This is a genomic window from Phascolarctobacterium sp. Marseille-Q4147 (assembly GCF_017968825.1).
In the GTDB taxonomy this organism is placed as follows: domain Bacteria; phylum Bacillota; class Negativicutes; order Acidaminococcales; family Acidaminococcaceae; genus Phascolarctobacterium_A.
Genome location: NZ_CP072874.1, coordinates 2,021,180 through 2,136,522, shown reverse-complemented (window position 1 = coordinate 2,136,522; position 115,343 = coordinate 2,021,180). Strand labels below are relative to the sequence as shown.

Below are 115,343 nucleotides of genomic sequence, written 5' to 3'. Positions count from 1 at the left end.
CGTGAGGCCTTTGGCTTTGAAGGCACACCGATTCAGATGATTATCCGTGGCAAGAACGAGGATGAATAAATAAAAGTTAGGTGATTTGTTATGTTCAATGAGGTGGGTATATTACATTTTCTGCTGGGCTTTGTGCTCGGTCATGTGTGCGGTTCTGTTCCCAGCGGCTTATGGCTGGTGCAGGCCTTTCATGGTATTGATATCCGTAATTACGGCAGCAAAAATATCGGCACAACGAACGTTTTCCGTACCGTCGGTCCCAAGACTGCGGTGCTGGTGCTGATTGCCGATGCCTTCAAGGGTATTCTCGCCGTTGGTATTATGAGCTATTTCTTCCACAATCCGCTGCTGGATGTGGTTACGGCTTTGGGCGCGCTTTTGGGACACAATTATTCGCTCTTTCTGGGCTTTAAGGGTGGCAAGGGCGTTGCGACCGCACTGGGCCTGTTGATTTTTATGATGCCTAAGGTTGCGGTAGCAAGCTTCGGTATCTGGCTGGTGTGCGTGCTGCTGACGCGCTATGTATCGCTTGGCTCCATTATGGCTGCCATCTTTACGCCGCCGCTGGCGTGGTATCTGGGTTATCCTTCTGCCTACGTGATTTTCTCCGTGGTTGCTGCTTTCTTTGTAGTTTTGCGCCACAAGGAAAATATCCATCGCCTGCTCACAGGCACCGAAAGCAAAATCAAACCGGGCAATGCCAAGGATCTGCAGAAATAAAATATCGCATCTACGCTGATGTAGGCCAACGCTTACATCAGCTTTTTTAATTTACTAAAGCAGGATTTTTGTCTTGCCTAAAGAATATAATAATATTACAAGTATTTTAAGTGACTTGCAGTAAACTGAATACTGCAGGAGGGAGGAACGAAATTGCGATTAGCAAAGCTTTTATATACAGCTGCAGTTGTTTGCGGACTACTGCTGCCTTTGGGCGCTTCGGCCGCAGGCATTACCAATTATCCGCCGCTGGTGAACCCGTCGCACTGGACGGAGCAGAACAAGAGCGGTGATACGGTTATTCTGGATGCGAAGGGTGTGGCAGCTTTCAACGCCAAGGTGCGCGCTGCTTCCCGCAGTATGCCTGACCTGGCAAATTATCCTGCGACGATGAGCGGTGACGCGCTCAAAACGAGGATTATGGATTATTCTATCCTTGACGATGACCTGTATCTGCATGGCAACAAGGTGAGCGAAAACTATAAGAATATCCTGCGCAGGCAGAGCAATGTCAGCGCTATTCCCAAAAGCGTGGGCGTGCAATACGCAGTGACGGTGCGCCGTACTGCGGTGCGTGCGCTGCCTACGGGCGAAGGCCTGTATTATTATGCCGGCGACAGAGATTTTGACGCGCTGCAGGAAACTATGCTGGACCCCGGCGAGCCTGTGGCTGTGCTGCACACCAGTGCCAACGGTTATTTTTACTACGTGCAGGCAGTAAACTACAGCGGTTGGGTGAGCAAGTTTAATCTGGCTATGACTGATAAGAATTCCTGGAGCAGCTTTGTGAAGCCGCAGAAGTTCCTGGTTGTTACCGATGCAGAATATAACCTGAAAACGGACGGCGAGCAGGTGCTTTATCAGCAGGGTGCGCGCCTGCCGGTTGACAGTGTGCAGAGCGATACCTATACGGTGCTTGCGCCGGTGCGTACCAAAGCAGGCCAGCTGCAGAAGCAGAAGCTGCTGGTGCCGAAGGCTGCCTCTGCCGTGCATTACGGTTATTTGCCCTATACCAGCAATAATCTGCTGAGCTCCGCTTTCAAATTTTACGGCAAGCCTTATGGCTGGGGCGGTTTGAAGAACAGCGTGGACTGCTCGAGCCTGGTGTTCAATGCTTACCGCACTGTAGGCATTGTGCTGCCGCGTAATGCCGACCAGCAGGAGCTTACCGCAGGCACGAAGAAAAAGCTGAGTGGCAGCTCGCAGGAACGTGCCGCTGTTATCAGCAAACTGATGCCGGGTGCAGCGCTTTATATGGATGGCCACTGCCTGATGTATATCGGCAACATCAACCAGACACCGTACACGATTCACGCGCTGGGCTCTTATTTTTCCAAGGGCCGCCTGATGCGCGAGATGAAGGTGCTGGTGAGTGATTTGTCGTTACAGCGCTCCAGCGGCAATACCATGCTTAACGAATTGCAGACTGCAATAGAATATAAATAATGATAGGAGAGTTCAGGATATGTTAAACCAATTTCAATGTACCGCAGCGGAGTTCAACGCTGCAGCCTATAATGACGCGGACAGTATTGTCCTCTTTCTGTGCAAGGAATGCGCGGCGGCTATCGACAAGCTGGAGCTGCCGGAGGCTGTAGCCAAGGCGGCAATGGCGTACACCGCACAGCACGACGATATTTATGACGCAGGCAGTGTAACCACACTGGTGCTGCCGCAGGGTGAAGGTCTGCTGACACTGCTTTTGGCAGGCTGCGGCGAGGGCAAGGACTGCAAGCCGAACAATTTCCGTAAGGCTGCCGGCGCTGCTGCCCGCGCTTTGCACAAGGCTAAGGCACAAAAGGCCGTACTGGCTGCGCCCATCCTGCTGAACGCCGAACGCAGCAAAAACCTGCAGGCGCTTGTCGAAGGCCTGTACCTCGGCGCGTACACCTTCAACCGCTTCAAGAGCGAGGCCAAGGAGGCGCCGCTGTGCGAGGCTGTCGTACTTAGCGCTGTGCCGGAGGCAGCGGCAATCATTACCGCTGCGGAAATCTCTGCGGAAGCAGTTTGCTATGCGCGTGATCTGGTGAATAACCCCGGTAACGTGGTAACACCGCAGACCATGGCCGACGATGCCTTGAAGCTGGGGCAGGAGCTGCCGCTGGAAATTACCATTATGGACGAAACCCTGATGGAAGCAAGAGGCATGCATGCACTGCTGGCAGTAGGTCAGGGCAGTCATAACCCTCCGTGCCTTGTTGCTTTGCGCTACAACGGCAACGGTGACGCTCCCTATACAGCCTTCGTAGGCAAGGGCATCACCTTCGACAGCGGCGGTATTTCCATTAAGCCTGACGACAACATGGGCGAGATGAAGGACGATATGACAGGTGCGGGCGCTGTGCTCGGCGCTATGCGTGCCATCGCACGTTTAGGCCTTAAGTGCAACGTTATCGGCGTGCTGGCCTGTGCGGAGAATATGCCTGACGGCAAGGCGCAACGCCCCGGCGACATTGTGCGTGCAGCCAACGGCAAAACCATCGAGGTTGTTTCCACCGATGCGGAAGGACGCATGGTGCTGGCGGACGCAGTCTGGTATGCCTGCCAAATGGGTGCCAAGAAGGTTATCGACATCGCAACGCTCACCGGTGCGGTAATTATCGCTCTGGGCAACGAAACTAGCGGTATTGTGGCCAATGATGACGAGCTGGTGGAGCAGATTAAGCTGGCAGGACGCATGGCCGGTGAAAATTACTGGCAGCTGCCTTCCCTGCCCGAATGCAAGAAGGCCATCAAGAGCGACGTTGCGGACCTGCTCAACAGCGCAGGACGTGCCGGCGGCTGCATCACCGGCGGTCTGTTCATCGGCGAATTCGTCGACAAGGATATCCCGTGGGCGCATCTTGATATCGGCGGCACCTCCACCGCAACCAAGACGGAAGGCTTCAAGGTCAAGGGCGGTACTGCCTTTGGCACTATGACGCTTATTAAGCTGGCAGGTATGCTGTAATGGCTGCGCAGCTTGTTGATTTACATTTGCACAGCACCTTCAGCGACGGACGCTACACGCCGACCATGCTGGTGGATGAGGCTGTGGCTAAAGGCATCGGCGTAATCGCCATTACCGACCATGATTCGTGGAACGGTATGGCAGAGGCGCGCGAGGCGGCGAAACGCTACGACGGACGCATCCGCGTCCTCACCGGCGTGGAGCTGGGAACGCAGTACGAGGATGATGCCGTGCATATTTTAGGCTATCACGTTTCTATGGACTGTGAAGCGCTGCATAAGAAAATGGACGAAATGCGCCATGCGCGCGAGCACCGTTTATATGCCATGCTGGAGAAGCTGGAAAAATTAGGCTACCATGTGGAGGTAGAGGCCTGCGACCCCAAGAACAGGGCAGTGGGCCGTCCGCATGTGGCCAAGGCACTGGTGGCCAAGGGCTATTTTGCTACCGTGCAGGAGGTTTTCGACGCACTGCTGCACCGAGGCGGACCGGCGTACGTGCCGCAGCCCAAGCTTTCTCCGCATGAGGCAGTGGCGCTGATTCACGAGGCAGGCGGCATTGCTGTGCTGGCACATCCTTCGGAGCTGGTGGATAAAACTCTGCCCGAGCGCCTCTTAGCCGCAGAGCCTTTTGACGGCATTGAGGTGTGGCACCCCAGCGCGGATGCACAGGCGCAGGCTCATTGGCTGGCACTGGCCAAGCAGCGCGGACTGCTGGTGAGCGGCGGCAGTGACTTTCACGGAATCCATGACCGTTTCCCCACAAAGCTGGGAATCTGGCAGGTGCAATATGATGATGTTAAGGGTGTAATAGAATGGAAGTAGTTGCTTTTGTAGGACCAAGCGGCACAGGCAAGAGCCACCATGCCATCGGCGTGGCCTTTGACAACCGCTGCGACGCTATTATTGACGACGGCCTGCTGATTAAGGGTACCAAAATCCTGGCAGGCACCTCCGCCAAAAACGAAGACAACAGAATACAGGCCGTAAAGCGTGCCATCTTCACCGACGAAGGACACGCGCAGGCGGTGCGTGAGGCGCTGGCCACCAACAACATTCATCGTCTGCTGATTATTGCTACCTCGGACAATATGATCAACAAGATTATCGGCAGGCTGAAGCTGGATAAGCCGGTTAAGACGGTGTATATCAACCAGATTGCCAGCAAGGCCGAAATCAAGAAGGCCCGCCATGCGCGTCTGCAGGAGGGCAAGCATATCGTGCCGGTGCCGACGATTGAGTTGAAGCCTCATTTCACAGGCTATTTTGCCGATTTGCCCTATAATATTTTTTCCAGCCAGCGCAAGCAGGAGAAGGATGCGGACCGTTCTATCGTACGTCCTTCGTTCAGCTTTTACGGCAAGCTGCTGATTTCCGACAGCGCGCTGGAGGATATCATCAAAATAATCGGTCGCAAGCTGGAGGGCGTGGAGCGCATCACCTCGATTAAGGTGCGCCGCCGCAGCGACAACAGCAAGGGCATTGTTATCAGCGTAGAGGTTGTGCTTTATTACGGCGTTAAGCTCTTTGCCGTTACCAAGCAGTTCCAGGCGAAGATTAAGGAAAAGATTGAGTATATGACAGCCATGAAGGTGAATAACGTGAATGTTTCCATCCGTAGCTTGGCTGTGAAGAAGTGAATAAAGCAGCTGCATGCTTTAGGATGCACAAATCCCCCGCAGGGTTTTCTGCGGGGGATTTTTTTGTTAATACTTCGGTTTAATTCAACTTCTTTCATAACTGAAAGAAGTTGGAAGAAAGGTTCGCGCTTTTTGTAAAGCGCGGCAAAACAAAAACTTTTTCAGGAGAAAAAGTTTTACCAAAAAGCTCTCTTAATCGGGTCGCTTTGCTGTTACTAGCGCCTGTTCGTAATTCTTTTAAATGTTCTTTGTAACCCATGCAGTGCTTTGTGGTTTGTCTAAGCCTCAAAAAATGCCTGCACAATCGTTAATGTGTTGCACGAGCCTTTGCTTACTACGAACCAAAGAGAATATGGTAAAGCATTTTTTGCTAAGCTTTTTTGTGCGAGCAAAAAAGCGACTGTTTCCCGCGCTTTCGCAAAGCGCGCCCCTTTCTTGTTACTTCTTTCGGGGACGAAAGAAGTAAATATAAATCTTGAAGGCTGACCTTAGGGATTTAGAGAAAATAGAACTGCGGTAGAACGCCTTTTGTATAAATATAGCTAAAAATTCTCCCAACATAGCCACTTTCTGTCCACCATCTGTGCTATACTTATATATGTGAGAAGAAAGAAAAATGACGGCTGACAGAAGGGCGGATGTTTTATAGCAGGATAATTTCGCTCCAGCCTTCTATAACCTGGCTAACTGCTACCGCAAGGGCTTTGGTATTGCTGCCAATAAGGAAAAGGCGGAGGCATTAGAAAAGCGGGGTGCGGAACTGGAAGCAGAGTGTAAGGAAGAAATCGTGAAGGTAAAGGCCAAGTAGAAGGATTTAAATTGCTTTTGTGATGTACGATATGAGTTGGATTAGCAATCAGAAAGGTTGATACAAATATGATAGAATGTCTTAAACAATTTTTAGTCGATGAATTCAATCTTACCTTCGAGGAAGCATGTAAAATGAGCCTTGAGGAGAAAAAAGCTCTGTTTGACAAATGCGCGGAAATAGAACTTGACGAGGCGTATAAAAGCGACCCTATCAGCGAGCGCGGGCTTTTAGCTTCACTTTGGCAAGATATAATGCTGACTAAAGTACCCGAAAAAGAGGATGAGATGAAGAAATGATGGGTTAACGTGCTTTCAAAACTTTACAATCAAGGCATGCTTTAATTTTTCAGAGTTGGGAATGAAATCCAAATACCATACAAAAAATGTAAAAATCTGGAATCCATTTCAAACTTTTAGGGAAAATAGAGAAAACTTAGAATGCGTTCCAATTTTTTGAAGAAAGTGATGTAAATTGGGTATGCTTTCTAAGCCACTCCAATTAGAGAATTTTCATACTATTCTTGACATTATCACAATTATCTGATAATATAAGATCGTAAGATTTTGCACGCCTGCCCAGAGTATGGTCGTCGCAGCGTCATTGAGAACGCCTTATGTATTATTGAGTAGTACATAGGGCGTTTTTTGTTAAGAAGAAGGGAGTTGAAGTAATGCAGACAAATGAAGCAAGTCAAGAAAGTGAAATCAAGCAGGTCATACGCAGCCTTTGCATGATGAACAACAGGTTTATGAACTTCATGCTTGATGACAACAGGAAAGCAGCGCAGGTTTTCTTGCGCATTATTCTGGGAGATGATAAAATTAAGGTGAGGAATGTCAGGATACAGAGCTTTATCCAAAATATCTACGGACATTCTTCTCAACTGGATATTTTAGCGCAGGATAGCAAAGGACGTTATTTTAACGTAGAGGTGCAGAGAAGCGATGAAGGCGCTCCGGCAAGACGTGCCAGATTTTACAGCAGTATTCTTGATACGCATTTTCTGCAGCCAAGTAAGCTCTACGAAGAACTGCCGGATACCTATGTAATTTTTATCACCGAGAATGATGTATTGCGCGATAATTTGCCGTTATATGATATAAGACGAACGATTAAGCAAAGCGCCAAAGATTTTGAAGATGGTTCGCATATTATTTATGTTAACAGTCAGCGCCGTGATGATACAGCGCTGGGCAAGCTCATGCAGGACTTATACTGCACAGAGCCTAAAAATTTACATTACCAAGAATTTGCCGAGCGCATGGAATTTTTGAAATACAGTAAGGAGGGCGAAGAAAAAATGACTGACGTGCTTGAAGAATATGCTGCAAAAAAGGCTGAAGCAGTGGCAAAAGAAGCTGAGAAAAAAGAGCAGGCAAACAGAATAGAGCTTGCCAAGGGCCTCTTGGCTGACGGTATGAGCATCGAATTCACCGTACGTCACTCCAAGCTTTCGGAAGCAGAGGTGCGTGAGCTTGCCTCCAAGCTGACAGCATAATAACTTCTTCCATAATATTATAATTTCACCCGTTCTTCACAGCAGCTTGTGCCTTGCACTTCGCTGCTGTTTTTTTATGCGCCCCGATATGCTATAATATATAATGTATAATTAGCTTTACTGCAATGAGCGTTACAGCCTCAGCGAAATAAATTCCGCCCCGGCCTGCAACGCTTCTTCGCAAGCAATAAGGAGTGATAAGCATGGAGATAAAATCTGTTGCACTTTTGGGAGCAGGAGCCGTAGGCTCTTATATAATCTGGGGACTGAGCAAGCTCCCCAATATCAGATTCGGCATTATCGCCGAAGGTAGCCGTGCTGCGCGTTTGCGTGACGAGGGCTGCACCATCAACAACGTAACCTACCATCCGCAGGTATGGAGCCCGCAGGAGGCCAAGGGCGTAGATCTGTTGATTGTCGCTTTAAAATACGGCGCTCTGCCCGGCGCACTGGCAAGCATCCGCGAGGCAGTTGGCCCCAATACTACTGTCATGAGCCTGATGAACGGCGTAGACAGTGAGGAAATTATTGCCGGCGTTGTTGACCGCAAGCAGATTCTGCCTGCACTGATTAAGATTGCGTCGCGTCACGAGGGCAACGGCGTGCGCTTCAACCCGGAAAAAACTATCGGTATTGTTTTCGGCGAAGCACAGGCACCGTTTGAAAGTGAGCGCGTGCTGGCGATTGAAGCACTCATGCGCAGCGCCGATATCCATATCCGCCACACGGATTGCATTAATGAAGAAATCTGGTGCAAGTTCCGTCTGAACGTCTGCAACAATCTGCCGCAGGCTGTTATTGGCGCAGGTCTTGGCTGCTACCGGGACAGCGAGCATATGCGTGCAATTAAGGAGGGACTGCGCCGTGAGCTGGAGGCTGTTGCCGCCGCCAAGGGCATTGATATGAGCAAATGTCCCGCAAGCTCCGGCCGTGGCAGCGCCGTTCCGCCATCTGTGCGCTATTCCACGCTGCAGGACCTGGACGCAAGCAGACACACCGAAATTGATATGTTCTCCGGTGCGCTGATGAAGATGGGCAAGGAGCTGGGGATTCCCACGCCCTACAACGAATATACCTATCATATTATCAAAGCGTTGGAGGAGAAGAACGATGGCCTGTTCGATTACTCCGGCCAGAATAAAGAAACTACCTTCTCAAGCTAAGTGCACATAAAAGGAGGCTTTTGCAGATGAAGAATTTGCTGACGATTGCCGGCAGTGATTCCAGCGGCGGCGCGGGAATCCAGGCCGATTTAAAGACCTTTGCCGCTCATGGCACCTTCGGTATGAGCGTCATTACCGCCGTTACGGCACAAAACACCTGTGGTGTTACCGCAGTGCAGAATATTGACTGTGATATCGTCGAAGCGCAGATTGCTGCCGTTTTTGACGATATCCGTGTGGACGCAGTAAAAATAGGCATGGTATCGCAGCCGGAGATTATCCGCACGATTGCCGCCTGCCTGCGCCGTTATCGGCCGCGCATTATCGTGGTGGACCCGGTGATGATTTCCAAAAGCGGTTATCCGCTGCTGGCGCCGGAGGCCTGCGAAACGCTGATTAAGGAGCTGCTGCCGTTGGCTACGCTGGTTACACCCAATCTGCCGGAAGCAGAGGCGATTACCGGTATGCAGGTTACGGAGAAGGCGCAGATGCGCGCCGTTGCGGAAAAAATTATTGCTCTGGGTGCGAAGGCTGTGCTCGTAAAGGGCGGTCATTTGAGCGATACAGCGGATGATCTGCTCTTTGACGGCAGCACGGAAACATGGTTCCCCGGCAAGCGCATCCCTACGAAAAATACGCATGGCACAGGCTGCACGCTCTCGAGCAGTCTGGCGGCAAACCTAGCCAAGGGACTGGAGTTGCCTGAGGCAGTACGCGCCTCCAAGGCCTACGTTACCGAAGCCATCGAGCATGGCATCGAACTGGGCAGCGGCTGCGGACCGACGCATCATTTTGTTGATTTATACAGAAAGGCTGGTATCTTAGACTAATGGATTTAAAAAATACTTTTGGCGAGCTGGTTGACAAGCTGCGTAAGGCAAGACCTGTCATCCACGAAATTACTAATTACGTTACGGCAGAAAGCTGTGCAGATGCTGCGCTGGCAGCAGGTGCTTCTCCTGTGATGGCCGATGAGCCGGAGGAGGTTATTGAAATTACTGCCGGTGCCGATGCACTGGTGCTGAATCTCGGTACGCTGAGCTTCAATAAGCAGATTGCTATGGAACGTGCGGCGCAGGCTGCCAAAACCAAGGGCATCCCCGTGGTGCTGGACCCCGTGGGCGTAATGGCTTCTACCGTACGCTTGAACTTCGCGCTAAAGCTGCTGAACGCAGGCTATATTGACATCGTGCGCGGCAACCACAGCGAATGTCAGGCGCTGCTGCTGGGTGCAACCGGCGGCCGTGGCGTAGACAACATGGAGCAGGGAACCGAAGAGGGCGAAGCACTGCGCACCGCCAAGGACGCTGCTGCCAAATTCGGCTGCGTCTTTGCTGTCACTGGCCCGATTGACAACATCAGCAACGGCAAGCAGGCTGTTGTACTGAACAACGGTCACCCGCTGTTGCAGGACATCACCGGCAGCGGCTGCATGACTACTACCTTAGTTGCCTGCTGCGCTGCTATCACCAAGGATATGCTCGTTGCGGCAGCACTGGGCGTAGTAATCATGGGCCAGAGCGCCGAGCTGGCAGCCAACTTCCTCGAGAAGAAGGATGGCCCTGGCATGTTCAAGGTGCGCCTGATTGACGCAATCTACCATGTAACTACGAAGTGGAATCTGGTAAACCTGAAGCCGGAGGAAAAGGTGTCCTGATGAAAGCACAGCCTGATTACAGTATTTATCTGGTTACAGACGATGGCTGCCTGCAGGGCAGGGCGCTTATTGACTGCGTGCATGAGGCGCTCGAGGGCGGCGTGACGCTGGTGCAGTACCGTGCCAAGACAGCATCCAGTGCGGAGATGTACGCAGAAGCGCTGCAGCTGAAAGCACTGTGCGACAGCTTTAACGTGCCGCTGATTATCAACGACCGTCTGGATATCGCTATGGCGGTGGGGGCAGCAGGCGTACATTTGGGGCAGGACGACCTTCCATGCGCTGCGGCGCGCAAGCTTTTGGGCGAGGATTACATCATCGGCGTTTCGGCGCACAATCCGACGGAAGCCGCAGAGGCGCTGCAAAGCGGCGCCGATTACCTTGGCTGCGGCGCTGTCTTCGGCACTGCTACTAAGGCAGACGTGCAAAAGCTGGGTACTGATGGTTTGTCAGCCATCTGCAAGGCTAAAGGACTGCCTGTTGTCGGCATCGGCGGCGTAACTGCGGACAATTACCGCGAGGTGCGTGCGGCAGGCGCTGACGGTGCAGCCATAGTCAGCGGCATTCTGGCTCAGCCCGATATCTGCGCTACGGTAAGAGCGATTGCCAAGGTAAGCCAGGAGTTTGCCAAATAATAAGCGTTATAATAAGCGTTATCACAAACATTCCTTTTCAATAAAATTATGGTCATCTTTCAGGGTGGCCATTTTTGCATTATGGCTGATTTTCCGAATTATTTTTAGCTAAAACTGAAAAATGTTCACTAATATGCCTATATTTATCGTTATCCATATTGGATAAAACGCCGAAGTGTGTTAAAATAGATACATAAATAGCAAGTATTCACCTCGAAAAAATTACATTGGAGGCCGTGTATATGAGTAACATTAGAAGACTTTTTGTAGAAAAGAAGGATGCCTTTGCTGTCGAAGCACATGGCTTGCTGGCAGACCTGCGCAACAACCTCGGTATGAGCAATCTTACCGGTATGCGTATCGTTAACCGCTATGACGTGATGGGCCTGAGCGATGAAGAATTCGCTATGGCTAAACAGCTGGTGCTGTCCGAGCCGCCTGTCGACAATGTCGTAGAGGAGGAACTGCCGCTGGCTGCAGGCGAGGCTGCCTTCGCTGTAGAGCTGCTGCCCGGTCAATACGACCAGCGCGAGGATTTTGCCGAACAATGTATCCAGCTGATTACCCAAAAGGAGCGCCCGATGGTTGCTGCTGCTAAGGTATATGTGCTGGAAGGCGAGCTGACTGCGGAAGAAGTTGAAAAAATCAAGGCTTACTGCATCAACCCGATTGAAGCGCGTGAGGCTGAGCAGGCTAAACCCGAAACCCTCATCAGCACCTGCGAGGAACCGGAAAAGGTTAAATCCGTTACCGGTTTTTTGACCATGTCTGAGGAAGAAGCGGAAGCACTGCGTCAATCCATGGGCCTGGCTATGAGCCTGGACGACCTGCTGTGGTGCCAGAAATACTTCAATGAAGAGCACCGCGAGCCGACTATTACCGAAATCCGTGTGCTGGATACCTATTGGTCCGACCACTGCCGTCATACCACCTTCATGACGCAGATTGAGGATGTAGATATCGTTCCCGGCACCTTTACCCAGCCTGTACAAGAGGCTTATGACAAATACATGGCTGCCCGTGACGAGGTTTACGGTGAAGACACCGAGCGTCCGGTAACCCTGATGGACATTGCCGTAATCGGCATGAAGAAGCTGCGCAAGGAAGGCAAGCTGGCTGACCTTGACCAGTCCGAAGAAATCAACGCATGCTCTATCGTTGTGCCTATCGAAATCGACGGCAAAACCGAAGAATGGCTGGTAATGTTCAAAAACGAAACCCATAACCATCCGACCGAAATCGAACCGTTCGGCGGCGCTGCAACCTGCCTCGGCGGTGCAATCCGTGATCCGCTGTCCGGCCGTTCCTATGTATATCAGGCTATGCGTGTAACCGGCAGTGCCGACCCGCGCACCCCGATCAGCGAAACCCTGCCCGGCAAGCTGCCTCAGCGCAAGATTACCATCGGCGCAGCTGCAGGCTACAGCTCCTACGGCAACCAGATCGGTCTGGCAACCGGCCATGTACAGGAATACTACCATGATAAATTTGTTGCGAAGCGTATGGAAATCGGCGGCGTAATCGGCGCTGCTCCCCGTAGTGCAGTTCGCCGTGAGCGTCCCGCTGCCGGCGATATCGTAGTGCTGCTGGGCGGCAAAACCGGCCGTGACGGCTGCGGCGGTGCAACCGGTTCCTCCAAGGAGCACACCGTTGACTCCCTCATGAGCTGCGGCGCAGAGGTACAGAAGGGCAATCCTCCGACCGAACGCAAAATCCAACGCCTGTTCCGCAACCCTGCCGTAACCGCAATGATCAAACGCTGCAACGACTTCGGTGCAGGCGGTGTATCCGTTGCTATCGGCGAGCTGACCGACGGTCTTGTAATTGACCTCGATAAGGTTCCCAAGAAATACGAAGGCCTGGACGGCACCGAGCTGGCTATCTCTGAATCTCAGGAGCGTATGGCTGTTGTTATCGCTGCCGCTGACCGCGATGCCTTCATCAAATATGCTGACGAAGAAAACCTGGAAGCAACTGTTGTTGCCGACGTTACCGAAGAACCGCGCCTGGTTATGTTCTGGCGTGGCGATAAAATTGTTGACCTGTCCCGCGCTTTCCTCGATACCAACGGCGTTGCACAGCACACCAATATCGTAGTAAGCGAAGAAAAAGAGGACAACGTATTCGAGCAGGTTCCTGCCGAAGTAACCTCTGCTGCTGACCTGGAGGCTGCATGGCTGGCTAACCTCGGCCGTCTGAATGTCTGCAGCGAAAAGGGCCTGTCCGAGCGCTTTGACAGCACCATCGGCCGTGGCACCGTAATGATGCCGTTCGGCGGCAAAACTCAGCTCACTCCGAGCGAAGGCATGGTAGGCCGCATCCCCGTGCTGCACGGTAACACCACCGCAGCCAGCGTAATGGCCTGCGGCTATAACCCGAACGTTGCCTGCTGGAGCCCGTTCCACGGCGCTATGTACGCAGTAACCGAATCCGTAGTTCGTGCCGTAGCTCTGGGTGCTGACCCCGCTAAGCTGCGCCTGACTCTGCAGGAGTACTTCCCGAAACTGCATGATGCCAACAGCTGGGGCCAGCCGTTCAGCGCACTGCTGGGCGCTTTCACCGCACTTGATGCTCTGAACCTGCCGGCAATCGGCGGCAAGGACAGCATGAGCGGTACCTTCATGGACAAAACCGTTCCGCCGACACTCGTTTCCTTCGCCGTAGGCGTAATCGACGGCAACAAGGCTGTATCTGCCGACTTCAAGGCAGCAGGTGACAAGGTAATCTTCCTGTCCTGCCCGCGCAACAGTGCCGAAGTACTTGATTTTGCAGCCCTGAAGGAAAACCTGACCGCTGTACACAAGGCTATGGAAGCAGGCAAGATTGCTGCTGCTGCCGCTGTTAAAGAGGGTGGCGTAGCTGCACTGGTAACCACCATGAGCTTGGGCAACGAGCTTGGCTTTGAATTCATCAAACCGTTCCATGATACCGACAGCCTCTTCACTATGCAGCCCGGTGGCATGGTTATCGAGCTGGCAGCCGGCATAGAACCGGAAGAGCTGTTCGAAGGTCTGGATTACATGCTGCTCGGCCACACTACCGCCGAAGCAGGCATCACCATCAACGACACCAAGATTGACGCTGCGAAAGCCTTTGCCGCATACCGCGAGCCGCTGCTGGGCATCTTCCCGGACGGCACTCCGAAGGCAGAGGAGCCTGCTGACATCGCTATGCCGCTGTACAAGAGCGAGCTGACGCTCACCGCTCCGGTGAATATCGCCAAACCGCGCGTATTCATCCCCGTATTCCCCGGCAACAACTGCGAATATGACAGCGCGCGTGCTTTTGAAGCTGCAGGTGCCGAAGCTAACACCTTCATCGTGCGCAACCTTACCGCTGCTGCTATCGAAGAATCCGTAGAAGCAATGGTTAAATATATCAACAACTCCCAGATTGTGATGATTCCCGGTGGCTTCAGCGCCGGTGACGAGCCTGACGGCAGCGGCAAGTTCATCGCTACCATGTTCCGCAACCCGCGCATCAAGGAAGCAATCAGCGACCTGCTCGAAAACCGCGATGGCCTGATGCTGGGTATCTGCAACGGCTTCCAGGCACTGATTAAGCTCGGCCTCGTTCCGTATGGCGATATCCGCGACATGACCAGCGATGCACCGACACTGACCTTCAACAACATCGGCCGCCATATTTCCCAGATTGTTACCACCAGAGTTGTTTCCAACAAATCTCCGTGGTTCAGCCTGTGCGAGCCCGGCGAAGAACATGCAGTTGCCGTATCTCACGGCGAAGGCCGTTTCTACGCTCCGGAAAGCACTATCAAAGAGCTGTTCGCTAACGGCCAGGTTGCTACCCAGTATGTAAATGCTCAGGGCGTACCGACCATGAACACTCCGTTTAACCCGAACGGCAGCCTGTATGCTATCGAAGGCATCACCAGCCCCGACGGACGTATCCTCGGCAAGATGGGCCACAGCGAGCGCTTTGCTCCGGGCCTGTTCCGCAACATTGCGGGCGACAAGGATCAGAAGATTTTCCTGTCCGGCGTAAGCTACTTCAAATAAGCTGAGGCTTAATAACGACACAATAAAACGCTCTGCTGACCGTAAGGTTGGCAGAGCGTTTCTTTAGCTTTATATGCGTATATTTTGGCTATCCTCAAAAACCGCACAAATCGTACAAAACCGTACAAACGCAGGCCGGGCAAGGCTTTGCGCGTGTACGGTTTTTGTTATGGTGTACGGTTTAGACGATTTTCAGCTCTTTAACGAGAGCGTCCTGCAGCAGGCTGCTGAAATTGATATTGGCATCCAGAGCGCACCTGTTGAGCCATGCAGGAATAGTCAGCGTCTTTTTAACAGACCTTGTATTCTTCGCCAGGTCTATTTTTGACTGGATCAAGGAAGTATAGGTATTGGGTTCGGTCAATTTGATGTTTTGAAGAGCAAGCCTGATTTCAGCGATTTGCGCAAGCAGGCTGTAGCAAAGATGCGTGCCATTGGTAATGCATATCCTGATGCCGGTTATGGCGGAACGTTTTCCTGCTGGCTTAATTTCGACGACCCGCAGCCTTATAACAGCTATGGCAACGGTTCGGCAATGCGCGTGAGCGGTGTTGTCTATGCTGCGAATACCATGGAACAGGTCAAACAACTTTCGCTGATGGTGACAGACGTGACGCACAACCATCCGGAGGGCATCAAGGGAGCGGAGGCAACTGCTGTGGCAGCCTTTATGGCTAAGCAGGGTGCAGATATGCAAGCTATCAGGGATTACATTGATGCTAACTATTATCCTATGAACTTTACGCTCGACGGCATCCGCGATTCCTATATGTTCAATGAAACCTGCCAAAATACCGTACCGCAGGCATTGATGGCCTTCTTCGAGTCGACAAGCTATGAATATGCTATCCGTAATGCTATTTCTATCGGCGGCGACAGCGACACGCTGGCAGCAATCACCGGTGCGGTAGCAGAATGCTACTACGGCATTCCGCAAAAACTACGGGAGCAGGGCATGAGCTATCTGGACGAAAGACTGCTTGGTGTGTTGCGCGCTTTTGAAGCAAAGTATCCACCGAAGGTTGCGGAGTTATAAGTGCAACACAAAAACCGTACAGCCCCAAAGCCTTATGCAGCAAGGGGTTGTACGGTTTTGTACGGTTTTTAGAGAGCGCTCAGCCCTTATAGAAAAAATAGCTGATGAGTGCTACCTGCAGGAAGAAAATGAGCGGTACGCCGAAGATGAACTTCAAATGCTGTGTCTTGTGGCGGAAAAGCTGCATGGCAATAAACGCGCCTGCGCTGCCGCCGAGCGCTGCCAAAAGCAGCAGCACTATTTCCGGCACACGCCAGCTATGCAGCTTGGCGAAGGCTTTATCCGCACCGTAGACGACAAAGGCGGTGCAGTTGATGAAGATCAGGTAATAATATAAAAAGCTGTGCATGGTTCATACCCTCACTTTCTCCTGTTCAGCTGCTTTACTCCAGCAGCTTAGCGATATCCGGCAGGGGAGCGACGCTGCGCTTTAAAATGCCGTGCATATAGGCAATGGCAATGCCGTAGTTGGTCATGGGGACGTTCTGCGCTGCAGCACACTCGCTGCGGCTTTGCATTTCGCGTTCGTTGAGCATGCAGCCGCCGCAATGCACTACGAGCTTGTATTGGGACAAATCCTCGGGGAACTCCGTGCCGCTGCTGAAGCAGAATTCAGGCTCCGCTTTGGTAAAGCTGCGAATCCAGCCGGGAAGCTTTACTGTGCCGATGTCCTGACATTGGCGGTGGTGCGTGCAGCCCTCGCTGATGAGTATCTTATCGCCATCCTGCACTATATCGAGTACACGCACTGCCTCCACGGCAGAGCTGAGCGTGCCCTTGTAGCGCGCCATGAGGATGGAGAAGGAGGTTAACGGAACTGTAGGCGGCACAATTTTGCTTACTGCGCCGAAGGCCTGGCTGTCGGTTACGACGAGCTTAGGCGGGAAGGCGAGGCGTGCCAGTGCTTCCGCCAGTTCGCTTTCCTGTACGGTTACGGCGATGCCCTTGTTATCGAGCACGTTGCGCAGTACCTGCTGCTGCGGCAGTATCAATCTGCCCTTGGGTGCAGCGCTGTCAATCGGCGTTACGAGCACTACGATGTCGCAGGGCTTGATTAAATCGCCAAGCAGCTGGCGTTCTACCTCACGCGGGCGCAAAGCGGCGATAGCCTCCTTCAGCTCGTTGATGTTGCGGTTGGTGATAGCGCTGACGAGGAAGCATTGCTTGGTGAGCTTCATGGCCTCCATAGTGAGCAGTGCCTGGCGCATTTCGTCGAGCAGCTCTACCTTGTTCAGCACGAGGATGGAGGGCAGCTTTTTCGCCTGCAGCTGCTGCCACAGCGCTTTATCCGCTTCGCTGAGGCCTACGCTGGCATCTACAACGAGCAGAGCGATGTCGCACTTGTTCAGCACCTGCTGAGCCTTAGCGATGCGCTGTACGCCCAACTCACCTTCATCGTCGAGGCCGGGGGTGTCGATAATCATCACGGGGCCGAGAGGCAAAAGCTCCATAGCCTTATATACAGGGTCGGTAGTGGTGCCCTTTTGTTCGCTGACAATGGCAAGCTCCTGACTGGTGATGGCGTTAATCAGGCTGGACTTGCCGGCGTTACGCTTGCCGAAGATGCCGATGTGGGTACGTTCGGCAGCGGGAGTTGTATTCAATGACATGGTGGGTTCTCCTTTTTATGTAGATGAAAAATATTACAAAGATATATTGTATTTCGGAGAGTAAGTATCTCTACGGTCAGCAAAAATTGGGATTCGCTGTAACATTTATTCTCTATACAACGCTTAATCTCCTTTACTTTGATACGAAAAATATCATAGAATGAGCTATAGTCGGAGAATTAGTGTCCTTTCGGTCAGCAAAAATTACGGTCGCTCGTTGCGTATGGAACCAAGACAAAGTTCAGCAAAACTCGCGCGAAGCCAAGAGATTGTACTGTACGAGCAAAGCATAGCGCTCAAACAATGCGCCCGCATTTGGTTCCAAACACTCACTCGCTGTAATTTTTATTCCCTGCATGACACTATATTCTCCTGTTTTTACGTTGTACTTCAAGCTAAACTTCTAACTGACTTTTACGTTGCAGTTCTATTTATACTTTTAACTAAGCTTTTAGGTTACTATGGTGTTCGTATAGCAAAAAAGGCTGCAGCACTTTCGCACTGCAACCTCATTGTTGCAAATTATTTTACAAGCTCCATTTTGGGGTTAGGATTGTATTTACGGCCGGCCTTAGCGCAGTCCTTGCCGTCAACCTTAACGATATCAGCAGTGTAGTTGATGTTGCCGTCGAAGAAGGAAGAACCTACCGCATAGGTATCAACAGGCACGCCCATTTCCTCAAAGGCTGCTACGCGCTCAGCGTCAAAGCCGCCGGAAACGATAATCTTAACGTGGTTGAAGCCTTCGGCATCCAGCGCACGGCGAACGTTGCAAACAAGCTCCTTGCAGACGCCGGTCGGCTTAAAGGTACCAATCTGAGTCCACAGGCTCTTGTCAACCATGCTGCCGGAGGTATCCAGACGCACACCTGCCAGCTTTTTGCCCAGCTTGCGGGCAACAGCCAGAGAAGTGTTTACGCAGTCGTTGTCAAAGTCAACCAGAGCGATACGTGCGATAGACGGATCAACATATTTATCGAATGCTTCGGTAGCAGCAACAGTGTCACCCTTATAGGAAGCAATCAATGCGTGGGGGATAGTGCCCAACCCCCTGCCGCCTGCTGCCAGAGCGTTGGCGTCGGTAGAGAAGCCGTGGATGCCGCCAACCAAAGCTGCATAGCCGTCGGATTCCTGAGTCTGGTAAATATCATAGCGTGCAGGGAAGAAAAGCACCGGCTTGCCGTTGGCAGCCTTCACTACGCGGCGAACATTGGTAGCAATGCGGCTCTGACGTGCCAGAATACCCAGATAGATGGTTTCCAGATGCGCAAAGTCGGCATAATCGCCTTCGATAGTCATAACGGTTTCCCATTCGTCAACCTCTTCGCCGTCACGCAGGGAATGAATTTCGATAGTTTCCGGATGGAAAGCGCATTGACGGATCAGAGCAATGACCTCGTCGGTACCGCAAACAACAACATGGTCACGGGCGAACACCTGCATCAGCACGCGCGGATGGTAATTATCACCGTTTAAGATTTCTTCGGAACGCATAAAATATGCGTCAGTATAGTAACCTTCTTTAATTTTTTCTACAGGAAAGCTAAAGCTTTCAACAGGTCTTCTTGTAGTCATTTGATGAGCCTCCCAAAAATTTCTCACGAATTTTACTCTTTGCGAGAACATTAACTATTGATTGTAGTTAAAAATATGATACAATATAAAGGCTATGATAGCAAGCCTTTTTCGCAAAAAAATTCCGATTAGCTATATTTCAGATACAATATAGATGGTGATACATATGCACGAAACACGAAAAAAATATACTGTGCTCCTGCTTTCGGCACCCATAGGCTCGGGACACAGGCTGGCAGCCGAAGCGCTGGAGCAGACTTTCGCCGACCGTCCGGAGGTTGAGGTCATCCACGGCAACATCTTCGACTTCTTCCCGCAGTTTCTGGGCAAGGCCTTTCTCGGCACCTACCTGTGGATTTTAAAATGCTGCCCCTGGCTTTATAAGCTAGCCTACAGCTGGGGCAACAAGCAGGGCGGCTCCTTATGGCTGCGTGAGCTGTTAAACCGCCTCCTGGCGTGGTTAGGCGGCAGCTACCTGCGCAGCGTACAGCCCGATGCGGTAATCGCTACGCACGCTACACCCGCAGGCATCATCGGCTATTACAAAAAGCAGCATCCCAAGCTTTGGCTCGGCGCCGTAGTAACCGACTTTACGATTCACCGCTGGTGGGTTTGCGATGGCGTGGATACCTACTTTATCGCCGACGAGCTGCTGCGTGACAAGCTCACGACAACTGCCGACATTCAGGCTACGGGCATTCCCGTGCGTCAGCAGTTTATGATTAAGCACGATAAGCAGAAATGCCGCGAGTTCTTCGGCTGGGACGAAAACGAACGCGTCTGCCTGCTGATGGGCGGGGGAGAGGGCCTGCTGCCGATGGCCGAGATTATTACAGCACTGCAGCGCGCCGCTCTGAAAAACCTGCGCGTTGTTGCCGTCACCGGTCACAATGAAGCGTTGGCCGCACAGCTGCAAGCCAAATACGGCGCTACGGCCGAAATCTACGGCTTCCGCGAGGACGTACCGCAGCTCATGGCCGGCGCTGATATGATTATCACCAAGGCCGGCGGTTTAACCTCTGCCGAGGTACTGGCGAGCGGACTGGACCTTTTAATCTACAAGCCGCTGCCGGGGCAGGAGGAGGGCAACGCCGCCTTCCTGCAGCAGTATTGCGGCGCTCTGGTGGCACGTTCTACCGACGAGCTGGTGCAGCATATCAAAAGCAGCACGGCAAGCCCGCGTGAGGCAACAGCCTGCAGCGAGCATGCCCATCCTTTGGCAGCACAGCAGATTGTCGACTACGTTATGCAAAGACTGCAAAAATAATTTTCGGACTCCTTCGCATGAGGGAGTCCTTTTGCTGTATATAGGCCGATTTTTGTGCGTTTTCGTGAAGAATTTACCCCGCATTTTGCTGACGATTTCTTCTATTGTATAATTAATTTACTTGACCAATACGAATTTCATCATTATAATGTAAGAAAATCGCATATTATGAAGGCTGTGGCATGAAGTTCCGCTCTGACTGCATAATCATGTATTTATTACAGGAGGAGTGTGACCTTATGGATACCTTATATCTTGCCGCTGTCTGCGCTGTTGTCCCCGGTCTGGGACGCAGCAGAATACCTGATCTGATTAACGCTTTGGGCAGTGCCCGCGCTGTTTTTGAAGCAAGTGCCGCCAAACTCACGGCAACAGGGCTTTGTACGCCGCGAGCAGTGCAAAACTTTATCAGCAACCGTGATGCACGCCTGCCGCAAAGGCTGGATTACTTCTGCCGTCATAACGGCGTGCAGATACTGGCCTATACCGATGCTGCTTATCCGCAAAGCCTGCACCAATTAAGCGACAAGCCCTTAGTTTTGTACGTCAAGGGCGAGCTGCCGCAGGCAAATTATGCTTTGGCCATCGTCGGCTCACGGCGCTGCAGCGAATATGGCGTGCGTGCCGCAGGCTACTTTGCCAAGGCGATGACGCGCGAGGGCATACCCATCATCAGCGGCGGTGCCAAGGGCATTGATACGGCGGCGCACGAGGCCTGCCTGCAGGCCGGAGGTACGACGGTAGCAGTATTAGGCTGCGGGTTGGATATTGTCTATCCGCCCGAAAACGCCAAACTGTTCGCCCGCATTGCTGAGCAGGGCGCATTGGTGACGGAATATCCGCCGGGAGTTCCGCCCGCAGCGGCCAACTTTCCTGCACGCAACCGCATCATCGTCGGTCTGTCGCAGGCCGTACTGGTAGCAGAGGCAGGCAAGCGCAGCGGCGCTGTAATTACGGCGAACATCGCTGCTGATGAGGGACGTGAGGTTTATTGCGTACCGGGGAATATTTTCGACGGCAGCAGCATAGGCTGTCACGAGCTTATCCGCACCGGTGCCAAGCTGGTAGATATGCCACAGGATATTTTAGACGATAAAAGAAGCTGGCAGCAGGCGATGAACCGCCGCATAACCCAGCCGAGTATATTTGACTGCGCGCAGCAGGAACCAAAGCCTGCGCCCGCACCTGTCACAACGGAATTAGGAGCGAAGCTGCTTGCGCTTTTGCAGGCAGGAGCGCTTTCTTTAGAAAAGCTTACGGAGCAGAGCGGAGCCGCTTTTGCTGCCGTGAGCATGGAACTGCTTGACCTGCAGGCCGCCGGACTGGTGGCTACAGATCAGGCGCAGCGTTACTACCGAAAGTAGGAGGAACATAAATGGCAAAGACTCTGGTTATCGTGGAATCACCTACGAAATCCAAGACTATCGAAAAATTTTTAGGTAAAAACTATACTGTAAAGGCTTCAATGGGACATCTGCGCGACCTGCCGAAAAGCACCCTGGGTGTAACCTTTCTGCCGGACGAGGAGCATGCAAACGAATTTGAGCCGAAATATATCAACATCCGCGGCAAGGGCGATTTGATCAAATCCCTGAAGGCTGAAGCCAAAAAAGCCGACAAAGTTTTACTGGCAACTGACCCTGACCGCGAGGGTGAAGCAATCAGCTGGCATCTGGCATTTATCCTGGGAATTGACCCGACATCTGCCTGCCGTATCGAATTTCATGAAATTACCGCTGCCGCTGTCAAGGACGCTATCAAGCATCCGCGCTGCATTGACATGGATATGGTTGATGCACAGCAGGCACGCCGTATTTTAGACCGCATCGTAGGCTATCAGCTGAGCCCGTTGCTGTGGCGCAAAATCCGCAAGGGACTCAGCGCCGGCCGCGTACAATCCGTTGCTACCAAAATCGTTGCTGACCGCGACCGTGAAATCGAAGATTTCGTGCCGGTAGAATACTGGACGTTAAGCGCCAAGCTGCGTGAAGGCAGCAAGGGCCAGCTCTTTGAAGCTGAAGCAGTAAAATATAAGGGCAAAAAGCTGGAGCTGCACAACGAGCAGGAGGCCAGAGCTGCGGAGGAGGCACTTTCCAAGGCTGATTATATTGTAAGCGACGCAGTAAAAAAAGAACGCAAGCGTCACCCCGTACCGCCGTTTACTACCTCCAGCATGCAGCAGGAGGCCAACAAAAAGCTCAACTTCAGCGCTAAAAAGACCATGATGCTTGCACAGCAGCTTTATGAAGGCGTATCTCTGGGCAAAACCTCCGTTGGCCTGATTACCTACATGAGAACCGACTCCGTGCGTCTGGCAGAGGTTGCCATTAGCGAAATCCGCGACTATATCAAGCAAAACTTCGGCAGCGAATTCTGCCCGGCGAAGGAAAACCATTACAGCACCAAAAAGAACGCTCAGGACGCGCATGAGGCGATTCGTCCGACCAGCGTCATGCGTACCCCGGCCGAGATGCAGGAGCACCTCACCAACGACCAACTGAAGCTGTATACGCTCATCTGGAACCGCGTTGTTGCCAGTCAGATGACGGACGCTGTTTATGACGTTACCACCCTGACAATTGATGCTGCCGACTACCAGCTGCGTGCAACAGGCTCCGTACTGAAATTCCCGGGCTTCTTGCAGCTGCACAGCAAATATGACGATAAAGAAAAGGACTCCAAGGTTCCTTATGTTGAACCCGGCAGCAAGCTGCTGCTTTACAAGCTCATGCCGGCAGAACAGCACTTCACCGAGCCGCCTGCGCACTTCACCGAAGCAACGCTCATCAAGGAGCTGGAGGAGAAGGGCATCGGCCGCCCCAGCACCTTTGCACCTACCATCGTTACACTGCTCACCCGCGGTTACGTTGTTAAGGATGCCAAAAAGCTGCTCGTTACCGAGCTTGGCATTATGACCGTGGATATGCTCACCGAATATTTCAAGGAACTCATCAACATCGGCTTCACCGCCCAGATGGAGGAAAAGCTGGATGAGGTTGCCGAGAAGAAGCACACCAAGGACGAAGTCCTCAGCGAATTCTACGGTCCCTTCAAAAAGGAGCTGGACCACGCCGGCGTGGCAATTCCTATCGTTGAAATCCCGCTCGAGGTATCCGACGTTCCCTGCGACAAGTGCAACGACGGCACCATGATGGTTATCCGCGAAGGACGCTTCGGCAAGTTTCTGGCTTGCCCCAACTTCCCCAAATGCCGCAATACCAAACCCATTCTGCACCCGATTGGTGTTAAATGTCCTAAGTGCGGCGCCGATATCCTCGAACGCAAGAGCAAGACCGGCAAGGTATTCTATGGCTGCGAAAGATATCCAGACTGCGATTACACCACTTGGGATAAGCCGCTTAACGAAGAATGTCCGGAATGCAAGCATATGATGGTAGAGCACGTGGAACGTAACGGCAGCAAGCGCAAATTCTGCAGCAACCCGGAATGCTCCAAGGCAAGACCGGTATATGCTTCCAAAACAGCTGCAGCAAAGACTACGGAAGCTAAAACAACCGCAACCAAGAAAACTACGGCGTCTAAAAAGACTACCGCTAAGAAAACTACTGCTACCAAAACTGCTGCGAAGAAAACCACTGCAGCAAAGAAAGCTACTGCAACTAAAGCAACTACTGCAAAGAAAACTATTACAACTAAGAAAGGCAGCAAGGAATAAATGACTATCTCTCCTGTACACGTAATCGGTGCGGGCCTGGCAGGCTGCGAAGCCGTTACCCAGCTCACGCGCCATGGTATCCCTGTAATCCTGCACGAAATGCGTCCCGTAAAAAGTGACGAAGCACATAAAACCGCATATTTTGCCGAGCTTGTCTGCAGCAACTCCCTGCGCGCAGGCAACATTGAAAACGCTGTCGGACTGCTGAAGGAAGAAATGCGCCGTTTAGGCTCCCTCATCATGCAAAAGGCTGACGAGCATCAGGTGCCTGCCGGCGGCGCTCTGGCTGTTGACCGCGACGGCTTTGCCGCTGCCGTAACCGAAGCAGTGAAGGCCAATCCGCTCGTTACCGTCATCCACGAAGAGGTGACCGACCTGGAAAGCCTCGAAGGCACTGTTATCGTAGCCAGCGGCCCGCTGACCAGCGACGCGCTTTTCGCCGATATCAAAAAGCTGCTGCAGGCTGATTATCTGCACTTCTTTGATGCCGCAGCACCGATTGTTACCGCCGATTCCCTGGACTATGACAAGGTTTACCGTGCCTCACGCTACGACAAGGGCGGCGCCGACTACCTCAACTGCCCCTTCTACACGAAGGAGGAATACGTTGCCTTCTGGGAAGCTCTCTGCAATGCGGAAAGCGCTCCCGTAAAGGATTTTGAGCATGATGTATTTGAAGCCTGCATGCCTATCGAGGAAATGGCTGCAAGAGGCGAGGACACCATGCGCTTCGGCCCGCTGAAGCCTGTAGGCCTCATTGACCCGCGTAATGGCAAGGAAGCATATGCAGTAGTACAACTGCGTCAGGATAACGCCGCTGCCTCCCTTTATAATCTGGTAGGCTTCCAGACACATCTCAAATGGCCGGAGCAAAGACGTGTTTTCGGCATGATTCCCGGTCTGGAAAACGCAGAGTTCGTCCGCTTCGGCGTCATGCACAAAAACACCTACCTGAATTCGCCGCAGCTTCTAGATAAGCACTTCAACCTGCGCAGCAATAAGCGCTTCTACTTTGCCGGACAAATGACAGGCGTAGAAGGCTACGTTGAATCAGCAGCATCCGGATTGATGGCCGGTTTGGCTGCCGCAAGAGCGGTATTGGAGCTGCCTGAGGTAGAATTCCCCGACGTAACCGCACACGGAGCACTGGCCAACTATATCAGCAATCCGACGATTGAAAACTTCCAGCCGATGAACATCAACTTCGGCCTCATTCCGCCGCTCACTGTACGCATCCGCAAGAAGAGAGAAAAGAACGCTCAGATTGCAGCACGTGCTTTGGAAGCACTGGATGGCGTTCTGCCTGCGCTTAAAACTGAACAGGCGTAATTTTTAGCCTGTTATCTCTAAAATAAATAAAAAAGCCAAAAATATTTTTAGAGAAAGACAATATGTGTCCTCCCCCTATGGTAAAATTTGCTTATAGCCGGTGGCAAAACGTTTGCTTAAGAGAATGATTGTGCTATAATAAGCTTAAAGAGATTTTCTTACATCAACCGCTTTGCAAATTTCATGGCAGGGAGGAACTAATAATGACAGATTTACGCATCGCAAAGGATCGTTTGCTCTATATGTATTCGCGTCTGGTAGACGGCAAAATGCTCTACAAGAAGGAGGAGGCCCAACGCTTCGGCTGCTCCTTACGCTCTATTCAGCGCGACATAGAAGACCTGCGGTCCTTTTTACATGAGCAGAATGAAGCATCAGGACTGGTGCAGGATTTGGTCTACAATCAGAAGCTCGGCGCTTACCAGCTTGTACCGCCCTCACGCAATCTGCTGTCCAACGAGGAGGTTTTCGCCACGCTCAAAATACTGCTGGAAAGCAGGGCCTTCACCAAAAATGAGCTTTACCCGATTATCGATAAGCTGATTGACTGCTGTATCCCTAAAACGGAGCAGCAGCGTGTGAGCGAGCTTATAGGCAACGAAAAGCTGCTTTATGTAGAACCGCAGCACAAGGATAAGTTCCTGAAGAAAATGTGGGAGCTTAGCGGCGCTGTGCATGAGCATCTGGAGATAATCATCAACTACCGCCGCACCGACGGCGTGCTAGTGCAGCGCAGACTGCAGCCCGTAGGCATCATGTTCTCCGAATTCTACTTTTATTTGGCAGGCTTCATCGTGCCCAAGGAGAAAGAGAAGCTCAAATTCGAGATAGAAAACGATCCCTTCCCGACTATCTACCGCATCGACAGAATCAACAGCTTTAGCGTCACCGAAACGCATTTTGCCGTTCCGTATTCCAAACGCTTTGAGGAGGGCGAGTTCCGCAAGCGCATCCAGTTTATGTACGGCGGCCATCTGCAGCGCCTGCGCTTCCTGTTTAAGGGTGGCAGCTACGAGTACATCCTTGACCGCCTGCCTACTGCCAAGGTAGTAGAGGAGGGCGAAAACGGTACGCTTATCGAAGCAGAGGTTTTCGGCAAGGGCATTGATATCTGGCTGAAAAGCCAAGGCGAGCTGATTGAGGTTATTTCCAGACAGGAGATACCGGTAAACTAAGTACAAAATTCATTTTCACAAAAAATATCTAAAAATTTCTCAAAAAATTTTTTAGGATAGCCAATCTCTGGCTATCCTATTTTTTATAATAAGATTATGCTAAGGCATAACGCAAAAGTAACACTGATTGCCGGCACGTTTTTCAGGAATGCGCCTGTATTTACTTTGGCAAGCAGTATCAAGGCTGTCTTCGCACCTTTTTTTACATGAAGAAATGCCGGAAATACTGTAAGCTATAATCAGTAAGAAGTAGAGGAGTGGATGATATATGTATTGCGAAAAGTATGTAGAAATGGGCAGAAAAATACGTTATTACAGAATCATGCAGGAGCTGGGGCAGGGGATGCTCGCAGAGCAGATAGGCATTACTCCGCAGTATTTGAGCAAAATAGAGCACGGAAGCGCGCGCCCGAGTATGGACCTGGTATTCCGCATCGCCGATAAGCTGCAGGTAAAGGTGTCGCACCTGCTGGAGGCCTGCTGATACTTTAAGCCGGGCATGGATTTTTCCTCCTTTTTGTGGTACAATACCCATGTAATTGCTTCTGCTCGAGGCAATTAACAGCGTGACTGCCCCAGGGCAGCATACATGTAAGGAGGCAATTTAATATGAACGAGCAAAACAGCGTTTTAAACATCATTGGCAAGGTTAGCGGATTGTTATCCAAGTACATCGCCGTCGTGATTTTAATCACCTCTGCGGTTGCTTTTACACATCCGCAAAAATTCATGTGGATTCCGCAGTATACCGCTCTCTTCCTGGGCACGGCAATGTTCGGCATGGGCCTGACCATCAAGCGCGAGGACTTCCAAATCGTCTTTTCCCGACCTAAGGAGGTTATTTCCGGCTGTATCCTGCAATACACCATCATGCCCCTGGCAGCCTATTTTCTGGCTGTAGTGATGAATCTTGATACTGATATCGCTCTGGGCGTTATCCTCGTAGGCTGCTGCCCCGGCGGTACTGCCAGCAACGTTATTGCCTACATCGCTAAGGGTGACGTTCCCTTATCCGTTGGCATGACCATCTCTTCGACTCTGATTGCACCGTTGGTAACACCTGTGCTGGTGTACCTGCTGGCAGGTTCATGGGTTGAGGTAAGCTTTATGGCTATGGTACTTTCCGTAGTGAAGATTGTGCTGCTGCCTGTGCTTGCAGGTATCATCTTAAACAGCCTTTTCCACGAAACCATCGTCAAGCTGGGCGGTATTCTGCCGTTGGTTTCCGTTATAGCGATTGTAACCATTATCGATGGTATCGTTGCTGTCAATGCTGCTAAGCTGATGAGCTGCGGTCTGATCGTAATGCTGGCAGTTGTCCTGCACAACGGCATCGGTATGGCACTGGGCCTGGGCATGGCGCGTCTGATGAAGGTATCCTACGCTAAGGAAACTTCTATTGCTATTGAGGTTGCTATGCAAAACAGCGGTTTGGCGCTTGCTCTGGCAACGGCAAACTTTGCTGCAAATCCGCTGGCTACGCTTCCGGGCGCTATCTTCAGCGTATGGCATAACGTTTCCGGTTCTATTTTCGCCAGCTGCCGTATCAAAGAGGTAGAAGAAAAGCAAAAGCTGGAGCTGAAGGAGCACGCAATAGCAAAATAAGCATAAACACTAAAGGCACTACTGTGAGCGCAGTAGTGCCTTAATTATTTGTATAGCGTAGGGCAGGGGAGCCTATATATTATTTTTTGCTTTTATTATCCAAACCGAAGAGCATTTCCATAGGCTGCTCCGGCGCTTCCTTAACCGTTGCGCCTTTGCTGAAGCCAGGCATTTCCGCCTTGGTCAGCTCAATTTTGCCGTATTGGCGCTCGTAATCATCAATAACCCATTTCAAAATCTGTTCGATTTCCTTATTGACCGAACGGCCATTTATCTTTGCCAAATGCTTCATCTTATTCATAATAATAGGATGAATGCGCAGTGTAAAGCGTGCTTCTTCCATGAATACTCCCTCCAGATTCTGACTATTCTACTAATTATTATAGGCAAGAACAGCGCTTTTGGCAAGGAGATAATCTTTTTTAGCAACAGCTAACTGTTTTTACAAGAATTTCAGACAATAGATATGCAAATATGCTATAATAAATACCATAGTGTAAATTTTTAGGAGGCAACAATGACTTTAGCAATAAATGCCGTATACCACGGCTTTAAGGTTTTACAAGCACAATTTGTAGATGAAATCAGCTCCCAGGCATATATCATGGAGCATATCAAGAGCGGCGCACGCCTTTTGTACCTTGCTAACGATGACGATAACAAGGTTTTTTCTATTTCCTTCAGAACTCCGCCTGCAGATGATACAGGTGTAGCACATATTCTGGAGCATTCCTCTCTCTGCGGCTCCCGCAAATATCCCTTAAAGGAGCCCTTCGTAGACCTCGTCAAGGGTTCTCTGAACACCTTTTTGAACGCTATGACCTTCCCGGATAAGACCATGTATCCCGTTGCCAGCCGCAACGATAAGGACTTCCATAACCTGATGGACGTCTATCTGGACGCTGTGTTCTATCCTTCCTTCTACCAGAACAAATACACCCTGCGTCAGGAGGGCTGGCACTATAATCTGGACAGTCTCGACGGCGAGCTGAGCTACAACGGCGTTGTTTATAACGAAATGAAGGGCGTATATTCTTCGCCGGACGCATATCTGGAAAACGAAGCGCTGAAGGCGCTGTTCCCTGATAACTGCTACCGCTTTGAATCCGGCGGCTATCCGGACGCTATTCCGCAGCTGACTCAGGAAAAATTCGAGCAGTTCCACAAAACCTATTACAGCCCGGAAAACAGCTATATCTATTTATACGGCGATATGAATATCGACGCTACCTTGGAATATCTCGACAGCGAATATCTGAGCAGCTTCGAGAAAACCGGTACTGTTGATTCCGCCATCGCAGAGCAGCAGCCCTTGCTGCGTACTGCGGATATTGAAGCCTTTTATCCGGTTGGGGCAGAGGAGGATTGTACCGCTAAAACATATCACGAGCTTTCCATCGTAACCGGCAAGGCAACCGACCTGCAGACCAGCATGGCTCTGAGCCTGCTGAAAAGCACCCTGCTGGACAGCGAATCCTCCGCACTGCGCCGTGCGCTGATGGACGCAGGCGTGGGCCAGATTATCAACGGCAGCTATACCTCAAGCATGTATCAGCCGGTATTTTCTATTCGCGCCAGCGGCAGTGAGAAGGAGCTGCGCGATAAATTTATTAGCGTTATTTATAAAACATTGCAGGACATCACCATCAACGGCATTGATAAAAAGCTGCTGGAGGCTAACATCAACTCCATGGAATTCAAGCTGCGTGAAGCAGATTTCGGCGGCTATCCCAAGGGACTGATTCTGGGCATCGGCGTTATGGATAACTGGCTGTATGACGGCAATCCGATTGAGGGCCTCTGTTACAACAAATATCTGGCAGCTCTGCGCGAGGGCCTGAAAACCAACTATTACGAAAGCATTATCGAAAACTATCTGCTGGACAACACCCATAAGGTGCTGGTAACTCTGCTGCCGCAGCCCGGCAAGGAGGAGGCAGACCAGGAGGCCGCTGCTGCCAAAATGAGCGCTATCAAGGCACAGATGAGCCAGGAGGAGCTGCAGCAGCATATCGACGAATGCGCCGAGCTGCACCGTCTGCAGGCTACTCCCGACAGTGAGAAAGCACGCGCAACCATCCCTGTACTGAAGCGCAGCGACATCAGGCAGGAGGTAGAGAAGATTGAAACACAGGAAGAGCAGCTGGGCACAAGCCATTTGCTGTATCTTCCGCGCAATACAAATAAAATCGCTTATACCAGCTTCTATTTTGATATTACCGATATGGAAGCCGAAAAGCTGCCTCTGTGCTATCTGCTCACAGATATCATGGGCAAGTTCAACACCGAGCGCTACAGCTATCAGGAGCTGGCAACCAACGCCATCATGTATACCGGTGGTATTGCGTTCGCTGTACGCGCCTTCACCGAAGCAGAATCTACGGATGATTATAAAATTTACTTCTCCACCAAAGGCAAATGTCTCACAGATAACCTGCCGAAAATGCTGGACATTCTGCAGGCTATTGCTTTGGAAAGCAAGATGGACGACCTGGAGCGCTTCCGCGAGTTGGTGTCCGAGCTGAAAACCGATTGGGACGACAACTTCTTCAACCGCGGTCAGACAGTTGCTATCACCAGACTGTTCTCCTATTGCTCTGCCGGCGCACGCGTCAACGAGCAGGATGAGTTCAGCTATTACCAGTTCCTCAAAAAGCTGACGGACAACTTCGACGAGCTGGCACCGCAGGTACTGGAGCAACTGCGCCTGTTAATCAAACGCTTCTTCCAGAAGAATCGTTTCCTGCTCAGCTACAGCTGTGACGTAAAGGAGCAGGCAGCAGTAAAACAGCAATGCCTTGATTTCATCAGCAAGCTGTCTGAGGCAGAAGCAGGGGAGAAGGCTGAGGTTCTGCCCGTAGACACTGTCAACGAGGCTATTGCTACCGCAGGCAAGGTACAATACGTTGCTGCAGGCGGCAACTTTGCTAAGCACGGTCATAAATACGTGGGCGCTATGGCTGTACTGGAAACAATCCTTAGCTACGAATATCTCTGGACCAAAATCCGTATTCAGGGCGGCGCTTACGGCGTTACCGCACGCTTTGAGCTGAACGGTGTAGGCGTGTTTGCATCCTACCGCGACCCGCAGCTGCCGAAAACTCTGGAGGCATACCAAGGTCTGGCAGAATGGCTGAGAAACGAAGAATTCCCCGAACGCGAGCTGAACAAATACGTTATCGGTACCATCAGCACAATGGATAAGCCCCTGACCAACAGCATGCGTCTTGACAAGGCTACTGCGCAATATCTGAAGCACGTTCCCGTAGAGCTGCGTCAGCGCATCCGCAACGAAATCCTCAATGTAAGCAATGCAGACCTGCAAGCACTGGCTAAGGTAGTAGAGGACATGCTCAGCGACGGCCTGATCTGCGTAGTCGGCGGTAAGCAGCCTATCGAAGCCAATAAATCTTTGTTCAACAATATCATCAATGCGTAAATCTGTACGCTGTTAAGTTTACTCCAAAGCTAAGAAAAACCCGTGACCTCCGAAAGAAGTCACGGGTTTTGTTATACGGAAAAGCACTATTTACTTAGTCCAGCTCGCCGTTCTGCGCCTTTTTAACAAGCTCCTGATAAGCGTTATAAACGCCGCTGTTGAAGCAGGTAAGCACAACGCTCATGCCATAGTCGGCGTTAGCGTTAATCCATTCGGTGCAGGTCAAAAGAGCGATACGAGCAGCCTCATCCACAGGATAAGCATAAACACCGGTAGAAATCGCCGGGAAAGCAATGCTGTGCAGATGATGCTTGCGCGCCAGGTCCAGGCTGTTCTTGTAGCAGTCGGCCAGCTCCAGTCTTTGTTCAACCTTACCGTTATAAATAGGGCCTACGGTATGAATAATGTAGCTTGCAGGCAGGTTATAGCCATAGGTAATCTTGGCAGCACCGGTTGTGCAGCCGCCTAAGGTTTTGCATTCCTCCAAAAGCTGCGGTCCTGCAGCGCTGTGAATAGCACCGTCAACACCACCGCCGCCTAAAAGCGTGCTGTTGGCAGCATTGACAATTGCATCGCAGTCCAAAGTAGTAATATCTCCGCGCCAAACGGAAATAGCGTTCTGCTGCTTGTTCTTCTTGGCATCAGTCAGCAGCTCCTTGATCATCTGGTTTTGGATATTGAAGGGAGCGGGGGAAGCAGGGTTAAAGATAATACCCGCAATGCCGTCCATTTGCAGGATAGCTTCAAAATAGTTGACCAAAGGACGGCTGATAACGTTGCAAGGCTCTCCCTGCTCGTAGGCCTCTTTGCTGCTGTAAGCAGTCATATATTCCAGGCCGCTGTCCGTAGTCTGCGTCTGCAGCAGCAGCTGTCCCTCCGGCGCATCGGCAGCAGTAGGAATGAGCACCTCGGCACCTTCCTGCAGCATTACGCTGACTGCATGCAACAGCTTCACCAGATTCGCCTCGCTCTGGTCCGCAGCAAAGAATTGCTGGGCGTTCATGATAATATCAGTATATGGATGTAACATAAGCGTCATCTCCTTTTAAAAATCGTTTACACATATTCATAACTATAATATATAACAAAAAAACAGCTCTGTAAAGAGCTGTTTTTCGTATATGACGCTAAAGTGACATCATTTTACATGCATTTTACAGTCAAGCTATTAGAGCATGCGGAATACAGAAATAACCTTGCCAAGCACCTTAATGTTGTCAGAACCTACAATAGGCTCGTACTTATCGTTTTCCGGCTGCAGGCGCACGCTGCGCAGCTCACGGAAGTAACGCTTAACGGTGGTTTCCTCGCCATCAATCAGAGCAACAACAATATCGCCGTTATTAGCAAAATTCTGCTTACGTGCAATAATGTAGTCATGATCCAGAATACCTGCGTTAATCATGCTGTCACCGCATACGGAAAGCATGAAAACATCATCGTCGCAGCCAATCAGGTCGCGAGGAATAGGATAGGTCTCTTCAATGTTCTCAACAGCAAGAATAGGAACACCTGCAGTAACCTTGCCAACCAGCGGTACCGGAACAAGGAGTTTGTTTCTCCAGGCATCGCTCTCGCTCATCAGCTCCAGAGCACGCGGCTTAGCAGCATCACGCTGAATGAAGCCATACTCCTGCAGCTTCTTCAGATGATTATGCACGCTGGCACTGGAGGATAAACCCACAGCTGCACCGATTTCGCGTACAGCAGGCGGATAACCCTTATGATTAATAAAAGTACGGACGAATTTCAAAATGTTACGTTGGCGTTCAGACAACATATCTTCGGTATAGTTGCCATCAAAGTCCGGCGGGAGTGCTTTTCTTCTTCCCATTTTAGACCCTCCAATCATGTGTTTATAGTTACCTTATACAAATTATAACAGATAAAAGTAATTTCGTCAAACAGCAGTGCGCACGGTAGCTAATTTAACATAAAAAACGTTAAAAACTTCTCCAAACCTCCGGGGGAGGAGCAAAAAGCGAAAAATTATCATAATCCGACGCTTTTTTAAGCAAATTCCTCAGTCGGGAAATAACTATGTCTATAATGCTGCCTTTTTACCGCAAAGACTGCAAAATAATATTTTACGTCCGATAATGTATATTATGTTAAATTTTTCTTTTCTCAGACGTGAGATTTTTATGCACTGCAACTCATTACACCTGTGTAGTTAAAAGTGCCATTCGTTTACTTGCTGTTCAAGGCTTTTTTCTGTTTCCACGCCATTTTTAGCGATAAAAAGCATCGCTGTAGCAGCTTTTTGGTTACAGCTCAGCAAAATTTTGTTGTTATAAGCAAAATCCTTCAGCAATTGGGTATCAGCATTGATGCCGATAAGAGCTTTTTCCTTGGTGAAGTCAAAATTTGTCTTATAATCCTTCAAAGCAAAGTATTCGTTGCCAAAGCCCTTCAGTCGCTGCAGACCATCATTAATAATGCTTTCTACAGCAAGCTTGTTGGCAACAGGCGTTGCTAAAAGATCTTTAGCATCAGCGTCATTAATATTATCTACGCTGACGGTAACAAGCAGATGATTCCAATGCTCCAGAACATTGCGCATGCCGCTGGTGTAAAGATCCATGAACTTTTGCTGGTATTCAGGATCAGACGCCGGAATAGCAAATACAGAATAGATATTGTCATAATCCGTATTTGCGGCAACGTCCTGCATTTGCTTCATAGAAGAAGCCGTAGTCAGATAAAAGGTGCCTTTATCCTTATATCGCAGGTTCAGCTGGCCGTAGAACCAGTCATCCGGCAGTTGCACACTTTTGCCGACTGCAGTATCAGTAAAGCTAATGGCCTTCGGCGTGCTTGTCGGAGCAAAAGCCTTAAAGCCCTTCAGCAGATCAGTGTGTGCTTTATCAAAGCGCTGCATTGTTTCTGCAGGAATGTCGCGCAAAGCAACATTTTCTACCTGCAGAGCCTTTTCTACTGCTTCCTTTATAGAAGCTGCGTCCTGAGGCTTGGTTTTTGCTGCTTTATCCTCACTGCCTGCTTCGTCAGTATCGATATCTTCAATATCATCGATATCAACATCTGTATCAGCGTCAGCAGCTTTTTCGTCCTTCTTCGGAGCGTATACATCCTGATCACTGTTCACCGTCGACAGCAGATAAAGTCTGTCATTGGCAGAAACCATGCTGGTATCAATTTTAAACAGTACATCAGATTGCTTATAGATATAAGAAATGGTAATTGCCTTTTTGCCGGCAATCTTGCCTACCTTGATTACAGGAGTAAGCTGATCCAGCTTCTCCTTGAGCACCTTGCTTTGGATAGTTACATTACCATTGCTGTCGTGCTCGGCATATTTATCAAGCTCCAGCAGCGGCGCAGGCACGGTTTTCGGATTAAGCTGGGAGCGCTCCAAAAGTGCCAGCTTCTCATATTCCGCATCAAAATAAGCAGTAGAGAATTTTTCGCCTAAAATCTGCTCCATATCCTCTGCTGTGTAATAGTTAACAATATTAACTGCGGTATTTTTTAAATCCTCTTCGTTCTGATAAGCCTTTTTGCTGCTGATATTGGTATACGCATAAACCTTCTTCGCTTCCAGCTTATAGTAAGGCTGTCCGTCCTTGACACTGTAGCCTGCGTAGCTGTTTTCGTAGGCGGAAGCATGCGCAGCGCACAAAACAAGTGCTGCTGCCAAGGCTGTAATTTTTTTCATATACTCACCATCCTTTTGTTGGAAAAACGGTGGAATTATTTGTTATAAACGATGTTAACCATCACGCCGCTGCCCAGGTTGCAGGCATTAGCTTCATCAGTGTCGATATGAACCTCATCGGCATGCTTTACGCCCGCACGTACCAGAACATTATGCAGGGTTACGGAACGCTCGCCCTCTGTCTGGATATCAACGATATCGCCGTCCTTCAGGCCGTATTTTTCAGCGGTTTCCGGATACAGATGCACGTGACGTGCTGCGATGATAATACCCTCTTTCAGCTCCAGCTCGCCCTTCGGACCGATGAGCTTAGCACCTGCGCTACCTGCGATATCGCCGCTGTTGCGGATAGGAGCATCCAGGCCAACCTTGCGCGCGTCGGTCAGGGAAAGCTCAATCTGAGTTTCCGGACGCAGAGGACCGATGATACGCAGCTTCATGGAATCCTTGGGAGTTACCATGGTAATCTGTTCTTCGGAAGCAAACTGACCGGGCTGGCCAATTGCCTTTTTAACGTGCAGCTCACTGCCTTCACCAAATAAAATATCCATATGCTCACGGCACAGATGTGCGTGACGTGCAGAAACACCTAAAACTATCGGAAATTGCATTGTATGTCACCTCATAAAATAATTTTTTGTTTATATACCTATTATAGCTTTAATTGCGGTAATTGTCATCAGTTATCGAATTTTTTTTCATATAATAGGATATCAGCTACAGGCAAAGCTGCTTTTTCCTACATATATGCAGGAAAAAAAATAGGACCAGGCTTCCCCAGTCCTATTATTACACAATATTCTCTTAGAATTGACCGCTTACCATGAAATGGATGCGAGTTGAATCTACATCATTATTATTGATTTCCTTAATCAAAGGTATGCCCAATGTTACCGCAGCACCGATGTGCTTCGTGATGTTGCTGCGCACGCCCAGACCACAGCTTGTCAGTACATGGCTGTCAAAGGCACTGTCGCCAAAGACCTGACCATGATCCATAAAGACGAAAGCATTAGTCTTTTTGTCCTCAGTCACAGGCACGGAATATTCCAGGCCCACACTGTAGCCACTGTCGCCGCCAAGCAGGCTTTCCTTGTAGCCGCGTACGCTGTACATACCGCCAATGTAGAACTGGCGGGCGGAAGGCAGATAATTGTTGAAGCCACGCTGTGCGTCCAGGCGCAGGCTCAAAAGCTGTCCATGCTGATACATTTTCTGGTACAGACCATTCAGCTGGTACAGGGAAAAATCCTTGTCCTTATCGGCGATATCGGTATGCGTACCGGTGTTAAAGCTGTGCTTTTGGTAAATAACAGAGCTTGCGCCGTAATTAGTTACGGAATAGCCTGCCGTAACGCCTTTAATGGTATCATCAAGCCAATGTTGGCCGCTGAAATCAGTTTTGGAATTTTGCTGGCCGTAATCAAGTGTTGCCTCAGTACGAGTCTTTTCCGTCACTACTAACGGCTGGCTCAGGCCAACGTTCATGGCATAAGCATGACCGCGTACATTCAACGGCTCCAGCTGTCCGTCCGTAATGTGAACGCTGTTGGCGCTGTACTGCAGGTTCAGCTTGGTACCGCTATGGCCTAAGGGCCTGCTGTAGCCAAAGCCGAAGGATTTGGTGCCATCACTCAGCATCGTATTCAGCGTCAGCGCGTCACGCACACCTGTCAGGCTTCTGTCCGTAAAGAACAGGCCGCCGCGGTATTCGCCGCTCGTATCACTGCCTGCGTTGTCACTGTAAACAGTCCAGGTAATGTTCTGCGGTTCATAGGCGCTGATGACGTAATCCGTAGTTCCCGGCTCGCTGCCGGCCTGCAGAGAAATGCGCAGCTGCACGTCATTGGCAGCGTTAAAGCGCAGTAAATCGTCATTCAGCTTGTTGATGTTGGCAACCTCGCCCTGCTTCAGGCTCATACGCTTGCTGATGTATTTGCTTTTGGTATACTTGTTGCCTTGCACCTCAACAGCATTCGTTTTGCCTTCGATAAGCTCAATTTTTACCGTACCGTTTTTGATTGTCTGTGCCGGCAAAATGGCACGACAGGTAAAGTAACCATTATCAAGATACAGCTTGTTGATTTTATTCACCAGCTCGTACAGATCCTTGACGCCAACCTCTTTACCGATATATTCGTCCGTCAGCTTCTGCAGCTCTGCCTGCTCCAGTACGGTGGATTCATCCAACTCCAGCTTTTCCAGCTTAAAGGTTACTGCCGCCTGCTGCTCCGCATCAGGCTTTTCGCTCCCCTGCTCTATCTTGCTGCTTGCCTTGGCCTTGTCCTCGGCAATCTGTTTGGCAACACGCTGGCGCTCCATATACTCCATAGCTCTGTTGGCTGCCACACCGGCGTTGTTCAAACCGCTTTTATGGAATTCTGCTGCCTGCTCATCTGTAGGCCCTGCAAAAGCAACGGCACTGCATCCCAACAAAAGCGTAACCAGCAGCAAGCTTGTTTTATTAGTAATCATCGTCAACACCCCTTTGATATACATAACTTTGCTGCATCCGGCAGACTAATTAGCCTGCCAGATGAGCTGCATTATTTTTTTATATTCCTTTTCCAGATGCTTGATGATTACATCCAGCACGGTATAAATCATGTCGCCCTCCAGCCTGCCATTTTGGCAGAGCAGGCAGCTGTCCAGGTAGAGTGAACCGTCATCTGTAAGATAATATTTGAACACCTTATATTGACGATTCACCTTGTTGATTTCCCTCAGAATAGCCACTTCGTTAGTTTCGTTGACAGCATTTGCTGCCAGCTGCACGCGAAGCATACCATAAATACTGCTGTCCAGGATGACCAGCGTCGGCAGACGCTGGCCTTCAACAACAATGTGAGAACGGAAGACCACTGTGTTCAGCTTATCCTCGCTAATCTGTTCAATGGCAAAGCAGGTAATCTTCTTATCATCCAAGTATTTGATAAAAGCCTCTGCCTTTTTGTTCATCAGCGTTTCCTCCTATGCTTCTACAGTGATTTTTACGGGTTCACTCTTGTTATCGTCTTCATCCAGGTCATACAGGTCGTAGCGGAAGTATTGTACTACATCCGGTGCGTGATTGATGTCATATTCCTCTGCTTTGTTTTCGTTGAGCTGCTGCAGCATATGGTCTACAGCGGTAAAGCGTTGGTCATAAACATAATCGTAATTACGCAGATCAAGCAATGCGCCGTTGCTATGCTGAACGTTCGGCTGTGCAGTAAAGTGCAGGAACATCCATTTATCCGGGTTAGTACCCTCCTGCCGCCATTCAGTCAGATTTTGCGCCGGGTTGTTCACTGCAATGTTGTTCCAGTAAACGCTGTCGCTGCCGTCACGTTGCGGCGGTGCGCCCCATACAGCAGTCTTCATATGCTTATTGCTGAAATGCGCAACATTGTTGACTACCAGCTTATCGATATGGAACATGCCCTCGCTCACTTTGATAGAGCCGTTGTTCAGCCACAGATGCTCGAAGCGGACACCCTTATTGGTAATTATCTCACCAATCTTCAGATTGTCAATAGGCTTATCAGGCTGTGCGCCGTCCGGAACGATGGTCAGAAGGCCGTCAGCATCCAGACGCTGCTGAATCTTGTTCAGGTCAATGTCGCTGCCCTGAGCAATAATCTTGGTGCCTGCGATAAGCTCATCAACCTTCAGCTGCTTACCTTCGGTCTTCAGCTGCAGAGCTACCAGATTGCCGTCGATTTTTGCCAAGGTAAGATTGCCGTTGGCAACGTCGATAAGCGCATTGTTGGTAGCATAAATCTCGTGCAGGTCAACATCTCCGGCACCCTTTATTTGCAGTGCGAAGTTGCCGCTGTTGATATCACCCTTGTCGCCAAGAGCTTTGAATTTGTTGTCATGGTCGGTTACACTACCGTTCTGCAGTACGTCGATATTGATGTTACCATGATCGGCAGTTACATCGCCACCGAAGGTGATGTCGCCTTTAGCTGCGTCTGTCTGCAGGTGGATGTTTCCAGCCTTGCTGTTGATAATACCTTTGGTAGTAATGCTGCCTTTGGCATTATAATCAACATTCTTCTGCGCCTTAACTTCTCCGCCGGTTGTAATGCTGCCGCCTGCAAGCAAATCTACGTTAGCAGTCTCGGAAGTGAGATTGCCGTTAGCAGTAATACTATTCGCTGCGTCGATATCTACTTCTTTATTGGCTTTTACGTTACCGGTATTTACATTGCCACCCTTGGAGTTGAGCACTGCCTTACCAGTTTCCGCAGTAACATCGCCGTTGGTATTGATATCGCCGTTAGCGTTGGCAATTACGTCATCATGAGCATTTACTGTGCCATTCGTCGTAATTTTGCCGCCCGCATCCAGAGTAATTTCACCATTGTTAGAGGTGAGATTGCCGTTAGCAGTAATATCCTGCGCTGCGTCAATATCTACTGCCTGACCAGCAGTTACGTTCTTCGTCGTTACGCTACTTGCATTGGAGTTGAGAACTGCATTACCGTTTGTTGCAGTAACGTCGCCGTTGGTTGCAATATTCCCGTTAGCATTCGCAATTACGTTGTTAAGCGCATTTACTATGCTATTAGTTGTAATGCTTCCGCCTGCGTTCAATTCTACGTTTGCATTGGTAGAAGTAACATCATTATTAGCATTGATATCGCCTTTAGCGTTAGCAGTTACATTATTGCGAGCCTTGGTCTTACCGTTGGTCGTGATATTACCGCCTGCATCCAGAGTAATGTCACCATTGTTAGAGGTGAGATTTCCGTCTGCTGTAATATCTTGCGCTGCATCAATGTCTACTTCGTTATTAGCTTTAACGTTCTTCGTCGTTACACTGCCCTCACTGGATTTGAGCTTTGCTTTACCAGTTTGTGCAGTAACGTCGCCATTGGTATTGATATCGCCGTTAGCGTTCGCAATTACGTCATCATGAGCATTTACTGTGCCTTGGGTTGTAATGCTACCGCCTGCAAGCAAATCTACGTTAGCATTAGTAGAAGTGAGGCTACCGTTAGCAGTAATATTATTCGCTGCATCGATGTCTACTTCGTTGTTGGCAGTTACGTTACCGCCAGTTGCAACGGAACCCTTCTTAGAATTGATGCTTACCTTATCAGCTGCATTCAAATCAACTCCGTCTGCCGTAGTAATATCGCCATCGGTCGTAACCGTAATATTACCGGTATGCTCATCATTATACTTAGAGGTATCAATAGTGGAATTAATGGTAATCTTGCCGGTATCCGCCTGGTAGTTTTCAATCAGGACATCGCCCTTGATATGAGAATCAGCAACAGTAACCAGCAGATTATCCGTCGTACCGTTAAATCTGGTTACGCCATCAACCATCAGGCTGCTGCCTGCGTTCTTACCCTTAATCGTCAGGCTCTTCACCTTATTGCTCTTGCTGAGCAGCTGCTGCGTCTTGCCGGATTCAACTGTCAGATTGTCTGCAGTAATACCTGCAGCCGCTGCATCCTGCATTACGCTGCCGTTAGCATCCAGCGTCAGGCCGTTGTCAGCACCGTTCACTGTAATGCCGCTGCTGCCAAGTGCGATATTGCCATTAGTTGCGGTAATTACGCTATCAGCGCCCGCTGCCAGCGTGCTGCTGTTCAGGTTAACATTGTTGCCTGCAGTGATATTGCCTGCGCCGCCTGCGCTAATGCTGCCGGTTGTTACATTTACATCATTATTTGCATTGATATTGCTTGCCCCGCCTGCAGTAACAGTGCCTGCGTTCATGTTTACATCGTTACCTGCAGTAATGTTGCTTTCGCCGTCTGCTGTAATGCTGCCGGTTGTTACGTTCACATCTTTACCTGCAGTGATATTGCTTGCCCCGCCTGCAGTAACAGTACCTGTGTTCAGGTTAACGTTGTTACCGTTAACAGTTACATATCCGCCTGCGCTAATGCTGCCGTTACCTGTGTCGTTATCGAAGTTAACATTGCCCTTCAGATTGAGCTTAGCATTTCCTTTAGCAGTAATGCTGTCAACTACCAGGCCTGCATCCTTCGTGCCTGCGCCCTGCAGGTAAACAGAACCATTATCTGCTTTAGCGTTAATCACAGCGCCGTTTTCCAGAATGCGGATACCGTCATCAGCTTTGCCGATATCGCCGTTGGCTGCCTGCAACTCAATGCTGTTAGCGTTCAGATAACCGATATTCTTGCCTGCTTCCGTAGTCATCTGCATACCGTTATCTGCCTTGAGCACCAGTGTACCTGTTGCTGCATCCTGAATTGTCAGCACCTGCGCCGGCTTGCCGCCTGCAGCCGTCTGATGCAGATATACGCCGTAACCGGTATCGGTATTTGCTTCCAAATTACCGCTGATATTAGTCTTGATTAAGGCATCCTTGCTGCCTACATTGCCCTTGCCGCCCTGGATAATAAGGTTATCGGCAACAATGCTGCCGTCGTTCATGCGAATACCCTTATCACTGAGCAGCTTAACATCCTGCGTCGTGTTAATCGTACCGGAAATATCCAGCATAGTATCCTTAACGCCTGCCAGATAAACATTACCGGTATTGTCAGCACCGCTGGTGTTGGCCTTAAGATTCAGCTTGCCGCCATCTGTCAGCTGTACCGTAATCTGACGCTGCTGACGAACTTCAATTCTGTTGTCAGCATCATTCCAGGTAAGATCACCGGCCTTAGCCTGTGCCAAAAGCTTAAGATTATCCAGCTTGCCCATCTCGCTGTAGGCAATGTTGGTTGCTTCGCCGTCGATACCGATGTTCTTGCCTGCGCTCAGGCTGATGTTCTTGCCCTGAACGTTGGCCTTATCTACTGTAAGTACCTGACCGGGGGCTGCATTGAGAACGCTGTCCTGAATAGCATACAGCAGTTCATTTTTGCTCCAGCCATAGGCAGTGCTGTTATCAACCTCTGCATACATCTTAGCCCAGTCCTTAACGTCCTGGCTATAGTTTTTGCCTTCGAAGGCTGCTTCGCCATTAGTTTTGTAAGCTTCTGCCAAGGCCTTGTATTCTGCCAAAGCTGCATTCTGCGCTTCTGCAGTATATTTCTTATCTGCCATAGCCAGCTGCTTTGCCCTGTTTTCCAGTGCCTGCACACGCTCACTCTTGGCTGCCGCTGCAGATGCTGCGCTTTCTTCTGCCTTGTCATTACTGTTAATCAGTCCCAGCTCCTGCCACTTTTGCAGCTTGCTTTCGCTGTCGGACAAGGTGCTGTCGCCTACTGCGTCGATAAAGCTGCCGCTGGTTGTGAGGCTTACATCACCATTCTGGCTGGCAATATGACCGATACGCATATCACCATTACTGTTGGTCAGTGTAATATCGCCATAAGCATTGGCATTTACGCTTGCAGACATGGTATCACTGCTGGTCAGCGTCTGACCGGGAGCAATCGCTGCGTTAATCGCACCAAGAGTGGTGAAATCAATGCGGTTGCCGTTCAAAACAGTATCACTAGCCGTAGTAATGTCGCCTGCTGCGTTAATTACCAGGTTACCGCTCAACGCGCCCTTATTGCCGCCGACAAATTGCAGCTTGCCGCGGTCGGAATTGATGCTTACGTCACCAGTTGTTGCTTCAATATTCAGCTTCGCCATGTTGCCCAACGCACTGTGATTGATGCTGATACCTTTGGCTGCTTTAGCAGTCAGGTCATCCGCGTCAACGCGTGCACTGCCAACAGAGCTGATAGCGCCGCCATTGCTGTTTAAGGTAACCTTGCCGATTGCACTGCCGTCAGCCTTAGTCGCATTGCTGATATTGCCTGCAAGATACATATCCTTGGCGCTGGTAACGCTGATGTCACCGCTGCCGCCGGTCATAAAGCCAACATTAATCGGCTTATCGCCCTTAATCGTATAGGTGCTGCTAGTGGAATGCATCTGGGTTTCAGTCCAGGTATAGGTGCAGTTGCCATAGCCGAAGATTTTGCCTGACAGACCGGAATATTTCTTGTTTTCGACAACAGGCGTGTAAGTCGATTCATCAGGATTATTATAGTCCTTAGTCGTTACACCATATTCCTTGGCGTTATTGTTAACCTTAATAACAGTACCTTGACCAAGCGGATCGGCGCCACTGATACTGGAGGAAGAAACCTCTGTCTTACCGTTCTTAACTTCCTCGTTCTCGACAAAGTCCTTAGTAGTGCCATATTTGATCAGGCCCCAGAAAACGAAGTCCTTCTCATACTGCCACTTGATAATCTTCTTATCACCGGAGGTGCCGCCAGTCCAATTGATTGTCATGCCTTCAGCCGGTGCATAAGTGGTAGTAGAACCATTAACCTGCGTTGTGCTGGTAGAGGTTGCGTTACCTTTATTATTAAGCAACGTAGTTGTTTTAACGGACATCTTCTGGCCATCAGTTGTGTACTCAGTCAAGGTGTTCTTCTGCGTATCCTTAATGCTGATGAGACCGGTGATATCCTTATTAGTGATTTTGTTCACCCGCAAATTGCGGTCTGCGTTTGTAGTATTAATCGCAATGTTGGCAGTACCGTCCATCGCCAGCAGCTTGCCGCTGCCAGTGCTCGACAGAGCGCCGGTAATATAAATCTTACCGCCGTTAGGCTCAATTGCTTCCGTCAGCAGCTCCTTAGTTGCAGGGTTGTAGTAAACCTTCACGGTATAGTCATAAGCACCGGTTGCTGCGTTATAAACTGCGCCAGCATTGGTGCTTACGCAATACTTATCGTTGGACATAACATATTGATCGGTAAGTGCAGTCAGGTTACGAGCATAGTCCCTATCCAGATTGCTGATTTTGTTGTTGGCTGCATTATCAAGTGTAACCTTGAAATTCTTGTAGCCACTCTGTACCAGGCCGTCCAGGTTAACATTCAGGCCGCTGATATAAACGTTATTGCCTGCAACGATACCGCTGGATTTATTGACGCTGTAATTTCTGATCTCATTAACCTCTGCATCAGTAAGGCCAAGATCGTCCTTATGCGCAATCAGAGCGTCCTTATACTCCTGATAGCTGCCGATATTGCTCAGCCAATCAATAGTAGTATTGCCATTAACAGCCTGATTGGAAACATAGCTTTGAATCTTTTTAGCAATAGCATCGCTGAACTGGTACTTGGTTACCGGGTCACCGCCGATAAGCAGCAGGCCCTTGCTGTTCTGCGTTACCGAACCTTTCTCAGCCTTCAGCTCGATGTTACGCGCGCTGATATTGGCATTGCCGTCTACGTTGATATTGTAATTGCTGTTTTGGATTAAAACGTCACCGGCGCTGTTCTGCACAGTACCAAAGATACCGATATCAGCCTTAGTCAAACCGTTGGTAGATGTGCCAGTGCTCTTGACAGTAATCTTCGGATCTGCGTTAGTACCTGCAGCAGTATTCATTGTACCATTGAAGCCATCAACCTTGCTCACCTCGGCATCGTTGTAGCGGATTACGCCGCCCTTATCCTTGATAGCCAGGTCGTTAATCTTCAGGTACAGGTCACTGCTGTTATTAATTGTCAGGTTCTTAGCACCCTGCGCCGTCAGGCTGCCGCTGCCCTGCAGCTTATCAGCCTCGATATTGATGTTGCCGCCGGAAACAACGATATCCTTGACATCAACTGCCGGCAAAGAAATTTTATCGAAAATACTTCTGTAGGTTTTGCCACCCTCTACGCTGGTCTTGACAAAGCCATTTTCTTCCATCTGGGTGATGATGCGGTCTCTTTCACTGTTCAAAATGCTGTATTCGTCAGAAGTGGAAGCATATTGGCCCAGAAGATCATTTATTTCCTCCAGACGGGCGTAAAGACCATTTTGCAGCTCAACCACATCTGCAGTAACATTCTGCTTGGTATCGAACCAATCCTGACCTGCACCGGTGGTAACCTTGATGCCGCTGAAGTCTATGCTGCCTTCTTTACCGGAAATAACATTGCCGTTCGCGTCAAACTCAGGATTAGTAACCTTAGTGCTGCCGCTGATGGTAAGCTCCAGATTATTATGGATGCCTGCGCGTACATTTTTACCGCTAGCAATATCCACATAGTTGGCAACCGTTTCGCCCGGAGTTACCTCTCCCAAAGCTGTGGAGGTAACGGAACCGCTGCCGCTGGTACCCTTATAGATGTTATATTCGCGGGCAGAGGTCGATACAGTGGTCATGCCCTTGCCAGCCTTGAAGTTGACGTGGCGTACACTGTCGATATCGCCGTTGATGCTTACCTGATTTTCCTGCGTCATCGTGTTCTTAGCTTTCGGAGCAGTAGCCAGAGGAACTGCCGTCTTGTTATATGCATCCGCCAGCACGTTATAGGTCAGCGAGGAGGTGATGCCGTCCAGGTTTGCGCCTGCGTAAATATTTACGTCATTGGTGCTGAGTATCTTACCATTAGTAACGGTAATCTTGTTGCTGCGGTTCAGAGTGTTATCTGTCTTGGCAGAAGCTGCACCCACAGCACCACCCTGGGTATCAGCAGTAGTATCAAAGGTTGCCGTTGTTTCATCCGTTGCTGCGAGGGTGATATCCTGATCAGCCTTCGCCGTCGACAGATTGCTGCCAGTAACATTGATGCTGTTGTTATAGGTGATAACATTCTTGCTTGCTGCGATAGTAACAGGAACAACGCCAGCAGATTTAAGCGTATTACTGTAATTCATCTTGCCGTCGGTATAAGCAAGCGCCTCAATAGAGCCTGCGCTGCCGGTACCACTCAAGTTTGCATTGTCGATATTCACGCCTGCAGTATATTTCAGCACGTTGTCCATATCATTGACGTTGATACTGCCACCGCCATAACCGCTGCCCTTCAGGTCAACGTCATGGTTCAGCGTGTTGTTGGCAATGTAGGACTGCTTGCCGCTGGTTGTAATATCGCCTGTTACGTTGATGTTGGCATTATGCTCAACATTGTTTTTAATTTCTGTGCCGCTGGCACCGACAACGGCCGCCGTCAGGGAATCTGCCAGAATATCCAGCTTATCCGCATTGTTGGCTGCAACGTTCAGGGAGCCTACACCCTGCCATTTGCCGCTCACATCAGCAGTAGTATTGGTCTTAATCTCATTCTGCGACCTTGCGGCAACAGGGTTGAAGCCTACGATACCGCCGCCATAGCCATTGGCATCATTATTTACTGCACTGTAGCCGGAGCTGCTGATGTTTACAGCTCCCAGTCTGTTGTATACATTCTCTTTAACGCCTGCAGCCTTCACGCTGGTCGTCAGGTTCGTCTTAGTATCAGACCAGTTGCTGCCGCTGGCAATATAACCGCCCACCGTTACGCCCAAGGTATCTGCCGAAATAACAGAAGCATTATCAGCCTTGAGCTTCAAAGCGTTGACACTATACTGCTCTTTGCCCACATCAACGCTGACAGTCATATCATTTTCTGCATAAGCAGTGTTGAAGCCTGCAGCGTATTGACCGGAAGCAGTAGCACCAATTGTTTTGGCACTTACGTTATCTACAGCATATTCATTGTTATTCTTATCTTTGGCAGTCTGGGTGGTTACGTTTGCCGTAATCTCCACATTATCAGCTGCAAAGCTGCTGCCGTCCGCAACCTTTGCTTCTACCGTACCGCTGGCCTTAGCCTTGGATACAGCCACACCTGCTACCGCCAGCAGGCCGCCGGAATAAGCCTGTGCCTCTGCGCGTACTGCAGGCTTATTGGTTGCGTTCAGGCTTACGCTGTTGCCCAGGAAGCCGGAAGCACCGGTTACGTTAACCTTGCTGCTGCCTGCATCCGTAGCGAGTGCAACAATGCCCTGCGCCGCAGCAACGCCAACCATGCCACCGTAGGTTTCTGCAGTAATGCTGTTGGCTTTGACAGAAGCAACATCAACCGTACCAATGTTGTTGTAGCCAATCACATTATCGTAATTCGTCTTGTAATAACCTGGTTTATCGTTTGTGGAAGGCACGTAGATTTTTTCATATACATCTTTACCAGCAATCAGCTTGCTGCCACCGATAGTTACAGTATTATCGCTATTATTCGTAGCATTAGTTACCAGCACACCGCCAGCCATAGCGCCCGCAGTTGCGCCGATAGTGCGTACTGCTGCACTGCTGGTATCCTCTGCTTTAACGGTCAGCGTACCTTTGGAGCTGTTATCGCCTGTAGCCTGAAGCGTACTGTTATTGATAGTAATAGCATTAGCACCATGCAGACTGTTCTGCGCGTAGGCAGCACTGCCTGCGAAAGCAGCGCCTGCTGCTACCTGATAAGCATCAATCTTGGATGTGCCGTCCTGCGCACTGCCAAGCGTTACATTCTTGCCGCTAAGCTTGCTGTTATTGTTGATGGTTACGCCGGTCTTGCGTTCTACATCCAGCACTGCAACAGAAGCGGCAATGCCATTGCCTGCAATACCTGCTGCCACCTGCGCCGATGTCAGCTTGGTGTCAACAGTACGCTTAGCATTAACCTTCGTATCGCCTGTTGCCTGCAGCGTAGAATTGCTTACCTTCGCCTGCACGCCAGCAGCCTTGCTGCTACCCTTGCTGGCATTAGTACCGGGGCCTGCACTCAGATTTTGGCCGTTGCTGCCGGTGTATTTATCAAAGGTCATGCCTGCAGCGTTAGCACTGTTGTTGCCTTTTTCATCAGTAACAGTGCCGACAGTTCCCTGTCCTGCAATTGCGGCATTCGCTTTATTGAGGATATCATTAGTATTAAATGTAGCCTTTTTATCACTATCCGTAGTTTCGCTGTCGCCATACTGGTCTGCAGCTGCTGCGCCAATTGTAGTTACGCTGACGTTCGCACTGTAGCCATGTCCGCCGAGCGCAGCGTTTTCTACTACCTGCTTAACGTCCAGCTTTTCAGTTGCTGCTACGTCGATAGCACCGGCAGTAATCTTGCTGCCGCTGATTTCGGTGATAACGCCTGTGTCAATCGTGTTCACGCCTACGCCAACGGCAACGCCTGCAGCGCCAACAGCATCCGCACCGTTAACAAAGCTTGTCTTCACACTGTTATCTGCCTTCGCAGCGAAGGTAGCCTGTGCTTGCAGGTTGCTGTTATCCTTCACCAGCGTAGAAACAGTATTGTCCAGATTATTTACAGCCACGTTCAGGCCACCTGCAACCATGCTGGCAGCTACGCCAAATACTGCCGTTGTCACGTCAGTCTTGTTGGCAGCGTTGACAGTAATATCACCTGTTTCAGCCTTTACATTGCTGCCGCTCAGCTCAGCAACAGTCTTGCTGTCATCATCCACTACGCCAATGCCTGCGCCACCGGCAGCGCTCACAAGCGCGCCAGAAGCTGCGGCAGCAGCGCTGCGCAACGTAATATCATTAACATGGTCAGCAGTAATTGCCAAACCATTATTCGTACCCTGGATATTCTTGACTGCAGCAGTAGTTTCTGCGTCAAGCTTAACAACCGAAACAGTGCCTGCGCCAGCTCCGGCGCCATAAGCGCCGCCGGCTGCGGCAATACCGTAGGAGTTGGTGGACATTTTCGCCTTATTCAAGGCAGCGACGTCAATGCTATTGCCGTTGACACGCTTCTTCGCGCTGCCACCATCAATCATTGCCTTTACATTTCTGCTGACAACACCGGTATCAGATGCCAGACCGACACCTGCACCACCGTCAGCGCCACCGCCTACACCCAGCGAACCTACATGGCTTTCGCTCTTGGTAGCATCGTTTGCTGCTACATAAACGTCTGCCTTGCTGCGGTCGGTCAATTCAGCATTAATGCTGCTATTGGTTGCCGTGGCATTGGTTGCACCCAAAATGCGGTTAACAGTAACCGTACCTGCTACGCCCACGCCAACGTCAGCACTTACTGCCACACCGCCACTGATTGCTACATTCGTCAGGTTGTGCTCCGCATCAGCCGCAATGATAACGCCGGTGCGAGTGTTATTGCTGACTACATTGTCATTTTCCTTATTGCGTTCGTTGACAGCCACGCCTGCATCATTACCTGCTGCCGTCAGCTCTGCATTATTAACTACGCTTTCAGTAGTACCGCTGATTTCATTGTAGGCTACGCCCATGCCAACGCCGGCCTGGCCGCCTGCCGCCACACCAAAGGCACCCGCAAAATTCTGCAGGGTATCCTTGCTCTTGGCAATTACAGCCAGCGTGCCGTCTGCATTAATCTTGGCACCGTCAATCGTAGCCTTGGTATCGTTCGCCAGCAGATTTACGCCGATATTACCGGCAATACCTGCAGTTTTGGCAACACCGCCAGCTACGCCAACAGAAAGAATGCTGCTGTCGGATTTAGCTTCGGCCGTGAAGCCCTTAACCTTATATTCACCCTTGGTAACAGTAGTATTGGTATCAGCATCAAGCTGGTTAACCGCAATACCTGCACCAATCGCAGCGTCCTTGGCACCTGCAGCAACAACGGCAACAGTAGTAATCTTGCCCTTGCTGTCAGCAGCAGCCTGTACAGTCGCTGCATTATTCTTATCCTTATTGACATTGGTATTAACAAGCTCTGTATCGGTATCCTTCTTGATCATAGCAGCAGAGCCTGCGCCACTGAAGGCCACATTACCGGTAGTAATGGAGGTACCTACGGAAATAGTCGTCAGCGTTGCCCTGTCAATGGCATTAACGCTAATCGTGCCATCATCTGTAGTGGTAATATCGGCATATTTGATAGCAGCCTTGTTGGTTTGCTTTTTCTCGCCAGCACTGCCGGTGATATTGCCGATTTCGTTGTAGGCTACGCTGCCGCCAGCCGCAAATTTGGCATTGCTGCCTGCGCTGACGCTTACCGCACCTACTACCGCCAGCTGGTTGCTGTCATCCGAAGACTTCACAGCCACCTTGCTCATGTTGTTGAGCTTCGTGCGTCCGCCGTCAGTTTTAGCTTTTTCGCCATCATATTTGTCAATAACAGCCTCTACATCGTTACGACCGCGATTAACTACAACCACGCCATTCAAAGCATTGGCCGTACCTGCAGCAACTGCCGCGCCGATGCTGTAAACACTGCCCTTGTTGGCTGCGTCCACAGTAAGAATGCTGCTAGCATCGCCCGCGCCGCTTATTTCGCTGCCTTTGACATATGCACCGGTGTTATTGTTCAAGGAATTGTAGGCAACAGCTAAGCCTGCACCCAGCTTGGATTGGGAACCGCCAGTAACACCAATCTGTCCTGCAACATTCACTGCCAAAGCACCGCTTTCGGCCTTTACATCTGTTTTAGGAGTAATAAGCTTGCTGTTTTCAACAGTTGCCGTAATATCGTTATTCAGCGACTGCCAGTTAGCACTGCCGCCTACGCCGAAGCTGCCTGCGGTTCCGGCAACACCGGCCGCAAAGCCTGCCAGAACAGTATGGCTTGCCGCATTAACGTTCGTGCCAACCAAAGCGTCACCGCTACCTTTGCCGGTAGTTGTAATATTGCTATCCTTAATCTTAGCATTGTAATCATTGTCAATATCGCTTACGGTTACAGATGCAGTTGCGCTGCCGCCGTCGTTACCGGTGGTAACGCCTACGCTTACCGCGCCGGTAACAATCACATTGCCGCCGCGGGTAATATCAACATTGGTAGGCTTATCGCTGTCGCCGCTTTCATCTGCTGCTTGCTTAACCTGCTTCAGGTAGGCAGATCCATCAGCATCGAGGCCGCGTTTTTTGAGATACTCAGCCTGCGTGTTGGCAGATTCCGCTGTATCATAAGCTGCAACATTCAGGCTTTCGCCGGTCAGTGTTACGCCCTCAACCGTTGCATTGGCATAGTTATCCAGTTTATTGTAGGCGGAATTGCCAGAGAACGCATAGGAGGTCTTAGCGCCGCCTGCTACACTCACATTGGCAGCTACGCCAACCTGCGTCATGTTGGTAGTAGCTCTAACATCAGCAGTGGTGATTTTGTCATAGGTGCCGCCTAAAATGGCCGCCTGCACGTCATTCTTCAGCGAGCCGTAGGCCACAGTCGCACCACCGACAAAGGCGTTATCGCCACCAACAGAAATGCTGGTGTTCACGCCGCCGGTTATCTGAATATCGTTATCAAAAGCTGTATTGGTAATAGAGGTTGCACGCTCATCTTCACCGCTGACATTTTTGGTGTTTACCTTATTATTCTGCAACAGTGCATAAGCAGTATTATCTGCAATATTTACCGATGCATTGACGGTTGCAGCAATATTGGTGCCACCATTGCCACCGGAATTTTTCGCCAGCGCCAGGCCCAGGCCTGCAGCTGCCAGCGAACCGGATTTTTGCGCATTGTTAATAATCGCAGCAGCGTTTTCAATTTCGCTGTTGCTGATTACCGCCAAGGTCTGCGAATCAATATCATTTACAGCAACAGTACCGCCAAAGGCCGCATTATTGCTGTTCGCGTTATTGTCCTTAGTCAGATTCTTCCAGGAGATGCCTGCAGCACCACCGGCAGCTACCATCATAGCAGTGTCCTTAGCAGTTACAGTGATATTCTTATTCTCAGTAGTATCCTTGGCAATGTTGATTTTAACATTGTCCACAAGCGCACCGGTATCGCCATCCAGCAGATTAATTGCTGCGCTACCTGCACCGGCAATAGTTACAGAGGACTGCTTCCCAGTCTTAGCAGCTTTAGGTGTCTGGTCGGTAGGCAGTACCTTCTGCGCTTCGGTCTGACGATCCATCAGGCCATTAATCTTGCCTGCTACCTTATGGTCAAGTGCATGGAGCTTATTTTGAAGTGCATTACTCTTGTTGCTTACGAAATTGCCCAGCTTGTCAAAAATACCAGCTTCACCACTGTCATCAGCGGTAGACACGCCACCGGCAACAGCTACGTTGATAATTCTGCCGCCGGTTTCAGCATTAACATTAAACGATCCTGCATCGACAGAGCCTTTTTTAGTGCCAGTTGCCGTAGTTGCAGTCTTGGAGCCAAAGAAGTCTGCCTGCTCGTTATTATCCGTATCTTGACGCAGACCGGAAGCATTCTGCACCAGCTGCTGCAGCGTTGCACGTTTTTCAGCAGCGGTATTCGCCAGCTTTTTGGCTTCCTTGCTGCGGTCCGCATTCGCGTCCTCGCCCAGAGTAGTGCTGGTATCGCCACTATCACTACCGCTATCCCCCTGCTCAGCCGTGGCCTGCGGAGGAGCAGTATAGCCATTATCACCAATTGCTGCATAGGTATAGCGGTCAAAATTGGTAATCGTTCCTGCCACACCGATGCCTGCAGTTTCGCCCATAGCCACAGCACCGGCTGCGCTATAAACATTGGTATCATTCTTAGCATTGAGGTTGACTGCGCCCGTGCCTGCGTTGATAACTGCTTCGTCATCTACGGAAACAAGGCTGTTGCTTGCCCCCTCAAGGTATCCCACCATGCCGCTGACGCCGCTGGTTGCACCTTTGCCTGCGCCAAGCGACAGCTGGATATGGTCAATTTTATTTTCTGTACCTATATCTATAGAGCCTGCAGTCAGCTTAGCTCCCTGTGCTACTGCAACAAGGCTGTTGGCATCCGCCAAACCAACCGCAAAGGTTCCGCCAGCTGCGTTATTAGCGCCGCCGTTTAAGCCAAGCTTACCTGCTAGCGATACATCAAACTGCTTCGAAGCTGCCTGCATTGCCAGCTCGTTCTTAGCAGTAATCTTAGCATTCTTGCCAATTAATACGCGCGCATTGTTGCTGATATCCGTTGCTACGGCACTGCCTGCCAGCGCAATTGTAGCAGCCTTTTCGCCTTCGCCAGGGCCGCTCTTGCCACCGTTGGCACTGCCTGCCGAGAAATTAAGGTAGCTATTGGGATTAGCAAAGGCTGCAGCCGCACTCACTACGTTAATCGGGCCTACAGCGATATCCGTCGCTTCATTGCCAAGTGCGCTGGTCAAAGCGCTGCAAGCAGCAGTGAAATCCTTAAATTTTTGTCCGCCAAACAGGTCCATGAAGTCTACCTGCTCTTCGCCATTAGAGGAGAAGCAGTTATCCTTGGCATAATTAAAGAAAGCATCTGCTGCATCACTCAAAGCTTGAGCCTTAGCGTTGATTTCATCATGGTTAGCGCCTGTATAAGCTTTCTTAACCTTATCGCAGGCATCCTTAACCTCCTGCACCATGCGGTTGATACGGTTATATTCAAAGCTGCTGTTAGCCGCAATATTCACCTTGCCACCGGTAAGCGTAACGTTGGTAGCAGGGGTAGAGCCTTTTGCTTCCTCGCCGCCGGCAACAGTTACGGTTGCAGTATTATCCAGCTTGCTGTAAAGCACGGACGCATTGACAAGCGCCTTGTTGTCTACATCCTTGTCATAGTTATTGCTCTTGCCGGTAATCTGCATCTGGGTATCCTGAATAACGCTTTTAGCAGTGATATCAAGACCATTTTTGGCATTCAATGCAACACCCTGCCCTATTTTTACATCAGCAGTATTGCTTTCCACCGCAACGCCCACGCTAACGCCGGTGCTCATGAAATCAGCCAGCTTATCCCACGGTTTAGGCTGCGTCGGCGTAGAAGGTGTAGACGGTGCGTTAAGCTTATCCTTCAGCTTTTGCGGCGTGTACTTGGCGTTTGCCAGCCAGTTTGTAATACCACTCAAAACTTTATCCTTGGCGCCGTTTTCACCAATAAGCGAATCTACTGTCTGGCTGCCTTTGATATTGGTAACAAGGCCCTTCATGAAGTACGAAGAACCCATAGCATTATTGGCACTGACAGTATTATCTGTCAAAACATTTTCTGCATTAATCGCCAGGCTTCCTTCTTTACTGCTTACGTTACCATTGATGTTGACTTTTGCCTTGCTGTCGTAATCGGTTACGTTGATAGCAGTAGCAACAACAGCCTTTTCACCTGTGCTTACCTCTGCCTTGGTAATCACACTGTTCACAGATTTTGCTTCAATTTTGACGTCCTTTTGCAGGTCAGTCATCTTCGCCTTCTCGCCAATGGTAACACTGCTCTTATTGTCACCCGTAGTGATATTCAACGCAGTGTTGAGCGTGTTGGGGTTATCAGCAAAAGCCATAGTGGTGTCTTTGGCTTCGCTGTTCACCTTGCTGTCGGCCAAGGCAGTAACGGACGTACCGTCATTGGATTTAAGTGTGCCATCAATCTTAACTGCTGCCTCATTATGTGTTTCACTGTAGGTTACAGCAGCCGCCGGGATGATATTGGTGCCTGCCACATTCATAACCTTCAGCAAAGCAGTGCTGGCGCCTACGCCGGCTTCCACGCTGCTGTTCGCCTTGATATTCAGCGCCGGCTGTACAACCTTGCCCTCGCTGACGGTGTCAGTGCCAGTGGCGTTGATAACAGCTTTCTGACCTACGTTAACCTCAGCCTTGCTGTTCAAAACTGCATAGGAAGCATCAAGATTAGCTGTGAGTGCGCCGACGATATTAGAAGTAATGTTGTGGGCGTTCAGCACACTGCTTTCCGCGCTCACATAACGGTTCACTGCATCGGCAGTAATATCAACCTGCTTTGCTTCAACCTTGCCATCAACATTGACGGTGGCATTAGTAGTAACAATCTGCCCATAAAGATGGGAATTGGTTGCGGTAGAAGCATCATAATCTTTATTATATTGGTCAGAACTAGTAACAACAACATTGTTCAACGCCTGCGCACTCAGCTTGGCATTGCCTGCAGCCGTTACTTCTGCACCCTGGGCAACACTAACATCGGCTTCCACCTTAGCGCCGGCAATCTTGCTGAAGTCATCCAAAGCACTGTAGTTATCATCATAATTGTTATAAGCTGCAAGAACGATATCGCCGCTACCAGTTTGTTTTGCAGTAAGTGCAGTACCAGACAGACCTGATTTAACATTCCTAACGTTAACAATATCCTTAAAATCAACAACACCAGTACGAATAGACGCACCCGTTGCCGTTGCGCCTGCAGCTACATCACCGATATCATCTTTACTTACATTTTTGCCCACGCCAATCTTGGCAGCACGCAGATTAACAGCGTTAACAGCATTAACCTGGCCTAAAACGCTGATGGTGCCGCTGGCGTTGATGGGAATCTGGGCAAAGTTTTGATCCGTGATTATGTTGTTAAACTGATCTCGAGTATTATAGTCCTTATATTTTGCAAAGGCATCCGTAGTCGGCGTAGCAACGTAAAGCGCACCGGCATTAATCACACCGGTTTTGCCCACGGCCATACCATCGGAGCTGAAGAAGAAAAGGTTACCGCCAATCTTTTTGTTCTGAATTGCATTGACTGTACCGTTGATATCAATGCGCGAATCAACAAAGTTGACCAAATTAGCAGCACCATTGCTGTTTTTGCTCTCACCAAAGTACATATTGGCAATATTATTAGCATCCAGCTTGAATTCAGCAAACTTGTTAATTGCAACGTCACCGACAACCTTACCGGCAAATACGTCAGCAACACCGTTATTAAAATTTACAGCCGGACCATTATCCGTTCTGGTAATCGTGCTCGCCAGTGCAGCTATAGGCTGCATTACAAAGCCAATGGCCGTAACAGCGCTGACAATTTTCTGTGCAGCGGAATCTTTCGCAATAGCGCTCAAGCTGAGCCGTTCCGCGCTACGCAGGAACTTACGGTTGACCTTCATCTTAATTCCCTCCTTATTAGTGCCTGTCCAATATGCATAAAAAGCAATAATCTTCTTAAATTAATCTTAGAGCATCCTCTGCAAAACAGCAATTAACTATAGGTTATGACCATCTGCTAGCAGCAAGACATATTCTATTAATTATTGGAAGAAAACATATAGATAAGCGTAAGATTATATTCAATCTTCTATATTTAATTATAGAGCCATCTTGCCTAAACGTCAATGAATTAATAAGTTTTTTTCTTATATGAGTAATTTGGCCTATAACCACTCAATTAAATTGTTTAAAGCTCATCAGTGAATAGATTTTAAGATAATTTATTGTCTCATCATGCATCTTATGCTATAATAAAAACAAAAATAATCAACTAATGCTAAAAACGGAGGAAAAAATGACAGACTGGAACAAGTGGCTTAAAAAGAGACAGCTTTGTGCGGATAATATTCTCTATCTCTATCGACACGATCGCAAAACCATCATCCATCGGGAAGATGGTGAGGAATTTGCGCTGTTTGCTCCCGTATATACACTTTTAGCGCTCTTTCCGGAGGATGCCTTTCTGAACATCAACAAGGGAATCGCCGTGAACAAAGCCAGAATCGTAAATATCAGCAGTGAAGGCGTCTATACCATATCTGACGGGCAAACCTTTCAGGGACGCAAACGCAACCTGAGTGCCCACCGCCAGCTGCGCAAGCAAATGGGTATCAACTCTCTGCCAGACGTGCAGCCGCAAGCAGCACCCATGAGCTTTCTGGAAAAATGCACCCTGCTTGATGAAATGCCTCTGGCATATTGCATCATCGAGCTTGTTTTTGATGCCAATGGCCATGGTGTAGACTTTGTCTTCCGTTACTGCAATAAGGAAATGGCTCACATCGAGGGAGTTTCCATTGAAGAAATGCTAAACCGTTCTTTCTATGAGGTTTTTCGCAATGGTGACAAAAAATGGCTGGTAACCTACGCTGATGTGGCCATCAACGGAACAAAACATCTTATCCACGATTACAGTCCGGAGATAGGCCAACAGCTCAACATTTACTGCTATCAGCCGGAGCAGGGATTTTGTGCCTGTATCCTGCAGGTCGCTGATAATATTGATCATGAATAATGAAGGAAGTAAGCAATAATGAACGGACAGGAATATTTACAGCAATTGGAGCAGCGTCTTGCTCACTATTATGATAAGAAGCCTTTGCCGAAGGCTCCGGCCTTCGCCCTGGCGGCAGAGCTGAATGCTGCGGATGAAGGCTATTTCATCGTACCAAATTTAAAGACCTACAGCGTGCAGCACAACGAATATCTTTATGCAGCACGCTTCGACAAGCAGCTCACTGCAGAAACGGCTGCGCCCTATCTGCAGTTCACCAAGGAGGCTATGGCGGCACTCAAAACTACTACTGAGCACATGAGCAGCATCTATGCCCTCGTGCTCATCTGTGAAGAAGGTATTGAGGAAAAATCCCTGGCAGACCTGCAGAAGCTCAGACAGCACAAGGACTACTGCTTCACCCTGAAGGGCTGGTCCGACCTGGCTTTATATATTGTAGACATCCCGGCGCAGAGGCTTTATTGCAACAAAGCAGGCGCTAAGGAAAAGGCGCTCTATGAGTTTGCCAAAGCTTAATGCTTGTCGCTTCACACTAGACAAGTTATTCCTCCAAGGAAAAAATAAATCGTATACAGCTGTTAAGTATTTGCACATTCTGTACAAATCTTAACAGCTTTTTCTTTTTTTCAAGTTAATAAATAATTCTGTGACAATTCGTTGACATTAGAAGCAAATGTGTTATACTATTTCTATGTTGCACACGAGATATAGAGTGCACTAGTAGTTATTATTTTCTAAATTGTTTATTTTGCAATGATGCAAAAGGGAAAGAAAGGATGTTATTTATGAGTGGTTTATTGTTGCTTGTAGGCTCAATGGTTATCTTCTTTGTTGCCTACGTAACCTATGGTTCCTGGCTGTGTAAAAAGTGGGGTGTTGACCCTACCCGTAAGACCCCGGCTGAGAGATTGTGCGATAACATCGACTATATGCCGACCAAGCCCGCTGTATTGATGGGCCATCACTTCTCCTCCATTGCCGGTGCCGGTCCTATCGTTGGTCCTATCACCGCTGCTGTATTCGGTTGGGTTCCTGTAATGCTGTGGATTTTAATCGGCAGTATCTTCTTCGGCGGCGTGCACGACTTTGGTGCTCTGTACTCCTCCATCCGTTTTGATGGCAAAACCATCGGCCAGATTATCGATGCAACTCTGGGCAAGAGCGGCAAGTTCCTCTTCTCCATTTTCGCATATGTAACTCTGCTGGTTGTTATCGCTGCTTTCGCTAACATCGTAGCAGCTACCTTCGTAGCAAGCCCGCAGGCTGCAACCGCTTCCCTGCTGTTCATCGTGCTGGCTGTTATCTTCGGCTTCTCCGTATATCGCTGCGGTCTGAGCCTCGGCGTAGGCACCGTTATCGGTGTTATCATGCTGGTTGTTGCAATCGCTATCGGCAACATGTATCCGCTGCACCTGAGCAAAAACGTATGGGTTTGCATCCTGATGGTTTACATCTTCGTTGCTTCCATCGCTCCTGTCTGGATTCTGCTGCAGCCGCGTGACTATCTGAACTCCTTCCTGCTGTATGCCTGCATCGCATTCGCTCTGGTTGGTATCGCAATTTATCAGCCTTCCATGCAGCTGCCGGCATTCACCACCTTTGATCCTTCCGGCAAAGGCACCAACCCGATGTTCCCGATGCTGTTCGTAACCGTTGCCTGCGGTGCTATCAGCGGCTTCCACTCCCTGGTATCCTCCGGCACTACCTCCAAACAGCTCGATAGCGAAGGCAATGCTAAGCTCATCGGCTACGGTTCCATGCTGCTTGAAGGCGTGCTGGCTGTAGTTGCAGTTGTTGCTGTAGGCTATGTTGGCGGCGACAAGCTGACCGAGCTCTTAAAGAACGGTGGTCCTGTAAACGTATTCGCTGACGGCGTTGGTACCTTCATGACCAAGCTTGGCTTCTCCTTCGGCGTTGCTAAAGGCTTCGTTGCTCTGACCATCTCCGCTTTCGCTATGACTACTCTTGATACTGCAACCCGTCTGGGCCGCTTCATTTTCCAGGAGCTGTTCACTAAGGTTGATCCGAAAACCGGTGAAGCACAAGGCAATGTTCTCACCAACCCGTTTGTTGCTACTCTGATTACCGTTGTACTGTCCGGTTACATGTCCCTTGGTTCCTACCTCACCATCTGGCCGATTTTCGGTGCTGCTAACCAGCTGTTGGCTGCCCTCTCCCTGTTGGCTGTCGGTGTATGGCTGAAGAGCGTTGGCCGTGACAACCTGATGGTTCTCATCCCGATGGCATTTATGTTCTGTGTAACTTTGGTTGCATTGGCACAAATCATCTTCGCTAACATGGCAACTCATATCATTACCGCTGCATTGGGTTCTGTACTCTTCATCCTGGCAATTGCACTGTTCCTGGAAGCAAGAAAGTATCTCTTCGGTAGTGCAAAATAATAAAATATGCTATAAGCATTAAACACTGAACGTGTTCAATGGCTGTTACGAATTTCGTAATGAAGTACGTAACAGCCATTTTTTTGTTGATATTTTATACTATATATAGTATCATAAAGAAAGAAGGTATATTATGACATCCCTCGAGAAAAAACTCCGCGCTCTGGCCAACGGCAAGGATTTGCCTTGGGACCAGACCAAAGCTCTTTTAGAAAAGTTAGGAGCTGAAGTTAAACCACCTACTGGTGGTGGCAGTCATTTTAAAATTCGTTATTCAGACAGACAATCTTTGAGCATCCCAGTCCATAATGGGAAAATCAAAAAAGTCTATGCTCGTATTATTGCAAATTTAATTGATGATATTCAGAAAGGAGAGTGATGTAACATGAAAAAAGATTTAAGTTACTACTTATCTTTAAATTACGCTTCTGAAATCAGCGTTATTCCCGAAGATGAGGGCGGCGGTTACCTCGCCTGCATTCCCCTGCTCCCCGGTTGCATGACAGATGGTGAAACAGTTGAAGATGCTTATGCAAATCTGCAGGATGCTAAACGTGAATGGATTATTGATATGCTCGACCGTGGTATGCCCATCAACGAGCCTAATATGAAACCCCGTTTTAGTGGCAGGTTCGTAGTGCGTGTCCCCAAAACACTGCACCGTCTGCTGGCCGAAGAATCAGAACGCGAGGGCATCAGTCTGAACCAGTTCGTCAACAACTCGCTGGCCTTTGTTGTTGGTCAAAAGCTTGCACACTAAAAAACAGCTCCCCGATACGACCGTATCGGGGAGCTTTGTTGTTATATTACGCACTCAGTTTTGAGGCCAGTTCACGCACCTCTGCTTCCGAAAGTTTAGAAAGACGGACTGTTCTTTCAATATTTTCACCTTCGCTCAAAAGCTCTTTAGCCAATTCAATGTTACGTGCCTGTGCAGTCTTTTTAGCTGCCTCTTTTGCCACTGCTTCAGCTTTTTTTGCAGCATATTCCTCAATTACACCAGTCATTTTTTCTTCAACTGCCTTCGCTGCTGCTTCAGCTTTTTTTGCAGCATATTCTTCAATTACATCAGTCATTTTTTCTTCGCCCTCCTTGCTGTATTTCAAAAACTCCATGCGCTCGGCAAATTCGTGATAATGCAGATTCTTTGGCTCTGTGCAATATAAATCCTGCATCAGTTTACCAAGCGCTGTATCATCTCGACGTTGGCTGTTGACATAGATAATGTGCGAACCATCTTCAAAGCATTTCGCATTTTCATCGATTCTGCGCCTGATATTATACAGTGGCAGATTATCGTGCAAGACATCGTTTTCTGTGATAAAAATCACGTAGGTATCCGGCAGCTCTTCATAAAGCTTACCAGGCTGCAGGAAGTGAGTATCAAGGATACTGCTGTAAAATCTGGCGCGTCTTGCAGGTGCACCTTCATCGCTTCTCTGCACCTCTACGTTAAAATAACGTCCTTTGCTATCCTGCGCTAAAATATCCAGTTGCGAAGAATGTCCGTAGATGTTTTGAATAAAGCTCTGTATTCTGACATTCTTCACTTTAATTTTATCATCTCCCAGGATAATGCGCAAGAAAACCTGCGCTGCTTCTTTGTTGTCGTCAAGCATGAAATTCATAAACCTGTTGTTCATCATGCAAAGACTACGGATGACCTGCTTTATTTCGCTGTCTTGACTTGCTTCGTTTGTCTGCATTACTTTAGCTCCCTTCTGAATAAAAAACGCCTTATGTACTACTCAATAATACATAAGGCGTTCGTGACGCTGCAGTGACCATGCTCCAGGCAGGTGTGCAATATCTTACGGTCTTATATTATCAGATAATCGCGAAATTGTCAAGAATTATTAGAAAAGTTTTAAATTACCAAAAACTCTATTAAGCTGTCAGGAGCAGGCATTTTCTGCTTAAGGATATCGCTATTGTTGAGCTTCGGCTCATCCTTTCCGCAACCGATAGTTGCGGCTACCAGCAGCGCCCTTTAACTCATATTTACAAAAAAGCCTGCCTGCTACAATAAAAATTGCAACAGACAGGCTTTGTTATTTATATATAGAAGGTTTATCAAAAAACTTAGGATCTCTTCTTCAGTTCTTCAAACAGCATCGGATTCAGTACACGGATATAGGTGCCCTTCATGCCCAAGGATTTGGTTTCAATCAGGCCGGCACTTTCAAATTTACGCAGTGCGTTAACAATAACGGAACGGGTAATACCTACGCGATCAGCAATCTTCGAAGCAACCAGCAGGCCTTCGTTGCCATTCAGCTCGCCCATAATGTTGATAATAGCTTCCAGCTCGGAATAGGACAAGGTGGAGAAAGCAACCTGCACAGTAGCCTTCTTGCGGATTTCTTCGGAAACAACTGCTTCGCGGTCATGCAGAATTTCAACGCCCAAAACAGTAGCAGCATATTCAGCTAACAGCAAATCATCATCATCGAATTCCGCATCATATTTAGCAACAATCAGGGTACCAAGGCGTTCGCCATTGCCGTAAATAGGTACAACAGTAGTCATCTTACCGTTAAAAATACATTTTGTATCAGCAACAAAGGAGCAGTTTTGATTCTGATGAGGAATGTTGGCCAGCGTTTCCTTAACGCTCATAATAAAGCCCAGATAATCCTCAGGGAAACGCATATCGTCAAGAACCTGCTCACGCATAATATCGCATTCAAACTCGTGAATCAGCGCATAACCCTTTACGCCGCCTTTACGGCCGACAATATAGGTGTTTGCTTCAATAACGTCACGCAACAACTTTGCAATAGCGTTAAACTCAACCTTATCCCCTTTTTGTAAAAGCTTGTTAATCTTTCTGGTCTTTTCCAACAATTTCATGATTTTGCCCTCCTAAAAAAAATTATGCTCTTGGATGATTCTTCTTGTAAACATTCGTCACATGTTCATTTGAAACGTGCGTGTAAATCTGCGTTGTTGATAAATTCGCATGTCCTAAAAGCTCCTGTACCGAACGCAAATCGGCACCATGCTCTAGAAGATGCGTTGCGAAGGAATGGCGTATAGTATGCGGACTGACATTTTTATGGATAGCCAGCATGTTTATATATTTCTCTAAAATACGCCTTACGCTGCGGTCCGTGAGCCTACCACCACGGTTATTGACGAAAATGAAGTCATGCTCCTGCTGATATTGAAGCATCAGCTGCTGTCGTACACGGTAATATGTGCTTAACGCAGCACAGCAGGTGTGGCCTACCGGCACAACCCGTTCCTTATTACCCTTGCCGAGCAGAAGCACGAACCGGTTGCTCAGGTCTACCCTTTCCAGAGTAAGCCCTACCAACTCGGATACACGGCAACCGGTAGCATACAGCATCTCCAGCACCGCCTGGTCGCGAATACCCAACACCTTACTTTTATCGGGCATCGCCAACAGTTCGTTGATTTCAATTTCGTCCAAAAAAGCCGGCAGCTTTTTTTCCAGCTTTGGCGTGCGCACCTTTGTCAGCGGACTATATTCAATAACCGCTTCACGCACAAGGTATTTAAAAAAGGAACGCAGTGCAGATATCCTGCGGGCAATCGTCCTGCGCGCATACTGTTTTTCGTTAAGCTCCGCGAGATAGCCACGCACATCCAAAGGACCTGTCTGCTGCCAGAAAAAATTCTGCTTGTTTCTGCGCAGCATAAACTCCGCAAAGGCAGCCAAATCCTTTCGATAGCTTTCAATCGTATGCTGAGAACAATTTTTTTCAACCTCCAGATAAGTTAAAAACCTTTCCGGATAGTTATTAACTGTAGTGTCCATATTCTAAAAATACCTTCATTTTATTTTATCACACAAAACCGTAAGAATCAAGCTAATATTGCTATTCTTTCTAATTTTCTAACAGCTTTGCAACACTTGAAAAAAACAGTGCTAAAAAAGCACTGTTTCTTCATTGAATCAGCAGTCATACGTTACAGAGTTTATCCTATAACATATAAACTGATTTGTCAAGTAATTGAAAATGATTTTACTATTTTGTCAAAACTTGGCTCTGAAATTGTATCTTTAGCTACGATTTCAGCTATAATCATTCCTAATTACTCACAATTATTTACGTGTCAGCTTATAGATAAGCGCATTGCAGATTGCTGCAGCAACGTTGCTGCCACCCTTGCGGCCGCGGGCAACGATATAAGGAATACCGGTCTTCATGATGATTTCCTTGGATTCCACAACGTTTACAAAGCCTACAGGAACGCCGATAACCAGCTCCGGCTTAATCTTGCCTTCCTTAACCAGCTCGTCCAGACGAACCAGCGCAGTCGGTGCATTGCCTACGGCAATGATTACCGGGCCTTCGATGGTGCAAGCCTTTTCCATGCAGGCAGCGGCTCTGGTGGAGCCTGCTTCCTTAGCGCGTGCCGCAACATCAGGATCTGCCATGAAGCAGACAGCCTTTGCGCCCAGCTTGCCCAGGCCCATTTTGTTGATGCCGGTGCAGGCCATGTTGGTATCGGTAACGATGGTAGCACCCTTTTGCAGTGCAGCCAGCGCCTTCTCTACTACGCCGTCGGAGAACAGCATATTGCGGGCATAATCAAAATCTGCGGAGGTATGGATAACACGCTTAACGATATCAATCTTCTCGGGGTCGATACGAATCTGGCCCAGCTCCTCGCCGATAATTTCCATACTACGTTTTTCAATGTCAGCGGGTAAAACATTTTGTAAATGCATTATTTTACACTACCTTTCTTAACATATGCTGCAAGGCCGAAGCCTTATTTTTCAATGCCTACACGCGCCGGAATACCTCTTTTGAAGGGGTGCTTGCGCATGCAGACCTCAGATACATAATCAGCCAGCTCCACCAGCTCAGGCGCTGGATTACGGCCTGTCATAACAACCTCCAGCTCCTGCGGCTTGTTCTTTAGGAATTCTACTAAAGCAGCCTGGTCAAAAACGCCGGTATTGCAGGCACCGATGATTTCGTCAAAAATCAGCAGGTCGATATGCTCATTAGCACATTTTTGCTTAACCTTGTCGAAAAGCACCATGTGCTCGCGCTTAACCTCAGCTTTTTCCTCATCGTTCATCTGGAAGGTGAATTTTTTGGTTTCTTTACCGCGCATTACCTCAATATTCGGCAGCAGTGCCAGGCTCGCAAGCTCGCCTGTCGGTCTGCTTTTGAGGAACTGTACTATCAGCACATGGTTGCCATGGCCTGCGCAACGAATCGAAAGGCCCATAGCAGCGGTAGTTTTTCCCTTGCCATCGCCACAGTAAATATGAATCAGTCCACCGTCTTTCATTTAGACACCTGCTTCCAAAATCTTGTAAATTTCCTTCATATCCAGGTTTTCGCGAATGCTGTCGGCAAGAATATCATATTGCTGACGCTTGTATTCCGCAAAGTTGATGGTCTGGATGTCCTCCATCTTTTTGCCCTTCTTGGCCAGCAGCGCTTCTACTATCTTCACAGCAATGCCGTCACCGTCAAAGACGCCGTGTACATAGGTACCGTAAACATTGAGCTTGCCCTCGGTGTTCTGAGAGCCTTCTGCCATAATTTCGCCGTTTTCGTGAATCGGGCTGATAGAGGTCAATGCTTCCTCCTCCGGGAATTCGGTTACGCCGGAGTGAATCTCATAGCCATAGAGAGGCAAACCGCTCAATGCGGAGAAGATGCCCTGTACCTGACCGAATTTGCCGGCCATCTGGATGGTACGTTTCTTTTCGATAAAGGTTGTTTCGATGTCCAACAGGCCCATGCCGGGAGTAACGTTAGCCTTGCCTGTGCCGTCCTCTTCACCGTACGGGTCGGAAATCTGCTTGCCCAGCATCTGATAACCGCCGCAGACACCGAACACTACGGTACCGCTGTTAGCATGCTTCAAAATAGCAGCCTCCATACCGCTCTGACGCAGCCATTTCAGGTCGCCGGTGGTATTTTTGGTACCGGGGATAATAATCATATCCGGCTGGCCCAATTCGCGTACACTGGTTACATAGCGCAGGGATACGCCGGGAATCAGCTCGAATACGTTGAAGTCAGTATAGTTGGACATACGCGGAATGCGTACAACCGCAATGTCAATCAGCTTAACCTCGCTGCGGCCGCTGATACGCTCGGAAAGGCTGTCCTCGTCCTCGATATCAACCTTCAGCATCGGCAGCACGCCTACGATGGGCACGCCTGTTTTTTCTTCAATCATCTTCAGACCGGGACGCAGGATTTCTACGTCGCCGCGGAACTTGTTGATAATAACACCCTTAACCATTGCTCTTTCGTCATCCTCCAGCAGCATCAGCGTGCCGTAGATGGAAGCGAAAACACCGCCACGGTCAATATCTGCTACAAGCAGCACTGGAGCCTTGGCCATTTTAGCCATGCCCATGTTGACAAAATCGTCCTTTTTGATGTTGATTTCCGCCGGGCTGCCTGCACCCTCGATGCAGACAATATCGAATTTGGAAGCCAGCGTATCAAACGCCTTCTGTACCTCCGGACGCAGAGTATGCTTCATAGCATAATATTCGCCGGCCTTCATGGTACCGATTGCTTCGCCGTTGACAATAACCTGGGAACCGCTGTCGCTGGTAGGCTTCAGCAGAATAGGATTCATCAGTACGCTGGGTTCGATATTGGCTGCTTCAGCCTGCACAACCTGCGCACGTCCCATTTCCGCACCCTCGGCGGTGATAAAGGAATTCAGCGCCATGTTCTGGGATTTGAACGGTGCTACCTTGTAGCCGTCCTGATTGAATACACGGCATAAACCTGCTGTTACCAGGCTCTTGCCTGCATTTGACATGGTACCTACTATCATAAGTGCTTTTGCCACTTTAATCACTCTCTTTCATCAAAAAGTCCAGTATGTCACGGTAGCTTTGCAGCCGGATACTGTGACCTGTGGTATTAAGATAGCCTGCAATCACAGGCGTGCAGCCGTCACCGTGCTTGCCTGTTACCGAGCTGGTAACGTGGTCGCCGCAGATGACGATCTTCAGTGGTTCATGATACTTTGCTGCAATGGTCTGTAAAAACTGTGTATCTATCCTGCTGATAAAATCAGCCTTACCCTGATAATCATAACGATGCGCAGCCTCGTCACTGCCGTTGAAATGCGCAATAACGAAATCATCCTGCTGCAGCATAGCAAGTGTTGCTTCGGCCTTCGCCATAATATCAGTGTCCACATCGCCGGTTGCATTCGGCGGTGTTATTACATCCATGCCCAAGGCTTTGGCGATGCCGATGACAATCTCCGCCTTGCACACCGCCCCACCGCGCAGTCCGTGCAGACCGCTGAAGGAAGGCAGTCCCTGACGGGCTGAAGGGCCCCAGGGATAGAGGATGTACTGCAGGCCGTCGCGGGCAAAGGGCTGCAGCCGTTTTGCCGCCTCCTGCAAAAAATAGCTGATGGACAGAGATTGCCCGCGCAGCTCCTGCAGCAGTCCGTCTACATCCTCGCCCACACTTTCGTGCGGAGGCTGTACGGCGCAGTTCAGTACGCTTGCTTCTCTGTTCATCACTAAAAGATTACGGTATTCGGATAAATGAATAAACTCTATATCTTTAAGGATACCGTCACACTGCTTGGCAGCCTGCTGCATCTCCAGCGGCGTCAGTCCCTGCCCGTTAAAGGCAGCAAGACGGCCAGATGCATCGACAGCAGCCAGATTGCAGCGCAGCACCATTTCATATTCGGAAATGTCACGGTTGTGCGCCAACAGCTCCAGATAAGCACGGTTGTGCGGTATATCCTTTTTATCTACACCCAGAAGCCGCAGAATACAGCTGCAGCTTTCGGGAATGATGTCATTTTCACATATGCTGAGGCTCCCAAGTGTCCCGGAAGCAGCCAGCGCATCCATCGCAGGATGCACTGCGTGCTCAAAGGGAGTCTGTCCCTGCCATGCAGGAATCGGGGAATCGCCTAAGCCATCAATTAATACTAATAAAGAGCGCATGTTTTTATTGCTTCCTTAAGTGCTTTAATTAGACCGCGGTTCTGCACTCTCGTTTTGACCGCGATACGGTAATAACCTGCCTGCAGATTGTGATAGTTGGCGCATGAACGTATCAGATAGCCACGCTCATGCAACAGCTCCGGAAGATTTTCCGGCTGCGACAGATAAAAGAAAATATAGTTGGCCTCAGAGCCGTATACCTTGGCACCCAAAGCCGCAAGCTGGTTACGCAGATAGCTGCGCTCCTGCTCAATCAGCTTAAAGGATTTAGCCAGATATTCGTGCTCCTTTAAAGCAGCCTTGCCTGCCTCCTGCGCCAGAATGGAAACGTTCCAGTCCTGACCGCTCTGATGCAGCGCTGTGATCAGCTCACTGCTGCCGCTGAGGCAATAGCCTAAGCGGATGCCCGGCATTGCAAAGGTTTTGGTGAAGGCCTTAAGGATAACCAGCTCTGGATAGGATTCCAGTAAATCACGCATGCTGAAGGCCTTTTCCTCACTGACAAAATCCATAAAGCATTCATCTATCAAAAGATGGGCTCCTACCAGACGGCATTTGTCGAGAATCTGCACCAGTAGCTCACGGCTCGTCAGCTGGCCGGTAGGATTATTGGGATTACAGATAACAACCAGATCTGTATCGGGCGTAATCGCATCGACAATATCATTGTCAGCGGCAAAATCACGCGCCTCCTGCAGATTATAATAGCTTATTTTGCAGTCTACCGTGCGCAGAGCCTTTTCATAATCGGCAAAGGTAGGTGCCAATAAAAGTGCTCGTCCGGGCTTCAAGGCCAGCGCCAGACGGAACAGCACATCGGCCGCACCGTTACCGAAGAAAATATATTCCTGCGGCAGCTGCAGATAGCTTGCTGTCACCTCTGCCAGCTCGCGGCAGAAGGGATCAGGATAGTTGATACAAAGCTTTAAAGCCTGTTGAACGGCCTGCTTTATACCAAGCGGCAGGCCAAGAGGATTGATATTGGCAGAATAATCTACGAAGGGACGACCATCCTTGGTCAGCTTTTCCGTATAGATATCTCCGCCGTGTTCGTATTTATACATCATCTTCTACCTGCTTCATTTCAAAATAAGGCTGTTAACCAGATAAATCAGAGAAAACAGCAACAGGCTGAGAACAGCCGTCATATAAAGTAAATTGTTGGTGGTAACTATATCCTCGGGGCACACCGGACGGATGTCATCGCCGATTGTTTCCTTGTGGACAAGCTTACCGAAATAAAAATGATCGCCGCCGAGCTGGATGTTCAAGGCACCGGCCGTAACTGATTCCGTCATTGCGGAATTAGGACTCAGATGATGATAGCGGTCGCGCCAGAATGTTTTCCACGCTCTCTTGGCATCAAGATTAAGGAAATAAGATGCCACAATCATTACCAGACCGGTAATACGCGCGGGAATCAGATTGGCCAAATCATCTAGCTTGGCAGCACAGCGTCCAAAATAAAGATACGTGTCATTTTTATAACCGACCATGGAATCCATAGTATTGATGCCTTTGTACAAAAAGGCCAGAGGAGCGCCGCCGATAAACATATAGAACATCGGAGCGATGATGCCGTCAGCAGTATTTTCCGCAACGGTTTCTACTGCTCCCTTAGTCACCTCTGCAGCATCAAGTTCTTTTGTATCACGCCCAACGATCCAGGATAGTTTCAGTCTTGCATCCACAAGATCGTTATCCTTCAGGGCGGTGTATACCTTCATGCTTTCGTCACGCAGACATTTTGTAGCAAAGATTTGGTAGCACATAACGGTTTCCAGTGCAAAACGCAGCCAGGGGTTGACCTGTTCCGCCAACGTCAGCACAGCATACGGCACGGCAAAGGTAAGAACCAGAACAATTATTACCATCAAGGCACCGCCGAGCAGTAATGCTGTCTCGCCGGGAGCAAGCATACGCCGCAGTTTTTTATCCAGAAATCCTATTAAATTGCCAATTAAGCAGATTGGATGCGGCAGCCAATGCGGGTCACCGAAAATCAAATCTAAAATAAAACCTGCTACAATTGCGCCTAAGGTCATCATCTAAGCAAACTCCCCTTTTCAGCAGTCTGTCGACTGCTATTTAGCAGCGTACGCTGCACATTGTTTGATAAAGCTGCGGGCAAATTCATGATTGCCCCACAGGTGGATGTGCGGATAACCGGCATAAAGTGTCGGTGTTGTATTCGCGCATTCCCAGCTGCCGCGACCGGAAGCCTTGGCAGCTATAAAGCTTGCACCGTTATTGGTGCTGTCGGAGTAATGGAACTCGTGTCCGTTGATTGTTCCGCCGGCAGGACACAGCAGATTATCCTGTTGCGCCGTCAGGTGCACATAGCCGAAGCGCGTCAGCTTTTTGGTCATGGCCGATTCGCCCTTCAGAGCACCAACCCAGCTGTACAGCTTATCGCCGTCGCGATAATGCTCCAGCAGATACATAAAGCCGCCGCATTCCGCAAAACAAGGCATACCGCCGTCGATAGCGGTTTTCAGCTCCTGCAGCAGCGTTTTGTTGTCCGCCAGTTGCTGTGCGTAAAGCTCAGGATAGCCCCCGCCCAATACAAGGCCGCTGATGTTCTCCGGGAGATGCGCATCAGCTATCGGGCTGAAGGGTACGAGCTCCGCACCCAGCTCAGCTAAGAGGTCAAGTGCGTCCTGATAGTAGAAACAGAAGGCTTTGTCCATAGCGACTGCCACACGCATACGTCCGACGGGTTCAAGGCTCACCTCGTCATACGCAAGCGGTGCGGCCTGCGCCGCTACCTGCAGCAGGCCATCCAAATCAACTGACTTGGCTGCCTGAGCTGCCAGCTTAGCAACTATCTGCTGCAAATCTCCTATTTCCTCGGCTGTAACCAGGCCTAAATGACGGCTTTCAAAGTTACAGTCCTGCATCACCGGGAAGTAGCCTAACAGCTTCACACCGGTTTCGCGTTCAATTACATCCTTATAGAAAAGATAGCTCATCGGATTAACATTGTTTAAAATAGCGCCGACGATATGGCTGTCACTGCGGAATTCCTTAAAGCCCTTGATAGTCGCAGCAATGGATAAGGCGGCTCCCTTGCCGTTGACAACCAATACTACCGGAACATCGCAGGTGCAGGCCAGCTCGTAAGCACTGGCTTCCGTGGTTTTACCCATACCGTCGTAAAAGCCCATCGCTCCTTCAAAGACAGCTACATCCGCATGACGCGCGTTTTTTGCCACCAGATAACGGGTTGTAGCCTGCCCCAGCATGAACAGATCCAGATTGCGGGATTTAGCTCCGATAACACGTGAATGAAACATCGGGTCAATATAATCAGGTCCTGATTTGAAGGCTGCCACAGACAGCCCTTTTTCCATCAGCGCCTTCAGCAGGCCGCAGACGATAGTAGTCTTGCCGCTGCCGCTACCGGGAGCACTGATCATAAAACGTGGAACTTTTACTTCAGCCATGTTAATCTTCCTTCTTCAATGCAGTCATTACATATACAGGGTTTTGTGCCATCATCAGGTTGTAGCTGCCCAGATGCTTGCTGCGCGCTACAAACACATTGACGATTTCCAGACTGTAAGCGGGATGCTCCTTGTAATAAGCAGCAACCTCTGCCAGAGTTTCTACCGTAATGGCATTGATTACAACACGGCAGTCACTGTTCTTGGCATAAATTACATCCAGCATTTCACACAAATCGCCGCCGCTACCGCCTACGAAAACACAATCGGGAGCAGGCATGGCTTTGATGTTTTCCAAAGCCTCACCGGCAATAACCTCCAGATTGTCAACGCCAAATAAGGCCTTGTTCTTTCCGAGGAGCTCAACGGCAACAGGGTTGCGCTCAAAGGCCCAAACCTTACCTTGGCTGGCAAGCAGAGCCAGCTCAATAGAGCAGGAGCCTGTACCAGCACCGATGTCATAAATCAAATCCGTAGCCTTCGGCTGCAGCTTGGACATCGATACGCTGCGTACCTCCTGTTTGGTCATGGGCACCTTGCTGCGCTGGAACAGGTCATCGGCAAGGCCGTGTACGGTAGAGGTAAAGCTTTGCGCATCCTCGTTCAAAATCATCATTACGGACAAGGACGGGAAATCCAAGGCACTAATTTCTTCCGCCGTACCGCTGGTGATTTTTTCTTCGGGATACGAAAGGTTTTCACCGACATAGACCTTAACCTGACCAAGACCATGCTCACACAGCTGTGCGCACAGCTTTTGCGGAGAATTCTCTCCGCCGGTCAAGGAAAATACTTTTTTGTTACGGGCAACTGCCGCTACCAGGTTTTGTGTGCGTCCGTGCATGCTGACGATTTTGGCGTCGTCCCAGGACAGCTGCAGCTTGGAGGAAAAATATACCAGGCTGCTGATGCCGCAGTAGCGGACACATTCACAATCCGGCAGCTTACCGCTGATGGTTTTGGCGAGGCTGAAAAAGCCTACATCGCCGGAAACCAGCACCGCCAGCACATCCTTATCAGGCTGTGCCTGCGCTGCAATCTCAGCAATAGCAGCAGTTTTGATTGTATCATATACAGTTTTGCTGCTGTCTGCAAAAGCAGCCAGCATGCGTTTGTCGCCTATCAAGATATTACTTGAGGCAATAGCCTGACGTGCTTCGCCGGTCAGCAAATCGGGGTTACCGGGGCCGATACCGACGATGTTTACGCGCAATTTTTGCGACATAGGAAGCAAGCCTCCTTTTTATTTATATCAATTACCGGCAGCAAAATGCTGCTTGAGGTAATCAACAATCTCACTATAGCCGGCACCGGTTTCCTCCTGTGCACGGCCGATGACTATCAGCTTGGCGCCGGCAGCTGCCGCTGCCTCCACCTTTTCGTCAAAGCCGCCGACAGCACCGGAATCCTTGGTCACCATAAACTTGCTGCCATACTTTTTCAGCATAGCAACATTCAGCTCCTTGCTGAACGGTCCCTGCATGCAGATAATGTGCGCAGGCTTATAACCAAGCTTCAAGGCAATCTGCAGGCTGCTTTCCAGCGGCAGGATACGCAGAACGATACGCTCGGCGTAATCATGCACAGCGGTGAAGTCCGGCAGATTCTTGCTTCCGGTAGTTAGGAAGATGCCTCCGTCCAGATGATTCAGAAGCTCAACTGCTTCCGCAAAATCGTGAACGGTAATGTAATCGCCGCCCTCGCCCGACGGACGCACCAGGCGCAGATATTCAACCTGCTCGGTGCTGCAGGCCTCCTGCACCGTTGCGGTAACAACGGTAGCATAAGGATGTGTAGCGTCAATAACGCAGGCAGGGCGATGCTCTTTAATAAAGGCACGCATAGCTGCAAGGTCCATACGCTCTGCCATGACGGTCATTCCCGGCTGCGGCTCAATCAAGGACGCACCGTAATCCGTAGCAACAGAAACATACAGCTCCACCGGCAGCTTTGCCAGCTCCTTAATCAGGCGGCGTCCCTCACTGGTGCCGCCGATAAGCCAGATTACCGGTTTCATGCCAGCTTGTAACCACGCGGGGTTACCATACGGCCATTAATTACTTCTGTCTGAGTGTTGCCGATAATAACGGTAGAGAACATATCTACCTGTTTATCGCGCAGCTCTGCCAGAGTAGTCAGTTCAAAGTCCTGACCATCGCGGCCGATGTTGCGTACAATGCCTGCAGGAATGGTACCAGGCTGATTTTTCAGCATGATATCGCAAGCCTTTTGCAGGTAATCATGACGCTTGTGGCTGGAAGGGTTATACAGGCAGATGCAGAAATCGCCTTTAGAAGCGCAGTCAAGACGCTTCTCGATTTTTTCCCACGGAGTCAGCAAATCGCTGAGGGAAATCAGGCAGAAGTCGCTAATCAGCGGTGCACCCAGTACAGCAGCGCCGGAGCATGCTGCGGTAATGCCGGGAACAACCTCGATTTCAATTTCGGGATGATCCTTGGCAACCTGACACATAATGCCGGCCATGCCGTAAACGCCTGCGTCACCACTGGAAATCATAGCAACGGTTTTGCCCTTCAGAGCTTCGTCCAGAGCCAGCTTGCAGCGGTCAACCTCTTTACGCATGCCGTTGGAGAGGAATTCCTTCTCCTTGAAATCTTCCTTAATCAGGTTAACATATACATTGTAGCCTGCAATAACATCGCAGGACTTCAGTGCGTCGTAAGCTCTTTTGGTCATTTGCTCTACGCCGCCGGGTCCAAGGCCCACAACAAATAATTTACCCATTATCTCGTCTCCTTAATCAGTCTTCAATCCGGTTCTGGCAAAATCCAGGACCAGGTTTTCGGCTGCAACAGCCAGAGTTACACCATTCAGACTTGTCTTGCGCAGCAGCAGCCTGCCGCCCTTGCTGTCTTTCACAGCACTGCGCTCGCATACGTTGCTTACACCAACTACGCTCTGCACAAAGGCCGACGGCGTGAAATCGCCTGCTACGCTGTTCAATTCATCGGCTGAATAGAAATTAGCAGCAAAGTTATATTTTTTGGCAAATGCCAGTAAACCCTGCTCGTCTTTTTTCAAATCTACGCTAGCGATTGCCACAACGGAACGCTTGTCCAGCTGCAGCTTTTCCAGCTCCGGCAGTACCAGAGCTTCAATATTTTCCAAAGGCGTATTGCGACGGCAGCCGATTCCCAGATGCACAATCTTGGGAAGCAGGCGCACCGTAGTTGCAAACGGCTGCAAATGCTTTTGCAGCGTAACAGCCATACCTACCGGCAGGCTGCTGTCCTCAACTACCAGCTTGGGCAACGGACCTGTAAGCTGAAATTCCTTATCATAATACAGGCCTACCTTTTCATCACCCACCAGTGCTGCGGCAAAATCCTTGGCTGCTGCCAAAGAGCACAGCACCATGCGGTTGCGGGCCGCCCATTCGTCAACAGCGAAAAGGCCGTTGACATCTGTCGCCGTAGTTACGCAGGCAGTTGCGCCCAGCGCTGCCGCCAGGCAACGCGAAAGCTCATTGGCTCCGCCGATGTGACCTGCAAGCAGAGGAATAACAAAGCTGCCGCGTTCGTCTACCGAAATAACCGCAGGGTCCGTCAGCTTACTTTTGATAAAGGGCGCGATAGTACGCACCGCAATACCCACAGCGCCGACGTAAACCAACGCCTGACATTTGTTGAAAACAGCTGCGCAGGCACCGTTATGATCCGGCAGCATCGGGGCAATGCCCGTCTGCTCCGCATACTTCGCTACAGTCTGCAGCTCCGTTTCATAACCGATGCTATGCAGGTATTCGGCAACCTTTTTGCTCAGCTCCGCGCCACGCGCCGAAAAGGAAAATATAGCCGCGCGCATAGCTTATTTAACCTCGGGCTTAACGTCCAGTTTAGTCGGATCTGCTTCACGGAAGCCGTGAGCGAAGGTCGGGTTGTACAGCTCGCTGCGGTCATAAGCGTTGCCCAGGAAGCCGCCAACGGTAATCAGCGCAGTTTTGTTGATACCGTATTTAGCAGCGTTTTCTGCCAAGGTACCAACGGTGCAGCGGATAACCTTTTCATCCGGCCAGGATGCTTTGTAAACAATAGCAGCCGGAGTATCGTTTCTGTAACCGCCTCTTACGAGCTCGGTCTGCAGTTTTTCCAGCATACCGCTGCTCAGGAAGATAACCATGGTTGCCTTGTGGGCAGCATAGTCGGCAATCTTCTGATGGCTCGGAACCGGAGTACGGCCTTCCATACGGGTAATAATAACGGATTGGCTTACGTTCGGCAGAGTGTATTCAGCCTTCAGGCAAGCAGCAGCAGCGCAGAAGGAGCTTACGCCCGGAACAACCTCGTAGTCAAGGTTGTAGCTGCGCAGCAGGTCAATCTGCTCGCGGTGTGCACCGTAAACACTGGGGTCACCGGTGTGCAGGCGTACAACCAGCTGGCCGGCCTGAGCTGCGGGAACCATAGCAGCAATAACCTCTTCCAAGGTCATGGTTGCACTGTTCATAATAGTACATTCCGGTTTGCAGTATTTCAGCAGTTCCGGGTTAACAAGGGAGCCTGCGTAAATAACCAGGTCAGCCTTTTCCAAAAGTTCTTTACCTTTTACAGTAATTAAGTCAGCTGCACCGGGACCAGCACCAATAAAATAGATCATTATTCATCAAACTCCTTTTCTTTAACCAATATTACTGAGAAATAGCTACTCTTAGGATCTACTTCTTCAAGGTTACGATAGATTTTTTCACCCGGCAGGCCGCATCTTTCAACCATACCGGAATTTTTAATGAGCTTACGCTCGCGCAGCTCGTCAACTACACGGCCGATTTCGCTTGCGGATTTCATCAGCACTTTGTTGCCGGGGCCGTCCAGGAATGCTGCGGACTGTTTATAGCTGCCGGGCAGAACAATCAGCGGTTCTGCTCTTTCGCACAGGGAAGTGTTCAGCTTAGCTGCAACAGCGCAGATAGAGGTTACGCCTGCAACCAGCTCTGCATCATAGCCATCCTTCAGCACCAGCTTATGAACGTAAATGCAGGTTGCATATACGGTAGGACAGCCAAGAGTGATGAATACAACGTTTTTGCCTTCATCAAGCAGCTTTTCAATAGCATCGGCACCCTCGCGGTGTGCCTTGTCCATTGCTGCCATATCCTTAGTCATAGGCATATAAACAATAAGCTGGGGTTTTGCATCAAGATCTACTACGTGATTAACGATTTCCTTAGCCGTCATTACGTCGGTATCTCCCTTAGGCAATGCAACAACGTCACATTCCTTCAACAGGCGTACAGCCTTCAGGGTCATTAATTCCGGGTCTCCGGGACCGATACCAACACTATAAAGTTTGCCTCTCATTCTCTCATACTCCTTTTTGCTTATGTAGCTGGATTAATTCGTCTGCGTACTTAGTCTTGCCCAAAATGCCATAGACATTGGAAAACATCAAAGCAGCCGTTTTTATTTTGCCATGCACTCTATGCTGCATGTAAAAATCAATTTTTTCCGTAACCTTGTCCATCACAGGCTCAAAGATTTGCTCCCGTTTCAGAACCTTGGTCACCTCATCGGTAGTAAGGCAGCCGTAAATCTCACGCCCTACCTCCACCGAAGCTCCGTGGAATATTGCCTCCAGAGCAAACAACTCCGTGCGGCAGTCCGCATACTTGGAATGTGTATTCATTACGCCCTGCGCCACCTTCACCAGCTTACCGGAATGGCCGATAAGCAGCAAGGTTTCAAAGCCGCAGTAAACGGCATAATCCAAAAGCTCACCCACAAAGTTGCTGCAGGTAACATGACCGTCAAGATCAAGCTTCATTTCATCGCGGGTAAAATCCTCGCCATAGTTGCCGAAGAACACCAGCAGATTTTTATTGCCGCGCGCCTTCTGTGCTCTGATTTCCACATACATCGTTTCAATCAGCGCTCTTTCACTCATCGGCTCTACAATACCGCTGGTTCCTAAAACCGACAGGCCGCCGATAATACCAAGACGGGGGTTGAAGGTTTTCTTGGCAATTTCTACACCTGCGGGAATAGAAATCGTCAGCTTCATGCCGCCGTTATAACCGGCAGCCTCCATAGCCTTGCCAACCTCCTGCGTAATCATTCTGCGCGGCGTGGGATTTATCGCCGGTCCGCCGACAGCACACGCCAGACCGGGCTTGGTCACCCTGCCTACGCCTACGCCGCCTTCCAGCTCGATACCGCTGCTGTCAGTTTTTTCGGCTTTGGCATAAACCAGTACACCGTTAGTATCATCAGGATCGTCACCGGAATCCTTGCGGATTGCACAGCTGACATAATCCGGAGTCATCTCTACATCCAAAGGCTCAAGGTCAAGCACAATGCCCTTGGGAGTGTCAATGCGCACAGTTTCAACGCGCTCGCCTGTCAGCAGCATAGTTGCTGCTGCCTTAGATGCGGCCGTTGCACAGCTGCCGGTAGTATAACCACAACGCAAAACCTTTCCTTGCGAAAACTGATATTCTTCCAAAGTGCAGCTCCTTCACAATTAATTTTCCCATATGGTAGGGATTATCAATAATAAAAAAAGACTTCTGCCAAATCCGACAAAAGCCATAAAGACAGAATTAACTAATGACAATTATTCCATGCAATTAGCAAACCCAACTGCCTCCATCACCCGTGGATTCAGAATAAAGCATGGGCTGACTGCTGACTTAGACACAAGGCCTTCACAGCGGCGGGACCGTCAGGAGTTAACCATCTTGTCAATTAAGAATGAATCACCCACACCAATAACCTGTTTTATTATATCATAAATAAATAAAATTTCCAATACTTTGCATAAGAAAAAGCAGATAAGCCGAAGCCTATCTGCTTATAACCTTTTAGAGAACGCGGCAAGCGCCGTAATAACGTGCGCCCCAATAGCCGGTGAATGCGGAAGAAACAGTTACGCCGGTGCTGGTGCCTGCATGAATGAAGTTGCCGTCGCCAACATAAATACCAACATGAGAAGCACCCGGTTCATATGTGGTAAAGAAAATCAAATCGCCGGGACGAAGCTGGCTCATGGAAATCTGACGGCCGGAGTAGAACTGGCTGTCAGCCATACGCGGCAGATATACACCTGCTCTTGCAAATGCATATTGGGTAAAGCCGGAGCAGTCGAAACCGTAAGGAGTAGTTCCGCCAAATACATATGGAGTACCGATGACGCTGTAAGCAGAACGCAGTACGTTGCGTACAACGGAATTGCTACGGTTAGGAGGCATCTCCCTGTTCATCAGCGCTCTATAGGTAGCTGACCCTACAATACCATCAACCTCTAATCCTTTATCAGCTTGGAAGTTTTTAACAGCTCTTTCGGTTTCGGGACCGAAATCGCCATCTATATTATTAATAGAATAGCTTAATTCTACCAATCTCTTTTGAATTGCCACTACTTCCTGTCCATCATCTCCGCGTTGGAAGGAAGCCAAAGCTGTTACAGCACAGCTTAAACTAAACAAAACTGTCATACAGAAAACTAATACTTTGCGTTTGACCACTGGCACCTACATCCTTTCTTCTTTTTTAAGACATACCTATTATACCACAAAATACCGTTTCTGTAAAATCCTAATTTGTTATAATATTAATGCGCTTATTTTGCTTTATTTTCGTTTATTTTGTTACAGTTCTGCAGATGACGCGCTACTAAATATAGTGGTCTATGCTTGATTTCCTCGAAAATACGCCCAATATATTCGCCAAGGATACCTATCCCTACAAGCTGAATTCCTCCAAGAAACAAAACACTGACTGTAGTAGTTGCCCACCCCGGAACGGCATCGTTGGTCACAAATTTCACATAAAAAACATGGCCCAAAAGAAGAATACTGCACATACCGAAAACAATGCCTATGTAAAATGCCCAGCGCAAAGGCAGGTTGGAAAAGGCCGTAATACCGTCAAGTGCAAAGTGCAGCATCTTGCGCAGATTGAATTTGGACCGGCCCGCAAAGCGTGGCGGTGCCACAAATTCCACCACAGCAACATGAAAACCGAGTGTATTGACCAGGCCGCGGATAAAGCGTGCACGCTCGCGATACAGCTTGAAGGCATCAACCGCAATTCTGTCCATCAGACGAAAGTCGCTGCCACCGGGAGTAATTTCTACTTTAGATAATGTGTTGATAATCTTATAGTAGGCTGCAGATGTCAGGTTCTTAAAAAAGCCTGCATCCTCCGTAGCCATGCGCTTAGTCTGCACAATCTCGTTGCCTGCCTCCCAAAGGCGCAGCAGCTCGGGAATCAGCTCAGGCGGATGCTGCAAATCGCCATCCATCGTAATAACCGCATCACCGTCGGCATGATCAAGGCCACAGGTAAGCGCCATCTGGTGACCGTAGTTGCGGCTCAAAAGATAGGCCTCCACATGCTCGTCCTGCGCCGCTAGCTCCGCCAGAATCAGCGCACTGGTGTCACGCGAACCGTCGTCAACAAAAATAATATTGTAATCATAGGCTTCCTGCTGCATAACAGCGGTCACATGCTTGTGAAATTCGTGCAGGTTATCTTCTTCATTAAATACCGGCACTACCAAAGAAACTTTTTTCTTCATTATATTACACCACTTATTCTTCTGCCAAAAAATCTGCTCAAATAAAATCAGACAAAAAAGGCTGCCATCAGGCAGCCGTTTTGCAAAGTATGAGTACTCAATAAGCCGAGTTCTGTTCCGCGAAGCGGTGATGATCATTTATCTAGTCTTACAGTTACCTGCAAGCTCAAGCGACACAACCCGGAAGGCTCAGCGGGCAGCTTCATCCCTCCCCTATTTGGTCTTGCTCCGGATGGGGTTTACCTAGCCGGCCTGTTACCAGACCGCTGGTGCGCTCTTACCGCACCGTTCCACCCTTACCTGCAAATGCAGGCGGTACACATTTCTGTGGCACTATCCCTGAGGTCACCCTCGCCGGACGTTATCCGGCATCCTGCCCTGTGGAGCTCGGACTTTCCTCATCTGGCTTAAAGCCAGCCGCGATCATCTTTCGTACTCAACTGTAGATTTTAGCATATTTATTCCGCTTAGTCAATACCGGCGGCTGCAGTATTATTGTCGCAGGCATAACTTAAATGAAGCTGAAACGAAAACCGTCCCACAACAGCAAACTGCCGGCTGACTCACGTCAGTCGGCAGTCCCATAAACGCTTTATTCAGTTGTCGCAGGTTTAATTACGCTTCCTTATGCTCAGCGATAATTTTTTCTGCCATCTTAGGCGGAACGTCTTCGTAATGGTCGAATTTCATTTCGAAGGTTCCCTGACCTTGGGTAATTGCGCGGAGGTCTACGGCATATTCCGAAATCTCTGCATAGGGTACCTGAGCATTAACTACGCTCAAGCCGTCTTCTACGCTCTGCATACCGAGAATGCGACCGCGTTTGGAGTTCAAATCGCCGATAACATCGCCCATCATAGAATCGGCACAGGTTACGTTTAAGCTGTAAATAGGCTCAAGCAACACCGGCTTGCATTGTTCCATGGCCTTCTTGAAGGCGATATTGGAAGCAGTTTTAAATGCCATTTCAGAGGAATCGACAGTATGATACGAACCATCAAGCAGGGTGATGCGCATATCTACAACCGGATAGCCTGCAAGGATACCCTTTTCCATAGCTTCACGCATGCCCTTTTCAACAGCAGGGATATATTGGCGAGGTACTGCGCCACCGAAAATCTTATCTACAAACTCAAATCCACCTCCGGGCGGCAGGGGTTCCATTTTAATAACTACGTGACCATACTGGCCATGACCGCCGGACTGCTTCTTGTGCTTGCCTTCTACCTCGGCAGAGCCACGAATAGTTTCGCGATATTCGATAATCGGTGCTTTGAGAATAGCCTCAACACCAAATTTACGCTGCATACGCTCCATGATTATATCAATGTGCTGGTCGCCCATACCGCTGATTAAGGTTTCCTTGGTAACAGGGTTCTTGGTAACGATAATCGTCGGGTCTTCATCCATCAGACGATTCAGAGCGGACATGATCTTGTCCTCATCACCCTTTTTCTTCGGATAAATTGCTCTGGTGTACATCGGCAGCGGGAAGTTAATGGGCGGGAATTCAACCTCAGAGTTCTTGTCGCAGAGGGTGTCACCGGTAGAGGTATATTGCAGCTTGGCAACTACACCGATATCACCGGCAGGAACCTGCTTCATAGGAATCTGAGTCTTACCACGCATTGTGAAGATGTTAGCAATACGCTCTTCTTCTTCACGGCGAGAGTTATAAACTACGCTATCTGCTTTAATTGAGCCTGAGAATACACGGAAATAACTTAGACGGCCAACAAAGGGGTCGGAAGTTGTCTTAAATACCAACGCTGCCATCGGAGCATTGGCGTCACGTACTTCTTCTTCACCGGTTTCTTTATCCATAACGATATAGTCGTTCAAAATTGCCGGATAGGTAAAGTCGATGATAGCGTTCATCAATCGACCAAGACCAATGTTCTTGTAGGCACTGCCGCAAAGCATAGGATAGATGATAGCCTGACGAATGCCCTTAATCAGACATTTCATAATTTCCTCGTCGCTAATCTCTTCTCCTTCCAAATAACGCATCATGCAATCGTCATCTGCTTCAACCGCAGCCTCTACCATCTTTTCGTGGGCAGCAGCAGCAGCCTCTTTATACTCATCCGGAATCTCTATTTCATCGGAGCCATTACCGTTGGCACGATAGGCCTTCATTTTGTAAAGGTCTATAATACCCTGGAAGTTGTCCTCCTTGCCCAAAGGCAGCTGTAACGGCAGTACATGCTTACCGAACTTACCACGCAGGTTATCCAAAATGCTATCAAAATCAGCGTTCTCACGATCCATCTTGTTGACAAAAATGATACGCGGCAAACCGGCTTCTTCAGCCAGCTTCCAGCATTGTTCGGTACCAACCTGTACACCGCTGGTTGCGCAAACCACGATCAACGCACTGTCTACTGCTCTAAAAGCTCCTTTAACCTCGGCAACGAAGTCAGCAAAGCCGGGAGTGTCGATGAAGTTAATCTTGGTATCACGCCATTCAACAGGTGCCAAAGTGGCGTTAACGGAGACCTTACGTTTGATTTCCTCGGGTTCATAGTCAGTGGTGGTAGCACCGTCTTCAACCTTGCACATTCTGCTGATTGCTCCGCTGCGATACAGCAGGGCTTCGGTAACGGACGTGGTTCCTGCTCCACCATGACCCACAATGGCCACATTTCTAATCTTATCTCCAGTGTACTCTTTCATGATAAATCCCCCTTTATCAGGCATTTGTTATGACAAGTATTTCGCTGATATTGCCCATTTATCCTGCTTTTTGTGAAAAATTTCTCATAATTTTTTAAATTCACTTAAAATTGTAACGCATATTACAGTTTTCCGGGAGAAGACGGGGTTAGGCGAAAAAATCCGACGCACCGCTTCTACAGCACGTCGGATTTACTTTATTCATCCCACAATATTCACTTTACCATCTCTTGCTGCTGCGCCAGTATTCACCGCGAAGCAAGGCCAGCACGGTAAACAGCTCCAAGCGTCCCAGGAGCATTGCCAACGCCAGCGTCAGCTGTCCCAGACCAGTAACACCGGCATAGTTACCCGTAGCACCGATACTGCCAAATGCAGGACCGACACTGGAAATACAGGAAGCCACGCCGAAAACAGCCTCGTCTACATCCACACCGCTTAAGCAGAGCAGCATCGTCAAAATAGCTATAACCAGAACATAAACAAAGAAGAAACGGCTTACGTTGATAATCGTTTCTGTCGGCAGACGTCTTTTAGCATAGTAAACGTTGAGCAGCATCTGCGGATGCATAGTGCGACGCAGCTCCGCCATAACAGTTTTCAGCAGTACGATAAAACGGCAGACCTTAATACCACCTGCGGTAGAGCCGGCGCAACCGCCCGTCAGGAAGGTTACAGCCAAAACGAGCTTGGAGAAGGAAGGCCATTGGTCATAATCCGCCGAAACATAACCCGTGGTACTGCCGAAGGAAGCCACCTGGAAGAACGCTTCACGCACACCATCCGCCACACTGTAGCCATTCACCATAATGATATTGATACTGATTAAAACAGTGAAAATAGTCAGCAACACAATGTAGCTTTTAAATTCCAGGTCATGCCACAAAACCTTCAGGCCGATTTGCGTAACCTGATAGTATAAAGCAAAGTTGCCTGCCGCCAAAATCATGAACAGACCGGTAACAATCTCAATACCCGCACTGTGAAAATGCGCAATGCTGTCGTTATAGGTAGAAAAACCGCCGGTAGCAATCGCAGAGCAGGCATGATTTACCGCGTCATAGGTGCTCATGCCCAAAATCGCCAACATACCGGTAAGAATAATCGTAAACAGCAGATAGATATAAAACAAAGCTACGGCAGTTGTACGGATACGCGGCAGAATACGGCTGTTGGAAAAGCCGCTGACCTCCGCGTTGAAAAGATACACCGCACCGCCGGCAATCTGCGGCAGGAGCGCTACGAACAGCACGATGATACCGATACCACCAATCCAGTGCGTCAGCGTGCGCCAAAGTAGCAGGCTGCGTGACACTATATCAAGATTGGCAATCGCCGTTGCGCCGGTAGTGGTCAGTCCGGACATACTTTCAAAGTAGGCGGCGGCAGGGTTCAAAATTCCGTCAAAGCAATATGGCAGCGCACCCAAAGCTGCGGCCAAAAGCCACGAAAAGAATACCGTACCGATGCCTTCACGCACTGATAAGTTGCGTGCATCCTTTCCGTCACCATAGTAATCAAAAATACCGGCCAAAATAACAGCTACCGCTATGGAAAAGATAAAGGTTCTGGATGTAGCATATTCGCCGTAAACAACAGACATCAAAAGCGGCAACAGCTGTGCAATTGCCAGGCCGGCAGAAATTTTTCCCAGGAGATATATTATAACATTTGCATTCATCTTCTATACCTCCTGCCGTTACCAATTCTGCTTATCGCGCCAAAAATCCGGGCGCATGATAACTAGCAGCGTAAAAATTTCCAGACGTCCCAAAATCATCGCCCAAATGCTGATAAAACGTGCCCAATCCGAAAGGCAGTTATAGGTAGATGTCGGGCCGACGATGCCGAAGGCCGGGCCTACACTGCTCATACAGGCAGCAATCAAGCCCATTGATTCCATTATCGGTATCCCCGACAAGGAAATCAGGATAGTCAGCACAATAAATACCAAAATATACAGGAAGAAGAAACGCGTAATATTACCGACGATAATCGGGTTAATTTCGCGCTCACCCATCCTGATGGAATAAACGATGCGCGGATGCAGAGTACGCAGCAGCTCCGCCCAGCCTGCCTTCAGCAGAATAACAAGACGTGTAATCTTGATGCCGCCTGCGGTTGAACCGCTGCAGCCGCCGATGAACATCAGCATCAGCAGAACGCTGCGGCTGAAGCTGGGCCAGTTGTTATAGTCATCCGACGCATAGCCCGTCGTACTGCCGATAGACACAGCCTGGAAAATACTGTGACGAAGAGCGCCGTTAAAATCCATATAACCGGAAAAATACAGATTGCCACAGATAAGTGCAGCCGCTGTTGTGAGTATCAGCAGATAATATCTGTGTTCGCTGTCCTGACGCACGGATGCCCAGTCACCACGCCAGATTTTATAATACAAAGAAAAGTTCATGCTGGCAATCAGCATAAAAACAATAGCAATAGTCTCAACATAAACAGACCTAAAGGAAATCAGGCTGTCGTGATAATAGGAAAAACCACCTGTCGCCATAGTTGCCAACGCCAGGTTCAGCGCCTGAAATATCGGCAAGCCTGCAAGCAGCAGTAAGGCAACCTCCACAGCTGTTAAAATAACATAGATTAAGAGAATCATCATGGCAGATTCCTTGATTTTCGGCAAAGTTCGTTCAGCCGTACCACCAGGAAGCTCTGCGTTGAACAGGTAGCTTGTACCGCTGTTCATCTGCGGCATGATGATAATAAACAGCATGATAACGCCTATACCGCCGGTCCAGTGCGTTAAGCAACGCCAGACACGGATGCTGGGCGGAAAATCGTTAAAAGAAAGTGCGGTAGTAACACCGGTAGTAGAAAAACCGGAAACACTTTCAAAAACCGCTGCAATCGGGTCCGTTGGGGTTAAAAACAAATACGGCAGCGCACCCATCAGGCAGACCAACAGCCAACCGCAGCCTACTACCGCAATGGCTTCACGCACACGCAGGCGCTGACGCGGTCTTCTGCTGCCAAAGAGGTTAAAAAGCGAAGCGATAGTGCTCGTTGTAATCAGCGTAAATATAAAAATCCATATATGCTCCCTATCTGCAAGTAATGCAGCAATCAGCGGTACCAGCAATACACAGGAAAATGCTATTGTCAGCTTGGCTAATAAACGGTTAACAAGCCTTGAATCCATAGTTAAGCGCCCCGGCCTTCAAATAACGGTACTGTAGTCTTGGAAAATTCACTTTTGATAAAGAGAATTACGCGGTCGTTGGCATGCAGGACAGTATTACCATTAGGAATATAGGCTTCATTGCCACGCACAATAGCACACAGCAAGCATTCAGGCGGCAGGTTCATATCACGCACTGCCACACCGTCTACATCGCTGTTTTCGCCGACGATAATTTCCAGAGCCTCAGCCTGTGCGCCCTCCAGCAGGGATACGGATACAATACCACCCTTGCGGACGAAACGCAGCACCTCGCCTGCACTCAAAAGACGCGAAGACAGTACGATGTCTACGCCAACCTTTTCCATCAGCTCAATATATTCGTTACGTGCAACACGCACGATAGTCTTGCGCGCTCCCAGATGCTTAGCAAGCTGTGCCAGCAACAGGTTCAGCTTATCATCCTCAGTCAGGCAGATAACAACATCTGCTTCCGAAACGCCCTCTTCAATCAGAAGGTCGATATCGGTACCGTCACCGCACAAAACCAAACCACGCTTCAGCTTAGCAGCCAAAAGCTGGCAACGGTCCTTATCCTTTTCGATAACCTTTACCTGAATGCCCTGCTTTTCCAACATGGGAGCCAAAAAACGACCAGTGCGGCCTGCACCGATGATGAGAACCTTCTCCAGCTTTTCATAGGTATTGGAGAAGGAATTTTCAAATTCGCGAATTGCTTCGTGCTTGCCTACGAAGTAAACATTATCACCCGGAATAACGTAATCATTACCATGAGGAATAATCATCTGATGACGTCTGAATACCATGGCCATCAGGATATCCTTAGGGATATTCAAATCCTTCAGCGGGATATTAACGATTGGAGAATCCTCCTTCACCTTAGCTTCGAACATACGCACCTTGCCGTCAGCAAAATCATCTACGTTCAAGGCAGACGGTGTCATCAGTATATGATCGATTTCACCTGCGGTAATACGCTCAGGATTGATTACGAGGTCAATTTTCATATCATCCTTAAGCATTTCCGGTGAATGGATAGCATAATCAACGTTGCGGATACGGGCAACGGTATGCTTTATGCCGTGATTCTTGGCCATCAGGCAGGTCACCATATTTACTTCATCACTATCTGTGCAGGCGATAAGCACATCGGAGGCACTGATATCAGGATCAGCAAAGGTAGTAGGGCTGCAGGAGTTGCCTTCAATCGCCAGTACATCCAAAGTATTTTGTATGACATCCTTGCGCTTGGGGTCGATTTCTACAACTACTACATCAAACTGATCTTCAGCTAAAAGCTGTGCAATACTAAAGCCAAGTTTACCTGCACCAGCTATTACAATACGCATTTTAGTTACTCCTTTTATACGGGAATTCCGTTAATCTCTATTACTCAAATACTGCTCTATATTATAACACAAATGCCCTTAAACGTCGACAGATGGGCTTTGGGCAGTGTCTGAGAAGTGTTAATAATTTGTAAAAAGGGATGGGGAATGGATATTTAATTGATTATTATAGTAAATTGAGCGAGAGGTAATATCGTGCAAGGAATAGCAATTTTAGCGAATGAGTGTCTGGAATCATCTGCAGGCGCATCCAAGAAGCGAGTCCGCAGGTCGATGCTGATTGGCTCATGCGCGCCATGCGATAGTGTCCCAAGAAGCAAGCTCGAAGAGCGAAGCTGATTGGTTTGACACGAACCGCTAAGTGTTGCATTGTCTGAGCGCTAAGCTATCTACTATAGTAAAATCTCTTTGCATAGCGCGAGTTTTGCGACACTTCGTCTTGATTCCACACGAAATTTGCGTTAAGAAATTGCTGCTGACTGGAACGATATACCTCTCGCGAATATAGAAAGTTCTGTAGAAAGCCTAATACATGCTTGTGCGTCGCTTTGCTCCTTCAAGCATGGCTACCTATCCCTCCAAAAATACTCCCTGACATTCCCTACACCAGTACTTCGTTTAAAAGTTGCCGCTGCCGACTTGATTCCATAATTGTAGAATCTATCCCTCCAAAAATGCTCCTTATTCAGTCGCATTTTCGGAGAAAGCTCCACCTTTTCGATTTCTCACGCCGCAAAGCTCGTGACAAATCTGGTGTCGCTTCTCCCAGGTTCCCTGGTCGGTAAATAGTTTATCCGTTACAGAAAAATAAAACTCCGCATCCTAAGATACGGAGTTTTATTTTTCTAACCGGCAGCTATCTATCCTCCCAGGCCGCTTCCAGCCAAGTACTTTCGACGTATAAGGGCTTAACTACTGTGTTCGGGATGGGAACAGGTGGATCCCCTTAGCCATCACCACCGGATTATTTATTTTTGAGGTTGTACCCTCAAAACTTCAACAGAAGAATTTCTTTAACTTCAGGCTTACTTCTTAAGTCAAGCCCTCGACATATTAGTATCGGTCCGCTGAATACATTACTGTACTTACACTCCCGACCTATCAACCTCGTCTTCTCCAAGGTGTCTTACTAGATTACTCTATGAGAGATCTCATCTTAAGGCTGGTTTCACGCTTAGATGCTTTCAGCGTTTATCCTTTCCGAACGTAGCTACCCAACTATACCTCTGGCGAGATAATTGGTACACCATTGGTTCGTCCACTCCGGTCCTCTCGTACTAGGAGCAGCCCCCTTCAAATCTCTTGCGCCCGCGATGGATAGGGACCGAACTGTCTCACGACGTTCTGAACCCAGCTCACGTACCACTTTAATGGGCGAACAGCCCAACCCTTGGGACCGACTTCAGCCCCAGGATGTGATGAGCCGACATCGAGGTGCCAAACCTCCCCGTCGATATGGACTCTTGGGAGAGATTAGCCTGTTATCCCCAGGGTAGCTTTTATCCGTTGAGCGATGGCCCTTCCACTTGGATGCCACCGGATCACTAAGCCCTACTTTCGTACCTGATCGCCGTGTTTGGCTCTCAGTCAAGCTCCCTTCTGCCTTTACACTCTTCGCGCGATTTCCGGCCGCGCTGAGGGAACCTTTGGGCGCCTCCGTTACTCTTTGGGAGGCGACCGCCCCAGTCAAACTGCCCGCCTGACACTGTCCCGAGTTTCGTTACTCCTACGGTTAGAATTCCGATACATCAAGGGTGGTATCCCAACGGCGGCTCCACGAAGACTAGCGTCCTCGCTTCCATGCCTCCCACCTATCCTGTACGTGATGTATCAGAACCCAATGTCAGGTTACAGTAAAGCTCCATGGGGTCTTTCTGTCCAGTCGCGGGTAACCTGCATCTTCACAGGTACTTCAATTTCACCGGGTCCCTCGTTGAGACAGTGCCCAAATCGTTACACCTTTCGTGCGGGTCGGAACTTACCCGACAAGGAATTTCGCTACCTTAGGACCGTTATAGTTACGGCCGCCGTTCACCGGGGCTTCGGTCGAATGCTTTGGATTGCTCCGGACATCCTTCCTTAACCTTCCGGCACTGGGCAGGTGTCAGCACCTATACGTCAGATTTCTCTTTAGCAGGCACCTGTGTTTGTGGTAAACAGTCGCTTGGGCCTCTTCTCTGCGACCGCCTTATGCTCCATCTGTACAGACTTCACAACAGCGGCTACCCTTATCCCGAAGTTACGGGTACATTTTGCCGAGTTCCTTAACGAGGGTTCTCCCGCGCACCTTAGGATTCTCTCCCCGCATACCTGTGTCGGTTTACGGTACGGGCGGTAATTCTCTAACTAGAAGCTTTTCTCGACAGTGTGGGGTCAGCAGCTTCAGTTCCGTTTCCGGAACCTCCACATCACGCCTCAGACTCACAGGTTGCGGATTTGCCTGCAACCCATCCTACACGCTTGTACAGGAACAACCAATCTCCTGCCTGCCTGCCCTCCTGTGTCACTCCATCGCTCAAACAATCATTACCGGTACTGGAATATCTGCCAGTTGTCCATCTCCTACGCTCCATGCCTCGGATTAGGTCCCGACTTACCCTGGAACGACGATCGTTGCCCAGGAATCCTTATGCTTTCGGTGGAATGGATTCTCACCATTCTTTTCGCTACTCATACCAACATTCTCACTTCTGTGAAGTCCACCGTTCCTTACAGAACGACTTCAGCCCTCACAGAACGCTCCCCTACCCCACGACTTACGTCGTAGCCACAGCTTCGGTTTCGTACTTTAGCCCCGGTAATCTTCGGCGCAGGGTCTCTCGACCAGTGAGCTATTACGCACTCTTTAAATGGTGGCTGCTTCTAAGCCAACATCCTGGTTGTTTTAGAGACCCCACATCCTTTTCCACTTAGTACGACATTAGGGACCTTAGCTGGTGGTCTGGGCTGTTTCCCTTTTGACCACGGATCTTATCACTCGTAGTCTGACTCCCAAGCTCTACAGTATAACCATTCGGAGTTTGACAGGGTTCGGTAACCTTTATGGCCCCTAGCCCGATCAGTGCTCTACCGCCTATACTTACTACTTGAGGCTAGCCCTAAAGCTATTTCGGGGAGAACCAGCTATCTCCGCGTTCGATTGGAATTTCACCTCTACCCACATCTCATCCTAAAGCTTTTCAACGCTCACAGGTTCGGTCCTCCACGCAATTTTACCTGCGCTTCAACCTGGACATGGGTAGATCACTGCGGTTTCGGGTCTACGTACACTAACTATCCGCCCTATTAAGACTCGCTTTCGCTTCGGCTCCGTGTCTTCCACTTAACCTCGCTAGTGCACGTAACTCGTTGGTTCATTCTTCAATAGGCACGCCGTCGCTTTCGCTCCGACTGCTTGTAGACATACGGTTTCAGGTTCTCTTTCACTCCCCTCCCGGGGTTCTTTTCACCTTTCCCTCACGGTACTATGCGCTATCGGTCGCCATTCAGTGTTTAGGGTTGGAGGGTGGTCCCCCCGGCTTCCCACAAGATTCCTCGTGCCTCGTGGTACTCTGGATACTGCTCATCTCTCTGGCCTTTAACCTACGTGGCTTTTACACTGTTTTGCCTACCTTTCCAGGTAGTTCGGATAAACCATTGAGACTAAATGCAGTCCTCAACCCCGGCGAGCCGTAGCTCACCGGTTTGCCCTCTGCCCTCTTCGCTCGCCGCTACTGTGGGCATCTCGTTTGATTTCTCTTCCTCCGGGTACTTAGATGTTTCAGTTCCCCGGGTTCCCTTCCTTTCGGATACCTGCCCATGACGGCAGGTGGGTTTCCCCATTCGGACATCTACGGATCAATACTTGCTTGCAGTTCCCCGTAGCTTTTCGCAGCTTACCGCGTCCTTCATCGGCTGATGGCGCCTAGGCATCCGCCGTATGCCCTTAGTAGCTTGACTTTTTCAGCTTACTAAGAACTTTGCGTTCCTAGATCTCGTTAACTCATTCTCTTTGCTTTCGCATTGATTAGAGGTGCCTTGTCATCTCATCAATAACAAGGACTTTGTATTCTTCTGTTTGAAGTTTTCAAGGTACAATAGAAGGTTTTTTGGACCTTCAAAACTAAACATCATCCTAAGCGAATGTGCGTCGACTTGTCGTACGAACAAGTTTCCTCGTTCGTGTACTCCATAGAAAGGAGGTGATCCAGCCGCACCTTCCGATACGGCTACCTTGTTACGACTTCACCCCAATCATCGGCCCCACCTTAGACGGCTGGCTCCTTACGGTTACCCCACCGGCTTCGGGTGTTACCAACTTTCGTGGTGTGACGGGCGGTGTGTACAAGGCCCGGGAACGTATTCACCGCAGTATGCTGACCTGCGATTACTAGCGATTCCGACTTCATGCAGGCGAGTTGCAGCCTGCAATCCGAACTGAGATCGGGTTTCTGGGGTTTGCTCTGCCTCACGGCTTCGCTTCCCTCTGTTGCCGACCATTGTAGTACGTGTGTAGCCCAAGACATAAGGGGCATGATGACTTGACGTCATCCCCGCCTTCCTCCAAGTTGTCCTTGGCAGTCTCCTATGAGTCCCCGGCATTACCCGCTGGTAACATAGGATAGGGGTTGCGCTCGTTGCGGGACTTAACCCAACATCTCACGACACGAGCTGACGACAGCCATGCACCACCTGTTTTCATGTCCCCGAAGGGAAAGCTCCATCTCTGGAGCGGTCAATCAATGTCAAGCCTTGGTAAGGTTCTTCGCGTTGCGTCGAATTAAACCACATACTCCACCGCTTGTGCGGGCCCCCGTCAATTCCTTTGAGTTTCATCCTTGCGGACGTACTCCCCAGGCGGGGTACTTATTGCGTTAACTCCGGCACAGAAGGGGTCGATACCTCCTACACCTAGTACCCATCGTTTACGGCCAGGACTACCGGGGTATCTAATCCCGTTCGCTACCCTGGCTTTCGCATCTCAGCGTCAGACACAGTCCAGAAAGGCGCCTTCGCCACTGGTGTTCCTCCCAATATCTACGCATTTCACCGCTACACTGGGAATTCCCCTTTCCTCTCCTGCACTCAAGTCTTCCAGTATCCAGAGCCATACGGGGTTGAGCCCCGCATTTTCACTCCAGACTTAAAAAACCGCCTACATGCTCTTTACGCCCAATAATTCCGGACAACGCTCGCCACCTACGTATTACCGCGGCTGCTGGCACGTAGTTAGCCGTGGCTTATTCGTTTACTACCGTCATTACAAGTCATTATTCACAACCTGCACATTCGTCATAAACAAAAGAGCTTTACGGAACGAATTCCTTCATCACTCACGCGGCATTGCTCCGTCAGGCTTTCGCCCATTGCGGAAGATTCCCCACTGCTGCCTCCCGTAGGAGTCTGGGCCGTGTCTCAGTCCCAATGTGGCCGTTCATCCTCTCAGACCGGCTACTGATCATCGCCTTGGTAGGCCGTTACCCCACCAACTAGCTAATCAGACGCAGGCCCATCCTCTAGCGATAGCTTATAAATAGAGGCCATCTTTCACAGCATCCTCATGCGAGATTGCTGTCACATTCGGTATTAGCACCCCTTTCGGGATGTTGTCCCCATCTAGAGGGCAGGTTGCCCACGCGTTACTCACCCGTTCGCCACTAAGATTATCGAAATAATCTCCGTTCGACTTGCATGTGTTAGGCATGCCGCCAGCGTTCGTCCTGAGCCAGGATCAAACTCTCCAATAAAGTTTATTGAAGAACTAATCTAGCTCTTATTATTTAAAAAAGAAGTTATTTGACTTGGTCTTGCGTTTTCACGCTCGACCCGCACATTCGCTTTTTTCTAGGTTTATGTTCAGTTTTCAAGGTTCAGTGCCTAGCGATTTTGGCTTTTGTTTTGTTGCCGTATCGCGTCGACTTGTATATAATACCATGTGACCTGCATTATGTCAACACCTTTTTTGTTACTTTTTTAACATTTTTTCGTGATACACGTGGCTCAGTATTCAAAAGAAGTATCATGTATACACGCTTTAAAGCACCTAAATTTTCTTCGAAAAATCTCAAAAAAAGTTAAAATTTCTACTGAAAAACGGTAAAAAACGCGTAAATTTCTCCAAAAAAAACGAGCCGACGCAAGAATTTTTTCTTTCGCCAGCTCGATTTTTTGTACTGATTCTATTCTATTTTTCTTCTATCGGCAGCTTAATCAGCTTCTGTTGCTCGCCGCTGTTATCCAGCATCACAAAAATTTCTTCTGTATTACCGGTCTCCCAGTCTGCTTTAAACAATTCAATCGGATACAGCTTATGGATTTGGCGCCAGCTGCTGAACTTATATGCAGGAATATATCGGCGCACCTTTTCCTCATCACGCCAAAACGCAGAAACTGTCTCAAAAATTGCTTCTGTCTGCCACTTCAGCCACTCCGGACGCCATTGAGGTATCTCACAGAACACGTCAAAGCGCAGAATCTCCAGCAATTCCGCCTGCTTATCAGCATAATTTTCTTCTATAAATTGCTTTAAGATAGCTGCTACACCCTTGGCGTTATGTGTCTGCGGATAGAAGCCTGCCTTCATCCACCACTGCGTCAGCTTTCTGTAAAAGGCAAATGCTGTCATGCCGGAAGCACGCAGCAATGCCCTCAGCGTATACTTAAAGCCGCCGCTGTTGGCCGTCTGGTCCAGAATATTATCTAAGTGCTTCAAATACAGCATATCCTCATATGGCATATACTTAGTCGCCAAAATTTCATAAGGCGGTTCGTCCATATAACGCAAATCATGCTGCTCTGTTTCCCTGCGCATCTGCGTACCCGGCAGAACTTTCAAAAATCCCAGCTGCAGCATATCCGCACCCAAACCGTAAACATCATCAAAGGATTTAGCAAAGGTCGGCAAATCCTCATAAGGCAGGCCGGCAATCAAATCCACATGGATATGCATATTACCGAAGGACAGCAGACGCTTAACATTTGCTGCCAGCTTCTCCCAGTTATCCTGTCTATTGATAGCTTTTAATGTTGTCTGATGCGTGCTCTGAATGCCGATTTCCAGCTGGAAGCGTCCCTTCGGCACCGTCGCCAGAAAATCCATAACGCGCTCTGACAGTATATCGGCCTTAATTTCAAAGTGAAAGGTAACATTTGTATCAGCCTGCGCCAGATGCTGCATCATCGGAAGAAAGTATTTTTCATCCAAATTATATGTACGGTCGACAAACTTCACCAACGGCACGCCTGCAGCAATAAATCTGTCCAAATCGCGCAGCACAAGCTCCAGCGGACGCTTGCGCACAGAACGTGAAATGCCGGACAGACAGTAAGCGCAGTTAAAAGGACAGCCACGCGTGCATTCGTAATATACTATCTTATGTTCTGCCAGCATTTTTTCCAGATCAGGATACGGAAACGGCAACAGCGACATATCCTCTATTACGGTGATGCCGCCGTTCAGGTTCACCTGCTCCCCTTCGCGATACGCAATATGCTGAGGAACAGCGCCACCGTCAGCCAAATACTGCAGCAGCTCGCTGAATACCAGCTCGCCCTCACCCTGCACGATATAGTCTGCCTGCGGCAGTTCCGCAAAGATTCTCTCTGCATCGAACGCTACTTCAGGACCACCAATCACGATTGCAGCCTGCGGACGCAGCTTGCGCAGCATACGTATCAGCTTAAATACGAACGGTTTGTTCCAGATATGTACCGAAAAGCCGTAGACCTGTGCCGGTACAGCCATGATTTTTTCCAACACCGCCAAAATCGGCGTGTTGATTGTTTCTTCTATTAATGTTACCTCATGCCCCTGCGCTTTGGCATATTCGCCGACATAGCGCAAGCCAAGGCCGGTATGGATGTATTTACTGTTAATTGCGCTTAATACTACTTGCATTTCCTTGCTCCTCAAATTTTTAACCACAAATACAGAAAAAGCTCTACAACCGAAATTGTAGAGCCTAAATTTACTGGTGCCGAAGGCCGGACTCGAACCGGCACGAGCGTGAACCCGCTTGATTTTGAGTCAAGTGCGTCTGCCAATTCCGCCACTTCGGCATAAGTTCCAATCACTCGGAACAATAGTAATTATACTCGTTTCTTAAAGCTTTGTCAATAGCCTTATTTAAAATTTCTTATAGAGGATTACATACTGTCAAAATACCTCTTAGAACAGACTATCCATCTGCCCTTCATCAGTCACCTCAACACGCGCCAAACTCAGGAACTCCCCATCATTACCGGCAATATGCTTGCTCTTCAAATAAGAAATATTATTCAGCTTAGACGAAATCAAGTTTATAACATAGATGTTGTCATAGCAATTATAAATTGACTCACCACCAAGTCCGGTAAAGGATATCAGCTGAGTGTTATTCTTTGCTGCCATCTCCATTAACGGCGTAAGCAGATGCGCTGCATTAGTCTGAGCAAACGGATTATCCATCATTAGTACCTTACCTTCATTGCGGTCTGCATAAACGTCTGCATCATCACGACGCATGTAATACAAAAGGCTCGAAAGAATAACAAATGCTGATAAAAAGCCCTCGCCACCGGAATTACGTGCTACGTCACGCCAGGAAATCTGTATTTCACGTTGCGCCTCAACCTTGAACATCTGCACATGAACATTATTAATACCAACAACGGCATCGAAAAGTTCTTTGGTAGTCAACAGCTTACCAAGCAGTTCAGCGAGGGGTTCACCTTTGCTTAATTTTGCCAATCCTTTTTCCGCTATTGTATCTACTAAATCTGTAATACTACGATGATAAATATTAGCGCTTTCCTCCCAGTCAGGAAGCTGCAATTTGAGCATTTTTACATAATGACCACGAATTTGAATGCTAGAATTGCGATCAATATATCCTAATTGCTTGTGAACTTCCTTAAGATAATCCTCTAACTGAGTAATGATTTGTTCTTTTTCCTGCTTAACTATAGCAATATCAACCTGCAGCTTTTCAGATATTCTGACATAGGACTCTAAAACAGCATTAAGCTGCTTTACAAAGATCTGCGCATCGCTTGTAAGCTCCTGCAGCATATCTATACATTTTTTATAGGAATCCTCTTGAAAAGCTTCTACATTGCGCAACCTGATTAGAGCCTGCTCCAGCTTTCGTTTCGCCTCATCTTCCTGCACCTGAGCAGTCTTATATTCTTTTCTCAACGATAACGTATAACTCGAGAGCTCTTCTTGTGAAAAATCCTCCAAATTAAAGCTTTCACACCACTCTACATTTGTCGCTCCTTCACTATATTCAGCCAAGCCAACAATATTCTCCCTAATATTCTGCTCCTGTTCTCCCAAGGATTTTTGCAACCCTTCCTTTAGAGTGCGCTTATACTGAAGCATATTTTTCTCTTCTGCAAAATTTTTCTCAACAACTTCATCCTTAGGCAAAGGCTCAACAGCATGGCATTTTTCTTCCATCTGTCTGAGAATATTATTTTGCTCCCCCTGCACCTGGGTTAATCTTTTTTCAATATCTATACGTGCATCTCCAAGCTTTTTCTTATCTTGAGTCAGCTGCTTCTGCTTTGCATCCAGCTCCTGCATTTTAGCTTCGCTATAACGTTCATTCACCCAGTCTTTACTTTCAAGTCCAAAACGATTTGCTCTATCTCGCAGCTTTTGTTCAACCTTTTGCACTTTCTTTGCAAGATTTGCTCTATTATCCTCAAGCGCTCTTAATTCTCCGAAAAGCTTTTCCTGAATACTCTTAAGATACGCTTTTAATGTATTAACATTCTGCGCAATGTCATCAGCAAAATTTTTTGGCTTAGGCACCTGCTTATAGCCTGCATATTGAGCCAATTCATCATTCAGATCTTTCATATTACCTGAAAGATCCGCAAGAATTTTTATTTGCCACTCCAGCTTATTTTGCAATTTTTCAAGCTTATCGTCCAAGCTATTCTTTGCATTTTCTGCTTTAGCCAAAGCATTACTACATTCATATAGCTGGCTATTATCAAGCAGATATTGTTGATATTTTTCCGTCAGCTGCTGCAATGCTTCCTGATGCAATTGTAGCTTCTCTATTAGCCGGCCTGTTTCTATTAAATCCTGGCTAAGCTTTTCCTGCTCCAGTAAATTATCAGCTTTTTCTGCCCGCAGATGCTCCTCCCGCTTCTGCAGCTTGGCAATTGCCTCCTGTAAAGAAAGTAGCTCATCCTTAAGCCTCTCATAACTTTCTTTGCTAAGGCTCTGGTCCTGTAGCTCGCTATATTTCGTCCTGTAAAAATCATACTCATCTTTTCTCTGCTGAAGCTCCTGTTCAATCTTCTGCAGTTCTGCCTTCAATTCAGCCAGCAGACGCTGCAGTTTCTCTTCGTTTAGCAGATTATCGTTAAATAGCATGAAGAAATTCACATCTGCACTTTTAAGGACACCATTATCGACCTTTGTCTGTGTAGCTTGCGCTAAGCTTTCGCGTAAAATAATTGGCACCGGAAAAGAAGTATAAATATTTTTTTCAGCCCTTTGCAGTATTTCTATATCTTTGCTGGTCATAATCAAAGCATACGGTAAGAACGGATGCTGTTTTACTAACTCCAGGTTCAATTCCTCACTGTTTTTATTATTTTTCAGCCATTCCATGCCATATACAATATTTATACCTAAACGCTCCAGCATCTGCACCAGTTCATCTGACAGCTCCAAGATTTTGCCAGTCTGCAATCCCTGATACTTTTTCTGTACCGCATTTAATTCATTCAACAGCTTTGTTCTGGCTTCATCCATTTCCCAAAGCTTTTTGGACAGCTCTTTTTGAATATATCCTTTATCAAAAAGATATATCTCGTCAAGCTGAAGATATTGCAGCAATGTTTTTCGTTTTGCAAGCTGTTCATCAAGCTGTTTTTTAACCTGGGTACGCTCAACTAAGAGTTGCTCTTTACTTCCCCTTTCTTTTGAGCAATTCTGTAAGCTACGCTCCAAGTCACTAAACGCAGTTTTTAGGCCACTTAAATTCTGCTGCTGCTGTTTCTGCCTATCACTAGCTTCCTGCTCATCAGCTACCAGCTTTTCTGCCATAACCTTTAACGCACCGGCCTCATATTCGCCCAGCATATTACGCTGCAACCCAGCAGCACCATGTTCCCACTTTTTATTATAGCTTTCCTCAGCATCATCATAAGCCTGCACTAAGCCTTGAAGACGTCCCTGCGTAGTATGCAGCTCATTCAACCTGCTGATTAGCTCTGATAGTTCTTGTTTGGCTTGTTTTTGTAAATCAAGACAAGCCTTTTTATCACTCTCTTCCTGCTGAAAGTGCCCCCGCGTCTTTTGCAGCTCCTGCTCAATATATTCTTTCAGCAAATAGCCAATATATTCGCGTTCCGGCTCAAGGTCCTTATTCTTTTTACGGGAAACAGCAACTCTCTGCTCTACTCTTTGTAATTCCAACACATCTTCATTTAAGCGCTCCTGAATTTCCGCACAATCCAGAATATGCCGCCGTCTTTCCCATAATTGTGACTGTTCTTCCAGTTGACTGCTTTGCTGTTCATTATCTTCTTTTAGTACGATTAACGCTTCTTTTTTATCTTCTGCATAATAAAACTTACTGGAAAACTCTTCATGCAGCAAATGCACCAATTGTTTGCCTAAAGCCTCCAGTTCAGCATTACAAATAGCAATTTCCGTTTCATTTTTAGCAGCGAACCGGCTAAGCTCGGCCAGGCACTCATAAATTTTGTTCAGCTTAACAGCAACAGCAGAGGAAGAAGCCTCATACTCATTGCCAAATGCTAAAATAGGTGCTGCCTCCTGCTGAAATGCAGTAAGCTTTTCCTGCTGTTTGATTTTATTAGAGTTTTCGTTATAAGTAGCAATATATTTTTCCAGGATATTACGGAACTCCTGCATCCTGTTGTTGCCTTTATTCAGCTTATTTTCCACAGCATCAAGGAACCATTTTTCTACTAGGCCCTTCTCATCCTTGCATTCAGCAAACAGCTTAGAAAGGCCAGACTCCTCTTCGTTGATTTTCTTAATAATATTCTGCCATTCGCGATAATCTATACCATATTCTGCAAGCTTAGCAAAGTACTGCCTGCTTTGCGCAGAGTTGTTCATATCATAGCAAAAAAACTTGTTTATTCTTTCCTTTTTATACTCATCAAACATCTTGTGACAAGCATTGAAGCTTTTAATTCTGAGCTCCTTTTTATCACTCTCGACAACAGGCAGGTGATTTATATCCTGCTCACATGGCTCGGTATACTCGCTGATAAAATTTATCAGCTCCAGCTCCTCTTCGTTATCAATATTCTGGCTCTTACGCACCATCATTCCTGTAAGGCAGTAACCGGCGTCATCCTCCAATACCCATTCCACCATAATAAAAGATGGTTTAGATGTAGTAAAATAGCTGGCAAAACTACGCTCATTAAGATTACGGTAACGCTTTTGTACAAATGGTGCCGTCAAAAGTTGCACCAATACGGACTTACCACCACCATTCTGCAAGGAAATCAAAGTGCTTCTGCCATTAAAGTGCAGTGTTTCATCACTGATATGAATGGAATTATGGTTATAATTTACATTAACCAGCCTAATAGCATTAATCTTGCTCATTTTCTTCCGCTCCTAAAATTCTCTGCACCCGCTCAAAATTATTTTTATTCAACAGATTCCAGTCCATAAAATGATCGAGCTTGCGTGTTGTCTTAATCATTTCATCCTGCTCAATATAATCTATCAAGCCCTGCTCCTGCAGGAAATGCAAAATGCTAAACAGAAAACCTTCTTTAGTAGTTTTCTGGCGATTTCTTTTTTCATCAGAACGTAGGGACTCATAAGCCTGTTGCATAGCAGTAAAGGCCATCCCATTCTGCGCCTGCTCATCCTCCGAATAACGCGCTGCCCCCTCCTTGAGCTTGTCTGTTACGGAATTCTGCAGATCACCCAATAGAATAAAATCGCGCGTCTTTGAGCTGCTGCCTTGTCCGTCATAAAACTCCAACAACAGCACCAAGATAATAAACTGGATCAGATAATAATCCTTATCGGTAGCATTACTTCGGCAAAGCTCCTTCTTCAGTTGTCCTTTGGAATAGCCTAAAAAATTATTTTCCTGCCCCGGTATAAGATAAATAACGCCACCATACGTTTCTACATGGCTATCAGCAGCATCAGCTTGCGACTTGACTAACGTCTGCACTTCATCCTGTTCAATATATGCCTTGTGTAGCTCCGGTGCTTTTTCCTCCCGCAGCTCGTGATGCTCTAATAAATAATAAAATATTTTTTGTGACTGCTTAATTGTTTCAATCTGATAAGCCATATTTTCACTCCCAAACTGCCTTCAGCATGACATCAGAACAACGGATATTTTTCAAAACACCAGTATTTTCATCAAGCTGCTTCAACAAAACCGGATTAGCCTCTGGTAGGCGATGTACTATAAGCTTTTTTACTTTCTGCCATTGCGCACGTTTGTCCAAAATATCCAAAAGCATACTTTGCAGACGAAAATCCTTCGTCTCTTCCTGAATAAATGCTGCTCGCTCGATGCGCATGCTGGTAATATCAATTTGCTGAACCTTGAGCAGCTCTACCATAATCTCTTTAAATACTGCTATATTGGGTACTAAGCGCTCGCGCTCATCCTGACTAAGCTGCTTTATCAACTCAGACAGACACAGCTGACCTTTGCTAAGGGTATACTTCAGAATAACAGTCAGGCTTGCTTCGTACTGCGCCAGTCTTTCCGCCAGCAGCCTTTTTTGCTCCGCCTCCCAAGCTGCAGCGTCAAAGCTTTCAGTTGCCTCTTCCTCCCAATCAGCTTCCAGCAGACGCACTCTTTGCAGCTCCAGAAACAGATTCAGATTAACGGCTTTTTCCGGGTACTTATTAAATAACGGATGCAGAAAAATATCTAAATCCTGCAGGCATTCTGGCTTCGTTAAAAGCTTCTCATAAAAGTCGGCACGTAAATTAAAGCGCTGCACCAGAGACATTTGCGAAACCTTTTCCAGCTCTGCTGTATATAAGGCCTTAAGATCAAAATGATTATTTAAGATTTTTTGATATTCATCTATCGCACGGCCTAAATAATTATCTATTTCACGCAGATTACGTAGCTTGGCAACATCATCAGGCGGCAGACTATCTAAGCTAATATTCTGCTTCTCCAAATCCTCTACACGTGCCTGCACAACATCGCGATGTCCTTTGAATTTTTTCTTCGACTGGTCGATAGTCTGCAGATTATCATATAGCAGCTCACTATATTCGCTGACACTGTACTCCAAAGCATTGCGCCTTATCCTCAGCATAGCAGCCTGAATTTTTTGCAGTTGAATACGCATCAGGTTAAAGATATTTTTTACATCATCTAATGCCTTATCGTAGCTTTGCTTTTCCAGATGCAGCTTAAATATCATCTCCTGAATCGTCAGATTCAGATTACTTTCAACCTCCAGCGTTCCCAAAAGCAGATTATAGCCATCATCTGTAAGATAGTACGAGGTACGGCGCACATCCTGTTCGTCATAGATAATGCGATTGTTGACGTAGCTTATATGAAGCTCTTTCATCTCCTGCTGCTCATAATCATAACCACCAAAATACATCGGCCTTCCTTCATTGGACAGTACTACATTAACAATGAACTTAGCAAAATCACTGCATTCAGCATAGCTCATGGACTTTTTATAATACTTTTCGTTAAGACTGTCCAAAAAAACAGTAATATTATCAATAGTACAGCTTTCTTCCTTCAGTGACTGCTCCATAATATAAAGCATCACAGAAAAAATGACATTCAGCTGCTCGTCCAAAGTATTAAAGCCCAGTTCCTTCCAGATATACTTCTGACTGCTATTATCATAAAGCAGAGCATATAAGCCTACGCATTTCATGCGTCTTGTAAAATCCTTCAAAAAATCGTACTGCATAATCAACCTCAAAAATCACTTATCGTCAAAATCTCCTGCGGGATATACAAATCCTTCTGCAAAATACTTTGCATTTGCGCTTGCGCATCAGCGGAAAAATAACGGAAGAAAGCTCCCTGCAGATTTCGGTTCTGGTCTTTTTTCGTGGACGGCAGCTGCTTATAATCGCCTGCCTTCGCCAGCATCGCCAGATACGCAGGAATAAACGGTTTAATTTCCCCCTGCTCAGCAAAGCTTTCTGCCAGCGTTTCATAAATGCCTATGCCTTCGTAATCCAAATCGCCAAAGTACAACAGCTCATTTCCGTCTGCCAGCATATATGGTTCAGCGCTGGCGTTAAACTCCTGAAAATAGCTGCCAACTCTTTTGCCGGCGCCGTAAATAATAGTACTTATATTTTCTCCCAAAAGCTGACTGTTTCCTGCCAGCAGATGCTTTCTCATGCTAAAAAAGGTGTCTTTATTTTCTATAATCAACAGCTTTTGCGGTACGGCACGTGTTGAAGCAAAATAAGCAAAGGGCTCAGTAGTACTGTAGCAGTTGAGTTCAACAAGCTCCAGGCCGCAGTGACTCAATATTTTTTTGCCTGCTCCCTGAAGCAAAAACTTTTCTCTTTGCCAGATTTGGAAGCTACGCTCGTTATAAGAAACCTGCTTCGCAAGCAACGTCGCACTGTTCTGCAAGAAACTGCTCAACGGCAAAACATCCTTACGTTCTTTATTATAGGCTTCAAGATTATGCTGATAATAAGTTATATCAATTTGCGGAGCCAAGTTAAACAAAAGCTCCTGCTTCAACGCTGAATAATCCTGCTTCTGCTCCAACTCCCAATATTCCCGATACAATGCTGGCTTCTTGCCGTTTTTCTTTGACGCAAGCACAGGCTTTATCCGCCCACTATCTACAAGCTTCATGATATAAGCATGCTGTTCGCTATATTCTGCATTAATCTTACTGCCTAAAATTTCTTCCAATGTCCTGCGCTTTTTCATTTTGCACCTCAAACAAAAAACTCCTAAAGCAGCTAAAAACTATCTGCTTTAGGAGTATTATAACATATTTTTATCTTACTTTAATTTACTTTCCCAACAGTGCCTTCAGCTCCTTGAGCTTAGCAGCAAACTTCTGCAGGGTTACGGTTACAGGCTGCGGCGTATTCAAATCCACGCCGGCGTTCTTCAGGATGTTCAAAGAATAATCGCTGCCGCCCGCATGCAGGAAGCCCAGATATTTTTCCACTGCTCCCTCTTCGCCGCTTAAAATAGCGCTGGCGAAGGCGGTCGCTGCACTGTAGCCTGTTGCGTACTTGTACACATAAAACGGCGTGTAGAAGTGCGGTATGCGTGACCATTCGCTTGCCAGTTCCTTGTCCACAGTCAGCGCCGGGCCATAGTAATCCCTGTTGCTCTGCAGCCAGTATTTCTCCAGCTTTTCGGCCTGCAGGGACCGGCCTGCAGTGATTTCGCCGTGAATATATCTTTCGAATTCAGCAAACTGCACCTGTCTGTAAACCGTTGTGCGCACTGCCTCCAAAAACTGGTTCAAAAGATAAATCTTCTGCTCCGCCGTAGCATGCTTCAAGGTATGCTCCAGCAATAGGTTTTCGTTCGTTGTGGACGCAACCTCAGCGCAGAAAATAGTATATTCCGAATTAACGTAGCTCTGCGCCTGACTGCTGAAATAGCTGTGCATAGCATGGCCCATTTCATGTGCAATGGTAGAAATGCTGTTGTAGCGCGGCTGATAATTGAGCAGCACAAAGGGATGCACGCCGTACACGCCCCAGGAATATGCGCCGGAGCGCTTGCCCTTGTTTTCGTAAACGTCAATCCAGCCTTCGGTCATGCCTTTATGCAGTGCCGTCAGATATTCCTTGCCCAACGGTGCCAGTGCCTCCTCAACCTTGGCGCAGGCCTCCGGGAAGCTGCAGGCAAAGCTGTCGCCTGCATTGGAAATAGGCATATACATATCATAGTAATGGAATTCATCTACGCCAAGTACATCCTTCTTTAATTGGATGTATTCATGCAGCGGTGCAAAATTATCATGCACGGTATCAATCAGTCCGTCGTAAAGACTGGACGGAATATTATCCTCCGCCAACGCTGCTTCCAGTGTATCCTTGTAATTATGCACGGTAGCATAGAAATAACCGGTGCGCGCAGAGCCTGTGAGCGTTGCTGCCAGGGTATTGCGGTATTGATGATAGGTATTCATCAGGCCGGTAAAGGAATTTTTACGCAGCACACGGTCAGGCGATGTCATATTCAGCAGATAGCAGCCTTCGCTGACGTTTGCCTTATTGCCCTGGCCGTCGGTAATTTCCGGGAACTGCATATCGGCACTCACAAGTGCGCGGAAGGCCGCTGCTGCAGTACCTGTTGCCAAATGGCTTTGCGCAAAAACAGCCTCTTTATCTGCAGACAAAACATGGTCTGATAAACGTACCATATTTTCAATATAAAAATGGTATTCTGCCAATGCAGGCTCTTCGTCCAGCATCTGCAGCAGCTTTTCTTTGCCTAAGGCCAGCATTTCCGGCTCTACAAAGGCGTTAGCGTTACTGAAGGCTGCCGCCATACCTTCGGCCTCGCCTGCGAGCGCCTGCAGCTTCTGGTCGGTATTATCGGCATCCTGCTGCAAGCGTGCGTAAGCGTAAATTTTATCAAGCAGTTTTGCCAGCTCTTCCTGCAGCTTTAAGGCTGCGCAGACTGCGGCTGCAGTATTCAGTTTGCCCTGCATAGCCCGCAATTGCGGCAGCTTGCTTTTATATTCTTCGCAGGCCGCCTGCCAATCCTTTTCACTGGCATATATATCGCTTACATGCCATTTACAGGCTGCCGGAATCTGCTCTCTGGCAACATTGCTGCCATGAAGCGGAGTAGTATTTTTTTCTTCTGTCATTATTAATCAGCTCCTTATAAAACTGCTTATTTAGGCCACAGGCTGGGGTTGCCGTATTTTGCATCCAGCTCATCGCTGAACCAGCGTCCGTTCAGCACATTATGAATGATATAATTTTTGCTTTGCTCATTAACGCTCTTATCATTAGCCATCTCTGCCAAGATACCGGCATAGCTTACTCTGCTGTTGATGCTGCTGATGCGTGCATGCTGACGGTTGGCATCCAATACAAGCTCTGGACGGTAGGTGGGATTCCATGCCTGCCACGTTGTTCCCAAGGCCGGAGTATTAGGATTACCGGTACGCATAAAAGCTGCAATCGAAGCAATAAATGCTTTGCTCAGCTCCTTGGAGCCTGCCTGCTCAAAGGCATCGGTATTTTTGGTATAGCCATAGCCCTGATCCGTCAGGAACGGTTGGAAAATGCCGTGCAGCGCACCGTTACGCACCATGTATTCCTTGCCGACAACGTCAGCAGTATGGGCAAAAGCAAAGCTGCAGACATACATATCAGCCTTATAATGCGGATACAAAACCTCGGCAGACTGCTGGCCGTTGAAGAAGCCATACAAAGCACTGCCGTATTTGTTGGCAAATTTAAATTCACTCGTAGTCTTATAATCGTTGTTGATTAAGCCAAGACGATCCTTAAAGAAAGGATCACGTGCGGCAAAGGAGCTGAACTCGTCAGCACTTGCCAGCATCAGCAGCGGTACGCTGTAATAATGCTTCGTAGCAAAGCCTTCTTCCGGCAGTACCTCGCCATCACCGTAAAGATGAGGAAAGGCGCTCATGCGGATGACAGCGCCTGCCATCACCGGAGCCAGACGTTCTGCCGGCATTGCCTGCAGATATTGACGCACAGCCTTTTTATCCTTACCATTATCGCTCAACAGCCAGTTTTCGGCGTTAATCAGATTATTTTGCTTGCCGTCCTCTACCACCATCGGCGCTAATTTCTGCGCGATAGTTTTTTGACTCTTGGCAGCATCGGCAACAGTCAGGCCGCCGCTAAAGGAAATAGCCTTATCGAATTTATTTTTGAAAACAGGCGAAATCAGCATCGCCATAACATCACGTCCGCCGGCGGAAAAACCGGAAACAGTAATATTCTTGGCGTCACCGCCGAATTCCTTAATATTGTCGCGTACCCAGTCCAAAGCCGCCGCCTGGTCAAGGAAGCCGAAGTTACCGCTCTTTTCCTTCTTGTTGCCGTCTGCCAGAGCAGGCAGATTGTTAAAGCCAAAAAGTCCCAGGCGATACTGCACGGAAACATAGACCATGTTGCCTTCCTGCGCCAGCTTGTTGCCCTCCATCAGATGGCTGTTGCTGGCCTGGTTATTGCCGCCGTGGATGTAAACCAGTACCGGCAGATTTTTTTCCTGCGTATCAGGGCGCACAATATCCAGCGTCAGCATGCCCTCCTGACCGAGCACCTTTTTGCCGTTGTATTGGATATTAGCCGGTGCAGCCTTGGTGCAGTCCAGAATTCCCTTATGCTTTTTAGCCTGTTGCGCCTCACGCCAACGGTCAGCGCCCGTCGGCTGCTGCGCATACGGAACACCCAACCATTGTACTACCTGATGCTTGTCGTCATAAGCACCGGCAACAACACCCTGCTGGGTTTTAACTTCATTATTAAAATTAGCAGCCTCGGCCGCAGTTGTAAAAACGCTTGCCGCCAGCAGCGAAGCAAGCACATATTGCATCTTTTTCATCTGTATCATCTGCTCCCTCATAGAAATTTATTAAACACTTACTTTCTATTATAAAGAAGTAGCGCCTGCTTGACAAGCTAAGGCACGAAAAAAGAGGCTGCCTTCTCAGCAGCCTCAAATAACTATTGTGATTGACTTGTTCAGATAACCTTTGCAGCGTAAAGAGCGCACAGGGTTTTGGCATCGTACAGCTCGCCGTCCGCGACCATGCGACGCAACTCTGCGGGAGTAAAGGCCTGCACGCCGATGAATTCGTCCTCATCGGTATGCTGGGCAAACTTTTGCAGTCCCCAGGCCTTATATAAATGGATAATTTCATCAGAAAATCCCGGCGTAGTCGCAATGCTGATCAGCTTCTGCCAATGCTCTGCGTCATAGCCTGTTTCCTCACTCAACTCACGCTTAGCGCATTCCGCAGGATCCTCCTCCGGACCATGGTCCAGCTTGCCTGCGGGAATTTCCCACAGCAGTGTAGCAAGCGGATAACGGCACTGTTTCACCAACACCACACGTCCGTCAGGCAGCACCGGTACAATCGCCACTGCGCCAGGATGACGGATATATTCACGCGTTGTGTCATTACCGTTCGGCAGCGTTACGTGGTCGCGCTGCACCTTCAGCAGGCGGCCGTTAAAGACCTCCTCGTTGCTTCCCGGTACATATATTTCATCTAAAGCTGCCTCATGAAATTTTTTCAGCATCATCTTACCTCATTTCTCCTGCAGTCGCTTTAAGCTGCTTTTTATCTGCTCCGCACCTTGCAGAAGCTCGGTAGCACTTTCAAATGCCGCCCTGCTGGCAGTTGCACCTGCAGTCATACGCACCAGCTCCTGCAGACGTCCGTTATAATCAAGCGTTGTCAGCTGTGTTACCGTGCGTCCGTCGGCACTTTGCTTTTCGATATGAATATGATTATCCGCAAAGGCAGCAATCTGCGGCAAATGCGTAATACACAGCACCTGGCCGACACTGGAAATAGCAGCAATTTTTTCCGCCATCTTCTGCGCCGTAACACCGCCGACACCGGTATCAATCTCGTCAAATACCATCGTCGCAACATCGCCGCTGTTCATCAGCACCGTCTTTACCGCCAACGCAATACGGCTCAGCTCGCCGCCGCTTGCAACCTTTTCCAGGTCATTCAGCGGCTCGCCCATATTTGCGCTGAAAATAAATTTCAGCTCATCGCGACCCAGCGGCATAAACTTGTCCAACTGACCGCACTTTATCTGCAGCACACCGTTAGGCATCGCCAAATCACGAATATGCTGCGTAATACGCTTCGCCAACGCCTGCGCGCTGGCCTCACGCAGCTGCGTCAGCACTGCGGCAGCACGTCCCAAACGCACAACTGCTTCCGCTACCGCCTTCTGCGCCTGCTCTAAGAGCTTTGCAATCTGCTGCAGCTGCTCCAGCTTTTCCTGCGTCTGCTGCAAATAATCCAGCGCCGACTGCGTACTGCCGCCGTATTTCTTCTGCAGGCGGTAAATCACATCAAGCCGCTGCTGTACCTGCGCTGCACGCTCACCGTTAAACTCACTGCCTGCCATATATTCGCTAAGCTCCGTACGGCAATCGTCCAGACTAATCCAGGCACTGTCGGCGCATTCTGCCAACGGTGCCAGACGGCTGTCGTAGCGTGCCGCATACTGCAGCTGGTCACGCACACGTGCCAGACGTGAAAGAATCGCGTCCTCCTCATCAAGCTGCTGATAAGAGCTGTCCACAGCCTTCATAATGCGCTCACTGTTCTGCAGCAGGCGAGCCTCAGCCTCCAGGCCATCTTCCTCGCCCGGCTTTAAGGCAGCGTCCGAAATCTCCTTGATTTCCCAAGCGTAACGGTCCAGCAGCAAATCCTGTTGCTCATTTTCCTGCTCCAGACTGCTCAAATGCTTGACTGCAGCAGTATACTCGCTGTAAAGCTGCTTATACTCCTGCAGTGCCTGCGCCAGCTTCGGACCGCCAAAAGCATCCGTCAGATGCAGCGGTGCATCCGGCTTCAGTAAGGCCTGGTTTTCATGTTGGCCGTGAATATCAACCAAACGCGCACCGATAGCCTTCAGCACAGCCAAGGGCACCTGCACGCCATTAATATAAGCGCGGCTCTTGCCCGCAGCGCTAATCTGACGCTTGAGGAATAAATCCTCCTCCGGCTCCAGACCGTGCTCCGCCAGCAATGCTTTAATCTCCTGCTGACCGCTCACGTCAAAAACAGCCTGCACCCACAGTCCGTCAGTGCCGCTGCGCACGTAATCGGCAGATGAGCGTCCGCCAAGCACCATACCGAAGGCATCTATCAGAATAGATTTACCGGCACCGGTTTCGCCTGTAAAAACATTAAAGCCGGGAGTAAAATCAGCATGCGCGTCTTCTAACAGTGCAAAATTGTGAACATGCAATGATTGCAACATTATCCTTAGCCTCGCTTATCTGTATTCCTTGAAGCGTTCCAGCAAAGTGATTACGGCTTCTTTATTCGGCAGAGCAATGAAAACGGTGTCATCACCGGCAATAGAGCCAAGAATCTCCGGCCACTTCATGTAATCAACGGCAAAGGCAACAGCCTGCGCTGTGCCAGGCAGAGTGCGAATTACCACCATGCTGTCGGAAGCACGTACACTTACGATAGAATCGTTGAAGGTACGTTCCAAGCGCTCCATGGTCAGCATCGTGCTGTGCTCCTTCGGATAAGCATAGTGATAATGTCCGTTGGCATCCGGCACCTTGACCAGCATCAGCTCCTTGATATCACGCGAAACAGTAGCCTGCGTAACATCAATGCCCTGATGACGTAAAGCGGAAGCCAAATCCTCCTGCGTTTCAATTTTATTGTTGTCAATAATCTCTTTAATTTTAGCGTGTCTGGTCATTTTCATAGTCAATCACCTCTAAAAGCAAAATATTTCTATGTCTTATCATGCGCCGCGCCCTGTACGTCGAGGAGCCCTGATGACGTATACGATAGTGCCTTATCATGCGCCGCGCCCTGTTCGCCTACACATCGCCCACGTCACGGCACACGAGAAGGTGCCGGAAGCGAAGAAGAGTAACGATGGTGTACTTACTACAACGTCGAGGAGCCCTGATAATGTATACGATAGTGCCTTATCATGCGCCGCGCCCTGTTCGCCTACACATCGCCCACGTCACGGCACACGAGAAGGTACCGGAGACGAAGAAGGGCGACGACGGCGTATACTGCTACGCCTAGGAGCACTGATGACGTATACGGTGCCTTATCGTGCGCCGCCTATAGATTGCGCATTAGCTTCTGTTGCCAAGTCTGATAATAGTCGCGCCGCGTCAATCTTACAAACTTCATCTCATAAGGCGATTTGGCGATATGCACACTGGTATCGTTCGGCACCTCAATAACATTCTCGCCGTCCGCCGAAAGCAGCATTTCCTCACTGCCGGGAATCGGCCTAAGCTCGATTGTTTCCGACATAGGAATAACAAGCGCTCTGTTCGTCAGCGAATGTGCGCAGACAGGTGTAATGACACTAACATCAAGCTCCGGCATAACAAGCGGTCCGCCAGCAGACAAGGAATATGCCGTAGAGCCGGTTGCCGTTGCTATAATCAGACCATCTGCCGCATATTTACCGGATAAGCGTCCGTTGATAAAAAGCATCATGTGCGCCAGCTTGCTGAACATGCCCTTGGCCAGAACTAAATCGTTGAGCGCATGCGCAGTAGCAAGCAGCTTATCGCCGCAGATAACTCTGGCCTGCAGCAGACTGCGGCTTTCCAGCGTATAGTTGCCCTGTGCCAGACGGCTGATAGCCTTATACATCCCCTGCAAATCAATCTCTGCCAAAAATCCCAGCTTGCCGAAGTTGATACCGAAGGCAGGCACATCGAGCGGTGCAAGGTGACGCGCCATCTGCAGCAATGTACCGTCACCACCGAGGCTGACACCATAGTCCAGCGTTTTCAGCGTCTGCGGCTCACTTTTGTTATAGCTGCTTACGCCATACTGCTGCGCTACCTCCACAGGCAGCACCGGTTCAAGTCCCCAGTCCTTGCAGAGCTGAATAAATTCCGGCAGAGCAATGCAGACGTTTTCTTTACCAAGGTTGGGAAAAATCCCTAAACGTTTCTTTTGCATCTCATGCCTCTGTCTTTTCTGCTTTCTTATCTAAGTCGCCATGACTGCGGCCTACAAGCTGTGCTACCTGCTCGCTGCTTACGGCATCGTCGTCACCCAGCGTCAGGTGCAGCAAATATTCAATGTTGCCCTCAGGTCCCTTGATAGGAGAAAAATCCAATCCGGCAATGCCGAAGCCTTCACCCTTGGCGAAGCTGATGACGTTATTGATAACCTGCTCGTGCACGGCAGCATCACGCACAACGCCCTTCTTGCCGACATTTTCCTTGCCTGCTTCAAACTGCGGCTTGATTAAAGCCACTACAAAGCCTTCGGGCTTGAGGATTTTGTGTACCGCCGGCAAAATTTTATCCAACGAAATAAAAGCTACGTCGATAGTAGCAGCATCCACCTGCTCGGGCAGGCTGTCTGCTTCCAGATAACGTACGTTGGTGCGCTCCATATTCACTACGCGCTCATCGTTGCGCAGCTTCCATGCCAGCTGACCGTAGCCTACGTCAATCGCATACACCTTCGCAGCACCGTTCTGCAGTGCGCAGTCGGTAAAACCGCCGGTAGAAGCACCGATATCGGCAACAACCTTGCCATCTACGCTGATGGGGAAAATTTGCAAAGCCTTTTCCAGCTTCAGACCGCCGCGGCTTACATAGGGCAGCTTGTTGCCCAGCAGACGGATAGTAACCTCCGGTGCCACCGGTGTACCCGGTTTATCTATTTTCTGTTCATTGACCAATACCTGTCCTGCCATAACCGCAGCCTGCGCCTTGGCACGGCTTTCAAACATACCGCGGTTAACTAACAGAACATCAAGTCTTTCTTTTTTCACTCTTCTTCACCCTTTACAAATGCTGCAGCCTTAGCAGCAATGGTTGGCGTATCCAGTCCCAAATCACGGAACAGCAGCTTTTTGTCGCCATGCATAACAAATTCGTCAGGAATGCCGAAGCAACGTACTTCACACTGCTCCAGCAGTTTATTTTCATTGAGCTCTTCGAGAATTGCACTGCCGACACCGCCTGCCAGCACGCCTTCTTCCAAAGTAATAATCTTGCTGTAGCTTTGCGCATGCTCACGCAGCAGTTCTACATCCAGAGGTTTGGCAAAGCGCATATTTACAACGCCGGCGCTGATTCCCTGCGCTTCCAGCAGGTCTGCAGCATCCAGCGCAGTCTGCACCATGCTGCCAATCGCCCAGAAGCAGACATCCTTGCCTGTGCGCAACACCTCTGCCTTACCAATCGGCAAATCCTGCCATTCTGTATCCAGCGCAACGCCTACACCGCTGCCGCGCGGATAACGCACGGAAACAGGTCCGTCAAAATTCAGCGCTGTTTTCAGCATGTGCTGCAGCTCATTCTCATCCTTCGGCGCCATAATGGTCATGTTAGGAATACTGCGCAGATAAGCGTAGTCAAAAACGCCGTGATGCGTATAGCCGTCATCACCGACAAGACCGGCACGGTCCAGGCACAATGTTACGTGCAGCTTCTGCATGCAGATATCGTGCATGATGGAGTCATAAGCACGCTGCATGAATGTAGAATAAATTGCCGCTACAGGCTTCATTCCGGCAGCAGCCATGCCTGCAGCCGCAGTAACCGCATGCTGCTCGGCAATGCCAACATCAAAGAAATGGTCCTTATGCGCCTCGGCAAAAATATTCAAGCCGGTGCCGTCAGGCATTGCAGCCGTAATACCAACGATTTTATCGTCAGTATCGGCAAGCTTAGTCAAAGTTTTACCAAAAACCTCGGTGTAGCTTACAGGTGCATTCGGATTAGTAATCTTTTTGCCGGTAGCAATATCAAAGGGGCCGGTACCATGGAACTTATTGGGGCTTTCTTCGGCAGGCTTGTAACCCTTGCCCTTTTTCGTCAGCACGTGTACCATAACCGGTCCGTCAATCTTTTTGGCAGCCTGCAGCACATCCAGCAGGCCATCCAGATCATGTCCGTCAACCGGTCCCAAATAAGTAAAGCCCAGCTCTTCAAAAATAGAGGTCGGCACCATCAGGTATTTTACGCTGCCCTTCAGGCGGCGGATAGCTTTCAGCACATCACTGCCGAATTCCATATTTTTGAGCCAACCCTCAATATCATTTTTAATTTTATTATAGGTTTCGCCTGTACGCAGCTGGTAAAGATATTCACTCATCGCACCAACGTTTTTGGAAATAGACATTTCGTTATCGTTGAGCACGACAATCATCTTTTTATGCAGCATACCGGCGTTGTTCAACGCCTCAAAAGCCATACCACCGGTCATCGAACCGTCACCGATAACAGCTACGACATTATAATCCTCACCCTGCAGATCGCGGGCGCAGGCCATGCCCAGAGCAGCGGAAATAGATGTACTGGAATGACCGGTACCGAAGGCATCATGCTCGCTTTCGCTGCGCTTAGGGAAGCCGGAAAGACCGCCGTATTGGCGCAGCGTAGGAAATTGCTCCCTGCGTCCGGTGATAATTTTATGGATATAGGCCTGATGACCTACGTCGAAAATAATCTTATCTTCCGGCGTATTGAAAATCTTATGCAAGGCCAAAGTCAGCTCTACCACGCCCAGGTTCGGCGCCAGATGGCCGCCGGTGTGCGAAATAACACTGATTAAAAGCTGTCTGATTTCCTTAGCCAGCTGCTCCAGCTGCGGCACGGAAAGCTTTTTGACATCAGCCGGTGAATTAATTTTATCTAAAAATTTATTCTCTGCCATAATTACTTCTTTCTGTCAGTCATCAGGCGAGTAATTTCACGTAACGGTTCTGCGTTCTCGCCAAACATTTCCAGACATTCCAAAGCCTCTGCCACAGTCTTTTCTGCCAGCTCGTGTGCTGCCTGCAGGCCGTACAGTGTTACATAAGTAGATTTGTGGTTCTTGGCATCGCTGCCTACCGGCTTGCCAAGCTCCTCCTCAGTACCTTCGACATCAAGGATGTCATCGGTAATCTGGAAGGCAAGTCCCAGCAAATCAGCAAATTTGGTGAGCGCCAAAAGCTGTTGGTCATTAGCACCGGCCAGATGCGCGCCGCCGCGGATGGCAGCAATAAAAAGCGCACCGGTCTTGCCCGCATGCAGTTTGCGCAGCTCCTCCGGCGTAATCTTTTTGCCTTCAAATTCCAAATCAAGGCCCTGGCCGCCAACCATACCGAAGTTACCGGCACACATAGCCATTTCGCGTACAGTTTCAATCAGAACCTTAGGATCAACATTCTTCTGCTCCAGCATTACCTCAAACGCCAAGGTGAGCAGGCCGTCACCGGCCAATACCGCCATAGCCTCACCAAAAACCTTATGGTTGGTCAGACGGCCTCGGCGATAATCATCGTCATCCATGCACGGCAGATCATCGTGAATCAAAGAATAGGTGTGAATCATTTCCAGACCGCAGGCCACAGGCAAATAATTGTAGCCCTTGCTGCCCACAGCCTCTGCCGCAGCCATCAGCAGAATCGGACGAATGCGTTTACCGCCTGCCATCAGGCTGTATTCCATAGCCTCATCTACCTTGGAAATACCCTTTTTGGCAATTCTGTTCTTCAAATAGTTTTCTACAAGTTTTTGCTGGTTAGCATAATAAGCTTTAAAATCCATTATTTTACCTCCAAATCCTGGAATGCTTCTAATTTATAGCCAACGTCGTTACCATCGGTAACAACGATTTTTTCAACCTCCTGCTTCACTGTTTCCAGTCTGCTGCTGCAGACACGGCTCAGCTCCACGCCGTATTTGAATACCTCCAGAGCCTTGTCCAAAGGCAGCTCGCCGCTTTCCAGAAGCTGTACCTGTGCTTCCAGCTCGCTTAAGGCATCTTCAAACTTAATGTTCTTTGCAATCTTTTTCGTTGCCATCCTTTACCGCCTTTCTACCTGCTGCACAACCGAGGTTATCACACCGTCTGCTACTGTTGTCAGCAGCTCGTCGCCCAATCTGAGGTCATCAACACTGCTTACCAGCGTATAATCGGATTTTTGGCTAACAGAATAGCCTCGTCCCAAAACAGCCAGTGGACTGAGGCTGTCCAGCCTTGCCGCCGCCAGCGCCAGCTTATGCTCATCCTGCTGCAAATGCAGCTCCAAGGCCTCACGCAATCTGCGTGAAGCAGTATCAAGACGCTGCGACTGGTCGGCAAAAAGCCTTTCCGGGTCACGCAACGCCCACGAATTAACTAAATTATCCAATCTGCGCTGCTGCTGCGTCAGCAAAGCTGACAGCAGGCTGCGCGCACGCTGTTCCAGATAAGCAACGCGCTGCTTGTAGCCTTCAACATCAGCTACCACCAGTTCCGCAGCCTGCGACGGTGTCGCTGCTCTCACGTCGGCAGCAAAATCACACAGCGTAAAATCTGTTTCATGGCCTACGGCGCTGACTACCGGAATTTTAGAGGCAGCCACTGCTCTTACGGTAACTTCTTCGTTAAAGGCCCACAAATCCTCAATAGAACCGCCGCCACGCCCCACAATCAGAACATCGGCCAATTTTTTGCGGTTAAAGAATTCAATCGCCGCAGCAATTTCCGCCGCAGCGCCCTCACCCTGCACCTTGACGGGATAAAGCAAAAGCTTTATGCCCTGATTTCTCCTGCGTGACACTGTTATGATGTCACGCACAGCGGCACCTGCAGGAGAGGTAATAATACCCACAGTACGCGGATGCAGCGACAGCTGCCGTTTACGCTCAGGCGCAAACAGGCCCGCACGCTCCAGCTTCTGCTTCAGCTTTTCGTAAGCCTGCATCAAATCGCCCACGCCCTGCTGCAGCAGTAAATCGGTATACAGCTGATAAACACCGTCGCGTTCATAAACTGCCAAGCGCCCTACGGCAACAACAGTATCGCCGTTTTGCGGCTGAAAGCGCAGACTGACGGCCTTACTGCGGAACATTACGCATTTGAGCACCGCACCGGCATCCTTCAAAGTAAAATAGCAATGACCTGAAGGATAACGCTTAAAATTGGAGATTTCACCGATAACCTGCAGATTACGCAGTTCCGGCTCCTGCTCCAGTATATGCTTTATGAAATTATTTATTTCGCTTACCGAATAAACAGCTTCAGTCATTTTTCTTATGTAATCTCCAGGCAACAGCGGCACAGCCACTGGCATTATCACAGCTGAAGCGTCCTTCCGGCACCCACAGGTGCACACGGCGCTTCGCCAGCTTTTCTTCAAC

At 48.9% G+C, this 115,343-nt stretch carries 78 protein-coding genes, 1 tRNA gene, 3 rRNA genes, 1 other RNA gene and 2 pseudogenes (2 of these 85 running past the window's edge); 27 read left to right on the top strand and 58 right to left on the bottom strand.

The window, feature by feature from the left end; translation table 11 throughout:
* The 13 genes from der to KAH19_RS09685 all read left to right on the top strand — a co-directional run.
* Positions 1 to 69: the final stretch of a ribosome biogenesis GTPase Der gene (gene der, locus KAH19_RS09745; RefSeq protein WP_021719958.1), read on the top strand. 1,260 nt of this gene lie to the left of the window's left edge; the window shows 69 of its 1,329 coding nt (coding positions 1,261-1,329); its start codon lies off the left edge, out of view; the stop codon is at positions 67 to 69.
* A gap of 21 nt (positions 70 to 90) precedes the next feature.
* Entirely contained in the window at positions 91 to 720 is a 630-nt protein-coding gene (gene plsY / locus KAH19_RS09740; protein WP_210684437.1) for a glycerol-3-phosphate 1-O-acyltransferase PlsY, read from the top strand.
* A 153-nt stretch (positions 721 to 873) separates the two neighbouring features.
* Complete coding sequence (locus KAH19_RS09735; RefSeq protein WP_210684436.1) at positions 874 to 2,166, top strand: SH3 domain-containing protein; 1,293 nt, start codon at positions 874 to 876, stop codon at positions 2,164 to 2,166.
* A 19-nt stretch (positions 2,167 to 2,185) separates the two neighbouring features.
* Entirely contained in the window at positions 2,186 to 3,670 is a 1,485-nt protein-coding gene (locus tag KAH19_RS09730; RefSeq protein WP_210684435.1) for a leucyl aminopeptidase, read from the top strand.
* Positions 3,670 to 4,494, top strand: coding sequence for a PHP domain-containing protein (locus KAH19_RS09725; RefSeq protein ID WP_210684434.1), 825 nt, complete (start codon positions 3,670 to 3,672; stop codon positions 4,492 to 4,494). The genes KAH19_RS09730 and KAH19_RS09725 overlap by 1 nt, the downstream gene beginning before the upstream one ends.
* Entirely contained in the window at positions 4,485 to 5,309 is an 825-nt protein-coding gene (locus KAH19_RS09720; protein ID WP_009145763.1) for an Asp23/Gls24 family envelope stress response protein, read from the top strand. Before KAH19_RS09725 ends, KAH19_RS09720 begins: the two co-directional genes overlap by 10 nt.
* Positions 5,310 to 6,185: 876 nt before the next feature.
* Positions 6,186 to 6,416, top strand: coding sequence for a hypothetical protein (locus tag KAH19_RS09715; RefSeq protein ID WP_210684433.1), 231 nt, complete (start codon positions 6,186 to 6,188; stop codon positions 6,414 to 6,416).
* 374 nt (positions 6,417 to 6,790) lie between these two features.
* Positions 6,791 to 7,618 (top strand): Rpn family recombination-promoting nuclease/putative transposase, encoded by an 828-nt coding sequence (locus KAH19_RS09710; RefSeq protein WP_210684432.1) that lies wholly within the window; start codon positions 6,791 to 6,793, stop codon positions 7,616 to 7,618.
* A 203-nt stretch (positions 7,619 to 7,821) separates the two neighbouring features.
* Positions 7,822 to 8,781 carry a ketopantoate reductase family protein gene (locus tag KAH19_RS09705; protein WP_210684431.1) on the top strand — a complete coding sequence of 320 codons (960 nt, stop codon included), beginning with the start codon at positions 7,822 to 7,824 and terminating at the stop codon, positions 8,779 to 8,781.
* A 26-nt stretch (positions 8,782 to 8,807) separates the two neighbouring features.
* Positions 8,808 to 9,611: a bifunctional hydroxymethylpyrimidine kinase/phosphomethylpyrimidine kinase gene (gene thiD, locus KAH19_RS09700; protein WP_210684430.1), complete on the top strand. Its 804-nt coding sequence runs from the start codon at positions 8,808 to 8,810 to the stop codon at positions 9,609 to 9,611.
* Entirely contained in the window at positions 9,611 to 10,438 is an 828-nt protein-coding gene (gene thiM / locus KAH19_RS09695) for a hydroxyethylthiazole kinase (RefSeq protein ID WP_210684429.1), read from the top strand. The genes thiD and thiM overlap by 1 nt, the downstream gene beginning before the upstream one ends.
* Positions 10,438 to 11,073: a thiamine phosphate synthase gene (gene thiE, locus KAH19_RS09690; RefSeq protein ID WP_210684428.1), complete on the top strand. Its 636-nt coding sequence runs from the start codon at positions 10,438 to 10,440 to the stop codon at positions 11,071 to 11,073. Before thiM ends, thiE begins: the two co-directional genes overlap by 1 nt.
* A 242-nt stretch (positions 11,074 to 11,315) precedes the next feature.
* On the top strand, positions 11,316 to 15,092 hold the full coding sequence (locus KAH19_RS09685) for a phosphoribosylformylglycinamidine synthase (protein ID WP_210684427.1): 3,777 nt from the start codon (positions 11,316 to 11,318) through the stop codon (positions 15,090 to 15,092).
* A gap of 181 nt (positions 15,093 to 15,273) precedes the next feature.
* Here the strand turns inward: KAH19_RS09685 and KAH19_RS09680 are convergent, their stop codons facing one another.
* On the bottom strand, positions 15,274 to 15,456 hold the full coding sequence (locus KAH19_RS09680) for a hypothetical protein (RefSeq protein WP_210684426.1): 183 nt from the start codon (positions 15,454 to 15,456) through the stop codon (positions 15,274 to 15,276).
* A gap of 9 nt (positions 15,457 to 15,465) precedes the next feature.
* Between KAH19_RS09680 and KAH19_RS09675 the strand changes: the two genes are divergently transcribed.
* Complete coding sequence (locus KAH19_RS09675; protein WP_246869357.1) at positions 15,466 to 16,128, top strand: ADP-ribosylglycohydrolase family protein; 663 nt, start codon at positions 15,466 to 15,468, stop codon at positions 16,126 to 16,128.
* 79 nt (positions 16,129 to 16,207) lie between these two features.
* On the opposite strand, the gene KAH19_RS09670 is transcribed toward KAH19_RS09675, so the two are convergent.
* From KAH19_RS09670 to KAH19_RS09660, 3 genes are all read right to left on the bottom strand, one after another.
* Positions 16,208 to 16,477 carry a DUF1294 domain-containing protein gene (locus tag KAH19_RS09670; RefSeq protein WP_210684425.1) on the bottom strand — a complete coding sequence of 90 codons (270 nt, stop codon included), beginning with the start codon at positions 16,475 to 16,477 and terminating at the stop codon, positions 16,208 to 16,210.
* Between the two features lie 34 nt (positions 16,478 to 16,511).
* Entirely contained in the window at positions 16,512 to 17,738 is a 1,227-nt protein-coding gene (gene hydF / locus KAH19_RS09665) for a [FeFe] hydrogenase H-cluster maturation GTPase HydF (protein ID WP_210684424.1), read from the bottom strand.
* A gap of 522 nt (positions 17,739 to 18,260) precedes the next feature.
* Entirely contained in the window at positions 18,261 to 19,313 is a 1,053-nt protein-coding gene (locus tag KAH19_RS09660) for a nicotinate phosphoribosyltransferase (protein WP_246869356.1), read from the bottom strand.
* 166 nt (positions 19,314 to 19,479) lie between these two features.
* Between KAH19_RS09660 and KAH19_RS09655 the strand changes: the two genes are divergently transcribed.
* The 7 genes from KAH19_RS09655 to KAH19_RS09625 all read left to right on the top strand — a co-directional run bounded on the left by KAH19_RS09655 (position 19,480) and on the right by KAH19_RS09625 (position 28,365).
* Positions 19,480 to 20,580 (top strand): glycosyltransferase, encoded by a 1,101-nt coding sequence (locus KAH19_RS09655; protein ID WP_210684422.1) that lies wholly within the window; start codon positions 19,480 to 19,482, stop codon positions 20,578 to 20,580.
* Between the two features lie 239 nt (positions 20,581 to 20,819).
* Entirely contained in the window at positions 20,820 to 21,944 is a 1,125-nt protein-coding gene (dprA, locus tag KAH19_RS09650) for a DNA-processing protein DprA (protein WP_210684421.1), read from the top strand.
* A gap of 11 nt (positions 21,945 to 21,955) precedes the next feature.
* Entirely contained in the window at positions 21,956 to 24,256 is a 2,301-nt protein-coding gene (topA, locus tag KAH19_RS09645; protein ID WP_210684420.1) for a type I DNA topoisomerase, read from the top strand.
* Positions 24,257 to 25,585, top strand: coding sequence for a methylenetetrahydrofolate--tRNA-(uracil(54)-C(5))-methyltransferase (FADH(2)-oxidizing) TrmFO (gene trmFO / locus KAH19_RS09640; protein ID WP_210684419.1), 1,329 nt, complete (start codon positions 24,257 to 24,259; stop codon positions 25,583 to 25,585).
* Between the two features lie 203 nt (positions 25,586 to 25,788).
* Positions 25,789 to 26,760, top strand: a complete 972-nt coding sequence (locus KAH19_RS09635) for a YafY family protein (protein WP_210684418.1) — start codon at positions 25,789 to 25,791, stop codon at positions 26,758 to 26,760.
* A gap of 268 nt (positions 26,761 to 27,028) precedes the next feature.
* On the top strand, positions 27,029 to 27,244 hold the full coding sequence (locus KAH19_RS09630) for a helix-turn-helix domain-containing protein (RefSeq protein ID WP_210684417.1): 216 nt from the start codon (positions 27,029 to 27,031) through the stop codon (positions 27,242 to 27,244).
* 125 nt (positions 27,245 to 27,369) lie between these two features.
* A complete protein-coding gene (locus KAH19_RS09625) occupies positions 27,370 to 28,365 on the top strand; it encodes a bile acid:sodium symporter family protein (RefSeq protein WP_210684416.1) in 996 nt (331 codons plus the stop codon).
* A gap of 79 nt (positions 28,366 to 28,444) precedes the next feature.
* On the opposite strand, the gene KAH19_RS09620 is transcribed toward KAH19_RS09625, so the two are convergent.
* Positions 28,445 to 28,708: an Arc family DNA-binding protein gene (locus tag KAH19_RS09620; protein ID WP_210684415.1), complete on the bottom strand. Its 264-nt coding sequence runs from the start codon at positions 28,706 to 28,708 to the stop codon at positions 28,445 to 28,447.
* Between the two features lie 174 nt (positions 28,709 to 28,882).
* Between KAH19_RS09620 and KAH19_RS09615 the strand changes: the two genes are divergently transcribed.
* Positions 28,883 to 31,804, top strand: a complete 2,922-nt coding sequence (locus KAH19_RS09615) for an insulinase family protein (protein ID WP_210684414.1) — start codon at positions 28,883 to 28,885, stop codon at positions 31,802 to 31,804.
* Between the two features lie 94 nt (positions 31,805 to 31,898).
* Here KAH19_RS09615 and KAH19_RS11125 read toward each other — a convergent pair whose 3' ends face one another.
* From KAH19_RS11125 to KAH19_RS09580, 8 genes and pseudogenes are all read right to left on the bottom strand, one after another.
* Positions 31,899 to 32,468 (bottom strand): O-acetyl-ADP-ribose deacetylase, encoded by a 570-nt coding sequence (locus KAH19_RS11125; protein ID WP_371816705.1) that lies wholly within the window; start codon positions 32,466 to 32,468, stop codon positions 31,899 to 31,901.
* 3 nt (positions 32,469 to 32,471) lie between these two features.
* A pseudogene (locus tag KAH19_RS11120) lies at positions 32,472 to 32,807 on the bottom strand (SseB family protein); the annotation flags it as partial.
* Between the two features lie 165 nt (positions 32,808 to 32,972).
* A complete protein-coding gene (gene lexA / locus KAH19_RS09605) occupies positions 32,973 to 33,638 on the bottom strand; it encodes a transcriptional repressor LexA (protein ID WP_050787083.1) in 666 nt (221 codons plus the stop codon).
* A gap of 339 nt (positions 33,639 to 33,977) precedes the next feature.
* Entirely contained in the window at positions 33,978 to 35,480 is a 1,503-nt protein-coding gene (locus KAH19_RS09600; protein WP_210684412.1) for a hypothetical protein, read from the bottom strand.
* A 35-nt stretch (positions 35,481 to 35,515) separates the two neighbouring features.
* On the bottom strand, positions 35,516 to 36,091 hold the full coding sequence (gene pduL, locus KAH19_RS09595; RefSeq protein ID WP_210684411.1) for a phosphate propanoyltransferase: 576 nt from the start codon (positions 36,089 to 36,091) through the stop codon (positions 35,516 to 35,518).
* A gap of 193 nt (positions 36,092 to 36,284) precedes the next feature.
* Complete coding sequence (locus KAH19_RS09590; RefSeq protein ID WP_210684410.1) at positions 36,285 to 37,955, bottom strand: ShlB/FhaC/HecB family hemolysin secretion/activation protein; 1,671 nt, start codon at positions 37,953 to 37,955, stop codon at positions 36,285 to 36,287.
* 45 nt (positions 37,956 to 38,000) lie between these two features.
* The gene (locus KAH19_RS09585) at positions 38,001 to 38,438 is read right to left on the bottom strand and encodes a YbjN domain-containing protein (RefSeq protein WP_021720812.1); all 438 of its coding nucleotides are present in this window, start codon (positions 38,436 to 38,438) and stop codon (positions 38,001 to 38,003) included.
* Positions 38,439 to 38,450: 12 nt separating this feature from the next.
* Entirely contained in the window at positions 38,451 to 55,928 is a 17,478-nt protein-coding gene (locus KAH19_RS09580; protein WP_210684409.1) for a hypothetical protein, read from the bottom strand.
* 395 nt (positions 55,929 to 56,323) lie between these two features.
* On the opposite strand from KAH19_RS09580, the gene KAH19_RS09575 reads away from it, so the two are divergent.
* From KAH19_RS09575 to KAH19_RS09555, 5 genes are all read left to right on the top strand, one after another.
* Positions 56,324 to 57,043: a LytTR family transcriptional regulator DNA-binding domain-containing protein gene (locus KAH19_RS09575; RefSeq protein WP_210684408.1), complete on the top strand. Its 720-nt coding sequence runs from the start codon at positions 56,324 to 56,326 to the stop codon at positions 57,041 to 57,043.
* An 18-nt stretch (positions 57,044 to 57,061) separates the two neighbouring features.
* Positions 57,062 to 57,559, top strand: a complete 498-nt coding sequence (locus KAH19_RS09570) for a hypothetical protein (RefSeq protein ID WP_210684407.1) — start codon at positions 57,062 to 57,064, stop codon at positions 57,557 to 57,559.
* Between the two features lie 269 nt (positions 57,560 to 57,828).
* Complete coding sequence (locus KAH19_RS09565; RefSeq protein WP_246869355.1) at positions 57,829 to 59,445, top strand: carbon starvation protein A; 1,617 nt, start codon at positions 57,829 to 57,831, stop codon at positions 59,443 to 59,445.
* A 133-nt stretch (positions 59,446 to 59,578) separates the two neighbouring features.
* Positions 59,579 to 59,824 (top strand): type II toxin-antitoxin system HicA family toxin, encoded by a 246-nt coding sequence (locus tag KAH19_RS09560; RefSeq protein ID WP_210684405.1) that lies wholly within the window; start codon positions 59,579 to 59,581, stop codon positions 59,822 to 59,824.
* Positions 59,825 to 59,830: 6 nt separating this feature from the next.
* A complete protein-coding gene (locus KAH19_RS09555) occupies positions 59,831 to 60,205 on the top strand; it encodes a toxin-antitoxin system HicB family antitoxin (RefSeq protein WP_210684404.1) in 375 nt (124 codons plus the stop codon).
* A gap of 46 nt (positions 60,206 to 60,251) precedes the next feature.
* Here KAH19_RS09555 and KAH19_RS09550 read toward each other — a convergent pair whose 3' ends face one another.
* The 45 genes and pseudogenes from KAH19_RS09550 to KAH19_RS09330 form a co-directional block, all read right to left on the bottom strand.
* Positions 60,252 to 61,151, bottom strand: coding sequence for an Rpn family recombination-promoting nuclease/putative transposase (locus KAH19_RS09550; protein ID WP_210684403.1), 900 nt, complete (start codon positions 61,149 to 61,151; stop codon positions 60,252 to 60,254).
* Between the two features lie 376 nt (positions 61,152 to 61,527).
* Complete coding sequence (codY, locus tag KAH19_RS09545) at positions 61,528 to 62,301, bottom strand: GTP-sensing pleiotropic transcriptional regulator CodY (RefSeq protein WP_371816704.1); 774 nt, start codon at positions 62,299 to 62,301, stop codon at positions 61,528 to 61,530.
* Between the two features lie 19 nt (positions 62,302 to 62,320).
* Positions 62,321 to 63,229, bottom strand: coding sequence for a tyrosine recombinase XerC (gene xerC, locus KAH19_RS09540; protein ID WP_210684401.1), 909 nt, complete (start codon positions 63,227 to 63,229; stop codon positions 62,321 to 62,323).
* Between the two features lie 288 nt (positions 63,230 to 63,517).
* Positions 63,518 to 64,147 carry a precorrin-8X methylmutase gene (locus KAH19_RS09535; protein ID WP_210684400.1) on the bottom strand — a complete coding sequence of 210 codons (630 nt, stop codon included), beginning with the start codon at positions 64,145 to 64,147 and terminating at the stop codon, positions 63,518 to 63,520.
* A 44-nt stretch (positions 64,148 to 64,191) separates the two neighbouring features.
* Positions 64,192 to 64,722, bottom strand: a complete 531-nt coding sequence (locus tag KAH19_RS09530; protein ID WP_009144621.1) for a cob(I)yrinic acid a,c-diamide adenosyltransferase — start codon at positions 64,720 to 64,722, stop codon at positions 64,192 to 64,194.
* Complete coding sequence (locus KAH19_RS09525) at positions 64,723 to 66,255, bottom strand: cobyric acid synthase (RefSeq protein ID WP_246869354.1); 1,533 nt, start codon at positions 66,253 to 66,255, stop codon at positions 64,723 to 64,725.
* A 1-nt stretch (position 66,256) separates the two neighbouring features.
* Complete coding sequence (locus KAH19_RS09520) at positions 66,257 to 67,384, bottom strand: hypothetical protein (RefSeq protein WP_210684398.1); 1,128 nt, start codon at positions 67,382 to 67,384, stop codon at positions 66,257 to 66,259.
* Positions 67,369 to 68,451 carry a histidinol-phosphate transaminase gene (locus KAH19_RS09515; protein WP_210684397.1) on the bottom strand — a complete coding sequence of 361 codons (1,083 nt, stop codon included), beginning with the start codon at positions 68,449 to 68,451 and terminating at the stop codon, positions 67,369 to 67,371. The genes KAH19_RS09520 and KAH19_RS09515 overlap by 16 nt, the downstream gene beginning before the upstream one ends.
* Positions 68,452 to 68,463: 12 nt before the next feature.
* The gene (cbiB, locus tag KAH19_RS09510) at positions 68,464 to 69,432 is read right to left on the bottom strand and encodes an adenosylcobinamide-phosphate synthase CbiB (RefSeq protein ID WP_210684396.1); all 969 of its coding nucleotides are present in this window, start codon (positions 69,430 to 69,432) and stop codon (positions 68,464 to 68,466) included.
* A gap of 36 nt (positions 69,433 to 69,468) precedes the next feature.
* The gene (locus KAH19_RS09505) at positions 69,469 to 70,830 is read right to left on the bottom strand and encodes a cobyrinate a,c-diamide synthase (RefSeq protein WP_210684395.1); all 1,362 of its coding nucleotides are present in this window, start codon (positions 70,828 to 70,830) and stop codon (positions 69,469 to 69,471) included.
* A gap of 1 nt (position 70,831) precedes the next feature.
* A complete protein-coding gene (cbiE, locus tag KAH19_RS09500; protein ID WP_210684394.1) occupies positions 70,832 to 72,055 on the bottom strand; it encodes a precorrin-6y C5,15-methyltransferase (decarboxylating) subunit CbiE in 1,224 nt (407 codons plus the stop codon).
* A 27-nt stretch (positions 72,056 to 72,082) separates the two neighbouring features.
* A complete protein-coding gene (gene cobK, locus KAH19_RS09495) occupies positions 72,083 to 72,847 on the bottom strand; it encodes a precorrin-6A reductase (protein WP_210684393.1) in 765 nt (254 codons plus the stop codon).
* Positions 72,844 to 73,575 (bottom strand): precorrin-3B C(17)-methyltransferase, encoded by a 732-nt coding sequence (gene cobJ / locus KAH19_RS09490; protein WP_009144629.1) that lies wholly within the window; start codon positions 73,573 to 73,575, stop codon positions 72,844 to 72,846. Before cobJ ends, cobK begins: the two co-directional genes overlap by 4 nt.
* Positions 73,576 to 73,587: 12 nt before the next feature.
* Positions 73,588 to 74,655, bottom strand: a complete 1,068-nt coding sequence (locus tag KAH19_RS09485) for a cobalt-precorrin 5A hydrolase (RefSeq protein ID WP_210684392.1) — start codon at positions 74,653 to 74,655, stop codon at positions 73,588 to 73,590.
* Between the two features lie 3 nt (positions 74,656 to 74,658).
* Positions 74,659 to 75,444, bottom strand: coding sequence for a precorrin-4 C(11)-methyltransferase (gene cobM / locus KAH19_RS09480; protein WP_210684391.1), 786 nt, complete (start codon positions 75,442 to 75,444; stop codon positions 74,659 to 74,661).
* Entirely contained in the window at positions 75,444 to 76,145 is a 702-nt protein-coding gene (cobI, locus tag KAH19_RS09475; protein WP_009144632.1) for a precorrin-2 C(20)-methyltransferase, read from the bottom strand. The genes cobM and cobI overlap by 1 nt, the downstream gene beginning before the upstream one ends.
* A 4-nt stretch (positions 76,146 to 76,149) precedes the next feature.
* Positions 76,150 to 77,286, bottom strand: a complete 1,137-nt coding sequence (gene cbiD / locus KAH19_RS09470; protein ID WP_246869353.1) for a cobalt-precorrin-5B (C(1))-methyltransferase CbiD — start codon at positions 77,284 to 77,286, stop codon at positions 76,150 to 76,152.
* A 358-nt stretch (positions 77,287 to 77,644) separates the two neighbouring features.
* Positions 77,645 to 78,277 (bottom strand): NlpC/P60 family protein, encoded by a 633-nt coding sequence (locus KAH19_RS09465; RefSeq protein ID WP_210684390.1) that lies wholly within the window; start codon positions 78,275 to 78,277, stop codon positions 77,645 to 77,647.
* A gap of 125 nt (positions 78,278 to 78,402) precedes the next feature.
* Positions 78,403 to 79,362, bottom strand: a complete 960-nt coding sequence (locus KAH19_RS09460; RefSeq protein WP_246869352.1) for a glycosyltransferase family 2 protein — start codon at positions 79,360 to 79,362, stop codon at positions 78,403 to 78,405.
* Between the two features lie 86 nt (positions 79,363 to 79,448).
* Positions 79,449 to 79,801: RNase P RNA component class A (gene rnpB / locus KAH19_RS09455), an RNA gene on the bottom strand.
* Positions 79,802 to 79,977: 176 nt separating this feature from the next.
* Entirely contained in the window at positions 79,978 to 82,038 is a 2,061-nt protein-coding gene (gene fusA / locus KAH19_RS09450) for an elongation factor G (protein WP_210684389.1), read from the bottom strand.
* Between the two features lie 220 nt (positions 82,039 to 82,258).
* Positions 82,259 to 83,719 carry a TrkH family potassium uptake protein gene (locus KAH19_RS09445; protein ID WP_210684388.1) on the bottom strand — a complete coding sequence of 487 codons (1,461 nt, stop codon included), beginning with the start codon at positions 83,717 to 83,719 and terminating at the stop codon, positions 82,259 to 82,261.
* A gap of 18 nt (positions 83,720 to 83,737) precedes the next feature.
* Positions 83,738 to 85,195: a TrkH family potassium uptake protein gene (locus KAH19_RS09440; protein WP_210684387.1), complete on the bottom strand. Its 1,458-nt coding sequence runs from the start codon at positions 85,193 to 85,195 to the stop codon at positions 83,738 to 83,740.
* Between the two features lie 2 nt (positions 85,196 to 85,197).
* Positions 85,198 to 86,544, bottom strand: coding sequence for a Trk system potassium transporter TrkA (gene trkA / locus KAH19_RS09435; protein ID WP_210684386.1), 1,347 nt, complete (start codon positions 86,542 to 86,544; stop codon positions 85,198 to 85,200).
* A gap of 847 nt (positions 86,545 to 87,391) precedes the next feature.
* Positions 87,392 to 87,508: ribosomal RNA gene (rrf, locus tag KAH19_RS09430) — 5S ribosomal RNA — on the bottom strand.
* Positions 87,509 to 87,577: 69 nt separating this feature from the next.
* Positions 87,578 to 90,483 (bottom strand): 23S ribosomal RNA (locus KAH19_RS09425).
* 235 nt (positions 90,484 to 90,718) lie between these two features.
* Positions 90,719 to 92,270 (bottom strand): 16S ribosomal RNA (locus tag KAH19_RS09420).
* The 16S, 23S and 5S rRNA genes sit together here, the layout of an rRNA operon.
* Before the next feature lie 437 nt (positions 92,271 to 92,707).
* A complete protein-coding gene (locus KAH19_RS09415; RefSeq protein WP_210684385.1) occupies positions 92,708 to 94,420 on the bottom strand; it encodes a B12-binding domain-containing radical SAM protein in 1,713 nt (570 codons plus the stop codon).
* 74 nt (positions 94,421 to 94,494) lie between these two features.
* Positions 94,495 to 94,581 (bottom strand) — tRNA-Leu (locus KAH19_RS09410).
* A gap of 109 nt (positions 94,582 to 94,690) precedes the next feature.
* A complete protein-coding gene (locus KAH19_RS09405) occupies positions 94,691 to 99,115 on the bottom strand; it encodes a hypothetical protein (RefSeq protein ID WP_210684384.1) in 4,425 nt (1,474 codons plus the stop codon).
* The gene (locus KAH19_RS09400) at positions 99,102 to 99,824 is read right to left on the bottom strand and encodes a DUF6063 family protein (protein WP_210684383.1); all 723 of its coding nucleotides are present in this window, start codon (positions 99,822 to 99,824) and stop codon (positions 99,102 to 99,104) included. Before KAH19_RS09400 ends, KAH19_RS09405 begins: the two co-directional genes overlap by 14 nt.
* 4 nt (positions 99,825 to 99,828) lie before the next feature.
* Positions 99,829 to 101,439: a hypothetical protein gene (locus KAH19_RS09395; RefSeq protein WP_210684382.1), complete on the bottom strand. Its 1,611-nt coding sequence runs from the start codon at positions 101,437 to 101,439 to the stop codon at positions 99,829 to 99,831.
* A gap of 8 nt (positions 101,440 to 101,447) precedes the next feature.
* A complete protein-coding gene (locus KAH19_RS09390; protein WP_210684381.1) occupies positions 101,448 to 102,431 on the bottom strand; it encodes a Wadjet anti-phage system protein JetD domain-containing protein in 984 nt (327 codons plus the stop codon).
* Positions 102,432 to 102,516: 85 nt separating this feature from the next.
* Entirely contained in the window at positions 102,517 to 104,343 is a 1,827-nt protein-coding gene (gene pepF, locus KAH19_RS09385) for an oligoendopeptidase F (protein ID WP_210684380.1), read from the bottom strand.
* A 668-nt stretch (positions 104,344 to 105,011) separates the two neighbouring features.
* Positions 105,012 to 106,052: pseudogene (locus tag KAH19_RS11115) on the bottom strand (carboxylesterase family protein); the annotation flags it as partial.
* Positions 106,053 to 106,201: 149 nt separating this feature from the next.
* A complete protein-coding gene (locus tag KAH19_RS09375) occupies positions 106,202 to 106,762 on the bottom strand; it encodes an NUDIX domain-containing protein (RefSeq protein ID WP_210685535.1) in 561 nt (186 codons plus the stop codon).
* A 9-nt stretch (positions 106,763 to 106,771) separates the two neighbouring features.
* Positions 106,772 to 108,472, bottom strand: coding sequence for a DNA repair protein RecN (recN, locus tag KAH19_RS09370; protein ID WP_210684378.1), 1,701 nt, complete (start codon positions 108,470 to 108,472; stop codon positions 106,772 to 106,774).
* Between the two features lie 15 nt (positions 108,473 to 108,487).
* The gene (gene argR / locus KAH19_RS09365; RefSeq protein ID WP_210684377.1) at positions 108,488 to 108,937 is read right to left on the bottom strand and encodes an arginine repressor; all 450 of its coding nucleotides are present in this window, start codon (positions 108,935 to 108,937) and stop codon (positions 108,488 to 108,490) included.
* Between the two features lie 374 nt (positions 108,938 to 109,311).
* Positions 109,312 to 110,172 carry an NAD(+)/NADH kinase gene (locus KAH19_RS09360; protein ID WP_210684376.1) on the bottom strand — a complete coding sequence of 287 codons (861 nt, stop codon included), beginning with the start codon at positions 110,170 to 110,172 and terminating at the stop codon, positions 109,312 to 109,314.
* A 1-nt stretch (position 110,173) separates the two neighbouring features.
* A complete protein-coding gene (locus KAH19_RS09355; RefSeq protein WP_210684375.1) occupies positions 110,174 to 110,998 on the bottom strand; it encodes a TlyA family RNA methyltransferase in 825 nt (274 codons plus the stop codon).
* Positions 110,995 to 112,887, bottom strand: a complete 1,893-nt coding sequence (gene dxs, locus KAH19_RS09350) for a 1-deoxy-D-xylulose-5-phosphate synthase (protein WP_210684374.1) — start codon at positions 112,885 to 112,887, stop codon at positions 110,995 to 110,997. The genes KAH19_RS09355 and dxs overlap by 4 nt, the downstream gene beginning before the upstream one ends.
* Before the next feature lie 2 nt (positions 112,888 to 112,889).
* A complete protein-coding gene (locus KAH19_RS09345) occupies positions 112,890 to 113,765 on the bottom strand; it encodes a polyprenyl synthetase family protein (protein WP_009145018.1) in 876 nt (291 codons plus the stop codon).
* On the bottom strand, positions 113,765 to 114,022 hold the full coding sequence (gene xseB / locus KAH19_RS09340; protein WP_210684373.1) for an exodeoxyribonuclease VII small subunit: 258 nt from the start codon (positions 114,020 to 114,022) through the stop codon (positions 113,765 to 113,767). Before xseB ends, KAH19_RS09345 begins: the two co-directional genes overlap by 1 nt.
* A gap of 3 nt (positions 114,023 to 114,025) precedes the next feature.
* Positions 114,026 to 115,231, bottom strand: coding sequence for an exodeoxyribonuclease VII large subunit (xseA, locus tag KAH19_RS09335; RefSeq protein ID WP_210684372.1), 1,206 nt, complete (start codon positions 115,229 to 115,231; stop codon positions 114,026 to 114,028).
* Positions 115,224 to 115,343: the 3' portion of an O-sialoglycoprotein endopeptidase gene (locus KAH19_RS09330; RefSeq protein WP_210684371.1), read on the bottom strand. Its footprint extends 837 nt past the window's final position; 120 of the gene's 957 nt are visible here — the last part of the coding sequence; its start codon lies off the right edge, out of view — the gene reads right to left on this strand; the stop codon is at positions 115,224 to 115,226. The genes xseA and KAH19_RS09330 overlap by 8 nt, the downstream gene beginning before the upstream one ends.

Bases quoted from the DNA above. Each gene is read 5' to 3' on its own strand.
- KAH19_RS09395 (WP_210684382.1), bottom strand. From the start codon at position 101,439: ATGCAGTACGATTTTTTGAAGGATTTTACAAGACGCATGAAATGCGTA.
- cobM (WP_210684391.1), bottom strand. From the start codon at position 75,444: ATGATCTATTTTATTGGTGCTGGTCCCGGTGCAGCTGACTTAATTACT.
- KAH19_RS09580 (WP_210684409.1), bottom strand. From the start codon at position 55,928: ATGAAGGTCAACCGTAAGTTCCTGCGTAGCGCGGAACGGCTCAGCTTG.
- KAH19_RS09485 (WP_210684392.1), bottom strand. From the start codon at position 74,655: ATGCGCGCGGCTATATTTTCCTTTTCGGCGCGTGGCGCGGAGCTGAGC.
- recN (WP_210684378.1), bottom strand. From the start codon at position 108,472: ATGTTGCAATCATTGCATGTTCACAATTTTGCACTGTTAGAAGACGCG.
- argR (WP_210684377.1), bottom strand. From the start codon at position 108,937: ATGAAAATGACCAGACACGCTAAAATTAAAGAGATTATTGACAACAAT.
- cobI (WP_009144632.1), bottom strand. From the start codon at position 76,145: ATGAGAGGCAAACTTTATAGTGTTGGTATCGGTCCCGGAGACCCGGAA.
- KAH19_RS09360 (WP_210684376.1), bottom strand. From the start codon at position 110,172: ATGCAAAAGAAACGTTTAGGGATTTTTCCCAACCTTGGTAAAGAAAAC.
- KAH19_RS09715 (WP_210684433.1), top strand. From the start codon at position 6,186: ATGATAGAATGTCTTAAACAATTTTTAGTCGATGAATTCAATCTTACC.
- cobJ (WP_009144629.1), bottom strand. From the start codon at position 73,575: ATGGGTAAATTATTTGTTGTGGGCCTTGGACCCGGCGGCGTAGAGCAA.
- KAH19_RS09625 (WP_210684416.1), top strand. From the start codon at position 27,370: ATGAACGAGCAAAACAGCGTTTTAAACATCATTGGCAAGGTTAGCGGA.
- dprA (WP_210684421.1), top strand. From the start codon at position 20,820: ATGGATACCTTATATCTTGCCGCTGTCTGCGCTGTTGTCCCCGGTCTG.
- KAH19_RS09530 (WP_009144621.1), bottom strand. From the start codon at position 64,722: ATGAAAGACGGTGGACTGATTCATATTTACTGTGGCGATGGCAAGGGA.
- pduL (WP_210684411.1), bottom strand. From the start codon at position 36,091: ATGCAATTTCCGATAGTTTTAGGTGTTTCTGCACGTCACGCACATCTG.
- KAH19_RS09550 (WP_210684403.1), bottom strand. From the start codon at position 61,151: ATGCAGACAAACGAAGCAAGTCAAGACAGCGAAATAAAGCAGGTCATC.
- KAH19_RS09440 (WP_210684387.1), bottom strand. From the start codon at position 85,195: ATGGATTCAAGGCTTGTTAACCGTTTATTAGCCAAGCTGACAATAGCA.
- KAH19_RS09535 (WP_210684400.1), bottom strand. From the start codon at position 64,147: ATGCATTTACAAAATGTTTTACCCGCTGACATTGAAAAACGTAGTATG.
- KAH19_RS09445 (WP_210684388.1), bottom strand. From the start codon at position 83,719: ATGAATGCAAATGTTATAATATATCTCCTGGGAAAAATTTCTGCCGGC.
- KAH19_RS09615 (WP_210684414.1), top strand. From the start codon at position 28,883: ATGACTTTAGCAATAAATGCCGTATACCACGGCTTTAAGGTTTTACAA.
- KAH19_RS09520 (WP_210684398.1), bottom strand. From the start codon at position 67,384: ATGCGCTCTTTATTAGTATTAATTGATGGCTTAGGCGATTCCCCGATT.
- KAH19_RS09415 (WP_210684385.1), bottom strand. From the start codon at position 94,420: ATGCAAGTAGTATTAAGCGCAATTAACAGTAAATACATCCATACCGGC.
- KAH19_RS09505 (WP_210684395.1), bottom strand. From the start codon at position 70,830: ATGGCTGAAGTAAAAGTTCCACGTTTTATGATCAGTGCTCCCGGTAGC.
- xseA (WP_210684372.1), bottom strand. From the start codon at position 115,231: ATGACTGAAGCTGTTTATTCGGTAAGCGAAATAAATAATTTCATAAAG.
- KAH19_RS09670 (WP_210684425.1), bottom strand. From the start codon at position 16,477: ATGCACAGCTTTTTATATTATTACCTGATCTTCATCAACTGCACCGCC.
- KAH19_RS09560 (WP_210684405.1), top strand. From the start codon at position 59,579: ATGACATCCCTCGAGAAAAAACTCCGCGCTCTGGCCAACGGCAAGGAT.
- fusA (WP_210684389.1), bottom strand. From the start codon at position 82,038: ATGAAAGAGTACACTGGAGATAAGATTAGAAATGTGGCCATTGTGGGT.
- plsY (WP_210684437.1), top strand. From the start codon at position 91: ATGTTCAATGAGGTGGGTATATTACATTTTCTGCTGGGCTTTGTGCTC.
- KAH19_RS09660 (WP_246869356.1), bottom strand. From the start codon at position 19,313: ATGACTACAAGAAGACCTGTTGAAAGCTTTAGCTTTCCTGTAGAAAAA.
- KAH19_RS09570 (WP_210684407.1), top strand. From the start codon at position 57,062: ATGAACGGACAGGAATATTTACAGCAATTGGAGCAGCGTCTTGCTCAC.
- xerC (WP_210684401.1), bottom strand. From the start codon at position 63,229: ATGGACACTACAGTTAATAACTATCCGGAAAGGTTTTTAACTTATCTG.
- thiM (WP_210684429.1), top strand. From the start codon at position 9,611: ATGGATTTAAAAAATACTTTTGGCGAGCTGGTTGACAAGCTGCGTAAG.
- xseB (WP_210684373.1), bottom strand. From the start codon at position 114,022: ATGGCAACGAAAAAGATTGCAAAGAACATTAAGTTTGAAGATGCCTTA.
- KAH19_RS09630 (WP_210684417.1), top strand. From the start codon at position 27,029: ATGTATTGCGAAAAGTATGTAGAAATGGGCAGAAAAATACGTTATTAC.
- KAH19_RS09575 (WP_210684408.1), top strand. From the start codon at position 56,324: ATGACAGACTGGAACAAGTGGCTTAAAAAGAGACAGCTTTGTGCGGAT.
- KAH19_RS09635 (WP_210684418.1), top strand. From the start codon at position 25,789: ATGACAGATTTACGCATCGCAAAGGATCGTTTGCTCTATATGTATTCG.
- KAH19_RS09375 (WP_210685535.1), bottom strand. From the start codon at position 106,762: ATGCTGAAAAAATTTCATGAGGCAGCTTTAGATGAAATATATGTACCG.
- KAH19_RS09620 (WP_210684415.1), bottom strand. From the start codon at position 28,708: ATGGAAGAAGCACGCTTTACACTGCGCATTCATCCTATTATTATGAAT.
- KAH19_RS09390 (WP_210684381.1), bottom strand. From the start codon at position 102,431: ATGAAAAAGCGCAGGACATTGGAAGAAATTTTAGGCAGTAAGATTAAT.
- KAH19_RS09730 (WP_210684435.1), top strand. From the start codon at position 2,186: ATGTTAAACCAATTTCAATGTACCGCAGCGGAGTTCAACGCTGCAGCC.
- hydF (WP_210684424.1), bottom strand. From the start codon at position 17,738: ATGTCATTGAATACAACTCCCGCTGCCGAACGTACCCACATCGGCATC.
- KAH19_RS09685 (WP_210684427.1), top strand. From the start codon at position 11,316: ATGAGTAACATTAGAAGACTTTTTGTAGAAAAGAAGGATGCCTTTGCT.
- KAH19_RS09555 (WP_210684404.1), top strand. From the start codon at position 59,831: ATGAAAAAAGATTTAAGTTACTACTTATCTTTAAATTACGCTTCTGAA.
- cobK (WP_210684393.1), bottom strand. From the start codon at position 72,847: ATGAAACCGGTAATCTGGCTTATCGGCGGCACCAGTGAGGGACGCCGC.
- trmFO (WP_210684419.1), top strand. From the start codon at position 24,257: ATGACTATCTCTCCTGTACACGTAATCGGTGCGGGCCTGGCAGGCTGC.
- cbiE (WP_210684394.1), bottom strand. From the start codon at position 72,055: ATGTCGCAAAAATTGCGCGTAAACATCGTCGGTATCGGCCCCGGTAAC.
- KAH19_RS09565 (WP_246869355.1), top strand. From the start codon at position 57,829: ATGAGTGGTTTATTGTTGCTTGTAGGCTCAATGGTTATCTTCTTTGTT.
- KAH19_RS09585 (WP_021720812.1), bottom strand. From the start codon at position 38,438: ATGAACAAAAAGGCAGAGGCTTTTATCAAATACTTGGATGATAAGAAG.
- KAH19_RS09515 (WP_210684397.1), bottom strand. From the start codon at position 68,451: ATGATGTATAAATACGAACACGGCGGAGATATCTATACGGAAAAGCTG.
- dxs (WP_210684374.1), bottom strand. From the start codon at position 112,887: ATGGCAGAGAATAAATTTTTAGATAAAATTAATTCACCGGCTGATGTC.
- KAH19_RS09405 (WP_210684384.1), bottom strand. From the start codon at position 99,115: ATGAGCAAGATTAATGCTATTAGGCTGGTTAATGTAAATTATAACCAT.
- thiE (WP_210684428.1), top strand. From the start codon at position 10,438: ATGAAAGCACAGCCTGATTACAGTATTTATCTGGTTACAGACGATGGC.
- topA (WP_210684420.1), top strand. From the start codon at position 21,956: ATGGCAAAGACTCTGGTTATCGTGGAATCACCTACGAAATCCAAGACT.
- pepF (WP_210684380.1), bottom strand. From the start codon at position 104,343: ATGACAGAAGAAAAAAATACTACTCCGCTTCATGGCAGCAATGTTGCC.
- KAH19_RS09655 (WP_210684422.1), top strand. From the start codon at position 19,480: ATGCACGAAACACGAAAAAAATATACTGTGCTCCTGCTTTCGGCACCC.
- KAH19_RS09725 (WP_210684434.1), top strand. From the start codon at position 3,670: ATGGCTGCGCAGCTTGTTGATTTACATTTGCACAGCACCTTCAGCGAC.
- lexA (WP_050787083.1), bottom strand. From the start codon at position 33,638: ATGGGAAGAAGAAAAGCACTCCCGCCGGACTTTGATGGCAACTATACC.
- KAH19_RS09720 (WP_009145763.1), top strand. From the start codon at position 4,485: ATGGAAGTAGTTGCTTTTGTAGGACCAAGCGGCACAGGCAAGAGCCAC.
- KAH19_RS09590 (WP_210684410.1), bottom strand. From the start codon at position 37,955: ATGATTACTAATAAAACAAGCTTGCTGCTGGTTACGCTTTTGTTGGGA.
- KAH19_RS09600 (WP_210684412.1), bottom strand. From the start codon at position 35,480: ATGAAAAAAATTACAGCCTTGGCAGCAGCACTTGTTTTGTGCGCTGCG.
- KAH19_RS09400 (WP_210684383.1), bottom strand. From the start codon at position 99,824: ATGGCTTATCAGATTGAAACAATTAAGCAGTCACAAAAAATATTTTAT.
- KAH19_RS09705 (WP_210684431.1), top strand. From the start codon at position 7,822: ATGGAGATAAAATCTGTTGCACTTTTGGGAGCAGGAGCCGTAGGCTCT.
- KAH19_RS09460 (WP_246869352.1), bottom strand. From the start codon at position 79,362: ATGAAGAAAAAAGTTTCTTTGGTAGTGCCGGTATTTAATGAAGAAGAT.
- trkA (WP_210684386.1), bottom strand. From the start codon at position 86,544: ATGCGTATTGTAATAGCTGGTGCAGGTAAACTTGGCTTTAGTATTGCA.
- KAH19_RS09345 (WP_009145018.1), bottom strand. From the start codon at position 113,765: ATGGATTTTAAAGCTTATTATGCTAACCAGCAAAAACTTGTAGAAAAC.
- cbiB (WP_210684396.1), bottom strand. From the start codon at position 69,432: ATGATGACCTTAGGCGCAATTGTAGCAGGTTTTATTTTAGATTTGATT.
- KAH19_RS11125 (WP_371816705.1), bottom strand. From the start codon at position 32,468: ATGATCAAGGAGCTGCTGACTGATGCCAAGAAGAACAAGCAGCAGAAC.
- thiD (WP_210684430.1), top strand. From the start codon at position 8,808: ATGAAGAATTTGCTGACGATTGCCGGCAGTGATTCCAGCGGCGGCGCG.
- KAH19_RS09465 (WP_210684390.1), bottom strand. From the start codon at position 78,277: ATGACAGTTTTGTTTAGTTTAAGCTGTGCTGTAACAGCTTTGGCTTCC.
- KAH19_RS09710 (WP_210684432.1), top strand. From the start codon at position 6,791: ATGCAGACAAATGAAGCAAGTCAAGAAAGTGAAATCAAGCAGGTCATA.